The sequence below is a fragment of the Halobacteriovorax sp. JY17 genome, assembly GCF_002753895.1.
Taxonomy (GTDB): domain Bacteria; phylum Bdellovibrionota; class Bacteriovoracia; order Bacteriovoracales; family Bacteriovoracaceae; genus Halobacteriovorax.
The window spans coordinates 692056-807398 of the sequence record NZ_NJER01000001.1 but is presented as its reverse complement, the minus strand read 5'-3'; the positions used below and the strand labels follow the sequence as shown (position 1 = coordinate 807398).

The window sequence follows — 115343 nt, the reverse complement described above, 5'->3', positions numbered from 1 at the left end:
AAAATGAGCTTGTTACAGGTATTGCTAGAAGATATGAGAGAGGAAATATTGTTGTTGACCTTGGTAAGGCCGATGCAGTTCTTTCTAGAAGAGAAGTTATTCCTGGTGAAAACTTCAAGCCTGGAGATAGAATTCAAGCTTTCTTAACAGAAGTTGTTATGACTAACAGAGGACCAGAGATTCGTTTATCAAGAACATCTCCAATGTTCCTTGTTAAATTATTTGAACTTGAAGTTCCTGAAATTCAAGACGGTACTATTGAAATTAAATCTGCTGCAAGAGAGCCAGGGCAAAGAGCTAAAATTGCCGTTATCTCTGTAGATAAAGATATTGATCCAGTTGGTGCTTGTGTTGGTATGAAAGGTTCAAGAGTTCAAAACGTTGTGAATGAACTTCAAGGTGAGAAGATTGATATTGTAAAATGGTCTGACGACGTTGAGACATTTGCAAGAGCAGCTCTAGCTCCATCTGAAATTACAAATATTCAAATTGATCATTCTGATCACACTATGGACGTAGTTGTAGAAGAAGATCAATTATCACTTGCTATTGGTAGAAGAGGACAGAATGTTCGTCTTGCTGCAATGTTGAGTGGATATAAAATTAATATCATTTCTAAAACTAAGCTTCAGGAAAGAATTCAAAAATCTGTGGCAAACCTTCTTCAAATATCTTCTATTACAGATAGTTTGGCCCAGGTTATGGTTCAAAATGGTATTCAAGCGATTGGTGATATCGCAGCTGCTGAAGCGGCTGAGCTTGCTGAACTTCTAGAGGTTGATGAAGAGCAAGCTGCAGGTATTATCAGTGATACTATTGCAGCGATTGACGCTGGTGAAATTCAATTCCAAGCTGATGAAGAAGAGGAGCTAGTTTCTGCTTCTGCTGTTCCTGCTTACCATGGAATTATAAATAAAGAACAATCTGATGAAGAATCACAAGATAAGTTCTCTGATGCTGAAAGAAGACTCCGTGAAGAGTTAGCAGCATTCAAACTTAAGTAAAAGAAACTGGATAGGGAGTCCATATAATGCCTATGAAAATATTTGAATTGGCGAAAGAATTGAATAAAGGACCTTTAGACTTAGTTGAAGAACTAAAGAATAAAGGCTTTTCTGTTCGAAACCATATGACTGCGCTTACTGATGATGAAGTAAAGCAGATTATGGCCGGATATGATTCTGCTAAAGAAGAAAAGAAAGCCTCTGGTTCTAAGACTAAGAAGAAAGTCGTTAAGAAGAAAGCTGCTAAAAAGAAAGTTGCCAAGAAAACGGTAACAGCAAAAGCGGCTGACTCTAGCGAAGATTCTACAGAAGATTCTGAGACAAAGAAAAAGACTGTTGTTCGAAAGAAGAGCGTTATTCGTAAAAAAGGCAGTGACCCTGTTGAGGCTGAGCCGACTCCAGTAGTTGTTGCACCAGTAGAAACTGTGGAAGACTCTCAAGAAGATAAGGGCGAGACCCTGGAAACTGCTCCTGTTGAAGTTGTGGCTACCACGGAAGTCTCAGAGACAGTTGAAGCTAAGGGAAAAGACAAGTCTGATTCCTCTTTTGGTCTTAGAGTTGTTTCTACAGAGCATGTAAAAACAAAAGAAGAAATAGAGAAAGAAGAAGCGGAGAAGAAAGCTAAGGCCGAAGCGGAAGCAAAGGCAAAGAAAGAAGCTGGAGACGCGCCTCATAGATTTACTCCTGTCTACATACCACCTGAAAAGAAAGAGGGTGAGGCGGGAGCTACTGAAGACGAGAAGAAGGTTTCTAAAGGACGAATGGGAGCTCTTGCTTCAATGATGTCTGGAAAGAAAAATGTAAATAAAGCTCAAACTCTTACTCAGGAAAGAGCTGATACTGAACTTAAGAGTTATGCTCTAGGTGGTGGTGTTGGTCGTCCTCTGTATTCAACAGTTAAGAGAAAGAAAACTTACTCTGGACCAACTAAGGATACTGAGATTACAGAAGTTAAAGAATCAAAGAGAGTTGTGAAGTTACACGACGGGGCTCCTTCAGATCAGCTTGCTAAAAAACTTAAAGTTAAACTAAAAGATATGATCGATCAGTGTTTAGATATGAACCTCCTAGTTAAAACTGGAGATTATATTGGAATGCAACTGGCCGAAGAAATTGCAGCTCTTTATGACTATAGAGTTGAAAATGTTGCCTTTGATGAAGATAAGGTTATGGGTAAAGAGCAGTTAAGTGAAGACGACCGCTCTAAGTTACCTCTTCGTAATCCGATTATTGCAATTATGGGGCACGTTGATCATGGTAAGACTACTCTATTAGATCATATTCGTAATGCTAAGGTTGCAAACGATGAAGCTGGTGGAATCACTCAGCACATTGGAGCTTACTCAGTTAAGGCAGGTAAGAGTACTCTTACTTTCCTAGATACTCCTGGCCATGCGGCATTTGCATCAATGAGACAGCGTGGAGCTGATGTAACTGACCTTGTTGTTCTTGTTGTGGCGGCTGATGATGGTGTAATGCCTCAAACAAGAGAATCGGTTAAATACTGTAAGAATGCTGACGTTCCAATAATTGTAGCTGTAAACAAAATGGATAAAGAAGGGATTAACACTGACAGAATTAAGTCAGAGCTTGCTGATCTTGGGATTACTCCTGAGGAATGGGGTGGGGAAACTCAATTTGTTCCAATCTCAGCACTTAAAGGTGATGGGGTAGACAATCTCCTCGAATCAATTGCACTTCAAACTGAAATGCTAGAGTTAAGAGCAAGTGAAGAAGGAAATGTAGAAGGTGTTGTTATTGAATCTAAGATCGAGCATGGACGTGGTCCAGTTGCAACAATTTTAATTCAATCAGGTACTCTTAAGAAAGGTGATTCACTTGTTGTAGGTGAGACTTTTGGTAGAGCGAGAAGCCTTACTGATCACTTGGGAAAACAGCTCGAGTCTGCTGGACCTTCTACTCCTGTTCAGATTCTTGGACTAGACGAAGCGCCAAGTCCTGGGTCTTCTGTGGACGTTGTAAAGAACGAAAGAGAAGCAAAGAAAATTGTTGCCAATAGAGTTGCAGAGAGAAAGCAACTTGAGGAAGCACCAAAAGCGAAAGTTTCTCTAGAAGACTTCTTTGCTATGGCCGCTAATGATGGAAAGGAAACGAAAGAACTTAATCTTATTATTAGATCTGATGTTCAAGGTTCGTTTGAAGCAATTAAGCAAGCTGTACTTGCACTTTCAAATTCTGAAGTTGAGGTGAAAGTTATTGCAGGTGGTGTTGGTGCAATTAACGATAATGATGTTAATTTAGCTGATTCTTCGGGGGCGTTTATTTTAGGATTCAACATGAGGCCTAATACAACTGCTAGAAGATTAGCTGAAGAGAAGTCACTTGATATTAAAACATACTCAATTATCTATGAGCTAATTGGTGATGTAACTCTGGCCATTGAAGGGATGCTTGATCCTGATACTATCGAAGAATTTATCGGTAGAGCAGAAGTTAAAGATACTTTCACTGTTCCAAAAATTGGAACGATTGCTGGTTCTTCTGTTATTGATGGTAAGATTAAAGTTGGTTGTAATATTCGTCTTCTTAGAAATGGGAAGATCATGTTTGACGGAAAAATGTCATCTCTTAAGAGATTTAAAGATGATGTTAAAGAAGTTAAGAATGGTTTTGAGTGTGGTATCGGTCTTGAAGGCTATACTGACATTAAAGTTAATGACCAATTTGAAGCCTATATGCTTGTTGAAAAGAAGAGAACTCTTGATGACGTAGCTAAGGAAGAAAAAATCGCAGCTGAAGCTGCAGAGCTTGCGGCATTAGAGGCCGAAGAAGCTGCAGCAATGGAAGCAAGGGATTAATCTTGGGCGCAAGTTCTGGAAAGAAAAATATTCTCTCTGAGAAAATATTAAATGCTTCTAATGCATTTATAAGAACATCTGTTTCTGACTCTAGTTTAACTTTTGTAAGTATAACTAGAGTCGAGCTTTCAGATGACCTATCAAATTCTAAGCTTTACTGGGATACTTTTGATGCTACTAAGAGAGGTGACTCTAAGAAGGCGATTGAAGGAATTACCGGAAAGCTTAGAACTTACCTTTCTAAATTATTAAAAATGAGACACGTTCCTACTATTACCTTTATCTATGACTCTCAATATGACGAAGAAAAGAAGATTGAGGACTTATTAGGTGAAGAAGCAAAGAAGGGTAAAGGCGTCTCATGAGTTCACGCTCAAATAGAAAATCAAAGAATGCGGGGCCAGGATTTGGCCCTTTAGTTTTTAATGTCTATAAGCCTGAAGGGATGACTTCTTCTGATGTTGTAAGACATTTTAAATATCACCTTCCAAAAGGCTTTGGGAAAATTGGTCATTTTGGGACTCTAGACCCTTTTGCGGAAGGGGTTCTCTTAATTGCCATAGGACAAGCACCGCGCTTCAATGATTATATTCATGAGAAATTCCCTAAAACATACTTGGCAACGGGAGTTCTTGGAGTGGAAAGTCCTACGGGAGATTTTACCGTCGCTGAAGAAGAGCTTGATTTCGTTGAATGCTCAGAGTTTAGTGAAGACAAACTAGTCTCTATTATAGAAAGTTTTAAAGGAGAATATTCGCAGTCTCCTCCTGCATTTTCAGCAACAAAGCATCAGGGAAAACCTCTCTATGAGTGGGCGAGACAGGGTGTGATTATTGAAAAGCCAGAAGTTCAAAGACATATTTCTGAAATTGAATTAGTAGAATTAAATGGAAGAGTTGTGACCTTTAGAGTTACAGCAAGTTCCGGGACTTATATTAGAGTTCTCTTTGAAGATATAGCAAAGAAGCTTGGCACTCATGGGGCCCTAAAGAATTTAGTTCGAGAATCTATTGGTCCTGCTCATATTGAAAAATCACTTTTAGAAGAAGCATGGCCCAAGAGGGATGCCGATTATCTTGTCGAAGAATTTGGTACTAGGATTGATAATTTTTTAGATTTTCCAAAGTTAGAATTGTCTGAGAATGAGGCCGTAAAATTCTTTAATGGTCTCGCAATGCATAAAGACTTTGAAAATGGCTTTTTCTGGGCCCTCCATAATGGGAAATTACTTGGGCTTGGAGAGTTTGAAGATAATTTATTGAGAGTGAGGGTAGGCTTTGGTCACAACCCTTTAGAAAAAAACTAATATAAGCCACTTAAAACAGGTTGGCTAAATCCTTCAAAATGTTTATATTAGAAGTATAATAATTTGAATTTAAAGTGAAATTTTGGAGTATTTTCTATTCCAAATTCTTAATACAGGGAGTGTTAAGTGAATACAACCTTCATTGCCATGGGAGTTGCCCTTTTAGCAGGGATTGGCCTAGTCGTTACAGTTGGAGTCTTCAGTCTACTATCTGGAGCATTCCACTTCTTATTTGCGAAGCCAAGATTTACAATTCTAAAGTCTAAAACAGATTCAAACGGATTTGCTTTCTCACTAAAGTGGAATAGCTCACGTGAGCCTGCAAAGTTTGATTCAATTAGACTAAGACTTTACAATCCTTTTAGTACGCCAACTCAAGTAGATGTGACGAGAACCTTTGATGCTGCTAGCTCATCTTTTGCAAGAGACCTAGACTTCGGAAAAAACCTTGAGCAACTTCTTGCAGCTTGTAACCATGAAAGCGCTTCAGTTGAAGTTGAAATGGGAGCTAGTAAAGACGCTCTTGTTCACCACTTCATGTTTAAGGCCGAAAAGTTTAAGGCAATGGTTGAGAGTGCTACTGGTGATGCTGATAAATTTAATGAAGATCATACGTTAAACTATGCCAAGCCTCTCTATCACACGCCAAAGAGAAGCTTTATTGCAGAGCCATTACCGGCTTCAAATAAAGCTTTAAAAATTTCTTCAAACCCTGAGTTCGCAGGGGCCTTCGCAGGATCAGGTGGAGATGCGGCAGCAGTTGAAAACTTTGCTGTAAGTAAGGTTTGGATTGAGCCAGGTTGTATTGTTTGTGATGCCTGTGAAGCTATTTTTCCAGAAGTTTTCGAAGTGACAGATGATAGCTGTATCATTCGTCCAGGAGCTCCACTAGATAATGGAATTCTTGTGGAAGAAGCGGCAGAAGCTTGTCCGGTAGAAGTTATCAAGTTCACAAAAGCATAAAGAATTAAAATATATACTCAATAAACAAAGGCCCCAATTTTGGGGCCTTTGTGTATGCTAAAATTATAAGTGTTAAAAGCAGCTAGGCTGCCCTAGAGTTTCTCTCAACTTCTTCTTGTGCGTCTATTGATAACTTTACCCAAGGAATTTTCTCAAGCCTCTTCTTACCAATAGGCTCACCAGTATCTTCACAGAGTCCATAGCTACCATCATCAAATTTTGCGAGAGCGTCTTCGATCTGATGCAGTCTTACCAGCTCACGGTCTCTAAGGCCCATGCTAAGGCTTTGTGCCATGAGAACCTGACTTTGGTCCACATCTTCGACGATTTGATCTCTATCGGGGGCTATTTCATCAATAGAGTGCGTTTTCATATGGTTTAGAATATTGCTCTTCATTTGTAGAAGGGTATTCTTCTGGTTGGCTAGAAATGTCTCATCATAGTATTCATTCTTCATGTCTACTCCACTTAACTTGGGTACTAACATTAGACCTCTACGGTCAAAGATGAGACATATTAACACTACTAGTTAAATGAATTGTGAATATTTAAGGCCTTTTAAAGAATTCAGTTACTTAAGAGAGGTAAGGGGGATTTATGGGGAATGTTTTGCGGGGTGAAAATTGCACATGATATTTGGCAGAAGTTGTAAAAAGAGGCACTTAGTTAAAACTAAGTGCCTCGGTTATTCTTTGTTTAATCGATAATTGGTAATGCCCAGATTGAGTCAACTTCTTTGTCTAGAATTTCTTTTCTAGCTTCCTCATTAGACATCGTAAACTTAAGATCATAAAGGTCTGCATTAGCAAGTGGTAGAAGCCTCATATCATCTTGAATTAGTGAATTCATGTTGACGAATAACTCTTCAGCAGCGTCGAAGTTTCTAGCTCCTTCACTTACTCTTAATTCTGCAAGAGCTTTCATTAATCTTTCTTGCCCTTCTGGAGTTCCATCAGAGTTTGTCACAACTGCTTGTAGTAGTTTATCAAAAGTTGATTGATAAATTGCAATCGTTTGCTTGATTGAAATCAATTGCATTACCTTTGCTTGTACTTCAGCAGTTATTTCGATGATCTCTGCTTTTGCTTCCGATTCTACTACTGCAACTTCTTCCTCTGTAGATCCTTCCGTTGCTACTTCTTCTGCTGTAGCAACTTCTTCGGCAGGAGTCTCAACTTTAGACATCTCTTTCATTACGCTTTCAATTTGCTCACTTCTTAAAGTTGTAAGCCCATTAATTCTCGCAATACTTTCTGCTGCAAGCGTGTTTCTCTCTGTTGCTCCGTAAGTGAAGTCATGTACGTTTGCAATTAGTTTTACTGAAGCACCAAATCCAATATTAGTAGAAGCACTGCTCTTTCTTCTTACAACTAATGAGTCAAAGAATTCAGATCTTGCAACATATTGGCTTAGGCTTTCAGAATCATTCTCACTCTCGTGAGAGTTGATAGCTGCTGTCTTAAGTAGTACTGGTGCAATATCAAACTCTTTCGAATCTGGGAAAGGAATGAATTGCTTTAAAAATCTCTTAATCGTTGGCACTTTAGTCTTCGCGTGAAGGTCAGTTGCAAACGGCATTTGGTATTTAACACCACTTCTAGTTTCAGCTGCTATTGGAGACGCTAAAGTCTTATTAAGCGCTAAATGCTCTAGTAGGTTAGTGATCTCTGCTTTATACTTTGGCATATCAGTAAATGATGCGTGAATACTTTCACCTGCCGAAGTTAATCTATCTCTATTTGTTAAGATTTCCATTGCTAGTACTTTATCTAGCCATGTTCCTCTTACTTCAATGTCATCAGTCTCTAGTCTTTCTCCGTCTCTATCAGCGGCATCGATATCGTTGTGTAATTTACCTACTTGTCCAACTACTTGAGCAGAAAGTCCAATATCATCTGAAGAACATTTTTCCTGTCCAAGAGCTGCTTCACATGATTGAAATGCAGTTGTGAGCGCTTCTCTTTCTCTAAGGATATCAAGCCTTGCATTTTGATCGAAGCAACTTGTTGCTCTGTATTCACCTTTACCATTTTCAAGAGGGTAAGACTTATAAAGTGTTCCGGCTGCAAAGTTGGCCGCAACTCTTGCTGTGTGAGCTGGCTTTCCAGTTGTGTTATCAATAAATGAGTACTGAACATCACAAGTAAGATCAGGAGTCTTAACGATATCTAAAAGAGTTCTCGTTGCAACATCATTGGCGTCTACTACCTTATCAATAGTTTCGCAGAATTTTGGGTCATTAATTCTATCTTGGGCATTACACTTATTGTTTATCATGCGCTCAAGGTTAAACTTTGCCAAGTAAGTCTTATAGAATTGCCAAGTTTCATGGGCCTGTCTAAGGTCTAGCAGTGTGTAGTAAGTCCCTAGGTAGTATCTCCATGTTCCCATTCTATCGTTAAAGTTCTTAGATCTATTCTTCATGTTACGCCACTGGTAGTACTCTTTGTACTTAGCTGCGTAATGCTTAGTCATTTCTAAATCATTTGAACCTTCGTCAAATCTATTACAGTCAGCGTACATATTTACGTCTTCATCTGTACAGAACTTGTATTCAACTCTATTTTCAATTTCGTTAACACTTTTTTCAATTATTGAAGAACCATCAAGTGAAGGCTGCTCAAGTGAAACAGTTCTAACTTTACCACCAACTTTTTCTTTTACTTCTACAGCTCTATTATAACCAAATTTAAGAGCAGCAATATCGTACTTACCAAAAGTCGATAGCTCGTTTAAGCTTGAGTAAGAGTAATCCATAATCGAAGAGAATACTGATCCACTTGTAAGTCCAAGCTTTGCTCTCTCTTCTTTGTTATAGTAGTTTGCAGCATCAAGTGATCCTCTAAAGTTATGTCTAAGTCCAAGGTTGTGTCCAATTTCGTGCACAAGAGTTGGAATATAAGCGTGACGAGCAAGAATCTTGATTAAAGTTCTTTGTTGAGATTCGTTTAACTGAATCCAGTCTTTAAGTTCTCCAAGTTCATTTCTGATCCCACCAACAGTATTGATCTCGTCAACTGAGATTTTACCTAGGGCCTGGAAGTTGAACATATCTGTTGTATAAACACTATTCTTATGAAGAAGCTCTTTAATTTCTAAGCTATCTTTCATTTCTCTTGTGAACTCGTTTAATTGACCATCAACTTTTCCAAGAACTAGCGATTGATAATCAGTACGTAGTCTCTTATCAACTTTCTTTTTAAAGTCTTTAAAGTTTGCAGCAGCTGCACTTAATTCACCTGTGTGAAGATCGGCGTGTCCGTGGCTGTGCCCGTGATCAAGGTGTGCAGTTGAAATCGTCTTAGATTCAAGTGATTTCTTTACCGCAGCAGCAAGATCTTTTGAATTGACCTTTGCACTCTTTTTCTTTGAAACTTCAAGAGAGGCTTGAATCGCAGCAGTGTTACTTGCTTCTTTCTTTAATTGTTTTTCTAAGAATACAATTGAATCGTATGCACTTGGAGCAATTGACTCTAGTGACCCTTTGTACATATTTACGTGACCTTTTACAATTTCCCCTGTTCTTGGGTTTGCAACAGTTGGCCCGTATCCAAGTAAGCTTGAAGCAATGTCTTCAATAAGAACAACCATTGTATTTCTTAGATTTCCTGGTCTCTTACCTTCTGGCATATGTAGTTTAAGTCTAAGATTTACTTTGTTATTTTCTAGCATTGTATTCATTCTATCGAAGGCAAAAATAGTGGCATCTTTTAGATACTTATTTTCTTTCTTCGAGAACTCATCACTTAGGTAGTAGTCAACAACTCTCTTCGCTGGGTTCCATCTATTTAGCTTATAACTTCTCTCTGTTTGACCAAAGGCGTTCTTTGTTCTTTCTTTAGTTTTGAAGAATCCAAAAGTTCCATGCTCTTCTACAGGATAAGCAATATCTTTATAGTTAGGAGAAGCTATAGTATCAAGTTTTGCAAATGAGAAGAATACTCTTGTGTTAAATGCACCATTGTCATCTAAATTTTCAAGAAATTTATCGTACTCACTTCCTGAGCTATACCATAATTCATTGGTACAAGCAGGAGTGTTTGAAAATTTATAAGTTTTCTCAATTTCAAAATGAAGATCAGTTTTAGTTACTTCGTAATTTACGAGTTTCGTTGCTTGGAGAGAGTAGCAAGGATCTTCGTTCTCTGGAAGCCCAACGCTGTCGGCTTCAAGAACTTTTACACTTTCAAAGTCAGGAACAAAGTTGTCCTTTTGAAACCATTCTAGTTCTGTATTTTCTTCTTCTTTATTGGTACATTCTTTATCAGCATTTTCAGCACATCTAAAAGACTTATACGTTACAGGGATAGTAAGGATTGGCTTATTGTTAAGCGTACTATCTTGAAATGTTTCATTCTTTTCCATTTCGTAAGCAACGATACCTTCTTCTTCAAATTTAAATTTGACGATTTTCTCGTTACCTTGAACAAATGGCTTCATCGCCTTAGTGAATCTAGGAACACCTTGGGATGTTGGAACATAGAGAAACTCTGCCTCAGTATTGATGGCCGATTTGCTCGTGATCTCTGGCGCTTTGTAAACTGTATCAAGTTCTCTTTCTTTCGCACAACTTGTAACAAGTCCTGCAACGATGAGAGAAGTTAATAGATAGTTCTTGTTTTTCATTCTTTCTCCTAGATTGCTTAGTAGCTAAAACTTATATTTAAAAAATATGATGATAAATCTTTGTCAAATAATTTTACGTTTGACTCTCTACCGTTAACAGCTAGTGCTGAACCACCTGTAGAGTGTCCGATACTTAATGAGAAATTCTGCGGAAGTACAAAAGAGAGAGTTTGCTCAACTCCAAAGAAGTCTTTTGTGTGTCCAGTGTAGTCAAAATTTCTATAGTAAGAACCTCTTACAGAAGCACTCATGAAGTCAGTGATGTCATAACCTGCTGTAAGTGAGTTTGATAATGTATATTGTGTATTAGAGCTTCCAGATGTTGTAACTCTATACTTGTGAAAATTTGTAATTACTGCTGGAGAGTATACAAAAGATAGACCATTCGTAAGGTGTTCTGAAGCGTCGTATACAATATTTCCAGAAAGACTGATTCCTGTTTGTAGACTTGTAGTGACTCTTGATGCCTTACTTACTGGAATTTTTGCAGAAGTAGCAACAGAAGTAGATATAAATCTATTTAATTTTCCAAAGCTTTTAGAAAAACCAATTTTTGGATCTCTTACGAGTCCTTCTCTATCGTTTTCTAGGTCTTTATCAAAGATTGTTGTAAGACTTAGCTTCATATTATCAGGTAGCTTGTAACTTAGTACAAGCGCCGTAGTATTGCTCATATTCTTTTCAGCTGCGTCTGGTGCCTTTACGTCAGTTGAAAAAGTATTAGACAGTGTTACCCCAACGTTTTCTAGGGACAATCCGGCACTATTGTCTAATCTTTTTACAGATGTCGCAGTTGCTGACACTGAATTTGCCAGTACCGTTGGAGACATCATAAGTAATATCAATAATGTAGAGGTTGATCTCTTCATTAACACTTCCTTTGCTAAGTAATACTTGAGTATTTAACTGCAATTAAAGTGCCATGAATTTTGGAGTCAGATTGACCACGCCGAAATGGGCGTGGTTAGAATTTATTTAGAGCAGGTCGCTTTGAAAGAGTGCTTTAAGACCAGCTTCATTTTCATCCCAAATTTTCTTGAGATTAAGTTCATCACTGAGAACAGGACATTCAAAGGTGAGAACTGGGCTCTCGTACTTCTTAGGGCCAAGATCTCCGAGAGATCCTGGAGTTGGATGTCCTTCAATATCATCACATGTAATATAGCCATTATACTGGCTTAGAAATTCTGCAACTTCTTTACAGTCTCCATTGTAATTAATCATTGGCTTCCATGAGTGGAAACTTAGAATAATTTTTGGAGGGAATTTTTCAAATAGATTAATTAGAAATTTATTTTCAGGCTCACTGAGAGGTTCAGTGCCTGGATAGTATTTTTCTTCGCGGGCTTCACTTGACCAAGTTCCACTATCGTAATTTCTATTTAAGTCAACTCCATTGGCATTGACTCGTGTAGCATTTCTATATCCATCAGGATTAAGGACGGGGATCACTACCATTGGGAGGTCAACATCAACTTCTGTCTTTAGCCATTCAAATAATTGCTTTACAACATAGACGCCTTCTACTTCGTCACCGTGGGTTCCGGCCATGAGATAAACATACTTCTTCGATTTACCTTCAGTTTTATAAGCTTCAATATTTTCGCCTTCTACAGAAGTACCAAATTTTAAATCAATGAAATTCATTCGTTGTTCCTCAAATGTTGTCAATTATGTGTAGAGATATTTCTAACATGTCTGGAGAACTTTTAAAAATAAAGATTGATCTCTTTTGCTCTGTGCCATGCTTCTCTCCTCATATTCATTTCCTTGGAGCAGGATTCCATGTAAAATATTAGGCTCTAAAGTAATATAATCTATTTATAGGAAGACCTTTGAAGAAAAAAACGCTCGCATTCTTTGACAAATTAAAAAGTAAATTTCCAGATGATAAGAAGGCCTTATCATCTATAGATTATCTCAAGTCACAAATTGAAGACTGGGAGGAAGAAGTTGAAGAACAAAATTCAACAAATGGTGAACTTCCTCTTCCTAAAGAGATAAAGTCAAAAAACGCTTATGCACTTTTTAGTGATGGTGCGTGTAGGGGAAATCCAGGCCCTGGGGCCTGGGGAATGGTTGGGCAAAATGCAAAGGGCGAAGTTCTTTTTAAAGGCTCAGGGGTTGAGACAACGACAACTAATAATAGAATGGAAATGATGGGTGCAATTGAGGCGATGAAGTATCTTCTCTCGGAAGGCGTGAATACAGATTCTGCAGAAGTTTACCTCTATAGTGATTCTAAATATGTTGTAGACGGTCTTAAGTCGTGGATGCAGGGATGGAAGAATAGAGGCTGGAAGAAGGCCGATAAGAAGACACCTGAAAATGTTGATTTATGGCAAGAGTTAGATAGAATATCTAGTTCATTTAGTAATATTCAATATCTTTGGGTTAAAGGGCACGCCGGACATCCACAGAATGAATTGTGTGATCAGCTGGCCAATGAGGCCCTAGATGATAGTGGATTTTAAGGAGTAGGAAATGAAGAAGATAATTCTTTTAATAGTTTTAATGGCCACGGCTTCGTGTGGACACATGGGAAGTAAGAATAAAGCGGAGTACACAGAGGGGGCAACTCTTTGGGTACAAAATGCTGCAGAATTTAGGGCCTTGAGCTATCAAGCTTTTAATTCAGCAAGACTCTATCTTGATCGCGCTTTACTCACTAAGAGAAACCGTAAGAAGCCAGCTGTTGTTGTTGATATTGACGAGACGGTTTTAGATAATAGCCCTTATCAAGCGATGAATATTTTAAAGAATAGAAGTTTTGATAGAAAGTACTGGGATGAGTGGATTCAAAAATCACAGGCAAAGGCCATCCCTGGTGCAATTGATTTCTTAAATTATGCCCATAAGAAAGGTGTGGAAGTCATCTATATTTCTAATCGAAGAATAAAGGGGCTTGGAGCAACTTATAAGAATCTTCTTAATTTAGGATTTCCAGTAAAGAGACAAAATATCTTTCTAAAAACAACGACAAATAATAAAGAAGAGAGAAGACAGAATGTGATGAGAAATTTTGATATTGTCCTTCTTGCTGGTGATACACTGGCGGATTTCTCTGAAGTTTTTAATGAGAAAGGAACAAATGATAGAAATATCCTAGTTGATAAGATGAGAGATGACTTTGGAAAGAAGTTTATTATTCTTCCAAATCCAATGTATGGAGACTGGGAAGGGGCAATGTATAATTATGAATTTTCTGGAAGCCCAGAAGGGAAGGCCAAGCTTAGAAAAGGGCATCTTTACCCGTATAACTAGACTTGATAAACTTAGAACACACTAGTAAACTTAATTAAATTAATATTTTAATGGATTAATTATCAATATTACAAAGGAAGTAGTTATGAAGAAAAGCCTAATCGTAGGTGTCTTTGCTGCCGCAGCATTGATGACAGGTTGTAACAAACAAAAAGATATCAAAGTCAGCTCTGACCAAGACAAAATCTTCTACTCGGTAGGGTTTATGTTTGGTCAAAGAATGAAAGACTTAAGACTTAACGACGCTGAATTAGCAGCTATGACTCAAGGTCTTAGAGATGCCGCTAATGGAAAAGAGTCTCAAGCAGATCTTCAAGTTTTTCAACCAAAGATTCGTGAAGAATTTCAAAAGAGAATTCAATCTCACTCTCAAACAGTTAAAGTTGAAGGTGAAAAATTCTTAGCAGACTTTATTAAAGAGGGAGCTACTAAGACTGCTTCAGGTCTTGCTTATAAAATCATTAAGGCCGGTGAAGGTGCTAAGCCAAAAGCTACAGATACTGTTAAAGTTCACTATCACGGTACTTTAATTGATGGAACTGTATTTGACTCTTCTGTTGATAGAGGAAAAGAAGTAAGCTTTCCTCTTAATAGAGTTATCAAGGGATGGACTGAAGGTCTTCAGTTAATCGGAAAAGGTGGAAAAATTAAATTAGTTATTCCTTCGGCCCTTGCTTATGGTGATCACGGTGCACCTCCAAAGATTCCTGGTGGAGCAACTCTTATATTTGAAGTAGAGCTTTTTGAAATTCAAAGTGGCGATGCTCATAGTGCTGATGATGGTCATAACCATGGTAAGCCTGCTAAAGCGGCTAAGAAAGCTAAGAAGTAATTTCTTTTTACATTTTCATATTTGAAGAGGGCCCATTGGGGCCCTCTTTTATTTTCTTGAGCAGATAATATAGTAATTTTTACACTCTGCATTGTATTTGTTGACGGTGTGCGTTGGCTAGTGTTTATTGCCCCCAGAACACAAATAGGGGGAAAAATGAAACTTACTGCAAGACTTGCAGGAGCAGCACTTGTGCTAGCAACTGTAATGGGAACACCGCTTCAATCACAATTAATTCCAAGTGCAAATGCATCATTCTTTGGTTCTTCAAGTTGGAAGAAAATTCAACTACCAATAGAGGCTAAGAATAGAGTAGAAGGCGTTAGAGTTGCTGATGTTGTAAGCTACCTACCATCTTTTGTTCCAGGTTTATCTTACGTTAACGAAGTTTTACTTAAAGAAAAAGACCAATTCTTTGGTGATAAAGGGAAGGTTGATGAAGTATTAAACCTATTCTTTAGTGAGCTACCTGAGTGGAGTGGAAAGAATGTACGTTTAAATTTAACTGCCCTTGTTAAATATAATGAAGATACAATCGCTTTTAAAGAAATTAAGGTTGAGTACAACTCTTCAGATGTAAAAAACTTTGCGGTATCACCTGTTAAGTTTACAAGTCTTTCGCAGACAAAGCTCGTTTTTGATGTCGGATTAAAGTCCAGAAAAGTTATAGTTAAAGATAAGAATAGTAATATCAAAATGGTTTTTCCTCTTGGTGTAGGTTCTTTTGATGAGGGTGTTTTAAACGACGAAATCTCACTCTTAACTCCAAGATTTAAAAATGGATACTTAGATAAGTCTAAGGCCATTAGAAATAGAAAAATGCCAAGATACTTTGCAAATCTTCCTTTTGTTAGAATTTTAAAAGGTTCAAATCCAACTGAAGATTACACTGGAATTGGTTTTCACGCTCAACCTTTTCCAGATAAGAATAAATTCATTAGAGCATTTGATAGTCATGGTTGTATGAGAATGCAAACACCAGATCTTTGGTCACTATACTTTATGGTTGCTGCAGGACCTACGAAGCAATTACCAATAACTGTTAACTATACAGCTTTAAGTTCTGAGGAGCACCCATTTCCAAAGAGAGATAAGCCTTACAAGAGAGTTGCCAATACTGGTTCTAGAGCAAATCCAAGTTTCTCACTTGATAGAGACAACCTAGTTCTTGTTCAGAATAACTGGGATTCTTCTGCTCCTATTGAGAACCTTGTTGATCTTGATAATGATAACTATCACCAAGTGTATAACTATAGTACAACTGAGTTAGTTGAAGATAAGTGGGAAGGGATTAGAGCGAAGTGTAAGGCGAGAACATACGAAAACCCTGCTTACACAGTAAATTGGGATGAGTATGCTCCTGATTATGACTCAAATGATTCTGAGAGACAGAGAGAGAGAAAACTAAAGAAAGCTAAGAAGAAATATAATAAGGCCATAGAGAAAATGAATAAGAAGAAAGATAAGGCCTATGAAGACTGTATTGACGATCATAAGAGAGACTCATCAATTGGTGATAGACTTTATAGATGGTGGATCCACGGTTAAGCATTTAAGTTAAAAAAACATAGAAAAAATAAGCCTCGATTAATCGAGGCTTTTTTGTTTCAAATATAAATATTCCTTCATACTTTCCAAGAATTACTATGGCCTTTTCCATTAGAATCAATCTATGGAGGATATATGTCGCTTGCTACTCTTGCGCCCGTGCATGAAAACTTTCATATAAGGGCCACCTTTGAAGGAACTTCTGGGGATTTGATTGCCGAAGCTAATAGAATTTCATTCTATAGTGGGGACAGGCTTATTCATAGAACTCCTTATACTCAATTGACTGATGTGAAATTTCGAGAAATAGGAGATAGGCCTTATTTAGATCTTTGTATTGAGGGAGGACATCTTGCCTTTATTTTAATGGATAGTGATGATGATAGTGAGCTCTTTTATCTACATACAAAAGAGAGAATTATTGATCAAAGAAAGATTAATCAATTTTTAAGAGATAAGGTTCGAATTAATAGTAATAGGGCGCTCCTCATGTTTGATAGGGAGTGTATCACTTGGATTATGGATAAGCCTCCTATGCTTTTTTCGGATGAATATATTAAAGGGGCGCTTATAGGGAGAGTCGGGCAGGACTTTGCTCATCATGACTTTGGAATTCTCTATGTGACAAATAGGAGACTTTTCTTTAATGGGAGAAAAGGTTATTTCACTGAGCTTTCTCTACCCGAAGTTCGCCACTGTCTTGTCATCGATATCGACACTAAGTTTAGAGATGCACTTATGAGAAAGAGCTATAGCTTACAATTTAACCAAGGAGATTTCATCATTGGAGTTCAAAGTGAATTTGAAGGAAAAATAGAAGCTTTTATGGATAGTTTTGATTCTAGTATTATACAAATTGAGAGATTTTGAATAGAACCCTCAATGCTGCCTTTTAATAAAATAAAAAAGGGCCTTCTGTTGAAGGCCCTCTTATATATTCACGCGTTTTTATTTTGGAATTAATTTCCTGGCTTAAACCAGCATAGTGGTCTAACACCTGATTCGTAACCGTCTGCTCTAGCACAAGTTCCTACTTTGTAGTCTCTATCACTTACATCTGTATAAGCGTCAACATCACAAAGAGAACCATTCCAGTAAGTATCTAAACGACACTGTGGTTGTGGGTGGTTGTGGTCAGTTGTACTAACAACTCTTGTGTCTGGAGTATCAAACTTAAGAGGAGTAGTTAGGTTTCTTAGGTCCTTGAAAAGATCTGCAAGTGAAAGACCTGCCATCGCACCTCTTTTACACATTTCAAGATCTTTTTCAGTAGTAAATTTTTCTTCACATTTCTCTACTACGAAAGCTGGAATTTCCATATCTGCATTGATTGTTGCATTATCGTCATTTTCCATGAACTTTCTAAGACATTTTGAAGTTGCGAAGTAATCCGCTTGACCTTCGTTTGATGCCCATGAAGAACCAAACCATGATTTCTTCTTAGGTTGTCCACCAATGTGGTGACCAATTTCATGACAAACAACTGTTGCAAACCCGTCAGCAGTGATTGCTGCGTGTCTTGCTAGACCACCGAACATAGATACTTTCCAAGTATTACCTGTTTGTTGAGCGTAAGCATTAACAGTTCCGTCAGTCCACTTTCTTTCAATTAGAAGATTCTTTCCTCTTGCTGAAAAAATTGGTGCGTAGATAGCTTCAACCTTATCGATTGTTGCGTTAAAAAGAGCTTCGTCCATAGTGTTGATAGACTTTGCTCCAACTGGAATAAGAAGAGAGTTTTCTTCAACGATTCCACCTTGTCCATGTTGGTCACAAGCTAGGGCCTGTCCACCGAAAACTAACATTGCAACTATTGTTGCTAGAATTCCTTTTCTCATTTTATGTTCCTCCGTGAAACATGTTTATAAATTCATAACTTCTTTTTAGTTTGTCATATTATTGTTAAGTTTCGGTTATGCTTTGTAAAATTTTTTTAAAGCATTTATCTTAAATGTAAGAAACTGTTAGTTCTAAATTTGTAAGTATGGAGAATATGTGAAAAAAATTGTGTTTTTTGTACCTATTGACCACTCGGAAGCAGTGAAAGAAGCTGTTTTTAAGGCCGGTGCGGGGAAGATTGGCCACTATGATCAATGCTGTTTTGAGACTCTTGGTACTGGCCAGTTTAGGCCTTTAGAGGGCTCTTCGGCCTTTTTAGGTCTAGTTGGAGAGGTGGAGAAAGTTGAGGAAATGAGGGTTGAAATGGTTTGTGAAAACAATTTGATTGGTAGCGTTATTGATGCTTTAAAAATAGCTCATCCCTATGAAACTCCGGCCTATGAGGTCTATTCATTAGAGGAGTATTAGCTCAATAAATCTAGTGAAATTAATACCCTCTAAATTGTCATTTCCCTATGAAAATGATTGTATGGGCCTTTAATCACTGGAGCTTATGTTGAAACAAATTTTTCTACTTCTTCTTCTATTTAGTTGCGCTAATTCGAGCGCAACGATTGTTCAAATTCTTCATACTAATGATCTTCACTCTTACTATGATCATACGATTATTGATCCAACGAGAGGTAGCTACGCTGCTTTAAAAGCGAAGATGGATGAATTAGAAGATCTTGCAACCGAAGAGGGAATCGCTACATTTAGGTTTGATGCGGGTGATTTCTTAGATGGAAATATTTACTATATGGCCGATAGAGGAAAACGTGGCTTTAGAATGATGGAGCGAATGGGTTACGACGCCATCGCTGTAGGAAATCACGATTGGCTCATGGGAGGAAAAGAGCTTAATGAAATGCTTAAAGAGCAGCCTCCTACATTTGAATATCTTGGTGCAAACTTCAAAGCGGTTAATCCTCTTTATACTTCTATAAAGAAACATGTGCGTCCTTACACCACTTTTAGAGTTGATGACGTTTCGATTGGTGTCATGGGCCTTACCACTAATGAGTTATTCTATAAATGGCGTTTCACAGGTGGAGATATTGAAAATCCATCCAAGGTTGGTGCAAAACTTTCAACTAAAATGAAAGAGAAAGAGGGACATGACTTTGTGATCGCACTTTCTCATGTAGGTATTAGCGGAGATAAGAAAATTCTCAAAAAATCTAAAGATATTGATCTTATTATTGGAGGACACTCACATACAGCGATAATGAAGCCTCTTATGGTTAGAAATGAGAATGGTCTTTATAGACCTATTGTTCAAACTGGTGCTCATGCTCGCTTTCTTGGTAAAATGAAAGTGGAGTTAATTAAAGGTAAGGCGCTAAAAATTTTAGACTATGAGCTTGTCCCAATCTATTCGGGAGAGAGAAGAGATGAAGTTGTCGATCAATACGCACAGGACTCAAGAGCTATTTTAAATCAAGACTACGGTGAAGATTTCTTACAGGAAGTTCTAGGTTACGCAGAAATTAAACTTAGAAATAGTGAAAGTATTCTCACTCCTTGGACTAAATTAATTACTGACGCGATTAAAGATTCTGTAGATGCCGATATCTCTTTTCATTCTCCTGGTTTTGGTGGCGCGAGTCTACCAGTAGGAAAAGTTACGAGAGAGATGGTTTTTAATTCTTACCCAAGAGTTTTTGATCTCGATGATAAGTATGGGTGGCATATCTATAAAGTTGATGTTCATGGTGTGATTTTAAAATCATTAATTCGACTAATTTTAAAAGGACAATTTCCTGTTACATTCTCAGGAGTCACTTTTGATTTAATTGATGATAAGAACGAAATTATAGATGTGAATACTTCAATTATACCTAGAGATATTTCTGACGATGAGAATAATCCTCTAGGACTTATTGGTCAGTTTCTTGGAATTGATAAAGACTTTGATGTAGTCAATATTAGAGTTCACGGAAGGCCCATTAGACCTTACCAACAATATCGTGTGGCGATGCCTGAGGGAATTGTTGTAGGAGGGCTTGGAGTGAGTGGTTCCGTACGTTACTTACTTAGAGCAATATCAAAGACGGATACTACGGTATGGGAAGCGGTTTCTAATAAAGTGAAGGAAGTCGGTGTTATTAATTATCACTATGGGATGGGAGATAATTTCTTTAGAACTTCGGTCCTAAAAAGACCGATGAAGAAAGAAAAGGTCGAAATTCCTTTTAGAAGAGAATCGTTTGAAAGAGTTCTCTGAAATCTACATCCATGCACCTCACTGGGAAGATATTGTTGAATTAAAGAGAAGAGAGTTTTTAAGAAATGAAAACTCTCTGAGTCTAGAAGATATTTCTATTGAAGTTCATAATGCGACTTGGTGTCCGGACTGCGAAAGAGAGATTACGGGATTAATGGCGCTAATCCTCTTGTCTGCAGAGAAACCTATACTTAAGATTTACTCCTACGAAAATAGGGAAGAGTATAGATCTAAGAAGTTATCGGGACTTCTCTCTACTGAATGCTTACCTACGATTATTTTTAAAAAGAATGAAGTTGAAATAACTAGAGTTTTAGAAGATTCAAAGGGAAGGCTTTTAGAATTGCTGAACTCACTCGCTGATTAATTCAGCGTAGGATTCAAATATTTTTTTAGAAAAATCAGAATATTTAGAGTTTTTCTCAAAATGTTTCATACTCTTTTTAAAGTAGTCGGTGCTCTTAGGGCAATTCTTATCATAAAGTTCTTCACTAAGAGGAGAGATAGTCTTTCCCCTCTCTCTACTTATGTACATTACTTCATAGTGTTGTTTTTGATGAACGATAAGCTGGCTTCTAATAAGCTTGAAATGAAGTTTAATGAGTGACTTTCTTAGTTCAATTTGATGATAGTGAGTACAAATTAATAATTCAAAATGATGAGAGTTAGACTTTACTAATTCTTCTATAATCTCTACTGCCATTTTTCCGCCAATACCACAAATACAAATCAACGTCGTAGAGTTTTCTACTTTGATTAATCTTGCGTCCATGGCGTTCAATGTGTAGAGCTCTTTTGGAGCTTTTCTAAGCCTATGTTCTAGCTTTGTAATAATTCCTGGAACTATATCGTTGAAGTGAATTTTAGCATTTGGAAATTGTCTAAACAACTTTGAGCCAAGTTTTCCATGATCGCAGCACGTATCCCAGATATCAGTGTATTCTCTATCTGGGATGGTGGAAATTATATCTAGTCTATTTTCTTGATATTTCATTTTACGTATTAAGCGTAGATAGTATCACTATCTACGCTATTAAAAATTACTATACAGATTCGTGTGCCGAAAGAATTTTCTTCGTCACTTCGTTAGGTTTCATTGCGGTTAGAATTCCTGGCTCAATAATATTCTTGGCGAGATTTGGAAAACTCGTAATATTATCAAAGAGGTCAAGATTCTTATTTGCGCTGACTTCATCTACTTTCTTTATTGGAGTAAAGTGTGGAGTTGTTATAAGCACTTGTGGATGCTCGTTAATGATTAATTTAATCTCTTTAACAACAGCTATGAAGTCATCAAGTTCTTTCTTAGTGAATGATTCAGTTGGTTCAACCATAAGTCCATAAATCTCAGGAAATGCTACTGTTGGTGCATGTAGACCAAAGTCTAGGAAGAGCTTCCCAATCTTTGCAATTGCTGCAGACTTAACTGTTCCTGCATTTGCAATTTTAGCGAACTCATCATCTGTAAGAGTTAGAATAAATTCGTGCATTCTTGGAGAACTCTCAGACCTAGATGGAAGAGTAGGGAATGTATCTTTTAATTCATGGTAGAGGTACTTCGCTGAAAGAACCGCCATGGCAGACATCTTCTTTACCCCTTCTGTTCCAAGGGCCTTGATATAAGTGTAGCATCTTACTTTATGGGCGAAATTTCCATGGTGTCTGTGAAAGCTACCAATGGTCTTAGGCGCCCTAAAGGAGATGAACTTCCCATCAACTTTCTTCACCTGAATTCCTGGAATATAGTCTAAAAGTTTTGCACTAACTCCAACTATCGCATCTCCTGGACCTCCTCCACCATGTGGAATGGTCCAAGTCTTATGAAGGTTATTGTGAACGGCGTCCACTCCCATCTTATCTAGGTCTACCCAACCTGCAATAGCATTCATATTGGCGCCGTCCATGTAGACAAGTCCATCAACTGAATGAATGAGATCGGCCATTTCTTTAAATTGTGTTTCAAAAATTCCCGCTGTATTTGGATTGGTTACCATGATCCCTGCGATTCTCTCTCCGTATTCAGCAACAACAGATTTAAGTTGATCAAAATCCATTTCTGCATTTTGGTTTGCTTCAATTGTAATAATTCCATATTGAACACCACCAACTTTCTTCGTTTCAAATCCTGCCATTGTGGCAGTTGCTGGGTTTGTTCCGTGAGCACTTCTTGGAATAAGAACGATGTCTTTCTTGTCCGCATTACCATTATCTCTATGGTAGGCCTGGAATAATTTAAGTCCAACTAATTCACCCTGTGCACCTGCCACAGGTTGAGTTACAACACCTGGAAGTCCAGTTATTGATTTAAACATTTCCTGAGTTTCAAAGAGAATCTCAAGATTCGCTTGAGTGTCAGATTCTGGAGCTTGTGGGTGAGTGTCAGTAAAGCCTTTAAGCCCTGCTGCGTAGTCATTGATGTACGGATTGTACTTCATCGTACAAGATCCTAGAGGATAAATATTATCATCAGGAGAGACGTTCATACTTCCAAGCTCAGTGTAGAATTTCTTAATTTCATCTTCTGTGAAATTAGGAAGTCCTACTTCGCTTGTTCTTAGAAGATCTCCTGGGATCTCCGGCATATCTTCTTCGTCTTCAGCTTCTACTATCATTAAATTCTTATCAAGGAAGGCAGTGAGCTTTTCAAGATCGGCATCGTTTTGTAAATCAGAGAAGCTCATTTTTAATTGCCCATCTCTTCCTAGCCTTGAGCTGATATCAACACCTAGGTGAATTCCCGCTGAGCTTGCACTATCCATTAGCTCATTTAGATTTCCACTATAAGTGAAAATAATTTCGTTGAAAAAAGGAGAGTGTGGAAATGATGGCGTGAATTCTTTGTACTTTGAAAGTTCAACAAATACTTGTGTGGCAAGTTCGCGCCCGGCCATCATCGCTTCAGTCATTCCATTTTCGCCACGACCAAGAATCCCAGCTCCCGCTGCAGATGCTAGAAAAGATTGGTTAGAACAAATATTACTTGTGGCCTTCTCTCTTCTAATATGTTGTTCACGAGTTGAGAGAACGATTGAGAGACAAGTTTTTCCCTCGCCGTCTTTTCCTTTTCCAATATATCTTCCGGCAGTTGATCTAATGGCCGTTTTATTTCTTTCATTATATCTTATTCCAAAAATTCCAAGACCTGGACCACCCCAGTTAGGGCCGATGGCAAGATGTTGTCCTTCTCCTACGATCATATCAGCACCTTGGTCCTGACTTCCGTACTTAACAGGAGGAAGAAGACCTTCTGTTGCTAAAAGCATCGGATCAATAATCGCAATAGATTGAATTCCTGCATCGGTACAAAGATCAGTGAGTGCATTGACATCTTCAACTAGACCTAGGTTATTTACTTGGCAAAAAGCAAAACCTGCTAGAGAGGAGCTTTCCTTTTCAATAAGAGCTTTGGCCTCGTCAATATCTGTTAGACCTGTTTCTTTATCAATTGGAAGAGTGATAAGTTCTAAGTTTGTTTCAATGGCCTGAGTTCTTAGAACTTCCATATCTCCAGGGTAGATACCCTCTGAAATAATAACTTTCGTTGTGTTTCTCTTAATTCTCGTTGCTGTATTGCAGGCCTCAAATAGACAAGTTGATCTATCATAGAAAGAAGCGTTGATGGCCTCAAATCCTGTCAGCATTGAAAGAGTGCTTGAATACATCCAAAGAGTCCAAAGAGTTCCCTGTGATCTCTCTGGCTGGTATGGAGTGTAGGCCGTCGTAAGTCCTCTTATGTCACAAACAAATGGAACAACAGATGGAACTTGATATTGTTGAAGCCCATCTCCAATGAATGAAGTCTTAATATTATTTTTCGCAGCTAAGTCTTCAACGTGGGCGACGAGTTGTTCATACTCTAAATGAGGACCAAGTTCAGTAGGTCCTTTTTCCATAAGTATATTTGCTGGAATATGAGAGTAGAGTTCTTTAAAATCTTTCACACCTATTGTCTGCATCATCTCACTGATTTCATCTTCTGAGGCACTGATGTAGAATGGTTTCAATTCTCTTTCTAATTCATTTGGATTATATGGTAGGTTTTCAATTCGACTCATGGATTCTCTTCCTCTTTGGGTCTAATATTAAAGTTTTTTAGGGTTACTTAATATCATGTAATAAATGACTTTATCTACCTAAATTAGCTGTTATAATTAAAGAATGCACTCTCTTAAAATCTTCTCAGAAACTGATTTAAATCACCAAAAAATAGACTTCTTGTCGAAGTACTTTGACGTGGAGCACGAGAAAGAGTCTGAGAGGGCAGGGCTCCATTTTAAGAAGGGAGAACTTTTCTATAAGTCTGAAGATAGGGGAGAGATTCAATTTAATTTCAATGATCTATGGCAGCAGCAAGTCAATAAGAAATACACTATTGCCAAGGAGCCATTGGCGCGGGCGCTAGGAATAAAGGCCCATGGGGATTCTCATATTTGGGATATCACTTGTGGAAGTGGCAAAGACTCTATTCTTCTTTTAAAGTTTGGGGCCAAGGTCACTGCGTTTGAGAGAAATCCCTCTGTGGCCGCACTTCTGCTCTTGGCCAAGGAAGAGTTTAATAGTGACTCTCTTCAGATTCGCTTTGGTGAAGCGTCCTCACACTCCGAGCTTCTTTCGCAGGAGCTTCCAAGTGCTATTTACTACGATCCAATGTATCCAGAGGAAGGTAAGAAGAAGTCGGCCCTTCCCCGTAAGGAAATGCAGGTCTTTAGAGAGCTTGTTGGAAAAGACATGGATGAAGAAGAAGTTTACTCATGGGCAAAGAGTTGTGGGGTGAAGAGGTTTGTTGTGAAAAGAGGTGTGAAGTCTCCTACTTTAAAAGCAAAACCTAGCGCTCAGTACACGGGAAAGAGCGCTCGCTACGACCTCTATATATTTACTTAGGCCGCGAGTTGTTGAGCGTGATGCTTTTTGGCGGCCCTTGAAATAAGCTTCATGATCTTTGTCATATAGAGCTTCTCCCAAATATTGTCGTACTCAAAAGCAATACCAAAACCAACTTCATCATCAAATTCATGGGCCGAAATAATCTTAGCGTTTAAACATATATTGTCGTTGATGAAAGTAATGTTGACGATCATTTTTTCTCCGCAGATAGCTTCGCTCTCTGGCAGAGTGATAAAAGCTCCTGAGTGGGAAATGTTGAGAACTTCAGCGTCTTTTAAGGCATTACTCGAAGAGAGGCTATAGGAGCAAGGAATTCTAATTGTGTATCTTTCTCGGTGTTCCCACCATCTATCTTCTTTATTGAAAAACGGTTTTCTAATTTCAGGAAGAAGAAAGTAAATAATCATTGCGATATTACAACCTAGGATAAAGAGGCTTGGCCACTGAGGAGTTGAACTTGCATAGGGCCATGTGAAAGGTTCATAATTTAAATGACTATAGATAGAGTACATCTGCACACTGACAAAAACTGGGTAACTCCACTTTTTAACTCCAAGAAGTGCGAGTCCTCCAATAGGAAAGAGAAGCCAAAATTCAAAGACGGCTCTGGAACTATTTAAGTGAGAGATATTTTCAACGATATCAATGACAGGGAAGTGAGTGGTGGCCTTAAAATAAGCAATTTTAAGAAGTGGTTCAATTAAATGGAGAATTGCGAGAATCACAAATGGAAGTGGCCTATGTTTCATTGTTCTACCCTTTTAAAAATGTCCCTTTAGTAGATTATATAGAAACTAGAAAAAAAGAAAAATTCAAAGACTGTGCCAAAATTGAAGGTTAGAAATCAGCTATTTACTTCTCGAGTGCCATGGCCAATTGGCATTGATTTAAGTAGGCTATAAGTTAAGATATTAAAATGGAGTAGTAATGTTAGTGATTGTATCCCCTGCGAAGAAGTTGGACTTTGAAACAAGTTCGCCAATTTCCGATTTTGTTGAACCAAAGTTTATCGAAAAATCCAAGGAATTAATCAGAGATTTAAGAAAGTGTAGTCCCGCTGAAGTTTCAAAAATGATGAAATTATCAGAGGCCTTAACTGATTTAAATGTGCAGAGATATAAATCTTTTAAGACTCCTTTCACTCCTAAGAATGCCAAGCAGGCCATCTTTTCCTTTAAGGGAGATACTTATGTTGGCTTTGATGCAGAGACATTGAGTGCGCCACAAATTAAATATGCTCAAAAACATATGCGAATTCTCTCTGGGCTCTACGGTGTTCTATCTCCCCTTGAACTTATTCAACCATATCGCTTAGAGATGGGAACGAAGTTTTCTTGCAACGGAAGTAAGAATCTCTACGAATTTTGGAAGAGTGATCTAACAAGTGAGCTTAATTCGATTCTTAAGAAAGAGAAAGTTTTAGTGAATTGTGCTTCGACGGAGTATTCAGGAGCAGTTAACTTTAGTGCTATTGATGGGCGAGTGGTAACTCCAGTATTTAAAGATAAGAAGAACGATCAGTATAAAATTATTAGCTTCTTCGCTAAGAAAGCGAGGGGGATGATGGCCAGATATATTGTGGAGAATAAGGTCACAGAGGTTGAAGACTTAAAGAACTTCGGTAGTGACGGTTATGCTTTTAGTGAGAGCATGTCGAGTGAGAATGAGTTTGTCTTTACCCGTGGATAATTAATTTCCCCACGGGTGAGGCCCGTAGCCCATGAATGGAGCTAGGTAACTTGCTATGAACATAATAAGTCCCATCACAATTATATTTGGAATAATGAAAGTCCACTTAGGATCCAACCCTTTCTTCTCAAAGAATTTTGTAAGGATTATCTGAAGCTTTATTCCGCCCCCAATTAGAATAATAAAGGCCAAGAAGCCAAAAACCATATTGAGCGCAATATCTTTACCGCTCGGCAGATCTGGCCTTGAAACAACCTTTGGTGCTTTGGGGGAGAGAGGATCGCTTTGCTTCTTTTTAGCATCGACAGTCGTTACATTACTTTTGATCTCATTTACTACAGACTTCTTTATATTCGCTGTTGGGAGAAAGAATCTTGAAAACGCAGGTCTAACCCCTTGTTCAAAAGCTTCAATGGTAATATCGATGGAAACTTCCTCACCCAGGAGAAGTCCACCTTTATCCAATTTCTTATTCCATGAAAGTCCAAAGTCCTTTCTATTAATTTTTGTAGAGGCTTCAAAGAATTGAGCGATCTTATTATCATCCCATGGATCTTTAACGCTTCCTTTATACTTTAATTTAAAGCGCACTTCTTTTGTCGTTTCTAAGAGAGTTAGGTCCCCGATGATTGCGACCGGTGAGCCTTCTTCGTAAATCGTTTCTTTAGAATTGAAAATTATTTTAGAGTACTTCGAAACATTGAAGAAATCTTTGTTCTTTATATGATTGTCTCTTTTGAGATTATTAGTATCAACACTCTCTGTGCTGATGATAAACTCTACTTCGCTTAATTTCTTAGTGCTTTCATCGAAGCTAAAAGCTCCATCAAACTTTGTGAAAGCCCCATCAACGTTCGTTACTCCCATATAAGGAATTTGAAAGGTCACTTTGGAATGTTGCCAATTGACACGCCAGTTCTCGGCACTTGAAGGAAAAGTTAAAATGAGAGTGATAAGAATAAAGATTATATTTTTCATGGGAAGAATATAGCCCAATATTCACCACTGGGCCATATGATTAAAGTCTTATTTCTTAGACGTTTTCTTCGTAACTTTCTTCTTGGCAACAGTGGCCTTTTTCGCGACCTTCTTCTTTGCCACAGTAGCTTTCTTTGCGACTTTCTTCTTGGCAACAGTGGCCTTTTTTGCAACTTTCTTCTTGGCAACAGTGGCCTTTTTCGCGACCTTCTTCTTTGCCGCAGTAGCTTTCTTTGTGACTTTCTTCTTCGCCGTCTTTTCTTTATCTGCAACATCTTCTACTGCTTTTTCAACTTTCTTTACTGCTTCAGTTACTTTTCTCTTTGTTGATTTTACAACTTTATCAACTTTCTTTTCCAAGCTAGCTTTTTGTTTTTTCACATCTTTAATTGTCGACTTAGCCTTCTTAACTACTGGAGTTGTTAGAATACTTTCACCAGCTTGTTCTCTTAGAGACTTTAACTCGTTTACTAGCTGTCCGTAGAAACCAAGAATCTTCTTCTTTTGAATATTCACTTTATCGTAGCGCACTTTAAAAGTGTTTAATAACTCGCTATGTTTTTCTTCATTGTAGCTTTTAATTTGTTCTAAGATTTCTTCGCATTTGGCCCTAAAATCTTTCTTCTTTGACTTTGTTTTCTCTGCCAATTTCTCTTGTTTCTTTTTTAGAAAATCTTGAATAGTCATATCCATTTCCTTTGATATTAATTAAAAATCTTTAGTTATATTCTAGCGATTAATAGCTAGAAGAGATCTAAATTGTAACTATTTGTAAATGTGTTGGCCATATTTATTAAGTTATTGATTCTAAAACAAAAAATCATGACAAATTATCTGTTAATAGGTAATATTTTTCAAATTTTAAAAAAGGATAATTAGAAATGAAGAAATATCACGTCTATGGAATTGGAAATGCTCTTGTTGATATGGAGTTTGAAGTTGGACCGGCCTTCCTTGAGAAAATGAAAGTAGAAAAAGGACTAATGACGCTGGTAGACCAAGATAGACAAGCTGAACTCTTAAGTAATCTTGAGGGTACCTCTCACGCGAGAAGTTGTGGGGGTTCTGCTGCTAACACAATTATTGCAGTAAGTCAGTTTGGTGGAAAAGCTTTTTATTCTTGTAAAGTGGCCAGTGATGAAACAGGTGAATTCTACTATAAAGATCTTGTTGGTAACGGTGTTACTACAAATATGGGTGAAAATAGAGAGGAAGGTCTTACTGGAAAGTGCATGGTCTTCATTACTCCAGATGCTGATAGAACAATGAACTCATTTCTTGGAATAACAGAAACTTTTTCAACTAATGAATTGGTTGAATCGGAACTTCTTGACTCAGAATATCTCTATATAGAAGGGTATCTTGTCACTTCTCCTACTGGGAAAGCTGCAGCTATAAAGGCCAGAGAGCTTGCTCATGAGAACGATGTAAAGGTTGCTCTTACTTTTTCTGATCCAGGAATTGTTGGATTCTTTAAAGAAGGATTTAAAGAAATAATTGGTGATAAGAAAGTTGACCTACTCTTTTGTAATGAATCAGAGGCCATGAGTTTCACAGACTCTGACAATATTGATACAGCAGTTAATCTTCTAAAATCTGTAGCGAAAACTTTTGCAGTAACTCTTGGTGAGAAAGGTGCAATCGTTTATGACGGAGAGAGAGAGATTGCAATTGAAACAAAGCAGGTCGTCGCAAAAGATACTAACGGTGCAGGAGACTTGTTTGCTGGTGCGTTTCTTTATGGAATCACTAGCGGAATGGAGTATTCACAGGCAGCGAAGCTTGCTTGTCATAGCTCAAGTGAGCTGGTTACTCAATTTGGTGCAAGACTAGAAAAAGATCAAGTATTAACAATTAAAGAAAGTCTTCTTTAATTTGTTGGAGAAATAAAGTGGAAAGAATCTTACTTAAGAAAATATTTAAAGATGAAATTGTTGACTGTGACGCCGTAGTAAAAGGTTGGATCAGAAGTATTAGAAAGGGAAAGAAATTCTCTTTTATGATGATAAATGATGGAAGTTGCCAAGGTGATCTTCAAATTATTGTAGATGCTGTGGTTTCAAATTACGAAGAGGTATCTTCTCTTTTAATCGGATCTTCTGTTGCTGTCTCGGGAGCTCTTGTGCCTTCTGGTGGGAGAGGGCAGAAAGTTGAAATGCAAGCGAAGACAGTAGAGATTATTGGTAAGTGCGATGAGACATATCCTCTTCAAAAGAAGGCAACTTCTTTAGAGTTCCTTAGGGAGCAAGCTCACCTTAGAGTGAGAACTAATACTTTCGGTGCTGTGTTTAGAATTCGTCATGAACTTGCGCAGGCCACTCATCGATTCTTCTCCGATAACGGATTCTTCTATTTGAATTCTCCGATAATTACTTCGGTAGACGGTGAAGGTGCGGGAGAGATGTTTAGAGTTTCTGGACTTGATGCTAAGAACCCTCCTTTAACTGACAAGGGTGAAGTTGACTTTTCTAAGGACTACTTTGGAAAGGAGACCTCTCTGTGTGTAACGGGGCAATTAGAAGGTGAGTGTTACGCTTCTGGGCTTGGGGCCATCTATACTTTTGGACCTACTTTTAGAGCGGAAAATTCAAATACGCCAAGACATCTTTCAGAGTTTTGGATGATTGAGCCTGAGCTTGCTTTTGCTGATCTTGATGATGTCGCAAAACTGGCCGGAGATTATATTCAATATATGATTGCTGAAGTGATGAAGAACTGTCCTGATGAATTAGATTTCTTAATCAATAGACATGGTGGAAATCTTGATGAAACTCACCTTGAGATGCTTAAGAATGTTAGAGATACACCTTTTACAAAAATCACTTATACAGAAGCGATTGATATTTTAAATGCATCGGGTGAGAAATTCGAGTACCCAACAGATTGGGGGAAAGAGTTACAAACTGAGCACGAGAGATTTCTAGCAGAGAAGCACTTTAAAGGACCTGTCATTGTGACAGATTATCCTGCTGACTGTAAGGCCTTCTATATGAAGCAAAACCCTGACGGTAAAACAGTTAGAGCAATGGACGTTCTGGTTCCAGGTGTTGGTGAAATTATTGGTGGATCTCAAAGAGAAGAAGACCTTGATAAAATTATCGCAAAGATGGATAAGGACGAAATGGATAAGAGTGGTTACTGGTGGTATCTTGATCTTAGAAAGTACGGGACAGTTCCTCATGCAGGTTTTGGTCTTGGTTTTGAGCGTGCCATTATGTACATCACTGGTATGTCCAATATCAGAGACGTTATACCATTTCCAAGAAACCCAGGTAATTGCGACTTTTAATTTTCATTATTTCTAAATAATTAGACCCATATCAAAGAGTGTGGGTCTAGTTATATAAGTATTCAATATTGGACTGCCCTTCGGGCGATTTATTCAAATTAATATTCGCTGGAATCCTAGAGGTAAGTTCTCTGATATGAGAGATGATTCCAATTTGCTTACCTCTTGACCTTACTGACATAAGTGCGCTGAATGCATCTTCAATACTGTCGCTATCTAAACTTCCAAATCCTTCATCAATAAAGAAGCAGTCAATATCAACTTGTCCTCTAGTCATTTCCGCTAGAGTTAAGGCCATGGCAAGAGAGACAAGAAAAGTTTCCCCACCAGAGAGAGTAGTAACCTTTCTCTCCATAGCACCATTCCATCTATCTATAATAAAGAAATCGTGTCCATGTGTGCTCTCTTTTTGGCTAAGGCCAAAGCGACCATCGCAAATCTTTGAGAGCTCTAGGTTTGTATTTTGTATGAGTTGCTGTTCTATGAAACCTAAGACAAAGTTTCTAAACTCATCTTTATTCTTTCCTAGGACATCGGCTAAATTATTTAATCGAGAAAATGATTCCGTAAGCTTGATTAGTAATTCTTTATCTCTTGTTTGTTCGGCCTGCTTACTTCTAAAGAGCGAGATCTTCTCTTCTGATTTAGAAATAGTTGAGAGAAGCTCTTCGAGTTTTTCTTTGAATATACTGATCTCTTGTAAGAGAAGTTTATCGTATCCTTCTCTTAGACCTTGTATTGTTTCTTCTGTTTCAGGATAGGTCTTGAGGGACTTGAGTTTCTCAATAAAGATTTCAGTTTCCTTGTTGCTAGAGGCGAGAGATGAGGATTTGAAACCAATATTTGCAATATTTCCAAGAGCTGAAATAATAGAATTCTCTAAAACTGTAATTTGGTCTTTTAGGGAGTCTAGAGAGGTAAGAAGTCTCGCGTATTCAGTTTCAAGGTGAGTCTTACTCTTAGTGGTCTCCTTTATATCGGCTTCTAAGAGTTCTCTCTCTTTTTCTAGCTCTGCGAGCGCTACATCAATATTTATTCCACCAGTTAAGTCTTCTAGCTCTTTTGCACTTTCTTTTAACTCAAAACTAGACTTTGTCGTGCTTAAGTCGAGTTCATCTTTTTCACTAAGAAGTAGTTTTATTTGTTTTTCGAGAGAGATCTTAAGAGACTTTGCATGTTCTATTTGATCTATGATTTTTAAAAGTTCAAATGTTTGCTTTATATCTCTCTTTAGAGGCTCTAATTCTGAAATTTTAAAATCTCTTCCTATGGTCTTTGCGATTTCATTTGAAATGACATCAGCAGATTTCTTATTATGATTTATTGAATCAGAGAGTTCTGATATTTGAGCTTTACTCTTTTTAAAGTCTTCTCTTAGAGACTGAATTTTTTGAGTCGTTATTCCAATACTTTGGTTTATCTCTTGAGCACGTTTATAGTTCTTGGTTAAAGTTTGTTTCTCTTTTTGTGCAACCTCAAGCTCGCTTAAGTACTCCTTTGAATTCTTGGTTTTCTCTTTGAGTTGCTCAGTTTCACTTTGAAGATTTTTAATAGTATTTAGAAGACTTTGTTCTTCATGTTTTAAGACTGCGAGTTTTTCACTCTCTTCATTAATGAGCTCTTGAATTGAAGTCGTGTCAATGGCCCCGCTATTAGTTTCAAGGGAATTCTCTATGTCGATTTTAATTTCTTTTAATAGTTCTATATCTACTGTCTGTGTACAGACACTACATGTAGACTTTTCGATTGAGTCGTCTAGTAGACCTGATAGTATTTGATTTTTCTTAAATAGTTTTTCTTTCTCTTGTGCTCTTTTTAATTCATTTTCAAATTTTTGAACTTTCTTTGAAGAAGCTTCTAATTGAGTTTTTTGATCTTTTAAGTTTATTTTAGCTAATTCTTTTTCGAGGAGAGTTATTCTCTCACTGGCCTGCTCGCTTAGAAGGATTTCTTTATTTAACTTATGAATTCTCTCTTCTAGTTTTTCAGAGCTGCTTTGAACGAATATCTCTACGTCATTTGTTTCAAATATAGAGAATGATTCTTTCTTTTGTTTTTCTAGTTCTATATTTAGCTCTTTGCCAATATTTTCGATCTCTTGTAGGTCTCGCTCTTTTGCTTCTTTACTTTCAAGGTAGATCCTTTGATCTCCTTGAAGAGACTGGAGCTTTGAGATCATCTCTTCGAGGAGCTCTATGCTATTAGGTTTTAAATGGGAAAGAGTACTATTTTCCTTTAATAATTCTTCTGATTTTCTCAAGTCGAGTAGTTGATTGTCTTTCTCTTCAATTTCAAAGTTTAAGTCTTTGAGTCTCTCGCTAGTTCTTCTTGTTTTTTCTTTGTTACTTTCTATTTTCTCTTTTAAATTTTCTAGTTTATTTCTTACTGTAATGGCCGATTTAAGTTTTTCACTCTCTCTAGAATAGCGAAGCTTAAACTTATCAAAAGCTGTAGTCTTCTCTCTCAAAAGATCATTGTATTTATTAACTTCTTCGTTAGATTTAATTAATTGCTTATCTAGCTCTCTGGTTTTTTCCTGAAATTGTAATCTCTTTGAGCTAAATTCAAGAATATCTTTTAATTGTGATTGTATCTCTAAGAGATCTTGATAACTCTTCTGTTTTAGGATTTTCTCTTCCTTAAGGGTTGGAAGATTTTGCTCGGCCTCAATTATTTCAGTTTCTGTATAGGGGAGAGAGGAATCTAACTTTATAGTTAGAATTTCTATTTCTTGTTTCTGTATACTGAGCTTTTCTCTTAACTTCTTATTAATCTCAGAGAGTTCATTTTCAGAATAGAGACGCTCAAGAATTTTTCTTCTCTCTGAAAAATTTGAAACAAGAAATTTTGAAAATTGCCCCTGATTTAAAATGACACTTCGGATAAATTGATCAAAGGTAAGCCCAATAATTTCTTCAGGAGTTGACTCAATGGCGATACCATCTTTTGTGACAATTCTTTGAAGAGAGGGCTTCTTAATGGGTTCGCCATTTTTCTTTAGAACTTTTAGAGACCAGGCAGCACAGTACTTATTTCCCTTTGTTTCAAAGTTTAATTTTATACTTGCCGTCGCTGCTCCTAGGGAGACAAAGTCCTTACTGTCTAAGTTCTTCTTATGATTCTTTCCGTAGAGAGCAAGGCTAATGGCCGTGAGAATGGAACTCTTTCCTGAACCAGTAGGTCCAGTTATCGCAAATAATTCACCTTCTTTTAGAATTTCTTCAAAATCGATGAAGTGTTTCCCCATAAGACTTGTAATATTTTCTATTTCTATAGAATTAAGTCTCATCTGCTTCTCTCACACTTTCTAGAAGGTTATTAAAGTCTTCCTTTAATTCTCTTGGGATCGCTTCACTTTCTGGAAACTTCTTCTTGTAGAAGAGATCGAAGAGTTCCTCCGTTCGAAGACTCTTTTCTAGGATATGTTCTTCTTGTTGTTCATTTACTCCAACGACTATTGCTTGGAAGGAGAGGAGATGAATTCCATGGTCTTTAAATTCCCCGCGAAGCTTGTCTGCAATTGATGTTAGGGGAGAGGATGTTTTTACTTTCATTTCGAGATATATCTCTAGATCATCTCTATTTCCCCAAGTTGAAATTACTTGATCTCTATATTCTTCAATTTCTTCGCTGGTGCAATTTACTCGTAGTAATTTATCGAATTCTTTTATTGCAACTCTTTCATAGCTTAAAGATGAGTCTTTGATAGAGATAACTGAAACTTCTTTTGTTGTTGTCTCGCTAAATCTAAAGGCCATGGGTGATCCACTATAGTGAACAATTGGGTTCTCTCTTCTGACTGTTTGTGCTTTGTGAATGTGCCCAAGGGCCACATAGTCAAAGTCCTTTAAGATTGCCGTAGGGATGGAGTCTATTCCTGATAGGTTTAATCCCTGCTCCGAACCAGACTCTTCGTAGCTTCCAAAGAGATGATGGGACATGAGAATTTTCTTTCCTATAGAGCGATCAGTAAGTCTCTTGAGCACTTCTTCTATTACAGGGAGAAGGCCATCTTCAATGTCGATATTCCAGTTCTTTGCAAGATTAAATAATTCATGTGTTCTAAAGTATGGAAATAAACTTATAGAGACTTCTTCATCACCAACCTTTAGGTTGTGGACATAGGAGTTGTAATTATCTCTTGCTAGCTCACTTAGATTTCCAACAACGTGAATATTATTTAGCTCTAGAAACGGAGCTGGAGCCTCTAGGAAGTGGGAACTATCATGATTCCCTCCTATGATAAATATAGGAATTTCTCTTGAACTAGATAATTTCTTTAAGAAATTAAAGTAGAGTTTTAAGGCCTCATTTGGGGGAGTTGGAACGTCGAAGATGTCGCCACTTATAAGAAGAATATCTATTTCTTCTTGTATGATGTAATCGGATAGCCAATTTAGAAAGAATTCTTGCTCTCTAAGACGACTGATTCGGTAGAGCTTCTTACCAAGGTGCCAGTCGCTTGTGTGGAGTATCTTCATAACTACTTACTTATTTATTCAGGTTTCTTAAATGGTTTCTTTCTCTTTGGCCTATACTTCTTCTTATTTGCAGGCTTCTTATTTTCTTCGCCTTCTCCAGCACTGGCCTGTGCTGATTTCTCTGGTCGAGGTCTTGAGTTATTTCTATTGTGAGGCTTCTTATTATGATGAGGCTTCTTACTTTGCTGATCACTCTTAACTTGAATCTCGCCCTCTAAAGAATTTAGCTCGTTTAAATCGTCATCATCACTTTCATCAGATTCTTCAAGATATACTTCTCGGACTTGATCGCTGTGCTCTTCGCTATATTTTTTTAGAAACTCTTCTGACTTTCTCTGTTCTTCATCAGTAAGTCCAATTACGGTACTCGTCTCATTAACAATATGTCTGAGATCATTTGGAAACTTCCAGTCTTTTGGTGGTTTGCAATCATCTTTAACAAATTGGTTAACAGCGTAGCGTCTGATTTGACCCTTTTCTGTGATCATGTCGAATTGTTCTACAAGAAGGTGTAGTTTTTGTACTCGTCCTATATCGCCATTTCTCGCTTTAAGAAAAATCCCTTCTTTTGGAAGTAGAGTTCTCTTTTGAGAATAGACATCGTCTTCGTATTTAATACAACACTTTATTTGACCACAAATACCGTTGATCTTACTTGGAATTAAGGCGAGGTTTTGATTCTTCGCCATTTTAATACTTACATTTCCGTAATTCTTTAGAAAGCTTGAGCAGCAGGTCTGAAGTCCGCAGACTCCAATCGCGCCAATGGCCGCGGCCCTATCTCTTACAGAGATTTGTCTAAGCTCTATTCTCATTTTTAAATCGGCCACGAGTTCTTTAACTAGATTTCTGAAATCGACTCTTGCTGGCGCATTGAAATAGAAAACGGCTTTCTTACCAAATTGAATAAATTCAACGTGAGTAAGATTCATATCTAATTTATGTTTTTCAATAAGGTTCTTGCAGAAGTTTTCTGCTTCTTTTTCTTTTAAGTAATAGCTTCTCTGCTCCAGAACATCTTCGTCTGTCGCAACTTTACTAATACTTTTTAGAGGGAGCATGTTCTTTTCAAAAGGAACTTCATAAGGAAGAGAATTAATATAACCAAGTGTCATTCCACGATCACTCATGGCCATAACTTTCTGTCCGTACATGAACTTTCTCTTACCGATTAGAAAAGGAAATGATTTTGCGTTCCCTGGAAATCTTACGCGAACCAATTTGATGACTTCACCGTCATTAAATTTAGTGTCCTCTGTATGATTATCAGAATTCGAGTTCTTATCGACATTCTGATTTTCTTCAGTGTTTACGACTTTTGTTTGAGAGTTATCTTCTTCAATATTTGAGTTTGCATCTTCTTGCATTATGTAAAATCCATTTTTTCTTATTTTAAACAACTATATTCATGAATTTTCAGTGATTTGTCTAGGTACAAAGCAGCTTAATTGATGGATAGCAATAGGCCTGCGAGTTTTTCAGGAGAGTAGTTATTAAATACCGAGGCCTTCTCGTACCACTTGAGGGCAGAGGTGTATTTTTCCAGCTCTTTATAGCTTAAATTTCTTTGATTAACATATCGAGTTATGTTCTCAACAAACTCTAGTTCTAGTGATTTCTTACCTTTTAGGTAGTCATAGAGGGGCATTATATTAGATCTATTATTCTCTACGTCTTTAACTACTTTGACGAGCTCCTCTTTGAAGCCCTGATTCTGTAAGAAGTCAGAGAGAAGAGGCGACATCCCTCTAGAGTCTTTTTGATCAACACTTGGAATTCTAATATAAATCGCCCTCGAAGAGATAGTAGGGAGAACTTTCTTTCTATAAGGGTCAAGAAGAAATATTGTTGTACTTTGGGCCGGCTCCTCTAGAGTCTTTAAAAGCTTATTACTTAATATCTTCGTTATGGAGTGAGCATCATCGATGATTATAAAGCGCTGCTTAAGCTCAAGTGGTCTGTAGTTTTGAAATTTAAAAAACTCACTAAACTGCTCATTGTCTACAGTATAGTTTTCGTTCTCATCATCTTTACTTATATAGAGAATATCACTCGCACCAAGTTCTAGTTTTTGTAGGGCCGCTTCTCTTGAGACATTCTTCTCTGTCATGATAACTTGAGTGAGAAAGTTAGTGATCCACTCTCTTGTAAACTCCCTTGGATTTAGTTCAACGGGAGAAGGCTGAACAATATAGAAATGGGCCAGCTTATCATTGGCCCAAAGTGAAATTAATTTTTCTAAAATAGAATTATTGCTCATCTTTTTTAAATATCAGCGTATTTAATTCTTCTTTAATAGATTCAAAAACTTGCTCTAGATTCTTACTACCATCAATAACACTAATTCTCTCTGGAAATAGCTCACAGCTCATATCGTAGCCCGCAACTAAGTTCTCGTAGAAATCCTTACCACGGCTTTCAAAGTAGTCTTTGGGGGCATTTCTGATACGTTGGCGCCCGTAAGATGTCTCTGGTGAAATCTTTAAGTAGAATGTCTTATGAGGAATTAAATTTAATGGAAAGACATTGTGAATATTTAAAATAGTCTCAACTCCCAGACCTCTAGCAATTCCTTGGTAGGCAATTGATGAGTCTAAGTAGCGATCATAAATAATAATAGTTCCAGGTGTATTTAATTCTTTTAAAGTCACTTCAGTTAGAAGTTGAGCTCTAGATGAGGCGAAGAGATAAGCTTCTGAAATTGGCTCAAGCTCAGACTTAGAATTTAAAATGGCCTGTCTTAACTTTTCCCCAAAAGGAGTTCCACCCGGCTCTCTTAAAATAAGAACTCTAAAACCTTGCGATTCTAGGTATTCCTTAGTTGAAACAATTTGAGTTGATTTTCCAGCACCTTCTATTCCTTCAAAGCTTAAGAAGAAAGAACCTGGAAATGCTGGTGGCCTAAAGTTATTTAGTATTTCTGTATTTTTAAGTATCATAGAGTATTTTTATCATAGAAATACTCACGAAGTCACAGGAATTATTGAATTTCTAACTTAGTATTCAACTTCTTCGTTGAAGATTTCCTCTTGATCTCCAGCTTCTTTTGCCGAAATATCTCCCTCTTGCTCATCAACATATTCCTCTTCATTAAACTCAGGATCAATTGTTTCTTTACTCAATGTGTTTCTAATAGGGTCGAGTTCAACTGGATCAGTATTATCGTCATAGTAGAAGTCATCACTCTCGGCCGGATATCTCGCGTCATCTGTTAGCTTCTTATTTGGTTTCGCTGCTTGTCTAAAGGCCTTGCTTCTTCTAAATGAAGTAGGCCTAGAGTTAACTTTCGCCTCAGTATCAACTGACGTAGTATCTCTAGTATTGCTCTCTGAAGTAAATTCTCTCTCAGGTTTTAATTTAATTGGCTCAAGCTTCTTAGCTTTTGTTGTACTGGCAGGGGCCCTATCCACGGTCGGTTTTTGACTACTCCAAGTTATAAAAATTGCAACAAGCCCTAGCGCGGAGAGTAGAAATAATCCCTTCCAGAGATAGTCTTGCATATCTCTACTAGATGACGCGTCAATTTCTATTTCACTACTTTCAATTTCTTCTTGGTTTGTTTTACGTTGCGCTTCCTTGGCCTTTCCCGCTCTTAAATTTCCAATATAGGCGAGACCAGCAATAAGATTTGTCTTTTCATCTGAAAAGTTTTTTAGCTTATTTTTCACTTCATCAGTAGATTTGTTAAAAATATCACTCTTAGGAAGATTAGGTAATTCTTCGTTAGACTTTAGAACACGTCTATCAAAATCTTCTATCTCATAGAGTTGTCCCCAACTTGTTCCGTCATCAATTGAAACTTCATCGGTAACTAAGATTTCTTTTGCTTCAATCATAGAGTTCACTTCAAAAGAAGTGTAAGGGCCATGCTTTTGACCATCTATTAATAGGTGATAACTTATTTCTTCATTGTCTAGAACTTGTGTCGAAACTAATTGTGGTTTTCTTCTTTGAAAGAGTGGATGTTCAAAGATATGAATCCAATTTTCTTGATCGTAGGCCTTTATTTCTGTGCCATCTTCAAAGTGACCTGAACTCTGCAAGTACTCTCGAATATCTTGCTGCCAAATTGGGCCAACTACTTCGCTGCCAAACTTTATATCGTAAACTTCATTCTCAGGGAATTGACCAGATGTAATCTGCTCTTCGCTTAGAATTAAGTCTTCAATACCTTTTCTCATTTCTTTAAATTGCGTGTTTGACATGAAAAATCCTCTTAAAAGTACACATCTCTTTTTCGGAATTTGTAAGGATTTTTTTAATTTGATTAGAGGGCTTTGAAGATTTGGAAAAATTTGCCAAAAAAAGGCGACTAAAAAAGTCGCCTTATATATTCTTAGAATTTATTTATGGTTAGAACCAGCTATAGTAAAGTGTTGCACCAACAGAAGCGTTCTTCACCCATTCTTCAGTGAATCCATCTCTACCGTCTTTAGCGTTAGTCATTATTGCTTCAAAGTATGGACCTACAGATAGGCCATTTTTGAAAGAGTAATCAGTATATATACCTAGAAGAGAAAATTCTCTAAAGTTGTCAGTATTATCGTAGTTATACTTGTACCAGTTAAGTGAAGTACTTGTAGAGAAGCTGTCAGTGAAAGAATATCTTGTTCCAAAACCGATCATATTGAAGTGACTGTATCCTTTTCCACTTGAGTTCTTATTGTAAACAACGTTGTCAGAAGTTAGTGAAAGGCTTAGTTTTCCAAGTGGCTTACCAAGGCTGATGATTGCTCTACCATACCCGTCATCTCCACCTTTTTGGTTGCTTTTAGCATACTGATAGTATCTAACTTGAGCAGACATGTTAACACCATGGTCTTTCTCGTTTAGGATAGAACTTCTAGTATATCTAAGTTGAGTAGAGTGAATTCTTGTGTTGTTTGCTCTATCTTTTGATACAGGGTTCTTATTTATAAGGTCTGTAGTAAAAGTAGGAACGATAGAAAGTCTGTCTTTATCAGTAAGTTTATAATGAGCGTAGATATAGTGGTAAGACTTTACACCATCAATATTGAATGAAGAGAATGAATCATTTAGATACGCCATAGAAAATGGTGAAGCTTTAATTTTATCGTAATACTTCTTTAACGTGCTCGTTGAAGATGTAGTCGTTGTGGCTGCTGGAGTCGTTGCCGCTGTTGTCTCTGCAGCATTTGCAGTCATAACAGAAAAGATTGCTGTTAGAGCAAGCATTTTCGTAAGTTTCATTGAATTCTCTCCTTCCTAAATATTCAATACATTTTTTCAATGGTCATTTGTCCCAATTTTTTGTTGGATTTTCAATAGATTTTTGTCAGCAGGGTGTTTCTTACTCACAAATGTAAGAAAAAGTTATTTTCTGACAAGTTTAGACAAGCATTAGATAGGCGGAAACTTAAATAATGACAGTTTGACACCATTTTGAGAATATTTTTTTATGAAGTTAAACACTTATCTAACTTATCAAAGAGCTTTGCTCTTGATTCACTATATACTTTGGCCAATTCTTACACTATTGGCCCTCATTATACCTGCGGCGAGGAAGAGACTTGAGTTTGAAAGTCAAAATAGCTCAACCTCGTTTAAAAATAGAGGAATTGTTGCAACTCATTGTTTTCACGTTTCAAGTGAAGGGGAGCTTGAGCAGTGTATGAGTATATTGCTGAACCTTCTAGAGAAAGATCATTATATAGAGTTAGTCTATACTTCTGATTCCGTGGCCCGAAGATGTGATCAGCTAGCAGCAGACTACCCTAAATTAAACGTTCTTAGAATGCCTCTTTTAAGTTTCCCTAGAAGGAGCTTTAGAAGATGGGTTAGTGCTAAGAAGTTCTTCATGTGCCGCTATGACTTCTTTAGTGAACTTATTCTCTACGGTGCAAGGGCCGATGTTGACTTCACTCTTCTCTCTGCTTCTTTAAAAGGAAAGAAAGTAAGCGGTCTAAAAAAAATCTTCCTAAGAGGGCTTTACCGCAGTTTTAATTTAATAGTTGCAGCATCTGAAAGGGAGAGAGAGAGCTTTTTAAGACTAGATAAGAATTTAAATGTGATTTCATTTGAATTTAGAGTCTTACAAATTTCTTCGCGACTTGAAAAGGCAAGGAAGAAATTTGAGGAGAATAAAGAACTCGCAAAATTTTTAAAAATTGTTAGTGATAGAGATCCTTTGAGCAATCTCATTATTGGGTCGGCGTGGCCTGTTGAACTTGATATTTTAAAAGATCAATCTATAGTTTCTCGTATTATAAGTGGCGAGTTGCTACTGACTATTGCTCCTCATTCTCTAGGAGAAAAGTCTGTTTCTCAAATTGAAAATTTAATTAAAGAAATATCTCCAGAGTTAAGAGTTGCGATCGCAAGCGAAGTGGTTGAGTATAAAGCAGGAGAAGTTTACTTAAATACAACTCCGGGTGTCCTCTTAGAAACTTACTCCCTCTTTGGTCATGTGCTTGTTGGTGGTGGACACGGGCGCAGTATTCATTCGGTTCTTGAGCCTTATTTAGCTGGAGCGAGAGTTTATTGCGGTCCAAGGGTTTTTAGATCAACTGAATTTGACTTTATTAAAAAAGAATCACCTAATGATATTGTAATTATTGACGATCTCGAACGTATTGGAAGTTCCTTAGTGAACTACGAACGAGAACTAGAAATCGCAAAGCGCAGAGACTTAATCCTCTCCTATAGAAGTCGCTTTGCAGAAATGATGGAAAGAATTTAATGTTAGAGAAAAATGTAGATATGGCCCTGATTGGGCACAATTATCTTTCTTACTTACTAAGCTTTGATTTATTGGCAAAGAATAAGAAAGTGCTCATGCTCGATGATGAGAGAATGAAGTATGGCCCACTTTTTGGAAGACAAGTCTGCGAGCTTGAAAGAGCTTTTTTAAAAACATGGGGAGAAGACAGTAAGGTTGAGCCTTTTATTAATCTTGACCGCTACTTAATAGCGTCTCCTTTATACTTTCATGTGGATAATTCAGTCGTTCACCTAGGTGGCTCACCTTTTGAAAATTTAATGGAACTTTGTCGAAAGTTTCCTCTATTCTTTTTGAAAGAAGACGGGAAGATTGTATTTAACTCATCTGCTGAATTTAAAGATCAAATTAATAATGAGTTCACTAGTTTTTGTCAGAGGGTCGGGCAGAATACGTGCCGATTCAGTAGTCTTCAAAGTATCTCAGTGGAGACTTTCCTAAATCATTGCCCTGTTATGATTAAAGAACTCTTTCACTTATTTAAGATAAATATTGAGAAAATATTTTCTTCGGAGAGTGAACACTGGGAATATAAGACTTTTATTTACTCAGCGAAGAGTTTCTTTCAAAGCCGAATGTCTCTTAGGTCAAGCGAGATCGAGCTCTTTCATCTCTTTCATTCTATTATTTCTCCTTTCTATAAATTGAAAGAAGATAAATTAAATGAAGAGCTGAAGAATATTTTTGAAGAGCGTGGAGGCCAGCTAAAGCGAACTCACGTTCGTGAGTGGAAGTTTTATAAAGAAAGTCCCTGGAGTATAGAACTCGCTAGTTTTGAAGGAATTATTCATCCGACGAGAGTTTCTCTTCTTGGAGGAATTCCTGAAAAACTTCCTCTGAAAGTCTTTCCTGATAATAAGTGTTACAAGAATGTTTCTAGTCAAATAGCTATAGATGAAAAATCTATACTTGAAGATGGTATCTATATTCTCGCAAAGAATAATCGTATTGGAACTAATTGTGCCCTAATGATTTTTGAAAAATACGGTCATTATTGTCATGTCGAACAATACGTCCTAAAGAAGAAGGGACAAAAAATCTCTTTCTTTACAAAAGAGTTACTTGATTGGCTTCATCAAGACTTTGAGGAGCTTATTCCAGCAGTGAAGTCTTTTTCTATTTCTTCTGATTTTAAGTTTGGTGATGAGGTCTTTGTAGCAGAAGGGGGCGTAAGACGAAGCCGAATAGGTCTTCAGCAACTTAAAAAAGTTCGAATTTACGATACTTCTAGCCCGCTTTTAAAGAAGAAGCTCAATAATGTTCATTATTTTGGCCCATATAAGGATGCTCATTTAGGACTATTTACTACTCTTGTTGATATTAAAGAGGCCCAGCAATTTCTTTAGGTTAAATTTACCCGATGAGATCTCTCGCAATTGCTATATAATGATAGAATGATTTCTTTAAAATCAAATAAGGGACAGACTTCTGTTGAGTACATCATGCTAATCGCTGTCATGGTCACTATTATGGGCTCTGTTCTAGGTACCGTAAGATCGGCCATTTTAGGAGATGCAAGGAATTGTGCTCCGGACTCTAAGGCCATTGTTTGCTCTTTCGAGCGTAGTTTTAATGTAGAGGACCTTCGCTACTTTACAATTAAGCGCTAATTCACTTTCTTTTGACTCAAAATCAGTTACTTACATTGCTCTAGATAGGTCGCCCGTGTAAAATATACATGCGGCGCGTTATTAACTTCCTATTTTCTCTCCATTTGGTATAAACAAGGTAATTATGACTTATAGCGTTAAGAAAGATAAAAATGTTTGGTACAGATACGTACTGGAACTTAAGGAGAAAATTATGAAAACACGCCACACAAACAAAGCATTATTGATGCTGATGTTATTCGGACTATCATCACAAGCTATTATGGCCCAAGGTGATCCGCTTTTAAGCGATGCTGAATCTGCTCTTAGTTCTGAGCAAATTGATATCGATGGAAGCTTCAATGCTCCAAAGCAGGAAACTGCTGCAGATAGAATGGCGAAGCTTAGAAAGAAGCTCGAAGAGAGAAATGAGCAAATGGTTTCAAAGAAAATTGAAGATATGCGTCTTCAAGAAGAGCAAAAACTTGCTAAGAAACTTCAAAATGCTTTCAATGGACAAGCTATGGCCATCGATAGTGTTGGAACTCAGCAGGCAGCTCCAGTTAAGGCAGTAGTTGCTCCGGTTCCTGTAGTAAAGAAGGAAGAAAAGAAGAATAAAGTTATTCCAACTGCAGGTCTTATGACTATCAGTGGAGAAAATGGTCTTGAGCTAGAATCAAGTGCTAATATTAATCTAACAATTGAAAATCAAATTACTCAAAGGCTGAGTGTAGGTATTTCTGTTGGATACACAAAGATGGGAATAACTGATGTTGCTAACCAGTACTCAGGAACTTCTTATTATAATAATTCAAATGTTTATAACCCTTATTATAATACTGGTTATTACAATACTTACGGTCAAGGTAGAGAAATGAATTATTCAAGACTTGGTCTTGAAGTAAATTCAAAGTTCTTTATGAGCGTAGAGAGTACAATTAGACCATACCTAGGACTTGGACTTGGATATAATAGACATAGTCTAGGTTACGAGCAGAACCAACAGTATAATTATAATAATGTACAACTTGGTAACGAAGACTTTTCTTCTTCGTATGTTGCAGGGTCTGTTCTTGCAGGTTCAGAAATTCACTTCACTGATTCAATCGGTGCAGTTTTAGAGTTTAAGTACCAAAAAGGATTAGGAGATTCATTCAATACTGCGAGTGCATCGTCTAATAGAAACCCTGATCAAGTTAGACTTGAAAATGTTGGAACAGCTATCGAAAAAGCTAACAACATGAGTCTTAATGCAGGTGTATTAATTAAGTTTTAATAGAATAATACCGGCCTGAAAAGGTTGGGAATGATTTAAAGTTTTCTTCTCAAAGGGAGAGTGGTGTGGCGCCTCTCTCCTTTTTTTTTATGCTAAACATCCTCGATTACTTCTTCCCCTTTATCCTTTTATACTCTACAATTTTCCCTGTAATTCTTAATATTTAAAATAATTAGAGGAGTAAAAATGGCCATGAAACCAGTTTACATTATTGATGGCAAACGCTCACCTCATGCGAAGGCAGGCACAGATTTAAAAGATGTGGATGCGCCTTTTTTGGGAGCGTACTTAGTTAGACACATGATGGATAAGACATCTATCCCTTACAATGAAGTAGATGAAGTTATTTTTGGAAACACAGGAACACCTGCTAAGTATCCAAATATTTCTAGAGTGATTGCTCTTGAGGCGGGACTCGATAAGAAGACTTCGGCCTATTCTGTTCACAGAAATTGCGCCTCAGGAATGGAAGCCGTTTCACAGGCCTATATGAAAATTGCCAGTGGAAGAAGTGATGTAATCATTGCTGGTGGTGTTGAATCAATGTCTCAAATGCCTCTTATTTATAATAAAGAAATGACGGAGCTCTTTGTAAATGTGATGAAGTCAAGAACAGTCTCTGACAAGCTAAAAGCTGTTAGTAGTTTTAGACCTCCATTTCTCTCTCCAATTATAGCCATTGAGCAAGGACTTACTGATCCTTTTTGTGGATTAAATATGGGACAAACAGCTGAAGTTTTAGCTAGGGAGTTTGATCTCACTAGAGAGCAACAAGATGAGTACGCAAATAAATCTCATCACAAAGCTATTGCTGCAACGGAAGCGGGGAAATTTGATGATGAAATTCTTCCAATTCTCTACGGTGAAAAATTAGCAAAACTTCTAAGTAGAGATGTAGGCCCTAGAGGGAATTCTACTATTGAAGGTCTTGCTAAAATGAAGCCATACTTTGAAAAGAGATCTGGTACGGTGACGGTTGGAAATTCTTGTCCAATTACTGATGGTGGTTCAGCTCTTATGTTTGCAAGTGAAGAAGCTGTCGCAAAGTATAATTTAAAACCAATTGCTAAGATGATTGATTTTCACTTTCATGGTCTAGAACCAGAGAGAATGGGAATGGGTCCACTACTTGCTATGGATGGAGTTTTTAAGAGAACTGGTCTTGGTGTAAAAGATATGGACCTCTTTGAAATTAACGAAGCCTTTGCTGCTCAACTTATGGCCGTAACGGAAGCGTCTAAAGACGCAGAAATCGCAAAGAGATTTGGATTAGAAGAAGCTCTAGGTGAAATTTCTGAAGATAAGCTAAATGTAAATGGTGGAGCAATTGCTCTTGGGCATCCTGTAGGTTCAACAGGTTCAAGACTTCTTGTGACGTTAATGCACGAGCTTAAGAGAAGAAAGGCTAAGTACGGAGTTGCCTCACTATGTATTGGTGGTGGGCAAGGTGGTGCTTGTATCATTGAAAATTTAATCAAGTAAGGTTGAGTAATGGAATCAAAGAAAATAAGTTTTGAAATAGAAGAAAATGTAGCTTACCTCGGTTTTGGATATAACTGTGATAAGTCTATGACGACATTAGATGAGGAAACTCTACAAGAGCTTTCTGATCGTTTAGATGAACTTCATAAAGACAAGTCTGTAAAAGGTGTCGTCTTCTGGTCTCATAAAGAGAGATGTTTCCTTGCGGGAGCAGATATTAAATTAATCTCTTCTATGAAAACAGAAAGTGACGGGGCCCATGGTGCTGAAGCTGGGCAAATAATCTTTAATAAAATCGAAGATCTAAAAGTTCCAACAGTGGCAGCTATCCACGGTGTTTGTCTTGGTGGTGGTTTAGAATTATCTCTTGCTTGTAAGGCGATTGTAGCTTCTGATGACAAGGGAACAATGCTCGGACTTCCAGAAGTTAAGTTAGGGCTCATTCCTGGTTTTGGAGGGACGTATAGGCTTCCAAGAAGAATAGGTCTTCCAAAGGCTTTAGACGTAATTCTTACGGGGAAAATGCTTAAGGCAAAGAAGGCCAAGAGATTAGGGCTCGTTGCAGGAGTTTACCCAAAAGAGAGAATTAAGAAAATGGCCGCTTTTCATTTCGGAGAAGACGAAAAGAAAGGAAGCTTCAAAGAATCACTTGAGCACATTGCAAGTGATAACTTCTTTGCTAAGAAAATTATTTTTCAAAAGGCTAGAGAAAGTGTTTTAAAGAAAACGAAAGGATTCTATCAAGCACCACTTAAGATTTTAGATGTAATGGAAGCTGGAATTATGAAAGGAAGATCTAGCTATCTTTCTGCTGAATCTCAAGCTTTTGGAGAGCTGTGTGTAAGTGAGCAATCGAAGAACTTACAGCATATTTTCTTCATGACTGAAACAGCGAAGAAGTATGATGGACCTAAGAGTTCTGGGAAACTTCCTAAGCTTAGAAAAGGCGCTGCTCTTGGTGCTGGGACTATGGGTGGTGGAATTGCTTGGCTTATGGCCAGTAACGGTATGGCCCCTATTATGAAAGATCTTTCAACTGAAGCTCTTGAACTTGGTTTCAAGCAATCTTCTTCAAACTTTATGGGAGCCGTTAAGAGAAAGAGAATGACTTACGATGAGTTTGAAAGAAAGCAGAGATCAATCCAAGGTCAACTTGGATACGACGGTTTTGAAAGAGTTGATCTTGTTATTGAAGCTATCGTTGAAAATATGAATATCAAAAAGAGTGTCTTCACAGAGCTTGAAGGACAAGTAAGAGACGATTGTATCATTACTTCTAATACATCTTCTCTGTCAGTTCAAGAAATGAGTACCGCTCTTTCTAAGCCAGAGAGATTTGCTGGACTTCACTTCTTTAACCCTGTTCATATGATGCCTCTTGTGGAAATTATCACTCACGATAGTGTTGCTCCTGAAACATTGGAAGCACTCTACTACTGGTGTATGAAAGCGAAGAAAACACCTGTCGTTGTTAAAGACGGGCCAGGTTTCTTAGTAAATAGAATTCTTATGCCATTTATGAATGAAGCAGGATTTCTTTTAGAGGAAGGTGTTCCGATGAAAGACATTGATGATGCCTGTTTAAATTTTGGGATGCCAATGGGTCCATGTCGTCTCTTAGACGAGGTTGGAATTGATGTTGGAGAGAAAGTTGCAAAAATTATTCATGAAGGTCTTGGAGATAGAGTAGAGTCTTCACCATTTTCATCTAAGCTTGTGGAGAAGAATTTTCTTGGAAAGAAGAATGGAAAAGGTTTCTATATTTACGATAAGCGCGGAAAAGTAGAAGGGCCAAATGAAGAAGTTCAAGCGATGCTTCCAAAGACTAAGAAGAAAATGGATGAGACAGAAATTCAAATGAGAATTTTTCTTCCAATGATTAATGAAGCGGCAACTGTTCTTGCGGATGGTATTGTTTCAAGTGCAGCAGAAGTTGATCTTGGATTAATTTTCGGTATTGGTTTTCCTCCATTTAGAGGTGGATTACTTCGTTACGCAGATACTGAAGGACTTGATCGTCTAGTAGGAGCGATGGAAGAGAGAGCAGCGTCTGTTAATGCAAATAGATACACTCCGTGTGATTATTTAAAAGAGCTTGTAGCGAATAAGAAAAAGTTCTACGACGTTTAATAGATGATATTAAATTTTTGTCGCTACTTTATAACGTATATCTTTAAAGCAAAAACTCGCCAGCGGTTGCTATTTCTAGCAATCGTTGGACTCTTTATTTCTAGTTTTGCCCTTCTTGTTCTTCAAAGCACTATGGGTGGTCTACAAAATAAATTAACAACTAGATCCAAGAGCGTCGATGGCAGTGCTGTTATTGAAGTGTATGGACTTGAGAAATCTCAAATTGAGAGCCTCTATAGTAATCTGGTAAATAAGCAATACGACCCTAGTTTAGAGTACGAGATAGAGCTTCTTCTTAGGCAGTTGAATTATATTACACCTGTGATCTTAAGAGGTATTGATACTAAGAAGCGTATGCCGTCTTTTCTCAGCGAGGAAGATCTTAAAAATGGAGCCGTTGTTGGTAGTGATCTTGCTTATAAAGTTTCTCTTATTGAAGGAGATGAGTTTTCACTAATTTCACCTTCTCACGTTGATACACTAATGGATGATATTCCAAGGTTGATTAACGTAGAGGCCTCTAAATTTGTTAGGACTGATGTTCCTGAGAGCGATATGTTCAATGTATGGGTGAGGCTACCTGTTGTTCAAAATCTAATTAGAAAACGTGCTGTTAATAGAATTAGGCTCTACAAAGATGGAGACTTTGATTCTTTAAAAGAAGAGTTGCAGGAAAAGTATGCAGATAAGGTGAGGGTTGTTACTTGGGCAGATAAGAATAAGAATCTTGTCTGGGCACTACAGCTTGAAAATAGAGTGATGCTCTTCTTATTTTCAGGAATGACTCTTTTAGTATCCCTTTGTATTACGTCAGGACTTATGATTTTTCTTGGTAAAGTAAAAGGTGATCTTGTTTCTTTTTGGATTCTTGGAAGTTCTAAGAATAAGCTAGAAGTTGCTATGAAAATATTTTTAAATCTTACTACACTTTCAAGTATTATTTGTGGGCTTATCTTTGCTTTTATTTTCTTAGGCCTTATGAAAGTTTATGCTCCAAATATAATGCCTGATGTTTTTGTCGATAGACAAATTCCTGTTTACATTACTCTTAAGGGAGTTCTCACTTCTTTCTTTATTCCTTATTTTATTTCAATTGCCTTTAGTGCATTGGCCTTCTTCCAATTTAAAAAAGATGAGAGTACCTACCTAGACTACGTTAGATCGATTGGTTAATTCTCGTAAAATTAGTTAGATAGGTCTGTTCTATATCTTCCAATATATAATTATTAGATAATGTGTATGTTTCTCATGCTATTTACGAATAGTTTCAAAGTGTTTATAAGTGGGCAATTCATTTTAACTTAAGGACTACTGATGAAACAACTTATCTTACTTGCAACTCTCTTAACATTTTCTAATTCTTACGCCGAGAATTTTCTTACGGAGAGTCAAGCCGACACAGTACTAGAGTCAATTGACAATATTTGCGGTGATACATGGTGTGAAGGTGATTTTAATTTTTCTTTTAATGAAATTACTTGTTCATCTGAAACAAATTCTTGTGATCTTTCTTTTGAGTTTATCAATGAGGTTTATGACTACGAAACAGACCAAGTTATTGTAGAAGAGAGAGCTTCTGTAACTTGTACACTTACAGGTGTTACTGGATATGAGTATATGATTGACACATCTTCTAGATGGAATCATTTAGGTCATAGCTTCTACGAGAAAGTAACGGATTGTATTAGTGATAAAGAAGAAATTGCTTATGATACTTTTACTATGGATTATTAATCAGTGACCAAGAAACTACTTATTACTTTCCTTTTCTCAATTTCTTCATACGCAAACTTTAATGTTTCGTATGAAGTTCTTAGTTGTAATCTAGTAAAAGATTTATGCACTGTTGAGGTTGAATTTAGCGAGGTAAAGAGTGGCTTCTTATATGTAAATACTTGTGAAAATATTGACCCTAACTCAGAATCTCTTCAATATTGCATTGAGGATTTAGAAGTTAGGGCCAGTAGAGCTTATAATAATAGATAATTTATTCTAAGTGACATTCTGATAAAGGGAGAGTCCCAATACTCTTCACTCGCATATGAGTAAAAGGAATTCCACGTACCACTGTCTCAACATGTTCTTCTATCTTTCTAAGACAATTTTCTCCAGCATCTTCAAAGACTTCCTTTAAGAATACTCTTACATTTATCTTCTCTGTAGGCTTCTCAGGATTTAAAAGAAGGTCTGGTACCTTTGTATTAAGTCTAAAATCATCAGTGTCTGTACAAAAATTCATTCCTGCTGTCACACATGGGCCTTTATCATCTCTATTGGAATGATCAAATATTGCAAACCATTCAAGGGATGGAACACTAATCTTTAATTCTGAAGAGCCGTAACCTAAGGCTGAACAACGAACTGTAGATTTATCAAGAGTGATTGTTGTCTCATGTACTTCATCTTTGATGATTTTCTTTGTTATTCCCTGGATAGGGCGCTCAAAATCATTGGCGTGTACTGAGGTCATTAATAAAGTGATTGTAATTGCTAGTAGTTTTTTCATAATCTCTCCTTTGGATTGGTGAGATTAAATTACGGCGAATGATGTGATAAATAAAATTAGAAGTGTGTATCGCTATTATAATTTAAATTAATACCTTGAGTTCGAATGAACTCAAGGTATTGTATAAGCTACTTAAATTTAAAACCTTTTAGTCCTGCAAAAGCGTTATTCTTTAAAGGAGCATCAACTTTTGGTGTACTCTTTGGAGAGTTACTTCTTCTTGGAGTAGATTCATAATTTGATTTAAATTCAGCATTCCCATCATCTTGCTTACAAGAGAGAGAAATTCTACCTCTCTCAAGATCTACGTCCTTAACTCTAACTTTGACTTCTTGACCAACCTTTAATTCTTCGAGAGCATTTTCAACAAATTTGTCTGCAATTTGTGAAACGTGTAAGAGGCCATTCTCTTTAATACCAATATCAACGAAGGCACCAAATTGAGTGATATTAGTTACTATCCCAGGGTACCATTCATCAACTTTTAGATCTGAAATCTTTGAGATATCTTTTCTAAATTCTGTTGTCTTAAATTCTGTTCTTGGATCTTGTGACGGCGCTCTTAGAGATTTAATGATATCGTTATGAGTAAATTCTCCTACAAGTGTTTTGAAACTTGTATCTCTTTCCATCTTTAGAATATTTTCATTGTTTTGTAGAAGGTCATTAACTGCTAAACCATTGCCCTTACACCACTCTTTGATTTTATCGTAGCTTTCAGGGTGGATAAAAGTTGAGTCAAGAGGGTTTTCTCCTTCGTATACGCGAAGAAATCCTGCAGCCTGTTCAAATACTTTACTTGAGAATCTTGAAACTTTAAGAAGCTCTTCACGGTTTTTGAAGCCTTGATTTTCTTCTCTATACTTTACAACATTACCTGCAACACTTGGCCCGATTCCTGATATAAATGAAAGCAGGGGAGCCGAAGCCGTATTGATATCAACTCCAACAAAGTTTACACAACTTTCAACAACGCCATCAAGAGACTTCTTTAGTCTTGTTTGATTTACGTCGTGCTGGTATTGACCAACTCCAATTGACTTTGGATCAATTTTTACAAGTTCTGCTAGAGGATCTTGAAATCTTCTCGCAATTGAAATAGCTCCTCTTACAGTAGGATCTTTGTCTGGAAATTCTTTTCTTGCAATTTCAGAGGCCGAGTAGATAGAAGCTCCAGCTTCAGAGATCATTGTCGCTTTTACTTTTCCAGACTTTACTTGAGGAACATACTTTTCAACTATGGCAAGAGTCTCTCTACCATATGTACCATTTCCAATTGCAATATACTCAATACCAAATTGATCAATCATGGCCTCGACGATTTTGGCCGATTCAACCACATGATTCTTTGGTGGGTGAGGGTAGACAACTGTGTCTACAAGAAACTTTCCAGTATTATCAACAACAGCAAGTTTTACACCAGTTCTAACTCCTGGGTCCATTCCTAGCACTGTCTTTGCTCCAAGGTATGGCTGAAGTAATAAGTTCTTTAAATTCACTCCGAAGACATCAATTGCAGATTCATCTGATAATTTCTTTAAATCTGTTTTCATCTCAAGATCAAGAGATCCGTGGATATAGTTATTAAAGGCCTTCTTAGAACAATCAGCTAAGACGCTTACAAGAGTTAGGGCCTCGTCATCAAAGAATTTCTTCTTAATTAAACCTGTAGCAACTTCCTCAGGAAAGGATACTTCTACTTTTAAAACTTTCTGAGTCATTCCTCTTCTCATGGCGAGGAATCTATGTGAGGCTTTTGGATCTTTTAGTTCTGAGACTTTTTGTTCAAACTCAAAGTAATCTTTATACTTTTCAAAGTCTTTAACTGTTTCGGCCTTGTCTCTTTTTGAAGACTTTAAGATCGCCTCTTTCCAGTAGTCTGCTCTAAGTTGTTCTTTTACTTCTGTATCGTGAGCAAACTTTTCTATAATAATGTCACATGCACCTTTTACGGCATCATCAAAACTATTAACTTTCTTTTCAGCGTTGATAAATTTAACAGCTTCTTTAGCAAGTTCTTGCATTGAGCCCTTAGTCGAAAGAATGAGATCTGCGAAAGGTGCCAGGCCAGCTTCTGTGGCAAGCATACCCTTCGTTTTCTTTTTTACTTTGTATGGAGCATAGATATCTTCTAATTGGTTAATTGTTTCTGCCGCAAGAATTTTCTTTTCTAATTCTGGAGTGAGCTGCTCTTGTTTCTTGATTGTCTCTAGAATGAATTGTCTTCTCTTTTCTCTTTCTAGATATTCTTCATAAGAAGTTTGTATATCTCTAATTTGAACTTCATCAAGTCCACCTGTGGCCTCTTTTCTATATCTGGTGATAAATGGAATTGTACAATCCTCATCAATTAACATTGTTAGAACTGCAATGACTTGTTTTGCAGAAATTTCAGTATTTGTAGAAGCGTATACAACTGCTGTCGAATCAATCGCCATGGTATGAATCCCCTTGGAGTCTTTATTGGTCTCTTCTTGAAACCGTGTGTTATTTACTGTATTTTATTAGCAGTATACGATAATTAGACCACCTCCATTTGACAATGGGAAAGCTGTAAAATGACAGAAGATAATCAAAAATTTGATATAATAATTTTAGGTAATGGAATATGTGCTCAATCTATCTTATTTGAAATAGGTAAAAGTGAGGAATTTGATCTTGACACTTTAAAAATCGCTCATGTTTTCAATGATGAATTCTGTTCTCCTTGCAGCGTAAATTCAACGAGTGTGGTCAGTCTTTCTGGGACAAGTAAGGGGATTAGTCCATTGGGTGACTTGATTGTAGATTCATTTAATTACACTCTACAATTAGCCAAGGGCGAATTGCAAAGCGAATTCCACCTTTCAAAGCAGTATTATATTTATGAAGAAGGGAAGGATAAAGACCAATTTATTAAAAGGTATAAAACTTTAGAAGAAGTGAGTTTATTTGATAAATCTTTCTTGGGGTCAGTTGATGAGTGTTTTGTTGTTGATAATGAAGCTCTACTTCAAAAACTTGAGCAAAGTAATTTAAAACTTAAAATAACAAAGTTTAATAAAACGATAATTGACATTAGTGTAGATGGAACTATTTCTCTGCTTGATGGAAGTAAAGTTCGAGGAAAGAAGGTAGTGAGTGCTCTAGGGGCTTATTCAAATCACTTTCTAAAGAATTTTAAGCATACGCATCTTGATCACTCTAAACTTGTTCCAGGGGATTATCTTCTCTTTAAAGATGTTGATCTAGGAAGTGAGTCTTTTGTAATAACTAAAGGACATTATAATTTAGTTTACCGAGCATTCTCAAAGACTACTCTCATTGGAGGAACGACTTTAAAGGATGAGTGGTGCGCCATTGATTATGTTGAACTTAGACCTCTCTATAATTACTTTAAAGAGCTTATATCTGTTTTACCTGATTTTCATGAAGGTGAGATTCGTACAGGGCTAAGGCATAAAGGAAAGAAGAGGTTGCCATTCCTAGGAGAAGTGGCGCCTTCTATTTATTCATTTCATGGTGTCTATAAGAATGGATTTACGTTTTCTTTTTATATGGCAAATAACTTTGTAAGAAACTTTAACGTTTAGAAAATCTCTATCTACATTCTCCGGGAGTGAATCTTACTTTTTGGCACCTAGCTTCACAGGCGTTCCCATAGGTTTTCCCATCTCTTCCGCATACTGGGCTGTAGATCTCCATGCAGACACAGGTGTTGATTTCTTCTTTTTTAACTTTTCTTGCACTGACTTCAGTCTGCGATTGAGCACAGGAAGTTATAAGAATTAAAGTGGAGATGAGTGTGATGATTTTCATAGGGACCTCTAAACTATTATACTTAATTTAGAGGTCATTACAATATTTTATTCCATAGTTCCTGGCAGTGATCCTTCGACGTTATCAATAACCATGTCTACGAGTTCACCTTTAGACTGATTTTCAGAATCATCCATTAAGTGTTTCCAGTTATTGAATACTTTATTGTCTGGAGTCTCTATTCCTGCAGCATCAACATAGAGATATTGCTTTGTCTCGTCTCTAAGAGCATCTCTAAACTTTAAGTAATTCTTGTAGCCTCTGATAACTTTGATTAACTTAATCTCTGTTGGACCAAATGAATCTCTAAAGTAGCTTGTTCCAGAAGTAAATGACTGTAGGTAATACCAGTTTTCATCAATTGTATCTTCAAAAGGTCTTGAACATACATAGAATGTCTTACCTTCAAAAGTCGTGGCCTTCTTCCCTGCATAACTACCTCCATACATATATGAATTAGTTGTGTGAGCAGTAACTTTATATTCTCTTGGAGAAATAAGTAAGCAGTGATTGTAATTAGCAGTTACTCCAACTGTAAATTTCTCTACACCAATTGATTTACTTTCAGAAACATCGTCTCCAAAAGATTGGTTTTCGTAATCACTATAGTTAACACCTTTTGAAATATCAAAGAGTCTAACCCCAAGGCCAAAGAATTCACCAAAAGGAATTTTTATAGCAGCATCTATACCTGACCTTATACTTGTATATTCTGACTCACTTTGTCCTTCATAGATTGAAAATCTTGACCCAACTGAGAAGTTAAATCCATTTGAGTATCTAGGATTTACTTTTTCAACGCTATCTACGTGCCTTTTTACATCAAGACCCATATAGGCAAGTGGATTCTTTATACAGCCATTAAGCTCTGCAGAAGGTCTCTTTCTTCCGATAAAATTCGTTTCGTAGGAATTGCCCTCTCCAAGAGCGAGTAGGCAAAGAGATTTCTTAAACGAATCTCTCTCTTCTTGCGTCTTACCACTGCTAAGAAGATTTAGTTTTCCTGTTTTACTTTTCTCTTTCGCTATATAAATTAGTCTATTCTCTAACTTATTTGTCTTTAAGAGTGACTCAGCTTCTTTTACCGATAGGTAGTTAAATTTCTCTATTGAAGCTTGCTTTTGCGAAATAAAAATATCTTTTGAGCTTTGCTTAAACTTAGTTGTAAAGGCCCTCTTCTCCGTGAAGAGATTTAAATTATCAAATAAGTAATCAATATAATTCTTAAATTGAAGAGCTTTAATATCTGTTTCAGACTTTTCCACATCAGTTAAATTTTCTACATCAAAGAAATCTGAAGAGTTCACTTCTCCGTCAAGAATACTATTATTCACTTTTCCTGTCGTTGTTTTGTGGGCCTCTGGAGTATATCTTGACGCCGGAGAGTCCATTGTATTTTCATTTAATGCTTCATTACTCATTACGTTGGTTTTAATCCAAGGGATCTTCGCCTTAAAGAAACCTGTTACAACTCTTTGTCTTAAACCAATTTCTTTATCAATTGGCTCAAGTTTAAAAACTGAAACAGTTCTAAGTGCCATTCTAGGCATATCTGATACTTTAATTGGAAGATCAATAAGTGTGTTTATTGTTCCATTTATCACTTCAACTTCTTTTTCTGCACCTGTAATGTAAGTGAAGTTGTCAAAGTTGTTCTTATCAATTTCCATTTCTGCTTTATTAGGAGCAAGAATCATAAATTTAAGCTTGAACTTACCTTCTTCAACATCTGAGAACCTTGGCGTGTTAAATCTATGTCCTCTATCAATTCTTGGGTTTAGAACTACTTGGTATGTTTTAGATACAGTTAAGTTTAAGTGCTCATTAACACTAAAGTTGTCTACATTGTTACCAATTAAGATATACATCACACCATTAATTTGAAATCTATTAGACTCTTTGATTGGATTTTCTTCAGACTTTCCAAATCTCTCGTCAACAAGGTCATTATCCCATGGATTCATAAGGAGGCCCGTAACGACAGACTCTTCGGCCAGTGGTCCTTCTAGGACTTTGGCCGTAAACTTTCCGTTCATCCAGTGCGAGTAATTGTGCTGCTCATACTTTGTATTAGTTCTATATTTGAAACAACCTTTGTGATTTGTTTCTACTGTTAGTGTTGTTGTTTCTTCAATCTCAGGAATTTCGAAAGTTACTTCAATATTTCTATTTTTGATTGGAGCTTCTGTACTTCTTGCATAAACACACGAAGAGAATTCCATTTGATATTCTTGGAATTTAGTATCACTTCTTCTTTGAATTGTTGAATTTGCTTTGATCATGAGTTTTACTTCATCAAGAATAAGCTTTGATTCTATATCGTTCTTTGTAAGGGCCGAGTTTCCTTCATTTTGACATCCCTTTGAACCAGGCTTAGTTAAATCAGTAAAAGCTGACTTTGTTGGGTCCATAGAGTACTTTAAAATAAGGCTAGTTCCCTCTGTTGGTATTGAAAGTGTTCTTGTTTGTTCTGAACAGTTAATAACTTTAGAATAATTAACTTTTTGAATTTCTGACCATGTAACACATCCGCTAGCGTCAGTGGCTAGGTTTCCTGCAATTCCTGAGATAGTAACGGCCTTAGAGTTAAGGTTTCTAACTCCTGTAGGATCTTTAAGGCACGCTCTAAGAGTAAAACGTACATCTTCTACAGCTTGGTTTGCACCACTCGTTGCAGAAATAAGGTTCTCAGTACTCACTTTTGAAAATGAATTCAATTGGAGAGCATTGGTGTTTGAATTTTCTTTCTTATCTTTTACCCCGAACGAACAACTTGCCGCTAGAGTCGCAATAAGAATTAGAGAAGCGATTCTCTTAGAAAAGATCATAGAGTTTCCTTAAGCTTAGAATGAATATTGTTTCGTCTGACTGATATATATTTTCTTTAATAACTTTATTTTTAATGGCCTCGGCACTAACTCCTAAGTTGGACTGAGAGTTATCATAGGCCACAAGAATCTTCGATCCCTTCTTGTTAGCAAGTCCATACTTTGAAGAGTTATAGTAGGCGACAGCTGCGTCTGACTCTATCTTAAAATTTGCGAGCTCTACAGAGTAGCTGTGTGCATCTCTTGTGTAATCAAGTCCAAGAGCTGCGATATAACCAGTATTATCTTTACTTGCTCCAGAGTTTGTTAAGTGATTAAACTTTGTACTTACTTTAATATTATTATTAATGTTAGCAGAGTACTTTGCAGCTAAATGCCACCCTTGATAATCATTACTTAAAACCCCGTTACCTTTATTGATTGGAGAACCGGAATTTCCAAGAAGAATAGATTCATAAGCAACGGCATTTGAGATGTCACTAAAAGCAAAGTGACTTGCACTCAATGTGATGTCTCCAACAAATAATTCTTGTTCTATTCTTAGAGTCTCAGTGAAAAATCTAGGGTCTCCATCTTCTTCAACATCAATTCTCTGTGAGAGATTTCTATTGTTTGGAATCGCCTGCATCGCAAACGCACTTATCTTTGTATCTAGAACTTTGTATTTAAAACCTTCTTTAGCAGCAATAAAACCTTTATTACCTACAAGAAGGGGAGCATCTAGTTCGCTTTGATTAATGACACCTGCTTCTAAATCTAAAATATTAAATGGTGTATATGTAATCTTTGCTTCTTTTAAGTAGTTACTATTTCCTGGCTTATAAATATTATTTTCTCTTGCAGTTGTACTTGAACCTGTTTGAACATTCATTCCACCTGCTATATTTACACTTAGATTTTTAGCTAGTTTATGAGAAGAAAGAGCTCCAATATTAACGCCCATAACAGAGGCCTTATTAAGAGTACTGTCTGCCTTTACTCCTCCGAGTCCAAAACTAATCTTCACTGAAGTATCTTTATTTTTCTTAGACTGATTAGAAGTACTCGTAGATTCACTAGCAATAATAGGCATGGAAACTAGTGCTAGTCCCTGGGCCATCATTAATAATGTCTTCGAATACTTTGCCATATTAACCTTCCCTAATGCTTTGGATAAGATTTTCTAACACATTGCGTAAAGTTGAGCAAGATGCTGTATTTATTTTATATAGCTATTAATAAGCAAGAATGATTCCAAGTTTTACCTCTAGGTAGGAGCTCTAAGTAGTTGGATATAGTACTGATTTTCAGGGGATGAGTGTCTAGTCTTTGCCTATTGTCTACTTTTTAGACACCCTCGTGCATGTATATGTAAATTGTTTACAGTTTATACAGATTGTTAATGAGCTAGAGTCAGATTGAGAAGAAGAGAGGTGGAAAGCTTATTGTCTTTCTAATAAAAAAGCTCCCATTTAAAGGGAGCAGTCTTCATTTAGAGGTAGTTAATTAATACTTAGCAGTTAAAGTTTTTCTCGCCGTCATCACTTATTTGATGTTTGGCTTCCTTTTGGATTTCTTTTGTCTTTATGCCTGACTTTCTAGGATCATTTGAAAAAACTTGTGTTGGTCCAAATTCGCGTCTGTAGCATTTCTTCTTGGCGGCATCACTCTGATTAGTCATTCTGAATTGATCATGTATTTCCGCTCTATCTGCACATCTATTACAAATCCATTCAGCATCAATAGTAGGGTTCTTATGAACAAATCTCTCAACATCGGGTTGTATAAGCTCACAGACCTCGCAGAAGTTTCTTGTTGCTTGGTGTTCTTCACTTTTCTTTATATCTTTCTTTGGCCTATACTCTCTCTCATTCTGAGATTTAGTTGGCTTAAGTCCAGCTTTTAGCAATGCATCTTTTAAACTCATAAATACTCCTAATTTTTAATGATTATATAAATATGTAGGAATTAATTCAAGATGTAACTCATTACCTAGACCTTCTGAAACCTGTAAGAGAAAATGATTAAGAAGCCTTGTTCTAGTGTTTAAACTTTACCCATTATCTACTTGTTCTATGCAAATTGTTTATAATTTAAACAGAATCAATAATTCTACAACTCTTGGGACTCTAAAGTACTAAATATAGATTCAACTATTGGCACGATTCCTGCTCTTTATTCTCTTAAATAAAAATTAATTGAAGACTACTTTAAAGTAAGAGGGAATATGTCGGTTCTAGCAAAGACGAGAATATTTAATAATACCGAGGCCATTATTGAAGGCTGGTATTGGGCCTTACAATCAAGCGAGTTAAAGAAAGGTAAAATCAAGCATCTTAATTTGATGGGAAAAGATTTAGCTGTTTATAGAGGAAGTGATGGAGTTGTAAGAGCTCTATCTGCTCACTGCCCGCATATGGGGGCTCACCTTGCGGAAGGAAAAGTGGAAGGCAATGAAGTTCGCTGCTTCTTTCATCATTGGAAATTTGATAGCGAAGGAAATCTAAATGATATTCCTTGCAGAGATAAAGTAGGATTAAAAGTAAAGCAACCAAACTTTCCTGTTGAAGAGAAGTATGGACTGATATGGATTTGGACGGGAAGTGAGGCCAAGAGAAAACTTCCTTTTGTACCAGAACTAGAAGATCAAGAAGTTGATTCAACTCTTGGAACTCCCTTTGTAAAAGAATGCCACCCAAATGTGATGATGATTAACGCGATTGATGCTCACCACTTTTATAGCGTCCATAATCTACCCGTAAAATTATTTTTAAAACCTAGAATTATTGATTCAAATACAATTCAATTTAATAATGAAACAAAAATGCCTGATACGAATGTCTTAACTCGTTTTCTTGGAAAGTTCTACGCAGGAGCTCTGACGTATTCGATGTGCTACTTCAATGCCTCAAGTGGAACAGTGACTATTGGTCCAGACTTTCTACACTTTCATATTATGTTCGCGATAAGAAGTACAAAGGAAGGAAAGGCCGAAGGGCAGACAGTTCTTATAACTAAAAAGAGAAAAGGTGTACTTGGAAAAATCGTAAATTCAGTCCTTCTATTTGCCACAAAGATCGTAGGTAATTACTTCGCCGCAGGAGATACTGAAGTCTTTAAGACTATTAAATTCAATTTTAAACACCCATTGGCCGAAGACCACGCCATTATAAAGTTTATTCAGCATGCAGAAAAGCAAGCTACTTGCGACTGGGGCTATGGCAAAGTTATTGATGAAAATATTGAAGAGATGATTGAAATTCAAAATGGACCAATCATTCCAAAGAGAAGTGAGATAAAAGTTAAAGAGGAGAAGAGAAATGTCTAAGAATAAATTATACTCAATTACAGTGAGTGTCTCAGATATTACTCCATCTCAAAGAAGAGAGATGTTCTCTGTATTTGAGAAGTATTATGCAAATTCTTCATATGATGTTTTTTGTAAGGATCTCATCTCAAAAGATACAGCTTTCTTACTACTTGATAGAAGAGAAAATAAAATTAGAGGATTTTCAACGATTGTAAATTTAGATTATATCTCTAAAGGTGGAAAATCTCACCGTGGTGTTTTTAGTGGAGATACAATTATAGAAAAAGAATTCTGGGGACAGGGAACTCTAGGAGTGGCCTTTCTTAAATATCTCTTCATTCAAAAACTGAAGAGACCATTTTCGCCACTATATTGGTATCTCATTTCTAAAGGATTTAAAACATATCTTCTTATGGCAAATAATTTTGATGAACATTGGCCAAGGCATGAAGAGAAAACACCAGAACTTAAAAGAGAATTAATAGAAGGATTTTCAAAGATTATGTATCCTGAAAACTTTGATTCAAAGCTAGGGCTGATTAAGTTTCCAGAAGAGGAGAGTAAGGACTCTTTGAAATTTGGAGTGGCGCCCATTACTCGTAAACTAAAAGACGAAAATAAGAGAGTAGCCTTCTTTGATACGACAAACCCAAATTGGCAAAGAGGCGATGAATTATGTTGCTTGGCAAGTATGACTTTGACTATGCCATTTAAGTATCAGATGAAAATAATGAAGAAGTCTTATACTAAACTAGTAGATATTCAAAAGCAGAGAATCTTCTCTCTCTTTGGTATTTCTTCAGTTGGTAGAAACGGGAAGTAAAATGACTAAGACGCTAGATGTAAATGTTCACATGAATTCATTGCACACTCATAGAGACTCCTCTCTTGGAAGAGTTGTAGCGTCAAGATATAAGAAGATTCTCGCTAACACTAGCGAAGAAAAATTCTGGGATGAAACTTCCTTTGAGCTAAACCATGTAGATATTTTTAGAAATTGCAGTGCAGATTTAAGAGAGAAGATAATTTTTGAAAATTGTCAGGATAGAATTGAAGAAGCTTTTCATATTGAAAAGTCGGGAATGGCCTATGGTGCGAAGATGACGCTTCTAAGTGAAACTCTTGATGAGAGAATTCTCTATGGTACTTTCACAGGAGACGAATCGAGACATTTTCAGCTCATTTCAAAGTATATACAAAGAAGAGAAATAAGTGCTGAAGGCAATCCTTTTTTACAACTTCTAAGTTCAATGATTGAAACGGCACCTAAGAAGTCTCTTGTCTTTATGATTCAAGTTCTACTTGAAGGGTGGGGAATGGATCACTATAATTCAATGGCGAAGAGTTGTCTTAATAGCTCTTTAAAAGAAGATCTCTCTTCTATACTTGCAGATGAGGCTTCCCATCACGGAAGCGGACTGATCTTATTTAATGAAAAAAATCTCTCTCTTGAAGATAGAGATTATATAAAGCTTTCTCTTGAATCATTCTTTTCTATGGTTCAATGTGGGCCACTTTCTGTATTTAACCGTGTCACAGAGTCAGTTAATGGGCTAAGCACTAATAATAAGCGAGAAATTCTCATTCAAATGAATGCTATGAAATCTACCCAGACCAAGCTAGACCAGCTTGTGAGCTTAATGAAAAAGTCTGGAGCTCATGATTTATTGAGCGAGATGGACAGTAGAGGAAAATTAAAATCCTTTGATATTGATCAGATGCTTTCAATTGCCTAAGTCTTTTTTTACCTACCTTTTTAGTTTCTTATTAGATGTTAAAATTAACTATGCCAAAGAAATTAACATCAGAATTTAATCAGCAAACACAACCTGTAAGAAAACATAAGGTTTTCAATAATTGGGACATTGTCACCAAGGGCTGGTATGTGGCCTGTGAGTCAAGTGAATTAAAGTCCGGAAAAGTCTTAAGTACTTACTTGAATGGACAGAAGCTCGTTCTTTGGAGAACTAAAGATGGAGTTGCCTGCACAGATGGATTCTGCCCGCATATGGGAGTGGACTTAGCTATAGGGAAAGTTGTTGATGAGAAACTACAATGCTTCTTTCATCACTGGCAATTCGATAAAGGCGCAAACTGTGTTCACATTCCATGTGGTGAAGAGGTTCCAAAGAATTTAAAATTTAATTCCTACGCCACTGAAGAAAAATATGGACATATCTGGGTGTGGCCAGAAGCTCAGACCGAAGAGGCCGTCCTTGATATTCCAGGTCTTGAAGGGCATGAGCTTATTTATAAGGCCGATAAGGCCTATGAGAGAACATGTCACTATCATATTACAATGATTAATGGGATCGACCCTCAACACCTAAGAACAGTTCACAATATAAGTATTGATATGGATATTGATATTGATGAAACAAAGAGTAATCATATTGAGTTTACTCTTAATGGCAAGTTCCCAAAGGCAACCCTGCAGGAGAGGATGGGAAAATTTCTCTTAGGGGAGAGTTATTCTTACTCTATGAAGTATGCAGATGGATGTCTTGCTGCTCTAACGATGCTTAGAGGAGCAAAGCTATTTAATAAGTACGCTCTACCTGAGCTCAAGATGCTCTTTGCCTATTCCTTAGTTGAAGAAGGCAAGATTTTGGTGCGTCCTATTTTTGTGAATAAGAAATCGAAGGGAATCTTTGCTCCTTTTTTTAATTTCTTTAAGTTATTTATGACAAAGAGATTCTTTAAGATGCTTCAAGGTGAAGATGGAATGGTCTATGAGAATATTAGATTCAATACTACGGCCTTTTTAAAACTCGATGCTCCTGTGGTTAAGTATATTAGTTACTTGAACCGATTAGAAGATTCATCTTGGTCAAGACCTAGTAAGTAATTAATGAGTTCATCATCTGATTCTCTATAAAGAAGTTGTGATAGCTTTTGATCTCCTTTATTTATTTTTCTAACTTCTTGGTAGAATATTGAGATTTTCTCTTGGCAGTCTTTAATGGTTAGAAATTGTAAGCTCTTAAGTTGTCCAAGTTTTATGGAGTTTTGATAGTGATAATTCTCTTCTAAGCGTATTTGTATTTTCTCTTTTTCTTTTATTTCTAGATCTTTCGAACTCAAAATATAATAACACTTTCCTTTTAACGAAGGAATTGCCACCTTTGCTGATGTGTCTTTAAAAGAGTCCTGAATATCTCTTTCATGAAGTTTCTCTCCAACAAGATCGCTAAGAGCGTCTCGCCTTCCGTAGAAATCAAAGCATGGAGTTGACTTATAGAAGTGGGTGACAATAATTTGATCTTTTATTCTATATCTATAGAGTCCTCCTTTTTGCGAGATGATAATTTCATAGACCCCGCCAACTTCAAGTTGATGTAGCCTTAGAATATTTCCCTCCTCATTCAAGAACTCAAAGAAGACCTCACTTAGTATAGGGAGAAATCCCTTGGCAGAAAAGAGAGGAAGAGTTATGGGAGCTTCAGTAGCAAGAAGGCCCTTTCTTTGAATTGTGACATTTGGAAATAATTCTTCTAACTCTTTAAATTGCTCTCTTGCATTGACACTTCCCCAAGAGGAAATAAACTTCAGAGAAGGAAATGAGGTCTGTAGTGTAAGTCTTTCTAATGAGAGCGTTTTAAACTTCCATTTTTCTTTATACTCACCCTTATTCAATAATTTGATAAGCGTCGATTCATTCTCTTTAATGAAGTGACATAATTCAGTTAGAAAGCTTGGTGACCAGATAGAGATGATCTCTAAATCTCTTCTACTAATTAAGTAGAGGCTTAGAAGTAATTTAAATTCATAAGGATCTTTTAATTCTCTAATAAAAGGAACTTCTACAAAGAAAGGAGAGCCTATATTAGAGAGTAAAGGGCCCAGATAATCTTTGTCTGATTCTAAGGTTTCATATTCATTTTCAGCTTTGGAATTTAATTCCTTAAATTGGGGTGATATTGAAAAGTAGAAGGTGAGTTTTTCAAATTTTATATGGGAGAGAATATCCATTGTCCAAATAATGAAGAGCTTTTGAAAACTCTTTAGAAGTTCTTTGGAGTAAGGAATCAGCTTGTTCTTGCCAGAGCTACCAGAGGTTTTTTCAAAAGTTTTTACTTCTCTTGGAAACAGTCTATGGTCCTTTAAATCTTCTTCAATATCGGCGTAGTCGGAGATGGGGAGAGTTCTAAAGTCTTCATAGTTTCTTAGTTTTAAATTTTCAGCAATAGGAGAAGCGTTATAGAGCTCTAAGATATCTTCTAAAGTTTGATCTTGCACTTTTTCGGGAGATTCTAGATCGGACAAGAATTTAGTGTAAGTACTTTTAAAGAAGAATTGGTAGAGAGTAATGAATATTTTAGTAAAGAGTAATTTAATCATCAATTTTGACTTCACCGTTCTTTGTCACTCTTCTCATTGGGTAGACATCTGTTCCCGCTTTTATCATGACTCCAGATTCGACAATTACTCCGGGACTTAGAACGCAACCTGCGCCAATAAAAGCATAGTCTTCTATTTCAATAAATTTAATTCGAAGAAGTCCCTTTCCATCTTTTGGAGTAATCACATGGCAGACAGTTGTCGAACGTTCTCCGAAGATGACTCCATTTCCTATTCTTAGGAGGTTTCTATCGTAGTGAACACTACCAGGAGTCCAGTAAACTCTTTTGCCAACTTTAGAACCCCAGCACCTGAGCCACAGGGAAAATAAACCTGGAATAATTCTTAGTATGGCCTCTAGGGAGGGAATTGAAATAAAGAGCATTTGAATTTGATGTCCCGCCCACCAGGGAGAGAATCTATCATTTAGAATATCAGAAACACCTTCTTTGATCGGGGCGAAGAAGTTTAGAATTCTAAAGGCCAAAAGTGGAAATATATAAATTGAAAGGAAAATAAAACTAAAACTTAGAGCACTAGGAGAACTTATAGATAGATAAATACTATAGAGAATTATTCCTATATGCAATGCTGGAAATAGGGAGAATACTTTACTCCAAATAGTCATGAGTTTTCTCGCTTTAATTTATTTGGGAAGAATAATTTTGTTCTAAGGTTTGATTTAATAGGATAGCCCATCTCTTTTGGAAATCTTGAATTCTGATGATAAGTTCCGTGTAGTTTATCCCAAAGACAGAGGTTGGCCCCAAAGTTCTTCTTGGAGATTCCTTTAGAGTGATGCCAGCCGTGCTCATGGGGAGTGATGAGAAAAGTCGCAAGGAATTTAAAGATGGGACCTTTCTCTTTGGGAGCAAGTCTTGAATGTCTCCAAAGATCAAGCATTCCTGTGGCAGAGACACAAATTAAATAAGTTGTCTTATCATTAATGAGAAATAAGAAAATAGAATTAAGCCATACATATGGGAGAAGAAAAGTTGTCCAAATTGTATTTCTAGCGCTGGCAAATATATCAAAATCACTTACTGAGTGATGTAGTAAGTGAAATCCCCAAAGTGAATCCTTGTGGAAGCTACGATGAAAGAAGTAGTAAGTGTAATCGACAATAATGAGATTTAAAAAAATAGCACCTGCCCATCCAAGTGCCCATGAACTTTCCAGATTCGGAACTGTAAATCTAAGGGCCTTAAGAAGAATATAAATTTGAAGTACTGGAACAAGAGTTCCTTGAATAAAGAGATTTATGAGGTCGCTGGCCCAATCATCAAAGCTCTTTTTGATTATTCTCTCACGCCTTTCTCTACCTAGCACCGTGAAGAGAATGAGCAAGGAGAATATGGAGAGTTCAATCCACCACTTTAAATCCAAAAGACGACCTCATTATTCTTCTCGGCAAGCTCCCGTGGATCTTTGCCTTCTTTGATCGCATTATAGATTGATTCAATGAAGATATGTATGACATCTGCTGTAGCGTTTGAGAAGTTTTCTCCGTATTTCTTAATAACTTCCATTTGATTATCAAGGGCCACGATATCTTGATCAATAACTCTCTGCCCTTGGAAAGCGACAATTGGTTTTGCGAGGACGCCAATAGGGCCAAATTTATAAGTGAGATCTGTCCACACCCAAGTGAGTTCATCATTTATGGGAATACACTGGCTCGTTATCCAAAATTCTTTCTTTCCAAAGACGTATTGAACAGAGGTAATATTGGGCATGTAGTAGTGATCTATATGAATAATAGGAACTTTCTTTGGATTTAAAAACCAAGAAAACCACCCCAGATTATCAGTTTCTCCGATATACTCTATATGAACGGCTCCATCTTTTCTTTGAACTTTAGTTGTGACTTTCTCATCTAGAGCGTCTCTGAAAATTTTGTCATGAACAAATACTGTGTGTGGAACATCAATATAATTTTCAGCGCAGTTGATAACACTATTTTTAAAGACATTGAAGAGTCTTACTGTTTGCCAGCCATTTTCTCCGTAGTGAGGCATTCTATGTGGAGGAATATCTAGGTCTTCATTCTTTTCTAGGCGAACATAGATAAGTCCGTCTTGTTCCATGCACTCGAATTTCTTTGCACATCTTGAGCCGACCTTATTTTGATTTGGGCCTTCTGAGGGAATGGAAGTAAGTTTTCCTTCTTTATCAAAAGTCCAGCCGTGATAACTACACTGGAGTTGTCCATTCTTTACCCAGCCCTTAGAGAGTTGGCTATTTCTGTGAATACAACGGTCAAGAAGAGCGACAGGTCTTCCATCACTTCCCCTGAAGAGAGCTATCCACTCGTTAAGAATAGTTCTCGCAAGGACTTCTTCGCCTTTAAGTTCTTTTGATTCACAGGCGATGTACCAGAAGTTTTTAAAATTTATTTTTGAAGTATTTTCCAAAATAGTTCCTATTTTCCAATATATTCAATATTTATATTTCCATTAATAATTACTTTGCAGGCAAGTCTCATTTTTGAATCACCTTCTGCAACAATTTCTAGAAATTCTGCTTCGTCAGCACATGGGGGATTAATATTTTCTTTGCCATCATGAACTCTGATGAGACAAGTTCCACAGATACCTGTTCTACAACCAAAGAGAATAGGAGAGTTGGAAGCAGTCAATAATTCACTTAGGTGTTTTCCAGACTCCACCTCAAGTTCTTCCTCAATACCTTTAATTTTAATTTTACTAAGCGACATTTTTCTTCCTTTCAAATTCAAAGAATTGTCTTCTGTTTTCGGCCAAGTAATTTTCGATAGAAGTATTTACCATCGCTCCGCCAAGTTTATTTGATTTAGAAACATATTCAATATTAGAGAGATAATTTCGATAGCTCTCAAGGGCCGTTTGCTGTGTTTCAAAGGCCTCTGTTATGCCTTGATTTTCTTGAGTGAAACATCTCTTTAGCATTTGGAGAGCATCCGCTTGTTTAAAGTTAAAGGCACTACTTTGTAGCAGTTTGAAAAGTGTTTCATAGATAGCTGGCTCATACCAAAATATTCCGTTCACACTAATATTAAAATTGGAGTGATCCTTTAGTGTTCCTCTTATTCCTAAGTTTGCAATAAAGCTTTCAAAGGCCGTTGGCGGAGCTAAATTCTTAATAATGTCACTTCCTATAATATTTGAACTATTGAAATGATAGGATTCATCCATAAAGTGGTAGTAACTGACTTTTGAAGGAATAGGAGCATTTTCCTTATCTTCATGGTCAGTGAAGTACTTACTAAGTTGATGTTGAACAATTTTTCCATTAAGAGTTCTAAGTCCTCTCACTGTTAAATATTGGCATCCAATGAACGCATTATTTGATGAAAGAAGAGCGTAGGACTGTAGTTGAATAGATTTCCAAAAGCGCTTTAGCATATTCGTCTTTTGAAAAATCATCGTTTCCCAGTAATAGGGACGCATGGGATATGTAAATATTCTCTCTCCAAAGACCTCTTCTTCAAATTGCTCAGAAATATTTTTAAAGGCGTCAATATGAGCTCTCTCCTGCATAGATTCAAAATCAAGAGTCTCACAGACGAGTCTAAAGTCTTCTAATCCATAGAGGCCAGCTGAAGCGGTTTGGTTATAGAAAATGGTAGCGATCTCCGCTGAAATAATTTGAGAGTAGTAGGCCACCCAGTAGATTTGATTCAAGAGAACTCTTTCAGTCTTTGAAGCTTCATCCCAAAGGGGTGTTCCATAGAGAAGAGAGAACTTTTCTGGATTCCAGTACTCATCTTTACAATCAGAATAATTGAAGGCCTTCGCAGAGCTGTCTAAGAGTTCTGTATGGTCTTGTTCTTTATTCTTCCTGTGATTGAACTCCAGCTTCTTTACTGTGAGCTTATCTTCGGCCAGAGTATTACTCTCTCTTTGGTAGAGATTCTTTCGCATAATTTTTCCTTTTGTGTCTTTTCGGTTAATTAAGGAAATAACTTTACTGTATTACTCGGATATTCCCCTAAAGTAGAGGGTTCAAGTAGCCGAAAATATAGATGTGAATAAAGTTCTTTTCTTGATATTTTTGGTGTTAATTAGCTATGGGTGTGCAAACTCTGGGCGCGCTCCAGCGTCTAGAAGTGCCGAAAAAATTGATATTATTTTTGATTTAGATTGGACCCTTGTAAAACAAGTAGATACTCCTGGAATTTCTCGTACTAATTTTTTAGAAGTAAATGGAGAGTTCTACCGCTTAGGTGATGGAGCAATTGATCTCTTAGAATATCTCTTTGCAAGAAGTGAAGTTCGCGTGAGCTTCTTTAGTGGTGGAAAATTTGAGCGAAATAGTAAGCTCTTAAAGAAAATAAAAACAAAGTACGGAAGTGCTTTTGATAACGCCCATAAAGTTTTAAGTTACGATGATTTACTGGAAGTCTCAACAGATGTCACACTTGCCTTCTCTGAAAGATTAAAAAAGGATGTATCTTTAGTTAATAAGGATTTATCAAGAGTTCTCTTAATTGATGACGATAAGAGATTTATAGTGGGAGATTCACAGAGAAAAAATCTTCTATGGATGGGTGAGACTTATAAACACTTTGAAGAATTCTCTGATATTACTAATTCAAGTGATGTCTATTCCCCTAAGACTGAGACGAAATGGCTCTTTGACCGAAAGAAGCTCTACATGATTAAAGATATTCTTTCAGAGTCATTAGATGATAGTGATAATTTTCTTGAGCGAGTAGGCAAAGAGTCGATGAAGTGGAATTTTCTTCGCAATACTCCTACACTAGAGCAGAGACAGAAATTCTTAAAAGAACTAGGTAGCAATAGTTGTAGCGGAATAATGGAAATTTTTCTTATTCCTAGGAGATTATAGTGGATTCAAACGAAGCGATTAAAACACTGATGAAATTCATTATTGGTCTAACAATAGTCATCGGTTGTGTAGGGGCTTATTACAAATTAAGACCTACCGAGGCTCCATATGAAAGCCTCGATAATTAAAATCGAATTACTACTTTGAATTTCTCACGCATGCAGTGAAGTAATTATCAATTGCAGACATTGCTGTCATTCTTACTTTTACTGATCTATCTCTTGTTTGCTTTGTTAAATATAAATGATCTCCTTCACTAATTAAGGCACAATCATTCTGCTTATATTCCTTTAGTATCCACTCCCTCTCTTCTTGAGTGTCACTTATATGCATTCTTCCTACGACCTCTATCTCCAACTCTTCTTCATGAGGATATTCTCTTGCAATAAAAGTTTTATCGGCAAGTGATACACTTGTATCAAAGAATCCCTTAGTGGTATTAGATATATCCGAATAGAGCATAATAGATTGTTGGTCAAAGTCTGATAGTCCCATCCCATATTCTCTCGCTTCTTCATGAGTTATTCCTGTGAGATTGATCTTGCAGATTTTAAGATTTTCTGGCTTTTCCACATCTAATAAAAATTGATACCTGCAGATTTGGATCATTTCATCTTCGTCTTTGTAGAAGATTAAGTCTGGATGCTGATGCTCATGCATCAGACCTAGGGCATGCCCTATTTCATGGGCCGATTTTGATATAAATTTTATCTTTTGATCTGGAGACTCTTTAATATTTAAGTAAGAAATACTATCGGTAGAATTTATATTAAAGCGATTTCCAAGCGGAGAGAAATTTCCTTCATCCTTATTAAATTTCACTCTAATTGTATTGGTTTTAAATTTAGAATTTAATTTTCCACCTTGCTCCAAAGTTGAGTGAAACTCAAACTTCAAGTTTACATACTTCGCCCAGATCTCGATTGCTCTTTTAAAAAGAAACTTCTCCTCTAGGCTTCCATTCATAAAGAGTACATTTAGACTTTGCCCTGGGGCCCACTTATTCTTTTTGAGTATAATCTGTCCCTGCACACTCGCAAGTGCCATGAAACTTATTAGAATGATTCTAAGAATTAAGAATTTGGCCCTTTTCATACTTTCCTCAGTGACTACTTTTAACGTCATAAATGATACATATGAGCAAACTTTAAACATAGAGTTTGCTCATAGGATCTCCTAAGAGATTAATATCACTTAGCAATAATCGTTACTAGTACTCTATAAGCACAGAGCGTGCCAATGAAGTTACCCTAATTCTTAATTAGTGCAAAACGATCTAGAAGGTTTAGCAAAGATATACTGACCACTGCTATTTTGATCGACTAGAAATATTAGGGCCGAGCACTCATCTCTATTCATGGAATCAATATACTCCATTTTTAATTTTCTATTTCCAATAACTTCAATTTTTAGAAGTTCAATATCCCATTTCTGAGTATGTTCAATAAGGGCCTTGAACTTTTCTTGTGAACTTTGATTTGAAAAACTTCCAAAAGATGACATTGAAATAAGCACAAGTGCACTAAGTAATATTTTCTTCATAACTTCTCCTATGAGTAACAGTCTACGAGGTAAGTCTCATTGAGAGAAAGTTACACTTTGAAGCTACAAATATGAGAATAATCTAAAAATAGTGTAAAGATTGTGACTCATTTTTGAACCACAGGCATGTCGATAATTTTCGATTCAAAAATGAGCCAGAGTTTTTTCGTGGTTTTACTAATAGTGTTTCAGACCTATTAAATTTTACTGTAGTAATTTGTTTGAGGATAACCTCAATAAAATTTTATCTAGGAGAATTTATATGAAATCACTAATCATTACTGGGCTGCTTATTCTCTGCTTTAATTCATTTGCTGTTGATAGAGAAACTCCTTTTGAAGTCAGCGGAAAAATTACAAATTACTATGGCTATGAACTATCTGCAGAGGCCATTATGTGGTCAAATGCCCTTAAGTCCTGCGAAGATATTGGTCTTGTTAATAAACTGAGCAAAGTGAAATTTGAAACTTCAAATCACTTTTCAACTGCAACCGCTCGTTTTGTATGTCTAAGAGTAGGATCTGGGGAATAAGAATATAACTTACAGACATGGACTTTGTTAAAATAGTAAAAAAAAAGCTCCACAAAAGGAGCTTTATATTTATTGTGAATTTCTTGGTGAAGGACTCAAAATGGTAGCCAGAGGCAGATTTGAACTGCCGACCCCCGGGTTATGAATCCGGTGCTCTCACCAACTGAGCTACCCGGCTACGAATTCATTTTGACTGAGGCTGATATTAATAGACCTACTTAGCACCGTCAACAGATAATTGTAGAAAATCTCTCCTTTTTTCTATAAGTTATAAATATGAAAGCTCTAGATTCAGTGCAAAGTAAGTACGCAAGAGATGTATTTGAGCACGTCTATAAATTTATGAATTCAGTTGGGCACTTGTCGACTGATTCAATTACGGTGGCCCTCTCTGGAGGAGTGGATTCCGTCTCACTACTTTACTTACTTAAGTGGATAGAAATAAATAAGAATGGTCCAAGAATTTTCGCCCATCATATCAATCATGGAACGAGAGAGAAGAATACTCAGGAGCAGAAGTTTTGTGAGTCGCTTTGTAAATCTCTTTCAATTAATTTAAAAGTTTCAAAATTAAATTTAGATTTAAGAACTTCTGATTTTGAAAATTCAGCGCGAAAATTGCGCTATCAAGAATTTAAAAATGGACTCAGTGAAAAATCTCTCATGGCCCTAGGACATCATGTCGATGATTCATTTGAATGGAGCCTGATGCAACAGCTTCGAAGCTCAAACCTACGATCAACTCTTGGTATTCCAGTCTCTAATGGAAGTTATATAAGACCTCTCATGTGCCTAACGAAATTTCAAATAACGAAACTTGCAAAGGCCCTTTCACTTACTTGGCTTGAAGATCCTTCTAATAATGATGCCCGCTTTGATCGAAACTTCATTCGTGAAGTGACAAAGAGAAAACTTAGTAAGCGCTACCCACAACTTTTAAAGCACTATGTGAATAGATCAAATGAATTGGCAAAATTTCTAACTGTAAGCGCTTTTAAAGAGAGTAGAAGTAGTGAGAAAATCCTTAAGAAATCTTGGAAGGGACTGGCGATTTGCTTTATTAGCACGGATTATAAGTCCAATTTTCATTCATTAAACTCTGCCATTCATGAGGGCATTTGCTCACTCTCTGAAAGGGGGAGGGGAACTCTTCATAAGCAGATATCAAAGTTTATTCTAATGGGTGAGAATGGAAAGAGTGGGCCCTTGGAGTTCTCTGGCGGAGTCTATGGTTATCATTCAAAGGGATGTTTGTTTTTAGTGAATAGAGAAGGTCTAAGAGAGTTTGAATTGCTTGATGAGCTTACTTTGAACTTTCTTCGTTCAAGGCAAGCAGCTTCTCAGATTCCTGTGTCTGATTTAAAAAATAAGCTCTTTTACGAAGCAAAATCTTTCTGGCCATTTCTCATGTTTGGACCGCTAGAGAATGAGGCATCTTTAAAATCACTGCGTTCACAAAATCCACTTATGCCTAGAACAACTAAATATTGTCTAGAAAATGGGATTTGGTTTCAAAACCTGAGCAAAATCCTTGATATTTCGCACAAAAAGCTAGAATTTTACGTTTAATTTCCTAAAGTGCTATGTGCCATGGACTTTAATTTGTTACACTTAAAGGAATTATTCAGAGTTTGTTCGACTTGAATGATTGTAAATAGATAACTAAGATATTTAACTTATTATATTGGCTCACTATGAAGAGCTATTTAAAAGCTTTTAAGGAAGATAATGAAACAACAACAAAAAACTTGGACACTTTGGATATTTCTATTCTTGGCGATGGTCTTAATCTGGCAAGCGACAAATCAATCTCTCAATAAAGAAAAGACTGTCGACTACTCAACATTTCTGACTCAGGTTCAGGCGAAATTTGTTGATAATGTTACTTTCTTAGGTGATCTAACAATTAAAGGTCAATATAAAGAGACTTATGAAAATGGTGGGCACTTCACGGTTACTGCTAAAACTGATGAGTACACAAAGAAGTACCTATTAGATAATGGTGTAAATTTAAAATATAAGAAAGAACAATCGGGAAGTCTCTTTACGACTCTTCTTATTCAATGGGCTCCAATGCTTATTTTATTTGTTCTCTTTTGGTTCTTCTTAAAGCAGCTTCAGTCTGGTGGCGGAAAGGCCATGAGTTTTGGAAAGTCCAAAGCAAAACTTCTAAGCTCGCAAGACAAGAAAGTTACATTTGACGATGTCAGTGGTGTTCAAGAGGCGAAGGAAGAACTCTTTGAAGTAGTGGACTTCTTAAAAGATCCTAAGAAATATACTGGTCTTGGTGGGAAAATTCCTAAAGGGTGTCTCCTTGTAGGTCCTCCGGGAACAGGTAAGACATTACTTGCTAGAGCTGTTGCTGGTGAGGCCGACGTTCCATTCTTTTCAATTTCAGGTTCAGACTTTGTGGAAATGTTTGTTGGTGTTGGTGCTTCAAGAGTAAGAGATCTCTTTGAGCAAGGTAAGAAGCAAGCTCCTTGTATTATCTTTATTGATGAGATCGATGCAGTTGGACGTCACCGTGGACACGGTATGGGCGGTGGACACGATGAGAGAGAGCAGACTCTTAACCAACTCCTTGTTGAGATGGATGGATTTGAATCTAATGAAGGCGTGATTATCATGGCCGCAACAAATAGACTTGATGTTCTTGATCCAGCTCTTCTTCGTCCAGGTCGTTTTGATAGACGTGTTATGGTTGGTGCTCCTGATGTAAGAGGCCGTCTTGGAATTTTAAAAGTTCACGCAAGAAAAACTCCTCTTCATGAAGATGTAGACCTAGAAGTTGTTGCTAAAGGAACTCCTGGATTCACAGGTGCTGACCTTGCTAACCTTGTTAATGAAGCGGCACTTACAGCTGCTCGTCTTGGTAAGAAGAAGCTTGAAATGGGTGACTTTGAATCAGCGAAAGATAAAGTGCTAATGGGGCCAGAGAGAAAATCAATGGTTATTTCAGATAAAGAGAAGCGTGTGACAGCTTATCACGAAGCGGGACACACTCTTGTTGGAATGAATCTTCCTCATACAGACCCAATTCACAAAGTTTCTATTATGCCTAGAGGAGGAGCACTTGGTGTGACTCAAACTCTTCCAAGTGAAGATATGCATAACCTTACTAAATCAAAATCAGAAAACCTTATTGCCTTTTTAATGGGTGGACGTTGTGCTGAAGAGATTGCTTTTAATGAAATAACTAACGGTGCTTCTAATGATATTGAAAGAGCAACTCAACTTGCTCATAGCATGGTGTGTTCATGGGGGATGTCTAGCGCTCTAGGGCCTAGAAACTTCTCTAAGCCAGGTGGATCTCCATTTGGTGGACCAGGTTCAGATGCGATTGGATACTCTGATGAAACGTCAAAAGATATCGATGCTGAAATTCATAAATTCATTGATGATAACTATAAGCTTGCGCTAAAGATTCTAAACGAAAATAGAGATGCTCTAGATAGACTTTCAGAGGGGTTAATCCTCTGGGAAACTCTAGATCTTAAGCAAGTGGAAGCTCTAATCGCTGGGGAAGATATTGGAGTTCCAATTATTTCTGAGCCAAAGAAAGAGGAGCCAAAAGAAGATAAGTCCAATGAAGCTCCTGTTCAGGCAGAAGTTCCAAAGAAGGACGACGACTCTTCTAAAGAAGGCGGGCCTGTTCCAGTTTAATTTAAACGAAGATTTTAATTTTAAGATGATGGGGGTGATTAATATCACCCCTAATTCGTTTTCAGACGGAGGAAAGTTCACTGACCTCTCTTCAATACAAGCGCAGATAAATCTCTTTAGAAAATACAATTGTAAGTACTTCGACTTTGGAGCGGAGTCTAGCGCGCCCTTCAATAAAGCAATTTCAAGAGAAGAAGAGCTAGAACGTCTAGGGCCTCTATTTGAACTCATAAGAGAGGGAGAGTTTAAAGAGGATGAAATTCTTTCGTTTGATACATATAAGATTGAAACTTTTAGAGAGGCCATCTCTCTTATAAGAGATCTTGGACTTAGAAATAAGGTGATCTTTAATGACGTTTCTGGAAGTTTAGATAGCGAAGTATTTAGCCTTATGCATGAATTTGAGTTTGACTACGTTTATTCTCATTGTCTTGTCCCAGACCGCGCAGAGACTTTGAAGCATATGTCTTTTCTTAGTGAGAAAGTCGATCTTTGTAATTACTTTGAAAGAGCTCGCAAAGAGTTTTCTAGGCGCGGACTTTTAGAGCGAGTGATTTTTGATCCTTGTTTTGGTTTTTCTAAGACGGCAGAGCAGAATTTAGAATTAATTGAGAATATTGAATCATGGATTGGTAGTGGAGATAGATGGCTTCTTGGTATCTCTAGAAAATCCTTTCTTCGGGGGCTTTCAATTTCTGACAAGAGGGACGAGCAATTCCTTTTTAGTGAGCTCTTACACAGTCAAATACTTGTAAATTGGATGAATAAATTACAGGAATCCGAGGTTCTCATTCGTCTTCATGACCCCAAAGTCTTCCAAAGTGCTCTTTTAGTGAAATAATTCCCCGATTTCTTCTATACATATTATTGTATTTTAATTAGTTGTTGCGCGACGCGCTGATTTACCGTAAAAGTTCTTATCAAAAAAATAGGAGAATATATGACTATGTCACCAAAGGTAGTAGTATCTGCACTACTATTAGCTTCAGCAATGAATGTAAGTGCTTATAGAGCAAAAGTCGTCTACGGCGATGATAATAGAGTGCTTGCGCAGGACTCATCAAATAGTGAGTTTAGGGAATGGTCAAAGGCCACGGCCGCTATGATTCCTAACTCTAGTATTAGATTTCCTCGTGCTGAAGATAGATTTCCTGACACAGTTACAATATATGATAAATCTAACCTTGGTGAAGAATACGGACTTTGTAAGGGAGAGACTTTTTCTGAAATGATCAATCCTGCAAATTGTAGTGGTTTCTTAGTTGAAGAGGCTGGAGAGCAGTATTTAATTACAGCTGGTCATTGTGTGGAAACGTCTATGGACTGTGAAAACAGCTCATGGGTATTTGGTTTTACTTCTGACAAAGTGACAGAGAAGTATGACGACAGGGCCTTCATTCCGGCAAAGGATGTTTATAAGTGTTCTGAAGTTGTTGATCAAGTTTTAGAGCGTGGATCAGAAAATGATTACGCTGTTATTAAGCTAGATCGAAAAGTTGAAGGAATCACTCCTCTTAAATTTAGAAAAGAAGGAAAGGTTGATGCCTCTTCTGAAATGGTTGTTATTGGACACCCGTCGGGACTTCCAACAATTATCGATGACAAAGGTTCAATTAGAGAAAATGAAAATGATTTCTACTTCGTTGCAAACTTAGATACTTTTGGTGGAAATTCTGGTTCAGCAGTATTAAACGTTAGTACAGGTGAAGTTGAAGGTATTCTTGTTCGTGGTGAAACTGATTATGAGTACGTGGCCCAGGATAGTGAGAATGGTGGTTGTAAAATAGTTCTTAAGTGTGATGAAGGTGATTGTCGTGGTGAAGACGTTACTAGAATTACAAATATTGAACTTTTGACAGGAAAGCCAGGTCCTGTTTATGTAGCGCCAGTAGATACGAATCCATACTCAGGATACAACCCTTGGACTGATCCTGATCATTGGTATGATAATATCTACAATGAGTATGATGACTATAATTTTCTAATTGATTAAATAGTGAAAGGCCCTTCAAGGGCCTTTTTTTATAGGCGCAATCAACTTCTTCCCTTAAAATAAACCTATGACTTTACGAATAGGGCAAATAGCACTTCATTCAAAAGATAATAAAACTCTCGCTTCTTTTTTAAGTGAATTACTTGATATGGAAATTTCATTTAGTGGTGAAGCGGTACGACTATCCAATGAATCATTTAACATAATTATTATTGAAGATCAGGAAATGAGTGGTAAGAATTCAATGGTAATTGATTTTTTCACTGACTCATTCGAAGAATTGCAAGGACTCATACAAAAAGTTGAGTTCATTAAATATCGTTATCGCATTACTTTTGTTACTGATGAGGGAAAAATCCTTGATGAGGTAAAGATTCATAATGTCGGTCACTTGCACTACTTTTTCCTCTCAGATACGGACGGAAGAAGATGGAAATTTTCCTACCGAGAAATAAAGACGCCAGTTGTCAATCCCTTTGTAAAATAAATGTAAGAAATTGTAAGTGTACATTGAGTTATTCACTCGGTTTAATGCTTCTACCCTTTAACAGGCAATTTATAAAAGGAAGGTTCCAATGAAATTAAGGATGATCGCAGCAGCAGCACTTGCATTTACAGCACTAACTGTAAACGCATCTATGGATAAAGTAGTTTACGGTGAAGACAATAGACTAGATATCTTTGAAACAACTAACCCAACTCATTTAAAACTAGCAAAAGCAACAGCTGCTCTTGTTAAGTCTTATAATGTACAAGATATGAGAAACGGAGAAGCTAAACTTAGCGGTGGAAGCTTAAGCGTTTGTTCTGATGAGAAATTCAACGGACAATTAACAGCTGCATTCTGTTCAGGTTTTCTAGTAAACCACGAAGGTAAGCAATTTATGGTAACTGCAGGTCACTGTGTTACTAGCCAGTCTGATTGTACTGGAACTAAGTTTGTATTTGATTACGCAGTTACTGCTGCAGGTCAAACTGAGCATAAAGTAAATACTTCAAGTGTTTACAGCTGTAAGAAGCTAATTGATAGACAATTAAATAGATCTAATCAGAATGATTATGCTGTTATCGAGCTTTCTAAAGAAGTTACTGATAGAGAAGCACTATCTTTTAGAACTACTGGGAAAATCAACAACGGTGAAGAGATTCTTGTTATTGGTCACCCATCAGGTCTTCCAACTAAAGTTGCTGGAGATGCTTTTGTAAGAAATAACAATAACTCAACTTACTTTGCAACTAACCTTGATACTTTTGGTGGTAACTCAGGTTCAGCGGTATTTAACGCAAGAACTGGAGAAGTTGAAGGTATCCTAGTTAGAGGACACAACGACTATACTTACAGAACTGGTCCAGATGGTAAGAGATGTAAAGCTCCTGAGTACTGTTCAATGGACGGTTGTAGAGGTGAAGACGTTACAAGAACAACTTCAATCGAATTCTTCCAATAAGAAATAAATAAATTAACACTTATAAATCAGGCCTATCTTCGGATAGGCCTTTTTTTGGATTAAAGATTACTATTAAAGGAGAAAGAGAGCTCTAAGAGTGGAACTCCTTGGCTACTTCTCTGCTCTGTCGGAATCATATCTTGGTTAGGCCAAAGTCCAGATAAGAGAGAGTTCGCGTATTCTTTTGGTAATCTATTTTCTAACATTGATTCGGAAGCCGCTTGGGAGTCATAGGTAAAAGACTTGAGGTTCGCAGTCATTTCTTCCTCAATAATTAATTCGAGGTACCACGCTCTCTTTGTCCCATCATTTGCTGGCATTCCGATAACTCCAGTATTGAGCCACACTTTCTCTCCTATATTTTTGGCAAAGGGGATTCCGCTATGGCCAGCAACAATGATGGAAGCATCACTTCTTACTAGACTCAATTCTTCTTGAAAGCTTTTAATGGAAGTTTTTTCAAAGAAGAATTTTGAAATATTCTCTACGCCTCCGTGAATAATTCTAATGCCACCAAGCTTAGTTTCTATTTCAAGTTGTTCTGGAAAAGTCTTCAGATAGGAGAGTGATTTCTCACTTATATTTTCTCTAATGAAATTATACCAATTATTAGAGAGTAGGTCGCACTCGGAACCTTCTTTGAAGTTACAGCCACAAGAATCTTCATCATTTATGATTTGTTGTTCTACATTTCCTTGAATTGAAGTAATTCCCCATTCTTCTAGAAGAGACAGTGTTTCATTCGGGTTAGCGCAATAAGCGGTGGTATCTCCCGTACAGAAAATATTCTTTGGAGAAATATTTCTCTCATTTAAAATTTTCTGTAATTCTCTTGTCGCTTGAAGATTGCTATAGGGACCTCCGAAGAAGTAGAGGGCCTTCGCTTCTCTTCTTTCTAGAGTTTTCAATTATCTTTCTCTTCTTGGCACTAGGTACGCCAAGAGAATAAAGAGACCAAATGAGATAATTGTTCCTAGGATATTAGTATAGAGTAGAACTCCGTACTTTCCTGCTCCTACTGATCCACTAATTGATTTCGTCGCTAGCATGAAACCAAAGATTATTCCAACGAGCACACTCCCGTAGTAGGAGGCCTTGCCTGCTCTCTTCCAAGAAGAGAAGATAAATACTGGAGCAAGTCCGATGACCATCGTTCCACTAACTGTTGTTGCACTCAAAATAGAGGGACCGGCGTGAATCATAATATTTCCAAGAATTGCTAGTGTGATCATTGAAATTCTTGCAAGAAGAATTTTGTCCATTTTAATTTTTGAAAATAAATCGATAGAGACAAGTTTTCCAATTGAAGTAAAGGTTGAATCAATTGTAGAGCTGGCACTACTGAGCATAATGACGTTCATGATGATAACAAGCGGCAGTCCAAAACTCTTGGCCGTTTCAATGATGACATTTCCTTCAAGGCCCGCAGTCTTAAAGTAAATACCAATGAAGCTAAAAATAAAAATAAAAATAAAACCTAGAATCCCTGAGAGGATAAATCCTTTAAGCATCTTTTTCTTATCAGTAATAAAACCTCTATCAGTCATTACTGGATCGTGAAACGGGTAACTCCAAATTTGAATGAAGGCCACGAGGATTAAATCCACTCCACCGCTTAAAGACCAGTGAGTATTACTTAAGGCCATCGGAAGATCTGTCTTCGGGAGAATAAATCCTAGAAGAAGAAGGACGAGAAAAGTTGTAAGAGTCATCTGAATAACATCAGTGAGAATACTGCTTCTAAGGCCAGACTTTAAAGAATAGAGAAGAACTAGTGCGGTTGTTACCCAAGTCGCCGCGATAAAAGACCCCGAACCATTTGGACCAAAGAATTGACCAACTACCATTGTGTTAGACCAGATCTCATTCCAGAGTCTAAAGACAAGAATAAAAGAGAAGAGCCAAGTCGCGCCTTTTCCAAACTTGGTATTTAAAAATTCATGAATACTATTAAAGCCCGCTGTCTTTAGTCTATAAATTGTAAAACCGGCCACTATAAAAGAGAGCCAATAGGTTGCATAGGCAATACCTCCTACCATAGAGAAAGAGGCCCCAAGGCTTGCTGAATTGTAAATGGACTTAGCAAAAATCCATGAGATAAGTAGAGATGACGTAAGGGTTTTTAAACCAATTTCAGAACCATTCTCTTCTTTTCCACTAAAGAATTGTGCGAGACGATTTCCAGGCTTAAGTCTTGGTGAAATGAAATACATAATGCCTGAGAAGGTAAGAAGAATTGCCCAATTCATATTTTTTCCTAAATAAAGTTATTTATATAAGTGTATTAACTTTTGAATTTGTTACAAGAATAAACTGGTTTTCTTGTTTATTGTACGGACAACTCTTGTCGGGTATATGCGTCAAAAAACCACCATCTATTTTGACACTAGGGGTGTTTTGCGAGGTTTATCTAGTTGAAAGTATGTTCCAAAATCTGGCACAGATAATGCTTATATAGGAGTAGCTTCTAGGATGGGAGCTGTGAGAACGAGATTAATATTCATCAAGGAAGATGATTGTGAGAGACTCTACCCCTAAGTTAATTCTTGGCGTCTTGGCCTGTATTTTTACAATTGAAGCGAGCGCCAAGAATAGACTTATCATTAAGTACAAACCGTTCATTCAAACAGAGAACTTTAAATCGAGTTCTAGATTCGTTAAGAAAAATTTCAAAGATAGAAAGAAGATGAAAGAGGAGTATGAGGCGTTAAAGAACTCATCTCTAGTTGAGTATGTAGAGGTTGATACTCTTATGAATACTCAAGAAATAGATATTACATCAACATCTAATGATACAAGACTTTCTGAACAGTGGGCACTTGGAAATAGCGACGGAGGTATTGAGGCCTTTGAAGCTTGGGATAGTTATAAAGGCAGTAGCTCAACAGTTGTAGCAGTTGTTGATACTGGAATCGTTAGTCATAGTGATATTAATTCTAAAATACTTCCTGGTTACGATATGATTAGTGATAACTCTTTTGCTAATGACGGAGACGGAAGAGATAGTGACCCAAGCGATCCGGGAGATTGGATTGCTTACGGAGACTCTTGCTATCAAGGCTCTACAAGAAATTCTTCATGGCATGGAACTCATGTGGCGGGAATAATCGCAGCTCAGAGTAATAACTCTAAAGGAGTTGCGGGCGTAAATTGGAACGCAAAGATTCTTCCTGTGCGCGCTCTTGGAAAGTGCGGTGGTTACACTTCAGATATTGCCGACGCCGTTAAATGGGCGGCAGGTGTTGCAGTAAGTGGAGCGCCTACCAATGCAAACCCTGCCTCAGTTATTAATCTCTCTCTTGGTGGAACAGGTCCTTGCAGTGCTTATATGCAAGATGCAATTAATCAGGCCAAGGCAAGAGGGGCAGTTGTTGTGGTGGCCGCTGGAAATAGTAGTGCGAACCTAGATACCACTGACTTTACTCCTGCAAATTGTCAGGGGGTCTTAGTTGTAGGGTCAAGCACACAGAATGGTTATAGAAGTTCATTTTCAAACTACGGGAAAATTGTCGACGTCTCCGCCCCAGGAGGGGGAAATGGGTCGAGCGTTATAAGTCTTGGAAACGCGGGAAGTACAACTCCTTCAAGTGAGAGTTACGTCTATCAGAGTGGAACAAGTATGGCCGCTCCCCATGTGGCAGGCATTGTCTCTCTTATGAAGGGAGTGAATCCTGGACTTTATCCTGATCAGCTTATGGCCCTTGTGAAAGAGGCCGCAAAATCTTTTCCGTGGTCTAGTGGATGTGATGAAGATAAGTGTGGAACTGGAATTGCTCTTGCTTGGAGATCTATTCAATTGGCCGCGGCGGAAAGCCCTGATTCAACTTTTGAAGATGATGAAGATGCAAGTGCGGGAACGGCTCCTGTAAGTTCAGGTCCAACTCTTACTACATCAACTGATTCTGGAGGGATTTGTGGAAGCGTGATCTATAAAGATAGAAAGGATACGACGAGTTCAGGTGGCGGATCATTATTTCTTATGCTTGGTTTTATTTTGGTAGCTCTTAGAACTTTAAAGAAGAAAAATTCTGAAGCTAGCAACTGCTAACTTCAGAAGAAAAATATTATCTACATTGTGTTTCGAAAGTAACAACTCTACTAGTGCTTACATCATTACCTTGAAATTGACCTACAGTTTCAGAAGTTGATGGCTCTAATACTTTAAGTCTCATCTGAGTATTTCTAGTTGATAGATAGTACTCAACTCTTCTATTTCCCCAGTACGTTACAGGAACTTGTGAACACTCTGATCTACAAACTTCATGTCCTCTTCCATTGATGTGACAAACTGTTCTACATCTTGGTTCGTATCTTGTGTAAGAACAAGTTTCTCTTTCTCTACGAGTTTCTCCGCGAGTGTAATCAGTTTTAATTCTTCCATCAAAGTCATAGATTTGCTTTACATCAGAACCTTGAATATAGAACTCATCGTCTCTTTCATTGATATTTAAATTATCTGGAAGTTTAATCTTAATTGTCTTATCAATTCCTGATAGATCAATCTTTAAGTTCTCAAAGCCCGTGAAGTTAAACTCTGCTTTATACTCTCTAGCAGGAACTTTTACGCTTACATATTTACTAGAAAATAAACTCTTCTTTGTTTTAAAAACTAGGTCTTTCTGTGCTTTAAACGTTCCATCTAAGTCATTACAAGCTGTAAGTCCTAGTAGTGTTACTAATAATAGTAATTGTTTCATTTGATCTCCCATGTGAATAAATACTTTTGATAATACTATGAAATTTTTCACACATAGGAAAGGGGAGTTTGGGAGAATGTTAAAATTACAATACAAGATTTCAGTAACTTATGCTGCTTGGTCTAAGTATTGGCAAGTGATTAGAACTCTTTCGTCTAAGATTTCACAATTGTCGACAATGCAGTTGATGGGCATATTGGTTTGTTTATACTTCTTTAACTTCTCTGAATTGATTTGAATGGTGGAGTGGATCGGCAGCTCTTCTCTGGAGTAGAGGATGACGTTATTTTCATCGAACTCCACGACTTGAAAGTCATGAATGATATTTGTAATTTCTAAAAGAGAGATAAATTCTTTATCTTGATCGGGGACAGGGTGTTTTGTAATTTCCATAAATTCATAAATTCTCTCGACAAGAATTTCTATATTCTCCGATTTTAAAAAATATTCGTTGGCCCCTAGTTTAAATGATGTTTCAATTTCTAAGAGATCGTGCTTATCACTCAGGACGCAGATCTTAAATTTAAAGAGGGATTTATTCTTACTTTCTTTTAGTGCTGAAAGAAATTCGAGGCCACTCAGCTCGGGCATCATAAGGTCTAGGAGAATGAGATCTACTTCTGCGTAATTTTCTTTTACGTAGTCAAGGCCAGCGACAGGGTGCTTGAAAGACTTAATTTTAAACCCTTCTCTTTCTAAATTCTTTTTAAGAACCGCAGTGTAGTCTAAACAATCATCAATGAGAACAACATTTTTGCCAAGCATAACAACTCCCTTTAGAAGCATTAATACTATTAAAGCGTAATACCCATGCAGAAATGTGAACCAAAAATGAATTTCTATTCATCATTTATGCAGCTGCGATGATCTTATATCCTTCGCCGTAGACAGACTTAATCTGAAAGTTGGACTTCTTAATCTTTCTTCGTAGCGCTGAAATATAAGTGTCAATCATGCGATCGTTGGCCGAGAAATTCCCTGGAGCAATATGATTTAATATTTTCTCTCGGCTTAGAACTCGATTAGTATTCTTTAAAAGCAAATGAATGATTTTAAATTCACTGCTTGTAAAATGAACTCTCTCCCCAATGACTACAACTTCCTGTGATGGAATATTGAGAGTGATGTCTTCGTAATTTTGAATTTCATTTTGATCTGTTCTAGAAATATTTTTAAGAACAGAATTTACAACTTCTTTAAGCTCTTCCGCTTCAAAAGGTTTTTCTATATATTGAATGGCCCCAAGCTTATAGCCAGTTACGCGACTATTGCTTCCAGTCTTAGAAGAGAGAAAAATAATAGGTGTATTCTTTAGTTCGTCCCTAGATTTTAATTGGCTACATATTTCGTAACCACTGGTATCTGGCATCATAATATCTAAGAGTATTAGCTCAGGCGCAAATTCTACCGCCTTCGTTAAGGCCTCTTCACTATTTTCTGCCATAGCGAGAATATACTTATCACCAAGAATTTTTTGAACTAAAACTCTGATGTCCTCACTGTCATCAACGATTAGAATTTTAGATTTCATCATACTTGCCTCACTTTCTATTGATAATAAATATATTTTATTCCTTTGTGAGACATTTCAACCTATATATTTTCTAAAGATTTGGTTTTTCCTTAAGTTATTGTAATTTGGACTAATAACTGTCTAAAAGTTAGTTAATTCCTGCGGTAAGTTTGTCCCCATTTAGTCCATTGAGTATATTTGTTGCCACTAGCTTGCTCATTTGAGATCTGGCAATTTGGGTGGCCGAACCAATATGTGGGGTTATAACCACATTCTCTAGGCCAAGAAGTGGAGAATCCTTACTCATGGGTTCGGGATTTGTGACATCTAGGCCTGCACCCCAAATGACTCTCTCCCTAATGGCCTTCTCTAGATCTTCTTCATTATGAACTTGTCCTCTGGCGGTATTAATAAAAATAGCGCTCTCTTTCATTTTCTTAAAAGCTTCAAAGTTAAAAAGATCCTCTGTTTCACTATTTAAGTCACAGTGGATACTTATGACATCACTCTTAGAGAGAAGTTCTTCAAGGCTCACTCTCTGCCCTTGAAAGTCTGGCTTCTCACTTCTAGAGCAGTAGAGAATCTCCATTCCAAAGGCCTTATTGCAAGTCTCTGCGAAACATTGCCCGATCCTTCCTGCGCCAAAGATACCAAGAGTTTTTCCACGCATACTCTGTCCAATAAAACCTAGTGGCTCCCAGCCTTTCCAATTTCCACTTTCAATTGAGCGCATGGACTCAGTGATTTTTCTCGAAACATCTAAAAGGAGTGAGAGGGCGAGATCAGCGGTGGCCTCAGTAAGAACATCTGGTGTGTTGCCAATTTTAATTCCAAACTCAGTGGCCGCACTCACATCAATATTATTATATCCAACAGCGTAATTGGAAATGACTTTCAAATGCTGATTGGCGCTTAGAAAGTCGCGATCGATTTTGTCACTAAGCATTGTTATAAGTGCGTCAGAAGCTTTGGCCTCTAGATAGAGTTCTTCAGTTGTAAGAGGAGAGTCGCCGTGATGGACGATTACATGGTGACCTTCGCTTTGCAGCATGAGAGTTGCGTCCTCTAAAATTGGTTTTGTAATGAAAATACGCATGAATTCTCCCTATATGACAGCAAATGAAAGGTTTTTTAACAAGACTCTAACTTGTTTATTTTCAATAATATTAACGTTAAATTTATTTATTTCAAGTTATCTATAGACGGATAATTATATGTTCCCATAGGAGGTTCCCATGAAGAAAATGGCCCTAGGACTCGGTCTTTTATTTTCATTTAGTACATTAGCTTCGACTGTTGCCATTATCGATTCTGGTACAGATCTAAAGCACAAAGAGCTTGCTCCAAAAGCATGGATCAATTCTGTTGAAATCCCAAATAATAATAGAGATGAAGATAGAAATGGTTATCAAGATGATATCAATGGTTGGAACTTCGCTGAAAGTAATAACCAAATTATTGATTACAAATATCTTGGAACTCTAAACGAAGACATCAGAAAATTCTTTGTTGTTCAAGAGAAAAGTATGAGAGGAACTGCGACTGAAGAAGAAAAGCAGTGGGCAAGAGAAATTGTTAAAGATGAAGCTTTTATCAAGAGAATTTCTATTTACGGTAACTTCATGCATGGAACTCACGTTGCTGGTATCGCTGCAAAGAAAGCTGATCAAGCAAAAATTCTTGCAGTAAAACTTATCCCAACTGAAGTGAAGCTTCCGGGACAAGATAAGATTTCTAAGAAAGATAGTTTTGCTCTTAAAATGTTTAAGAAAGGTCTAGAGCTTCTTGCGAATCAACAAGCGGCAATGATGGAAGAGATTGGTTACTATGTAGACGGACATAAGGCCGACGTAGCTAACGGATCGTTTGGAACTGGTTATCCACAGGCCATGCAAATCACAGCAATGCTTTATAAGACTCTCTTTAGAAAAGACCCAACTCCTGAGCTTAATCATGAGTTAAGTATTGTTTTTCTAGAGGCTGCTGTTAGAGAGAACGCTAGATTAGTTGAAGCTGCTCCAAATACTCTATTCGTCTTTGCTGCTGGTAACGACGGACTTGATAATGACAAGTTCCCAACTTCTCCAACAAATATTCAATCTGATAATGTTATTTCTGTTGCCGCAACAATGGGAAGACTTGCTATCGCTCCTTTTTCTAACTACGGAAAGGGAATGGTTGATGTTGCAGCTCCTGGTGTAGGAATTCTTTCTACGGCTCCAGGTGATGAGTATGTTAAAGTTTCTGGAACTTCACAAGCGGCACCATATGTTGCAAATATCGCTGCGAGAGTAAAAGATGCTAACCCATCACTTGCTCCTGTTGATATTAAGAAGATCATCATGGGAACTGTTGATTACAAGAACTACCTAACTGATAAAGTTGTAACTGGTGGTCTTGTAAATACAGGGCGTGCTGTTCAGGCCGGAATTCTTTCAAATACAAGAAGTGTTGAAGACTCAATCTCTACTTCAAGAGAGCAAGTTGCAGACGTTATTGTAGACGGAAATCTTAAGTCACTTCCTTCAATGGGAGAGGCATTTGTTCTTCCGCTACCTTCAATGTTTAAATTCTAATAAGTTACATACAAAAGGGAGGATTTCTTCCTCCCTTTGTCACAAAAACCTCTTTGCTCTCGTATTATCCAGTATATGTACTTAAGTAACCCTCTTGAGAAATTTACTATGTTGAAAATTTGTTTTTTATTGATGCTATCTCTGAATTCCTTTGCGCTCACTTTTAATGAAGCGGTAGAGATCCTAAGCTCGCACTCAAGTGTGGAATCTATAATAGGGATGTCAAACTCTACGAAAGAGGTAGGCGCTTCAAAGGGATCATGGGGTGATCCCATGTTTAAGGTCGCCGCGAAGAATTTTCCAAAAGACTCTTTAAAGAGAGATGAAACTCCTATGACAGGAGTTGAGTTTGGTATATCTCAAAAAATATCTCTTACAAATAAGTATGGAGTAATTGAAGACTCTTTTAGAGAGCTTTCTAAATCCTATGAGTTCGAAGCGGGGGACTTAAAAAGAAGGCTTACAAGGTCTCTTTGGGAGATTCTTATTTTAAAGAGAAAGACAAATGAAGAAAGAGAAATCTTAAAAGAAAATCTTCTCTGGTTAGAAAAGATTCTTAAAGTAAGTAAGAAGCTCTATGTGAATGGTAAAACTTCTCAACAAGCTATTCTAGAAATTCAAATAAGAAAGTCTGAAGTTGAGATTCAATTAAATAGTAGAGAGTTTGAACTCTTAAAAATTAAAAATGGTCTTAAGTATCTCTTAGGAGAAAAGTTCTCACGAATTAAAGAAGGAACAATCCCTTGGCATATTTTGAATAAAGAGAACAAAGAGAGTAAAGACTTTAAGGAACTCTCTCTACAATCTAAGGTTCAAGCAAAGGATCTCGCTCTCTCCGCTGCTAATAAAGACTATATTCCCGATATTACCTTCTCTCTAGGTTATACTAAGAGATCTGATATCGATGGGCGGGGAGATTTTGTTGGGGCCTCGGTGAGCTTTCCACTTCCATTTTCTGGAGATAAGTATTCCAAGAAAGGAAGTGCTGTTTTTGAAAAGTATACAGCGAAGAAAGAATTTGAAAATTATGAGAAAAAGAAAAATAGAGATTCCGAAATCTTAAAGTATGAAATAAGTAAGGCTGAAAAAGATCTCTTTATTTTAAACTCTAAGATGATTAAATTTGCAAAGAATTCTAGAGCGATTACTTCTAAGTCCTACGGTCTTGGAAACTCTAGCTATCTTGAGCTTCTTCAGTCGGAATTAAAATTACAAAATATACTCATATTAAAGAGTGACCTTCTCTCAAAGAGGGATTCATTTAAAGTCGCTTTAAAATATACGTTAGGGGAAAAGCTCAGTGAATAAATTAATCTATTGCCTATTTCTCATATTATTTCTTGGGTGCTCTAAGAGTGAAACTCCTATGGAGAGTAAGGCTTCGTCCAGTAAGGTCTCTAGCTATTACACGTGTTCTATGCACCCTAGTGTTAAAGAAAGTAAACCTGGTAAGTGCCCTATCTGTCATATGAATTTAACTAAGGTTGAAGTAGAAGAATCTTCTCATGAAAATCACTTACATAGTGAGGAAGCTCCAAAGGCCGTGGTATGGCAGTGTAAAGACCACCCAGAAGTTAAGAGTGAAGTAGAGGAAGAGTGCCCAATTGATGGGACAATGATGGTGAGAGTCCATAATTCTAACGCTTCGGCAGTAGTTGCTAGTGTAAAACTTAGAAAGGCCCAGCTAGGTCACTTCAAACCGTCGTACTTTCCTGTGACAAGTATGTTGATGACAAAGAAGGTGAGGTTACTTGGCTCTGTTCTTCAATCAGAAGAGAAAGAGAGTAGTATTCCTGCACGAATTGGTGGAAGGGTTGAAAAAGTCTATGTGAAGTCCACAGGAAGTTTTGTGAAGGAAGGTGATCCTGTTGTAGATATTTACAGTCCTAAACTCATCACTGCTGGCGAGGAGTATCTACTGGCAAGGGATAGTTCTAAGAATTCTAAAAGTCGTGAGTTCAAAGAAATGGTCTCTCAAACTGAGGAGAGATTGAAGCTCTGGGGAATTCGATCGGAACAATATGAATCTTGGTATAAACAGAAGAAGGTTCCAAAGAAGATTACAATTTTTTCAAATACAACAGGAATAGTAAGAAAGAGAAATGCTTCTGTTGGAAGCTATTTTAAGGAAGGGCAAAACTTCTTTGATCTCTCTGATCTCTCTGATGTGTGGGTAGAGATGGATGTCTATGAGAGAGAGGCAACACTTGTAGAAATAGGACAGAAAGTAGAGCTTGAGTTTACTTCTCTTCCTGGTGAGTTTGTTACCGGAGTCATCGACTTTATAAATCCTGTTCTCGACTCTAAGTCTAGAACATTAAAGGTTAGAGCAACTATTAAAAACTCAAGTGGAAAATTAAAACCTGGAATGATTGCGAATGCTGTTTTAAAAATAGATTTAAGAGGTTCACCTCTAGTGGTTCCAAGAAGTGCCATTATCGATACGGGAAAGAGAAAAGTTGTCTGGGTTAAAGTAAGCGATAAGGAATTTAGAGCAAAGACTATCTCTTCGGGGTTTGAATCTGATGGCTATGTAGAAATAAAAGACGGATTAAAGGAAGGAGAAGAAGTTGTAATTGAAGGTAACTTCCTTCTCGATGCACAAGCGCAACTCTTTGGGGGTTATGAAGAGATGAGTGATCTATGATTCAAAATCTTATTGAATTCTCCATTAGAAAGAGAGCTTATGTCGTTATCATTTTTTGTTTTATAGCGCTTCTCTCTATTTTCTCTCTAAAGACAGCAAGAGTTGATGCGATTCCTGATATTGGTGAAAACCAACAAATCGTTTTTACAGAATGGGCGGGAAGATCTCCTAAAGATATTGAAGAACAGGTGACTTATCCTTTAAGTGTAATGATGCAGGGACTTCCTGGCGTAAAAAATATTAGAGGAACTTCAGCATTTGGATTCTCTATTATCTATATTATTTTCAATGATGATGTTGACTTCTATTGGAGTAGAAGCCGAGTCCTAGAGAAGCTTTCAACAACTTCTAAAGAACTTCCTCCAGGTGTAACCCCTAAGATGGGGCCTGATGCCACAGGGCTTGGACAAGTTTTTTGGTACACAGTTGAGAATGATCCAACAGCTAGTAATCCAAAATCTTTAGCGGAGCTTAGATCTATTCAAGACTTCTATATTCGCTACCTCTTACAAAGTGTAGAAGGAGTAAGCGAAGTCGCAAGTATTGGCGGCTTTGTAAAAGAATATCAAATTGATGTGGACCCTAATAAACTCATCGCTTTTGATATCCATTTCTCAGCGCTTGTTAAGGCCATTGGTGAGAGCAATATTGACGTTGGCGCAGAAGTTATAGAAGACGGAGATAGAGAATTTATCGTGAGAGGTAAGGGTTTCTTTAAATCTCTGGCAGATATTGAAAACGTCGTCGTAGCGGTAAAAAATAAGTCTCCTATTAGGGTGAGTGATCTCGCCTCTGTTCATCTTGGCCCGGCCTTTAGAAGGGGCGCGCTAGATAAGAATGGGGTTGAATCCGTTGGCGGTGTGGTGACCATGCGCTTTGGGGAAAATCCAAAGGAAGTAATAGATAAAGTTAAAAAGAAAATTAAAACCGTAGAACAAGGTCTTCCTAAAGGTGTGAAGTTAGTTCCCTTCTATGATCGAACAGAAGTTATAGAGAGAACTATGGGAACTGTTTATAGCTCTCTTTCTCAAGAGATTATTATCACTGTCATTGTTATTCTTCTCTTTCTCTTGCACTTTAAGTCTTCTGTCTTAGTGACATTAACTCTTCCTTTTGGTGTGGGTATTAGTTTCATTCTCATGAAAGTTTTAAATATCGATTCAAATGTCATGAGTTTATCTGGTCTCGTTATCGCTATTGGTTCAATGGTGGATATGGGAATTATCATGACGGAGAATATTTACTCTAGTCTTGCTCAGAAGCCTCTTGCAAGTGCAAGGGAGCGTATCGAAATCACCATTTCTTCTGCTAGGGAAGTTGGCCCTGCCATTTTGACGGCAGTTGCGACAACTATTGTAACCTTCTTACCAGTCTTTGCTCTTGAAGGAAGTGAGGGAAAGTTATTTGGTCCTCTCGCTTGGGCAAAAACTCTCGCCATGTTTGGCTCTGTGGTCGTTGCCATTATTTTGGTGCCAGCACTGTCAGTATTCTTTCTAAAAGGTGAATTAAGGCCTGTAGAAAAGAATAAGGTCAGTAAATTTCTAGTTAACACTTATAAGCCAATTTTAAATTGGACTCTTGAGCATAGAAGAATTTTTTTGATTCTTCCTCTCATTATTTTTATTCTGGGATGTTATTCATATACAAGACTTGGAAAGGAATTTATGCCTTCTCTTAATGAAGGGGAAATCCTCTATATGCCAGTAACGACTCCCGATGTGAGTATGACAAAGGCAAGAGAGCTCTTGGCCTATACGGATAAGGTTTTAAAGGCACATCCCCTAGTCGAGAATGCTATTGGTAAGCTGGGGAGAGCTGATACAGCAATTGATCCAGCTCCTGTGGCGATGTTTGAAACTATTGTCAAACTTGTACCTGAAGATCAATGGCCAAGTGGAACTTCTATTTACGATATTATGAATGAGCTAGATTTAAAGTTACAGGTTCCTGGACTTGTAAACGCTTGGCTCTTTCCTATTGAAAATAGAATAGCAATGATTTCAACAGGGATTAAAACTCAAATTGGAATTAAAATCTTTGGTGATAATTTGAAGACGTTAGAGTCTCTCGCCTCAAAAATTGGCGCATTGATTGAAAAAGTTGATGGAGGCTATGGAATTTATGCAGAGAAAATAACAGGAAAGCCTTATATTGAATTTGATATTGATCGCGTTGCCGCAAGTCGCTACGGAATAAATACGGGAACGATTAATAGAATTTTGCAGACTGCTGTTGGTGGGATGAGTATAGGGCAGTTTATTGAAGGCAGAGAGCGCTATCCTATTCGTGTTCGCTACAAGAAAGAGCTTAGAGATAGAATAGATGAGTTAAAGAAAGTTCTTGTTCCAAGTCCTCTGGGCCAACATATTCCTCTTGAGCAATTAGCTGAAATAAAAGTTGTGACTGGCCCTGCGGCCATACAATCTGAAAATGGAATGCTTCGCTCACTTGTTCTCTTAAACGTACAAGGAAGAGATCTTATTGGGTTTGTGGAGGAAGCAAAGCTTCTTGTAGAAAAAGAGATAGAGCTCCCTAAGGGTTATTCTATTTCCTGGGCAGGACAATATGAAAATCAAGTGAGATCAAATAATAGACTCTTACTTCTTATTCCCTTCGCTCTTTTAATAAATTTATTTCTCATTTTTTTGGGTATAAAGAATCTTCGAAATTCGGCGATTATCTTTAGTGCTGTTCCCGTTGCATTTTCAGGAGGGCTCATTCTTTTATGGATTGGAGGATTTAATACTTCCGTTGCTGTATGGGTTGGATTTATTGCTCTCTTTGGTATCGCCGTTGATGATGGTGTCGTGATGATGACTTACTTACAAGAGTCTATTAAGAACACTGTTCCTAAGAATTGGACAGAGCTAAAACAATGTATCATAGAAGCTGGCTCTAGGAGAATTAGGCCTTTGGTAATGACTACAACTACAACTGTTGTCGCTCTCATTCCAATCATGTGGTCAACGAGTACTGGTAGTGAAGTCATGAAACCGATGGCAATCCCAACTCTTGGGGGAATGCTTGTCGCCTCTATTACTTTATTTATTGTACCAGTTGTCTTTTCTTATTTTGAACAGAAGAAAATTAGAGCTTATATAAGTACTGATTAAGTGTGTCCGTGTTTTTTCTATGTTTGATTGTTTTTTTATAATCAGATTAGACGTTAGAGTCTATTGAGATGAGAAATTTTTTAAAAAAAGCAATCATAAGTCCATATAAGGTTTTTATTAACTTTTAATAAAGTTTTAGGGTCATCTGGAGTTCTTTCTAGCATGTAATATATTTTGAAATTTGTTAGCTTGTTTTCATTATGGTTGTTCCATTCTCTGCAAATATAGTTAGCGAACTTACGTAAATATTTCTTCTCAGACTTCTTTGATAAGTTAAGATAAAATTTTCTCCACTGTGAATTTTTCATAGTGTTTTGTGGGTGGAGAGGTTTTTGAAAACTAATCGATTCTTTTGTTAAAGGATTCAATCTTGTGCCATCTTGTAGATTTCCATCTATAATATACCAGGCATCATTTCTCATAGGCTTGGGAGCGAACATATTCCATTGTTGGTTTAATCCAAGAGCAAATGCAATACTAGTAAAGGGTTCTTTAATATCAAATTTACTAGAACCTAAATAACCCTCAAAATTCCATGAAATAGATAATGAAATTAAAAGTGTCGCAAATATTATTCCAGATATATTTGTGTGCACTTTTAATTCTATGTTGAATAGATTTGTGAGCGTGGATCCAATCAAAAATCTAAACTTAGATATCCTTTGGTATGCATAGTTCCCTAGAGATAAAGAGAGTTTGTTTGCATAGATGAAGTGTAGTTTAGTTAAGAAACTCTGATCCAAAAGCTTTGAAAATACATAGTATTCAATGTATTGATTGTTTTTAGGATCGACTAATAACCAACTTTTATTTTTTTCGATTAAATTATTAATTTCTGCATCTTTGTTGCTTGAGCTTACCTCTAGCTTTGATAAGAAGAATATGTTCTTTAGAAGGATGCAGAATCTCTTGCAAAAGCCACAGTTGCTATCGAAATATAGTGTATAACCTAAGGCTCTTGTGTTTTTCTTCGATAAAAAAGTCCAGAAGCTATTTGGTACAATAGGAAGCCAAAGCGCAAGGCATATCCACGGAAAATTACCAAGATTCATTGTTAATAATATTCCAAGATGTAGAAACCAGAATAATATGATTACAATCATTCTAAAGTAATCTCTTTTCCATGGTATTAGTAGAAATAGTGGTCCTAGACCTTCTAGCCACAGAGTGAAAAATGAACCAATGCTCATTAATTTTGGGAAATTTAGAAGTTGCGTACCTATTGGTGTTGTAAATATATCTAAGCTCATTGCAAAGTATAAAGAATCAAACTTTGTGAGCCAGGATGGATTCCACTTGTAAAAGAATGTGAAAAAATACATTAAGAAAATTTGAATAAAAAATAGAAATGTAAATGGAGTAGAGACTTCTTCGGGAGGCTCTAGCTCATGACTTTGTCCAAAGAACTTATCCAGAGAGAGGTATAAATTTGTAGGTGCGAAAATAGAGAAGAGAAGGAGCAGCCGTAGCAAATTATCTCCTCCATGGTTAATTATTGGAAATCTATTTTGGAATGAGATTAATAAGACCCATGCTATAATTGATGCTATTTTTGTTCTTGCGCCTAATGTGATGAGCAAAGATGAGATTAGTCCTATTGTTGCTAAAAGATTGGCGAAGGCTGGAGTACCATTCAAATTTAGAAGCGACATTTTCCAAGGTATTTCTTCATTATTCATTATGAATGATCGAGAAGCTATCCCTATGTCACTATAAAATGGGTGGATAATATCGAATCTGTTTAAAAAATCAAAAAAGAGTATTACTCCTAGAGAAATTCTGAATAATACCAATGATTTTAAACTTACTGAGAAAATATTCTTCAAAAGAAGCTCCACTAGTGAAAAAAAGGGGGAGTGTTACCTCCCCCCTCATGATTTTTAAATTTAAAAATCTAAAAACATGAATCTTGATTGAGTGTTGTTACACTTTGAACTTGGTAATTTGAAATTTTCTCTCCTGCCACTTGAAGGTCAATTTGACTACCACAGTTCTTCATCTTCTTAACTACAGCACCGAAGATAAATTTGTTCTTCCAGATAAGCTTTCCAAGCTTTGCAGTATTATTTACAAAGTCCTTATCGTTAATATTATTGAAAGATTTTGCCTTTTTTGCAATTAATTTAATCGCATCTGCAGTTTCTGACTTTAATTTCTTGGAACAACTTTTTGTCCCTAGCTTTCCACAAAGATTGTCTTGATCACCATTGCTTAGATATCTATCGATATTCTTATTTGTGTCTACAATCGAATCTTGCAGTGTTTTAGATGAACTAAACTTTGCCATTGCCTTGGCAAAGTTTTGGTCTGCTTTTATCGTAAGTTTCACTGAAACATATGCAAGGTCTTTATTGGCCGGAACAGAAATTTCTGCAGCAACACCAGTGTCCTCGTTTAGTTTTCTAAGAGCTTTCTCAAGATCATGTGATTTTGCATGATCTTTCTCGTAAAACCATTCAAGATTTGAAGCATTGTCAACGAATGTAGATTCTGTGTTCTTGTCTGTTGTGATTGCGACACCTGATTTGAATACCTTAGACATATTTGTATGTCTTGTAATTAATCTACCATTCATGCTTTCAAAGTATACTCCGTACTCAGACTTCGTCTTGTAACCATACTTGGAACTATCAATATTTGAATAGTTGTATAACTTACCTTCACTGTTCGCTACATTTATAAATGGAATACCAAGTACAAAAGACTTAACTTTTCCTTTTGTCATGTAGTTAAATGAATCAACTTCTTCGACAAATGGGTTTAAGAAATCTTCAGCCATTTCTTGAGTCGGTGTAACATTACCTTGTAGTAAGTCCTCGTAAGCTTTTGCTGCCTTAAAGTCACTTATGTCTAGCTCGTATGTAAAACCCTCTCCTTTGTCAGATAGGCTGCTTAGGGAAGTCGACATAGCCATAACTCCGACATATGCTGACGTAGATTTAAGTTTAGATCTACTGTAGGAAACGAGTACTTTTTCATCATCAATTTTTTCTACATAAACTCGCCATGTACCTTGGTCGACTTTGGTTATACCAGATCCAACTACGGATAATCCAAGGCCTGCAGTATAGAGCATTCCACCTGTTTGTTCGAAGTATACATTATCTCCAATTCTCCACTCTTTTAGAGATTGAGTTGTTTTTGGGATACTTCTTTTTATAACATTCAGCTCTTTCTGATCTCTTACTGAGTAGTTAAATAAAGCAGAAGAAGATTTTAGTGGTGCTAATCCCAGTACTCCTCCTAAGATTTGTCTTATGTCTGTAGCATTATCGAAGAAGAATTGTACTTGTGCTCCAAGCCCTCCTAGGATTGTCTTATACTTTTGTACTTGGAATCCACTTCTGTAATCTTCAAAAGCAAGAGCATTTTTGCTTTTCATTCCAGCTTGAGCAGTAAGATTTATAGTTCTGGTTATTCCATCAATATCAAAGATGACTAGTGGCTTAAGTTTTACCTTGAGCTTATTTTCTTCCTGCTTAGGTTCCTCTTGTACAGCGTTATCTCCGTTGTCGCCATCGTCTCCGTTGTCTCCATTATCTCCGTTGTCGCCATCGTCTCCGTTGTCTCCGTTGTCTCCATTGTCTCCGTTGTCGCCATTGTCTCCGTTGTCGCCATTGTCTCCGTTGTCGCCATTATCTCCGTTAGAACCATTGTCTCCGTTAGATCCATTATCTCCGTTAGAACCATTGTCTCCGTTAGATCCATTATCTCCGTTAGAACCATTGTATCCGTTAGATCCATTGTCTCCGTTAGATCCATTATCTCCGTTAGATCCATTATCTCCGTTAGATCCATTATCTCCGTTAGAACCATTGTTTCCGTTAGAACCATTATTTCCGTTGGAACCGTTGTTTCCGTTAGAACCATTATTTCCGTTGGAACCGTTGTTTCCGTTAGAACCGTTGTTTCCGTTGGAACCATTATTTCCGTTGGAACCGTTATTTCCGTTAGAACCATTATTTCCGTTGGAACCGTTGGTTCCGCCTGCGGCACATCCTACTTGGGAAACATTACCTTGGTTACCTGTACAGTTGTTCCCAACTCCATTTCCGTTGTTTCCAGTGTTGTGGTTTCCGTTTGTGTTTGGATTGTTATGCTGACCTTGAGTTCCTGAAGCAGGGTTCTCTGTTTGAGTTCCACTTCCTTGACCTCCACCATTTGGATTGCCAGATTGGCCATTGTTTTTCGCCATGGCTTCATAGCTAAATAGCGAACAAGCGACGATTAAGACTTTTAAAAAATGCATTTAATTCTCCTTAATGATTAATAATATTTCTTACAGTTTGTTCTATTTGAGTCTAAACCCCATCTTGCCTCTAGAGAGTCGTTAGGATGGGATGAGATTTGATTCTGTTCATATCTATATAAGAAGTTTTGAACTGATAGTGGTGCTATTTGGTTCTCACATAGAAGGGAATTACTTTCAGATCCTTGGAGTAGATCTTCAAGAGCGTTATATTTACTAGAATCAATTTTTAATTGATAGTTAACTTGTTTGATTTTTGAATAAAAGTTTTTAAGAGTAATTATTTGTTTAATTATTCTCTTATCTAAGCCTGGAGTAGAGTAGTTATCATATTCTGATTTATTCACACATCTATTATTGATTTGGCTGTTTACATATACTTGGGCCTTTTTAATAGCATCAATTCTATCATCTATAGATCTACATATGTTATTTATGACTCTGTCTAGGCGTCCTTCTATTGATTCATCTTCTGTTCTGAGACGATTTGATATGTAATTGAGAATACTTTCTTCGCCTACTTCTTTTAATAATTGGTATTGCTCTGTCGAATAGCTATCTAGTTCGTTTAAGTCTAAATTTACTTCAGAAGGTTGCTTGAATCTTCTAAACCCCCATGGAGAGGAGGAAAAGCTAAAGAGAGGAACTCCTCTATGAAATTTTATTTCTCTTACTACTCTTGGAACTGTTGAGTAATAGAGATCAAATATTCCTGAGTTACTAATCTTTTTTATTAAATAAGCATGTCTTATTCCATTATTTTTAGTTACGTATATATCACCACTTCTTATTTCAGAGATTGCAATTGGGTATGTATCATTCTGAGCTAGTATAGTTGTTCCAGAGTGAACTGCTAGCTTACTGATAAATGCTTTTACACGATCAATTTCATTTTTAAGGGAATTGAAATAATTTCCGCTATTGGAAATGTATCTAGCAGAAAACAAGCCTTTTCTTACAGGGTTCTTTACTTTGAAGGGGAGTTTATTTTCATAGGAGAAAATAATTCTTGCAGCATAGATGATATCTGCACAATCAGTAGGAACGCCGTAGTAAGGACTTTGTGGATCGGAAAAAATCCTTCTGTGAAAGTTATCATTAGCTATCCAGTTTTGATAGCTCTGTTCATATTCTGAAGACCACTCATTCTCAGTTTTCCACACGTCAGCGAAGCCTGAACTTATCAAAAGAAAAGATAGAATTAATATAATTTTTTTCATAGACATTTTTCTAGCACATCTTAGAATTTTGCATTCGATGAAAATGATAACCGTGAAAATAATACAAGTTTTGAGAGAGGATTGTTGGTTATAAGTGCTCGAAACTATTTCTGAGAAGATCTTTTAATTGATATATGTACTTGCTAGGGTAGCAGTTAAGTATACTCTAAAGCTTAATAATGATTAAGTGTATCGATTTATTATAGGATGGTTAAAGTCAGGCCTGTTGCACCTTGGGCGCATATATAGCTTCCTTTCCATTGACCACTAATTTCTGTGCTACCTTCATTAGATATACGCTGAAGAGTAAATTCTTTACAGGTTTGAAATTCAATTCTTCCTCTAAAACTCTTCTTGCTAGTTCCTATGACTCCAGAGAGAGGGATCATTTCATAGTTCTTAGGACGATCTAACCATCCAACTCCTCCAAGTCTTAGCTTGCCAGTCTTTTGATCGTAGCTTCCTTGCATGAGATATTTTCCCTGAGGAATATTTGGAGATGAATTTGTTCCATAGAAGTAGAACTGAGCTTCAAGTGGGATAGTTTTAAGAATTGGTGTCTTTGTCTTTGCAATTTCTTGTTTGGCGGGAGCTTTGGCCTTTGGAGCTTCAGCTATAGGCTTTTGCTGTAATAAGGAAACAAAGATCATAACAAAGAGTAGATCGAGCAGTGATGTTAACTGAACCGTTGATTTCTTAGGTCTTCTATATGTTCTTTGTTGTTGCACTTTAAGTAACCTTATTCTGTCATATTAATTTTAGTGACGATCTGCTTGAAGTTTAAGCTCTCTGTAATGATTCTTTCAATCTTTGGCCCAAACGTACTTTCAATGACCATGAAGATGATAGAGAAAGTGATTCCAAGAATTGTTGTGTCCATTGCTAGAACGAAAGCACTTGAGAGTGAGCTCACATCAATGGCGCCTTTTCCCATGGCAGTTTGGGCGATGGCCAAAATAGTTCCTAGAATACCTAGTAGCGGAAATACTTGTACTAGCGTTGATATTACACTCGCAAAAATTTCTATTTTATAGTGACGACTATAGAAAGGACGTTGGCTAATTGTATTAGCATTCTTTGAGAATTCCGTCTTTAAGTTCTGATCGGTAGTTATTTTTTGATTTATAAAGTCTAGTGTCGTTTGAATTTTCTCATGAATATTTTGAGTAGAGTCATAGTCAGGAGCATCTTTAAAACCTTTTATAAGATTAGTGCTCACGTCGGCCAAGACCATTTCATGTTTTTTCATCATATAGTAAATGGCGATGATTAAATAGATCTCGACTGCTGCAAATACATAGATAATAGCAAAGATATTATTAGACATGAAATTGAAGAAATTTTGAACGAGTGATAAATCCACTTCGCCTCCTATAGTAATGATAAGTACTTATATTTTAAAATGACGTAGTATTTCTGTCTAGATGTTGAAGATTATGCTTCATACTCGTTTATCCTATGGTTTTTGTCAGGATTTGAGTGTGTTCTTATGTGCAGTCATTGGTAGTTTCATAGGAAAAATTAAGACGGAAGTATAAATTGGGCCAGTAAAATTAACAGCTCAGATAAAATGCGTGAGATCGCTTCATTGCTTAACGTGGAGGATTTGTCATGAGTTGCAAATACAGACGTTAATAATTTCGAGAACATTATAATTTATCTTGAATGGCGGAGTATGGAGTTTATCCTCAAAATCTTCAATCTGTATTTGCGTTTGATTGTATCTGTTAACTAGTCGAAATTACATTATATTTTTAGCTTAATATTATATTAAGTTATGACAAGTTATTAAATGTTATGTTATTATACCGATAAGGAAAGTAGTTTGGAAGTTATTATTACAGAATGGGGATTACAGTCATATATCAAACTTAAGGGCAAAGCGGTCTTTAGTGATAATGATTATCAAATAATACTTAGGCCAGATGCTGAGCTTTTGAAAGTTTATCCCAACGATCCAAAATTTAGTAATAGCAAATTTTGGGGGCCAGCAAAGTTTGCAGGAAAAATGACTAAGTACGGTCATAAAATGAAATGGCATAACTTTGGGAATGGAAATGTTCAACTAAGACTATGTGTTGTTATCGTTGAGACTGAGATTGAAGACGTAAAAGAAGAAAGAGCATTTCTATGCACTAGTTATGTTAAAGATGACAAATCAGAGAAGCTTGAAATGGCAGGATTAAAAACGAAGATTAAAAAAATATTAGATGGGGCCTATATTTATAGGGGGAGATTATGAGTTTATTTCAAACATCAGATGCACAAAAAGTGACGCTTTATAAAATTGCTTCAGAGATGAAAACAAGTGGCTTACCAGATAAGTTTATTGCTGACGCTGTTGAAATTGGTGCCTACTATGAAGGTGTCTTTGACTTATTTGAGCTGTGGACAACTGAAGAAGATCCAGACTTCAAAGAACAAATCGTAGCTAATATTCAAGCTGAGATTGATGAGTATAGTGAACAACCAAAGAAGCCAACTAAAAAGCCTTATATTGATTATAGTCACCTTGAAGCAATTGCTAAAGATGTATTAGCTTTTAAAGCTCACTTGAAAAGCCTTGTTGATCAATGGGGTGGAGTGACAAAGCTTTCGAAACAAACTGGAATTCCTCAACCATCTTTAAGTCGGTTTTTTAGTTCTGCATCCATGCCTAGGAGAACAACCCTTTATAAAATTGCGGACGCATTGAAGCTATCTGAGAAAGAGATTATTACAGATTGGGCGGCATGATCATTCATAATTTGTTGTTTAAAAAAGAGGAAATAAATGAGCTTGTTTAAATTACCTGATTCAAAAGACCGTATTTATAATCATGTTAAAGTTTCAAAATACAAAGAAGATATACGAGAATATTTAAATTCACTTTGGAAAAGTTACCAGCCTTTTTGTCCTGATCAGCATTTTAAAGAAGAGTTCTCACATGATTTAATTGCACGCTGGTGGGAAATGTATCTTGGCAATGTTTTTCTTACTAATAAGCATAAGATTGTAATTCGGAAGGGAGCTGGCCCAGACTTTAAAATTAGCTTTAATGAGAAAACTTTTAATATTGAGGCAATAACACCAAATTCAGGAGAAGGAGATGATGCTTGTCCAGTTTACCCTCGAAAGTCTGCTTTTAGTTATTCTGATATAAAATTAATCCTGAGGCTTACTCATGCTATTTGGGAGAAGAACAAAAAATTTGAACAGTATTTAGAGAATGGTCTAGTTAAAGAAGGTGATACTAATATTATTGCAGTTAACTTAAGTAAAATTGACTTGGCAGATGAAATCTATAGTGAGACTGATATTCCCATAATAGCTAAGGCGTTTTTAGGATTTGATGATTTAAAGATCCAGGTTCCTATTAACTTAGGATCAGGAGAAAGTGGTGAAAGTAAGCCTGTTTATGATGCGCGTGAAAAACTCATTAAAGTTAATGGTGCTGATGTTTCACTAACTTCATTTGTTGATGGTAGTTATCCACTGATTTCAGGAATTTTTTGTTCAGCAGAGAGTTTTGTAGGTATGCCTGAATCTGGAAAGGGAATTTGGACACTTTCCAATCCGACTTCATCTAATCCTGTAATGAAAAACCATTTTAAATTTGGTACAGAGTGGCTGGCTTCCTTGCAAGCTAATAAAGTTAGTCTGGACAAAGTTGATCATTCTTTAGAAAACTAAGGTGGAATATTTTTAAAACTATGAATGAATTAGATGTATTAAAGAAAAATAATGGCAGAACTATTAACTCTGTGGGCCTCGTTATACTAAAGAAGTAAATATCAAGACGGAGTATTTGCGATACTTTGAGCCACTTAAAGCATAACTACTCATGTCATTACTACATCGCCGGCTCCAGTTCTAATATTGATAGCATGTTAAAACCGGCAAATATTAAATTCTAGAACTTCAAGTAATGGGCGACCATCACTCTATGTTTAATACCGTATTCTTTTAAGCGCTTACTTGTGACTTTCTTCTTCTCTTCTTGAAGTATTTTAAATTCCTGAGTGTATTCTTTATAAGCAGCATCTATCTCTTCTTTTGGAATACTAAAAGGAGGACCGAAGATATCTTTCTCCTGTGAATGAGCAGTGAGTAGAAGCATTTCTGTTCCTTTTGAACTTAGTTCTTTGACTTTAGCGTAGTAGTCAGGGCGCATCTCTGGAGGAAGGGCAACATTAGATGCTCTATCATAAATGAAGTCAATTTTTGGAAGTAGATCCTTTGAAAGAGCGAAGAGGTCTCCGCAGAAAATAGTGATACCTCTTGTTTCAAATATTTTAAAACTCTCTGATTGTTTGACTTCATACTCTAGATTATTTTCGCTAAAGAATTCAAGGACGGCAGCTTCAGCAATCTCAATACCGTAAACATGGAATCCTAAATCTCTTAGAAATATCAAGTCTAGTGACTTTCCACAAAGAGTGACTAGGGCCGTTTTTCTCTTTTGAATAACTTGATTATCTAAGGCCCACTTCAAGAAGACATTGGTCTCTGTCATGTGAAAGCCTATATTTCTCTCTTCCCATGCTCTTTCCCAAAATTCTTTCTCCATGAAATCTCCAGTATTTCTAAGTGTTTAGCAGTGTATAAAGAACTAACATACTATGAAATTTCTTCACTGTAAGGCCTCTACAATACTGAAAAAGCCTATACTAGATGGAACTAGAGTAATTAAAGGATGCAGTATGCAAAATATTAGTGTTTATCTAAACCAGAGGGCGAGTCACACGCAATTTGGCTATTGGAAAGAGCAAATTGATAAGTCGCTCTTTAGGAGCACTATTACCTATAGAACTCCTAGAGATCTTGATGAATTAAAGTCTAATCTTCAAAGTGATATTGATGATGAGTGCGATGCTATCGTTTCTGTTGGTGGAGACGGGACTGTGAACACTTTAATTCAAAGTTTGGCCGGAAAAGAAGTTGGTCTTCTTGTTATGCCTGGTGGGACGGCGAATGATTTGGCCTGTGAGCTTGGGCATAAGCAATCAGTAAAGAAAGTTACTCATTTCATAAGAAATAATGAATATAAGTATATTGACCTCATTAAAATAAATAATAATTTCATGGCCACAAATGGTGGTCTTGGAATGGGTTCTAAAGTTGCAGAGAGAATTAATGAAATAAGAAGAGCTCATCCTTCATTTAAGAAATTAATGAAGCTTGGTGGAAAGTCTATTTACTCATTCTTTATTTTAAGTGAATTAACATCGATGAGACTGCCTACGTATAAGTTCAAGGTGACATCTGAGCAGTTTTCTGGAATTGTTGAAACTCCTATTCTCATGATTAACAATCAACCACATCTTGCAGGAACATTTAATATTGCTCCAAATACTAGACACGATGATGGAAAATTTAACGTAACAATTCTAAAACACAAGACTCATAAATCCTTTGTTCAGTGTTGTTATAAAATGGCGATAGGAGAGTATCCATTCGCCGATCCTGATATTATTTCATTTGAAACAGATGCTATCACAATTGAAAATATGGACCCGACTAGAATAGTCCCTTTCTTTGGGGACGGAGAAATTTTTCAAAATTCTAACGGAAACTCCCAAAAATGGGATATTCAGCTTTGCCCTCGTTCACTAAAGGTTTATACAGAAGATGACGAAAAGTCTCTCGTAAGTCTTTGTAACGAGGTCAATTTATCGTGAAGCTCTTCATAACTGGAGCTACTGGTTTTCTAGGTAGTGAGCTAATCCCTATTATTGCTGGAGAGTGCGAATCTCTTTATCTTTTAGTTAGAAAGAAATCTCTACTTAGGGCCAAACAGAAGTACGCAGATTTCTCTAATGTAAAATTTGTCGTTGGTGACTTAACTAATCCTGATTTAATTGAAGGAGAATACAACGAGCTTCTAGGGGAAGTCGATTCTATTCTTCATATGGGTGCTTATTACGATTTAGAAGGGAGTTATAAAGATTGTTTCATTCAAAATATTGAAGGAACAATGAACCTGCTCTTCTTTGCGAGCCTCTGTCCAAATTTGAAATCACTTCACTACATTAGTACAGTTGCAATTAGTGGAGAAAGTTCGGGCGAATTCTTAGAAGATGATTTCGATCATAGGGAAGAGATCACTAACGAGTATTCTAAAACAAAATGGGAAGCTGAGCGGCTGATTAGAAGCTGGAAAAGTGAGGCGAAAGTTCGCATTTATAGACCTGGAATAATTATTGGAAATTCGAAGACTGGAGATTTTGAAAAAGTTGATGGTCCATACTATTTTTGGAAAACACTCTCTAATGTAAAAATGCTTTCACCTCTTATCTCTAAATTACCTTTTCTTCCAATGCCTATTAATCCTCATGCAACCTTACCTATAATAAGTGTGGATAATGCCGCAAGACTTATTAAGAATGGACTATTGTTGGATAGAAAAGAAAAACTTATGACCTTTCACTTAGTAGAGCATATGTGCCCCAATGTTCTAGATCTTGTAAATGATAGTTTAAAAGAGTTTTCCATTGATGCGAATATAAAATTAATGGATAACCACCCTCTCATTGAGAAGACATTTAAAATACTAGGTCTTCCAAAAGAAATTATTCACTATATGATCACTCCTGTAGAATACTCTGTGACAAATTCATTAAAGCACTTAGGGCTTAATGAACAGAGAGGATTTGATAACTACAAAGATATTATTTTAAAGAAAGCAAAGAAGAGATTTGGAGTGAGTAAGTGAAACAAGTCATCTCCATTGCCTTTGCACAAGAAAATAAGAACTACGATGAAGTCGTAGAGTTTAATGGTGAGAAGGTTAGACTGACTCAATACGCAGTAGGCTTTGACTACGATCTTGCGAGAACTTTGATTAAGAAATACGACGGAATCTGTGATGTCATTTGTATTAGTGGGGTTCCTCCAAGAATAAAGACTAAGAATGGAATAATAGAGCACCCTGGTTCTCAAAAAATAAAATCTCTTACTAAAGTTACTCCTCTTGTTGATGGGCAACTTCTTAAAGATACTTATATTCCATGGGGGTTTAGGCAGTATTATTTAACTCATAAGAATCCTTTAAGAAATAGAAAGATAAGTATGTATACGGGGTTGCTGCAAAAAGTATTAGTTGACGTTATTGAAGAGCTAGAGGGCAAGCTATGTTTAGCGGACCCTTACTTCTTTTTAAGGCTTCCTTATAATTTACATTCAAATGCAGGGCTTGAAAAATTTCTTAGAACACTCTTTCCTGTAATGAGTAGAATTAAATTTAAGCCCTCGGCGATTGCTTCTTTTAAATTAAAAGACCAATCAACTTATAAATGCTTAAAAGAATTTTTTAGTGGAGATGTCTTTGTTGGTAATGAGGGGACAGTCCAGCTTATTGATACTGAACATTTAAAAGATAAGACTCTTGTCTTAGACTTTATGGGCTCTCAGATGAAAGAGAAGCTTATCAAGGCCGGTGTTAGAGACTGTATTAGTTGTATGCCAAAGGTCGTTAAGGGGAGATATGTAAACTTCTCTGTTCTTGAAGCTCTTATGCAAGCGTTCCAAGAAAATAGTTTAACTTCTGATGATATTCTTTGGTGGGTTGATAAGTTAAAATTAAAAGTAGAGCACCATCAATTAACTCAAGCGAAAGAAGATAAAAATGATATTCAAAAATTTGCTTTTATTATTCACCCACTAAGTAAAGACTATCTCTTTAAGCATCCGCTTCTAAAGAAATTCTCACCTGCTAAGAAGCAGTTGGGACCTATATTTGAAAAGGCGCTTTCTTATACGCCAGGCTTCTTCTATGGAAGTATTAAGGGAATAAAGTCTGAGTCTAATGGCAAAGAGGTGGAGGGACTTATTTATACTGTTTCAGACACCCCTAAAATGCTATTAGAACAGGAACCCGAAAAGGTTTATAAGAAGCTTGTTGATATATCAAAGGACGCTAGTAAGCATCAGGCGGGAATTATTGGGCTTGGGGCTTTTACAAAAATTGTTGGAGATGCGGGAGTTAGTGTAGAGCAAAGATCTCCTATTCCTGTAACTACGGGGAATTCTCTCTCTGCTTGTTCTACTCTTTGGGCCGCAAAGTTTGCGGTAGAGAAGATTGGTCTGGTAGAAAAGAAAGATAAGATATGGCAAGGTAGGGTCATGGTCATTGGCGCCACTGGGGCCATCGGTGCAGTCAGTGCAAAAGTTCTTGCTATGAAGTGGAAAGAGCTCGTTCTTGTTGCTCCTAGAGCGTATAAGTTATTAGAGCTTAAAGAGGAGATCGCTGCGATTGCTCCTGATTGTAATATTTCAGTAACTACCAACCCTGATAAAGAAATTGAAGATTGTGATCTTATTATCACTACAACATCTGCAAGAGGAAAGAAGATCTTAGATATCTCTCTGGTTAAACCAGGGTGTGTTATTTGTGATGTCTCAAGACCTTTTGATATAAGTGAAGACGATGCTAGCTCAAGACCAGATGTGATGGTTATAGCCAGTGGAGAAGTTCAACTTCCAGGAGTCGTTAAGTCTAATGTAGACTTAGGGCTTGAAGGGAATATTGTCTATGCCTGCTTGGCGGAGACGGCCCTCTTGGCGATGGATGGAAAACTTGAGAGTTTTACTCTTGGGAGAAATATAAGTTTTGAAAAAGTTTTAGAAATTGACCGAATGGCAAAAGCTCATGGAGTTAGACTTTCGGCAATTATGGGCCATAATGGATTTATAAGTGATGATGAATTTGCTCTTTGTAAATCTCATGCAATTAATAAGAGGAATAAGGTTTAGAAATGGTTAAGAAGTATTTTTCAGATTTAAATTATACTTTAGGTAATGAAGACACTACTCTTGAGTATGAACTCATTAAGAGAAATAAACCAAAGAATATCCTCTCTATTGCTGGCTCAGGTTCTAGAGTAGTTCCTCTTATTCATAAAGATGCCGAAAATATTTACTGTGTCGATGTTTCTAGACCTCAGCTCTTTATTACTGAACTTAGAAAGGTCACAATTGAGAGCTTAAGTTTTCACGACTACTTAGCTTTTTGGGGTTTTCCTCCGTACGCAGCTTATGACTACGCAATTAAGAGAAGAGAGATCTTCAAGAAATTAGATTTATCTTTTGAGTGTAAGGATTACTTCTTAAAAGTCTTTGGGGAAATGCAATGGGAATCAATTCTCTACATGGGAAAATGGGAGAGAACTTTTGCGGTATTTGCGAAAGTTGTTCAAAAATTCTTTGGAAAGGAATTTGACCAGCTCTTTAAATTTCATAACCTCTCCGATCAAATACATTACTACAATAATCAATTTCCTATGAAAAAGTGGAAGACCCTTCTCTTTATTCTTGGAAATAAGAGTGTCTTCAATGCTCTTCTATATAAGGGAGACTTTATTAAGAAGAATCAGCCAGGAACTCATTTCAACTACTACTTCAATGCCTATGAAAGTCTTTTGACTCACTCTCTGGCGAGAGAGAGCTTCTTTATGAATCTCTGCTTCTTTGGAAAATTAGACCATGAAGATTCAAATACTATTGAGGCAAAGGAAGAATGTTTTAATAGAATGAAAGAGGGAATTAGTGCTGGAGCTAACATTAATTATGTTAACTCTGATCTTATTTCAGCTGCAAAGTCAGTGCCTGAAGGTAGTCTGGACTTCATCAGCTTAAGCGATGTTCCAAGTTACTTTGGCGGGGATTTAGAGAGAGATTATATGCAAGATCTAAGATCTTCTCTCAAAGTTGGAGCTCTAGTTGTTCTTAGAAGTTACTTAAGAGTTCCTGAAAGTAATCTTGAGGGTTATGTTGACGTGACTCCTAAGTACGGCGAACTATTGGCCACAGAGAAAGTTCAAATGTATATCGTTCAAGTTTTTGAATACACCGGCGAATAATTAAAGAAAATTCATAGTTCTAAGTTCTTTTCTAAACTCTCTTCCATTAACCTAGTTATAAGGTAGATGGGGGGAGTTTTATGAAAGTATTGATAATCAGTTTTCTTATTTGTCTTCCAATTCTAGGGCAAGGAATTTACACAGACTTTGGAATCGAGCGTATTTACTGTTTTGCAGAGAATGGTGATATCGAAATAGAGCTAACTCAGGAAGATAATGTTTATCATTCTTTCAAAACTGTGGGGCGTGATATTTTCAATCTCAATGAATCTAGAAAAATTGAACCCATTCCCAATGGAGTTACATTCTATTTAAGTAATTTAGAGAGATCTCCTATTAGTTTTATTCTAGATAATGAGGATAATGTTCTCATTGAAGGGCTTTATGCAATCACAGATTCAGGGAAGGAATTTTCTTTTCACTGTGATATTGAATAGTCATGTATGAAATCAAAATCTGTAATTAGGAATAGAAATTTTCCATTACTTGTATTAGTTCGGCTCCACTTGGGACTGAGCTACTTGGATATCGATTAATGACTACTCCGTCGGCGAGGGCCAATACGTCAAATTTGACGGGTTCTTCTCTGTATAGATTTTCAAAGTTAAGGCCTAGCGCTAGAACATCACCTTTCTTAAATACTTCACCAGGGGCGAGCTGGTAATCATAGAGAGCGCCTCTAGGAGCGTAGTAGGTTTTATAATCTTTTAGTTTGCACTTTAATTGATTACTTTTTGGAGCTTCCTTTGGAGGATTCTCTACAATACCTCTGTGATGGAGATAATTTAAGATATATAAGAGATCCGTCTGCGCTTCTTCTAGAGAAATCATTTCTTCTGAGCCTAGCTCGACAGTGTAGGATTCAAATGGGATTTCAAATTCTCTTCCTAGCTTTTTAAATTCACTTTGAAGGTTCACCCATGGCATAAAGGTTGCTTCGTCCATGGCGCCTCCAAATTCATTCGGAATAATTAAGCGGTGAGGGAAGTGTAAATCCTTAGATCTATCTTCAAGGTACTCTGGGACATAGAGGTATCTTGTGGCCACTCCACCAGTATGTAAATCTAGAACGTAGTCGGAGTCTGTTGCTAGCTCTTGGAGAGTTAAATTTAAAAGACCATTATGCTTAGGCCCGTATTCAATGTGATCGGCCTTCTTATTTAGAATAAGTTCTTTTAATAGCTTCTTATATTCCTTGCGGATATCAATATTCTCGCTAGAAAGATGCTTGGCTGCAAATTCAGAAATTTCCTTAGAGCTTTTAGTGAAATCAAAATACAATCTGTTCCAATTATCTCCTGTGTTGGCATTGAATCTACCGAAAGTATAAGTTCCAATTTTTGTATTTAGGGCCAATGGGTTGGCCATTGGAAGAAGTGTGATTTTTCCAATAATTGGATTGTGCTCAAGATATTCTAGGAGTTTGTAAATAACTGCATTGCCTTGGTGTTCAGCTCCGTGAACAGAGGCTTGAATATAACAGTGAGGACCTTCGAATGGGCCATCGACTTCGATTACTTTTAGAGAGAGTTCTTCTCCACTTGGAAGTTCACTGAGTGTGATTTTTCTCTTATTAATTTTATTTGTCATTAGATTAACCAGTCCGATGAGGATTTTATAGTTCTTGGAGTCATCAAATCGCCATTATATAAAATGACTTCAGCAGGTAAATTGTGGCATAGAAAGAAAGGCATTGCCTCAGTGAATCCGTAGGCTCCTGCCTGAGAGAAAACTAGCCAATCTCCTTCATTAATATCACTTGGGAGATCAAAAGTTCCAAGCTTATCAAGGGCCGTACAAAGAGGACCATGTACAGTGAATTCAGATTTCTTAGCGTCACTATCTCTAAACATTTCACATGGGAAAGTTTGATTTGTGAGAGCAGGTCTTGCGATATGATTAATACCACCATCTAAAACAAGGAGCTCTTTTCCGCGAACTGTTTTTCTATCAATAACTTGACTTAGGTAGTGTCCATAGGGGCCAGTGCAGAAACGCCCAAGTTCCATCCAAATTGTTTGTAGATTATATTCAACTTTTAATTTTTCTAAGAGTATATTTACATCTTTAAAATCAATTTCAACTTCACCGTCGGCATAAGGAATTCCAAGCCCACCACCAAGGTCGATAACCTTCATTTCGATTTCTAAATTCTTAGAAAGCTCTTGTAACGAAATAATTGTCTTCGTCCAAATACTTTCAAGCTTAGAGAGATCTAAAATATTACCCCACTGAAAAACGTGAAAGCCCTGAAAGTCTAAGTGGGTACATCTCGTCTTATCAAGCTTCAGCCACTCTTTGGAATCTAGTCCGAAGGGAGTAATTTCGTCGCCACCTAGAACAGATTTCCCTTCGTCCCAGTCGAGCTGGGCGCGCAGGAGAACCTTAGGTCTCGCTCCGAGCTCTTTTGCTATTTCGTCGAGCCAATAGGCCTGATTTAAACTTTCAAGTACGACGACATCTACTTCATTTCTAATCATAGAGCGCAAATACTTTCTAGACTTACTCGGTCCTGTCGAAAGAATATCATCGGGAAGAATCCCTGCGCTTAAAACTTGCTCAAGCTCTCCTTGAGAAGCTACATCTAGACCGAAGTCTAGGTTTCTAAAGATTTTTAAAATCGCGGACATAGGGTTTGCTTTGCAAGCGTACCAAAGTTTTAGAGAGTCACCACGATTTTCTCGCATATAAGTGAGATGATTTTTTAATCCGTCTAAATCATAGAAGTAGAAAGAAGAATCAAGCCTCTTAATCACTCTCTTTAATTGTTCTTTGTGTTCACTCTTTAACTTCACCGAAGTCCCTTCGTTATTATCTTAAAAATTGCTCTAATTCTAAAGAAGCGTCACTCTTCTCATCTCTAAATTTTACGATAAGGGCGCAGTTCATATTGAGTCCCATCTCTTTTGCCCAAGAAAGTTTTGAGTTCACCGGTCTTGTTCCAGGAACAACAATCGCATTCTCAGGAATTGGTTCACCTTTTTCAAGCATTCTCTCATTTACGCAATCGTAAACCGGAACACCTTTAGAGAGAATTACTCCCGGAGCAATTACAGCTCCCTTTAAAACTTGTATTCCTTCAACGATAACAGCACCTGCACCAATAAAGGCATTGTCTTCTATAATCACAGGAGCAAGTCCTACAGGTTCAAGAACTCCACCGATTTGAACCCCTGCTGAGAGGTGAACATTCTTTCCAATCTGAGCACACGAACCAACTAGGGCGTGTGAATCGATCATAGTCCCTTCATCTACATAAGCTCCCACATTGACATAGGCAGGTGGCATTAGGATTACCCCTTTAGCAATATAAGAACCACGTCTAACAGATGTTCCTCCTGGAACCATTCTCACACCTTGTTCTGGTGTAAATTTCTGAGGTGGAAGGTTGTGCTTATCTACAAAACCGTGAAAGTGTTCGTGAGAAAACTCAACCAGATTTCCCGCTTTAAATGATGCGAGAATAGCTTGTTTAACAGCAACGTTTGCAACCCATTTACCATCTACTTTTTCAGCCGATCTAATTTCACCTTTCTCTAAAAGGTCTAGTGCATCTTTCCAATTTAATTCTGTCATATCTCTTCCTTTATTAATTCCATTCATTAATTTTTGAGTGAGATGATCTAAGGATTGAGTCATCTTCAATTTCTTTATGTGTTAACGGTGCTCTTAGAACATTTGTTGAAATTTGCCCATCAATCTGCATAAGTCTTTTTACAGGTATTGGGTTTGAGGCCATAAAGAGTGAGTTTGAACATTCATTCCAAAGTTTCTTCTCATCTGCATTTAGCTCGTTAGCGAGGGCCTTAGTTACATAGAGATGAGTTTTCTTTGCCCAAACATTTGAAGCTACTGAAACAAGACCTTTCGCTCCAAGAGGAGTGTAGTCAGGTAGCATAGCATCGTCGCCACTATAAACAAGGGCCTTTGGAGCTGCTGCTACATATTTTGCAAAATCTTCAGTAGATCCACTTGCTTCTTTTATTGCCCAGAAGTTTGGATGATCTTTTAGCATTTCAATTGCCTCAAAAGACATTTTCACTCCCGTTCTCCCCGGAACATTATAGAGCATACAAGGTCTTGAGCTAGATTCAAGTAGACTCTTAAACCATTCGTACTGTCCAATCTTTCCAGGCTTAGCGTAGAGTGGAGTTACCAGTAGGTAAGCGTGAACATCTAAAGTTTCAAGGTAGTCAACCCAGCTTCTCGTTTGGTTTAAGTTGATGCCACCAACTCCAACCATGATAGGAGCCGTAAGGCCAAGAGAGAGTGTGTGTTCTAGGATTTTTACTTTCTCATCTTCGTCTAAATTTAATGATTCACCAGTACTTCCAAGAATAAGAATTCCGTTTCCAGCACTTTCTTGATCTCTAAGAACTTTTGTTAAGTCTTCATAGTGGACGGAGCCGTCTGCTTTCATTGGGGTGATAACAGCTGTCCATAGTTTGTATTCATTTAAATTCATATAGCTTCCTTAGTTCAGTAATTTATTTAAAGTGAGATCTTCAAAGTCATAGAGACCGTAATCAAGGTCTTCAAAATAGTCGCAGGCCTTGATTGCCCCCGTCGCAAAAATGCTTCTGTCCGTTGCCTGATGCCTAAGAGTAATAATTTCATTTGAAGTTTTAAGTTCAATAATATGATCGCCAACAACATCACCAATTCTCTCATGTGTAATGTCGATATCCTCTTTGGCCCACTCTTTCCATTTTATTGCTGTTCCACTAGGAGCGTCTAGTTTCTTAGTGTGATGGACTTCATGAATCTTATATTCGTATTCGTCAAAGAGATATTGGGCCTTTGCCATACAGTCTGTAATCATCTTATGAATGATATTCATTCCAATGGAGAAATTTGAAGCTTTTATCCATTTACACTTTCCATCTTTAACTTTTTTAGAGAGAGCCTCACTCCACTCAAGGCCAGTGGCCCCTGTCACAATATTTATTTTCGATGCTATTAATTCTTCTGCAAGGGATTCAAAAACTGGACCGTTGACAAAGCAGATTCCCACATCGAAATCTTTAAGCTTTTCTTTGGTGACTCTATTTGTAGAATTAAATATTTCAAAAGACTGGTTTCTCTCTTTTAAAATTGTTGCCACATGAGAGCCGGTCTTTCCATTTCCAATTATTGCGTATTTCAAAATTAGGCTCCAATAAAGTGATGATGCAATTCTTTTACCGCATCATTCGCTCTTGCTTCGTCAACTAAGAAACAAAAATTATGCTTCGATGCTCCTAAACAAATCATGCGCACATTGATATCACCAAGTGCATTAAATATTTGCCCAGCGAGTCCTGCTGTGTGATTAATATTGTTACCTATTAGAGACACTAAGCAAAGATTTTCTTCAATATTTACCGTTGCAAGAGTTTCTAATTCTGTAATCAATTTCTTGTTTAGTAGAGTAGAATCCTCAATTGTTAGAGAGACAGAAATTTCTGAGGTTGTAATACTATCAACACTAATTTTATGTTGGTTGAATATTTTAAAAATTTCGTAGAGAAAGCCGTGGGAGTGGAGCATTTTAGGTGTACTCAATGTTAGAAGACTCTGATCTTTCTTTAGCGCCATCGCTCTAATGAGTGGAGCCTCACTACATTCTCTTCTTATCCAAGTTCCTTTCGCAAGAGGTTCGTAGCTTGATCCCACATAGACAGAGATTCCCTCTCTAAGAGCAGGAGTTAGAGTTGTTGGGTGAAGAATCTTTGC

At 37.0% G+C, this 115343-nt stretch carries 102 protein-coding genes and 1 tRNA gene (2 of these 103 only partly in view); 53 read left to right on the top strand and 50 right to left on the bottom strand.

Annotation, left to right across the window (positions count from 1 at the left end; genetic code table 11):
* From nusA to CES88_RS03610, 5 genes are all read left to right on the top strand, one after another.
* Nucleotides 1-1004, top strand: partial view of a transcription termination factor NusA gene (gene nusA / locus CES88_RS03630; protein ID WP_290731073.1) — the 3' portion only. The gene continues 400 nt to the left of window position 1, outside the view; only the last 1004 of its 1404 coding nucleotides appear in the window; its start codon lies off the left edge, out of view; it ends in the stop codon at nt 1002-1004.
* A gap of 32 nt (nt 1005-1036) precedes the next feature.
* The gene (gene infB / locus CES88_RS03625) at nt 1037-3823 is read left to right on the top strand and encodes a translation initiation factor IF-2 (RefSeq protein ID WP_290731070.1); all 2787 of its coding nucleotides are present in this window, start codon (nt 1037-1039) and stop codon (nt 3821-3823) included.
* Nucleotides 3824-3825: 2 nt separating this feature from the next.
* On the top strand, nt 3826-4188 hold the full coding sequence (gene rbfA / locus CES88_RS03620; protein ID WP_290731067.1) for a 30S ribosome-binding factor RbfA: 363 nt from the start codon (nt 3826-3828) through the stop codon (nt 4186-4188).
* Nucleotides 4185-5129 (top strand): tRNA pseudouridine(55) synthase TruB, encoded by a 945-nt coding sequence (truB, locus tag CES88_RS03615; RefSeq protein WP_290731065.1) that lies wholly within the window; start codon nt 4185-4187, stop codon nt 5127-5129. The genes rbfA and truB overlap by 4 nt, the downstream gene beginning before the upstream one ends.
* Before the next feature lie 126 nt (nt 5130-5255).
* The gene (locus tag CES88_RS03610; protein ID WP_290731063.1) at nt 5256-6092 is read left to right on the top strand and encodes a ferredoxin; all 837 of its coding nucleotides are present in this window, start codon (nt 5256-5258) and stop codon (nt 6090-6092) included.
* Between the two features lie 82 nt (nt 6093-6174).
* On the opposite strand, the gene CES88_RS03605 is transcribed toward CES88_RS03610, so the two are convergent.
* The 4 genes from CES88_RS03605 to CES88_RS03590 form a co-directional block, all read right to left on the bottom strand.
* Nucleotides 6175-6549, bottom strand: a complete 375-nt coding sequence (locus CES88_RS03605) for a TraR/DksA family transcriptional regulator (protein WP_290731061.1) — start codon at nt 6547-6549, stop codon at nt 6175-6177.
* A 239-nt stretch (nt 6550-6788) separates the two neighbouring features.
* The gene (locus tag CES88_RS03600; RefSeq protein ID WP_290731058.1) at nt 6789-10718 is read right to left on the bottom strand and encodes a zinc-dependent metalloprotease; all 3930 of its coding nucleotides are present in this window, start codon (nt 10716-10718) and stop codon (nt 6789-6791) included.
* 17 nt (nt 10719-10735) lie between these two features.
* Nucleotides 10736-11587, bottom strand: coding sequence for a hypothetical protein (locus CES88_RS03595; protein WP_290731055.1), 852 nt, complete (start codon nt 11585-11587; stop codon nt 10736-10738).
* Nucleotides 11588-11693: 106 nt separating this feature from the next.
* A complete protein-coding gene (locus CES88_RS03590; RefSeq protein ID WP_290731053.1) occupies nt 11694-12365 on the bottom strand; it encodes a DUF2817 domain-containing protein in 672 nt (223 codons plus the stop codon).
* 188 nt (nt 12366-12553) lie between these two features.
* Here CES88_RS03590 and rnhA point away from each other — a divergent pair, with 188 nt between their 5' ends.
* The 5 genes from rnhA (at nt 12554) to CES88_RS03565 (ending at nt 17232) form a co-directional block, all read left to right on the top strand.
* Nucleotides 12554-13192 (top strand): ribonuclease HI, encoded by a 639-nt coding sequence (rnhA, locus tag CES88_RS03585; protein WP_290731051.1) that lies wholly within the window; start codon nt 12554-12556, stop codon nt 13190-13192.
* A gap of 10 nt (nt 13193-13202) precedes the next feature.
* Nucleotides 13203-13982: a 5'-nucleotidase, lipoprotein e(P4) family gene (locus tag CES88_RS03580; RefSeq protein ID WP_290731048.1), complete on the top strand. Its 780-nt coding sequence runs from the start codon at nt 13203-13205 to the stop codon at nt 13980-13982.
* Nucleotides 13983-14067: 85 nt separating this feature from the next.
* Nucleotides 14068-14814: an FKBP-type peptidyl-prolyl cis-trans isomerase gene (locus tag CES88_RS03575; protein ID WP_290731045.1), complete on the top strand. Its 747-nt coding sequence runs from the start codon at nt 14068-14070 to the stop codon at nt 14812-14814.
* A gap of 156 nt (nt 14815-14970) precedes the next feature.
* Complete coding sequence (locus CES88_RS03570) at nt 14971-16362, top strand: L,D-transpeptidase (protein ID WP_290731043.1); 1392 nt, start codon at nt 14971-14973, stop codon at nt 16360-16362.
* Between the two features lie 135 nt (nt 16363-16497).
* Nucleotides 16498-17232 (top strand): hypothetical protein, encoded by a 735-nt coding sequence (locus CES88_RS03565; RefSeq protein ID WP_290731041.1) that lies wholly within the window; start codon nt 16498-16500, stop codon nt 17230-17232.
* Between the two features lie 89 nt (nt 17233-17321).
* On the opposite strand, the gene CES88_RS03560 is transcribed toward CES88_RS03565, so the two are convergent.
* Nucleotides 17322-18200, bottom strand: coding sequence for a hypothetical protein (locus CES88_RS03560; RefSeq protein ID WP_290731038.1), 879 nt, complete (start codon nt 18198-18200; stop codon nt 17322-17324).
* 157 nt (nt 18201-18357) lie between these two features.
* Between CES88_RS03560 and CES88_RS03555 the strand changes: the two genes are divergently transcribed.
* The 3 genes from CES88_RS03555 (at nt 18358) to CES88_RS03545 (ending at nt 20834) form a co-directional block, all read left to right on the top strand.
* On the top strand, nt 18358-18669 hold the full coding sequence (locus CES88_RS03555; protein ID WP_290731035.1) for an NGG1p interacting factor NIF3: 312 nt from the start codon (nt 18358-18360) through the stop codon (nt 18667-18669).
* An 85-nt stretch (nt 18670-18754) separates the two neighbouring features.
* Nucleotides 18755-20467 carry a metallophosphoesterase gene (locus tag CES88_RS03550; protein WP_290731032.1) on the top strand — a complete coding sequence of 571 codons (1713 nt, stop codon included), beginning with the start codon at nt 18755-18757 and terminating at the stop codon, nt 20465-20467.
* Complete coding sequence (locus tag CES88_RS03545; RefSeq protein WP_290731029.1) at nt 20451-20834, top strand: hypothetical protein; 384 nt, start codon at nt 20451-20453, stop codon at nt 20832-20834. The genes CES88_RS03550 and CES88_RS03545 overlap by 17 nt, the downstream gene beginning before the upstream one ends.
* Here CES88_RS03545 and CES88_RS03540 read toward each other — a convergent pair.
* On the bottom strand, nt 20820-21461 hold the full coding sequence (locus tag CES88_RS03540) for a tRNA (adenine(22)-N(1))-methyltransferase TrmK (protein WP_290731026.1): 642 nt from the start codon (nt 21459-21461) through the stop codon (nt 20820-20822). The two genes, CES88_RS03545 and CES88_RS03540, sit on opposite strands and share 15 nt — an antisense overlap.
* A 49-nt stretch (nt 21462-21510) precedes the next feature.
* The gene (gcvPB, locus tag CES88_RS03535; protein ID WP_290731023.1) at nt 21511-24522 is read right to left on the bottom strand and encodes an aminomethyl-transferring glycine dehydrogenase subunit GcvPB; all 3012 of its coding nucleotides are present in this window, start codon (nt 24520-24522) and stop codon (nt 21511-21513) included.
* Between the two features lie 103 nt (nt 24523-24625).
* On the opposite strand from gcvPB, the gene CES88_RS03530 reads away from it, so the two are divergent.
* Complete coding sequence (locus CES88_RS03530; protein WP_290731020.1) at nt 24626-25348, top strand: class I SAM-dependent methyltransferase; 723 nt, start codon at nt 24626-24628, stop codon at nt 25346-25348.
* On the opposite strand, the gene CES88_RS03525 is transcribed toward CES88_RS03530, so the two are convergent.
* Nucleotides 25345-26100, bottom strand: a complete 756-nt coding sequence (locus CES88_RS03525; protein ID WP_290731017.1) for a PilZ domain-containing protein — start codon at nt 26098-26100, stop codon at nt 25345-25347. The genes CES88_RS03530 and CES88_RS03525 overlap by 4 nt on opposite strands.
* A 178-nt stretch (nt 26101-26278) precedes the next feature.
* Here CES88_RS03525 and yaaA point away from each other — a divergent pair, with 178 nt between their 5' ends.
* Nucleotides 26279-27040, top strand: coding sequence for a peroxide stress protein YaaA (gene yaaA, locus CES88_RS03520; protein ID WP_290731014.1), 762 nt, complete (start codon nt 26279-26281; stop codon nt 27038-27040).
* Here the strand turns inward: yaaA and CES88_RS03515 are convergent, their stop codons facing one another.
* Both CES88_RS03515 and CES88_RS03510 read right to left on the bottom strand, forming a co-directional pair.
* Nucleotides 27041-28018, bottom strand: coding sequence for a YceI family protein (locus tag CES88_RS03515; protein ID WP_290731011.1), 978 nt, complete (start codon nt 28016-28018; stop codon nt 27041-27043).
* Between the two features lie 48 nt (nt 28019-28066).
* A complete protein-coding gene (locus tag CES88_RS03510) occupies nt 28067-28705 on the bottom strand; it encodes a hypothetical protein (protein ID WP_290731008.1) in 639 nt (212 codons plus the stop codon).
* Between the two features lie 194 nt (nt 28706-28899).
* On the opposite strand from CES88_RS03510, the gene CES88_RS03505 reads away from it, so the two are divergent.
* Both CES88_RS03505 and asnS read left to right on the top strand, forming a co-directional pair.
* The gene (locus CES88_RS03505) at nt 28900-29892 is read left to right on the top strand and encodes an adenosine kinase (protein WP_290731005.1); all 993 of its coding nucleotides are present in this window, start codon (nt 28900-28902) and stop codon (nt 29890-29892) included.
* A gap of 17 nt (nt 29893-29909) precedes the next feature.
* Nucleotides 29910-31307 carry an asparagine--tRNA ligase gene (gene asnS, locus CES88_RS03500; protein ID WP_290731002.1) on the top strand — a complete coding sequence of 466 codons (1398 nt, stop codon included), beginning with the start codon at nt 29910-29912 and terminating at the stop codon, nt 31305-31307.
* A gap of 46 nt (nt 31308-31353) precedes the next feature.
* Here the strand turns inward: asnS and CES88_RS03495 are convergent, their stop codons facing one another.
* From CES88_RS03495 to CES88_RS03465, 7 genes are all read right to left on the bottom strand, one after another.
* The gene (locus CES88_RS03495) at nt 31354-34596 is read right to left on the bottom strand and encodes an SMC family ATPase (protein ID WP_290730999.1); all 3243 of its coding nucleotides are present in this window, start codon (nt 34594-34596) and stop codon (nt 31354-31356) included.
* Nucleotides 34586-35788: an exonuclease subunit SbcD gene (sbcD, locus tag CES88_RS03490; protein WP_290730997.1), complete on the bottom strand. Its 1203-nt coding sequence runs from the start codon at nt 35786-35788 to the stop codon at nt 34586-34588. The genes CES88_RS03495 and sbcD overlap by 11 nt, the downstream gene beginning before the upstream one ends.
* 14 nt (nt 35789-35802) lie before the next feature.
* Nucleotides 35803-37155, bottom strand: a complete 1353-nt coding sequence (gene ricT / locus CES88_RS03485; RefSeq protein ID WP_290730994.1) for a regulatory iron-sulfur-containing complex subunit RicT — start codon at nt 37153-37155, stop codon at nt 35803-35805.
* Between the two features lie 77 nt (nt 37156-37232).
* Nucleotides 37233-38048 carry a hypothetical protein gene (locus CES88_RS03480; protein ID WP_290730991.1) on the bottom strand — a complete coding sequence of 272 codons (816 nt, stop codon included), beginning with the start codon at nt 38046-38048 and terminating at the stop codon, nt 37233-37235.
* Nucleotides 38038-38727: a dTMP kinase gene (gene tmk / locus CES88_RS03475; protein WP_290730988.1), complete on the bottom strand. Its 690-nt coding sequence runs from the start codon at nt 38725-38727 to the stop codon at nt 38038-38040. The genes CES88_RS03480 and tmk overlap by 11 nt, the downstream gene beginning before the upstream one ends.
* A gap of 57 nt (nt 38728-38784) precedes the next feature.
* Nucleotides 38785-39993, bottom strand: a complete 1209-nt coding sequence (locus CES88_RS03470; RefSeq protein WP_290730985.1) for a hypothetical protein — start codon at nt 39991-39993, stop codon at nt 38785-38787.
* 148 nt (nt 39994-40141) lie between these two features.
* Complete coding sequence (locus tag CES88_RS03465) at nt 40142-40999, bottom strand: hypothetical protein (protein ID WP_290730982.1); 858 nt, start codon at nt 40997-40999, stop codon at nt 40142-40144.
* A gap of 208 nt (nt 41000-41207) precedes the next feature.
* Here CES88_RS03465 and CES88_RS03460 point away from each other — a divergent pair, with 208 nt between their 5' ends.
* The 9 genes from CES88_RS03460 to CES88_RS03420 all read left to right on the top strand — a co-directional run bounded on the left by CES88_RS03460 (nt 41208) and on the right by CES88_RS03420 (nt 50990).
* The gene (locus CES88_RS03460) at nt 41208-42488 is read left to right on the top strand and encodes a glycosyltransferase N-terminal domain-containing protein (RefSeq protein WP_290730979.1); all 1281 of its coding nucleotides are present in this window, start codon (nt 41208-41210) and stop codon (nt 42486-42488) included.
* The gene (locus tag CES88_RS03455) at nt 42488-43873 is read left to right on the top strand and encodes a hypothetical protein (RefSeq protein ID WP_290730977.1); all 1386 of its coding nucleotides are present in this window, start codon (nt 42488-42490) and stop codon (nt 43871-43873) included. The genes CES88_RS03460 and CES88_RS03455 overlap by 1 nt, the downstream gene beginning before the upstream one ends.
* 48 nt (nt 43874-43921) lie before the next feature.
* Nucleotides 43922-44137 (top strand): class III signal peptide-containing protein, encoded by a 216-nt coding sequence (locus tag CES88_RS03450; RefSeq protein ID WP_290730974.1) that lies wholly within the window; start codon nt 43922-43924, stop codon nt 44135-44137.
* 193 nt (nt 44138-44330) lie between these two features.
* Nucleotides 44331-45392 carry a hypothetical protein gene (locus CES88_RS03445; protein ID WP_290730971.1) on the top strand — a complete coding sequence of 354 codons (1062 nt, stop codon included), beginning with the start codon at nt 44331-44333 and terminating at the stop codon, nt 45390-45392.
* 186 nt (nt 45393-45578) lie between these two features.
* Complete coding sequence (locus CES88_RS03440; RefSeq protein WP_290730968.1) at nt 45579-46874, top strand: acetyl-CoA C-acyltransferase; 1296 nt, start codon at nt 45579-45581, stop codon at nt 46872-46874.
* Between the two features lie 9 nt (nt 46875-46883).
* Nucleotides 46884-49004 (top strand): 3-hydroxyacyl-CoA dehydrogenase NAD-binding domain-containing protein, encoded by a 2121-nt coding sequence (locus tag CES88_RS03435; RefSeq protein WP_290730965.1) that lies wholly within the window; start codon nt 46884-46886, stop codon nt 49002-49004.
* Between the two features lie 3 nt (nt 49005-49007).
* The gene (locus CES88_RS03430; RefSeq protein WP_290730962.1) at nt 49008-50177 is read left to right on the top strand and encodes a hypothetical protein; all 1170 of its coding nucleotides are present in this window, start codon (nt 49008-49010) and stop codon (nt 50175-50177) included.
* Nucleotides 50178-50318: 141 nt separating this feature from the next.
* Nucleotides 50319-50738 (top strand): hypothetical protein, encoded by a 420-nt coding sequence (locus CES88_RS03425; RefSeq protein ID WP_290730958.1) that lies wholly within the window; start codon nt 50319-50321, stop codon nt 50736-50738.
* Between the two features lie 3 nt (nt 50739-50741).
* The gene (locus CES88_RS03420) at nt 50742-50990 is read left to right on the top strand and encodes a hypothetical protein (protein WP_290730955.1); all 249 of its coding nucleotides are present in this window, start codon (nt 50742-50744) and stop codon (nt 50988-50990) included.
* Between the two features lies 1 nt (nt 50991).
* Here the strand turns inward: CES88_RS03420 and CES88_RS03415 are convergent, their stop codons facing one another.
* Both CES88_RS03415 and CES88_RS03410 read right to left on the bottom strand, forming a co-directional pair.
* Entirely contained in the window at nt 50992-51510 is a 519-nt protein-coding gene (locus CES88_RS03415; RefSeq protein ID WP_290730952.1) for a hypothetical protein, read from the bottom strand.
* Between the two features lie 128 nt (nt 51511-51638).
* The gene (locus tag CES88_RS03410; RefSeq protein ID WP_290730949.1) at nt 51639-53948 is read right to left on the bottom strand and encodes a Tex family protein; all 2310 of its coding nucleotides are present in this window, start codon (nt 53946-53948) and stop codon (nt 51639-51641) included.
* Nucleotides 53949-54068: 120 nt separating this feature from the next.
* Here CES88_RS03410 and CES88_RS03405 point away from each other — a divergent pair, with 120 nt between their 5' ends.
* A complete protein-coding gene (locus CES88_RS03405; protein WP_290730946.1) occupies nt 54069-55082 on the top strand; it encodes an FAD-dependent oxidoreductase in 1014 nt (337 codons plus the stop codon).
* Between the two features lie 7 nt (nt 55083-55089).
* On the opposite strand, the gene CES88_RS03400 is transcribed toward CES88_RS03405, so the two are convergent.
* The 4 genes from CES88_RS03400 to CES88_RS03385 form a co-directional block, all read right to left on the bottom strand.
* The gene (locus CES88_RS03400) at nt 55090-55308 is read right to left on the bottom strand and encodes a Kazal-type serine protease inhibitor family protein (RefSeq protein ID WP_290730943.1); all 219 of its coding nucleotides are present in this window, start codon (nt 55306-55308) and stop codon (nt 55090-55092) included.
* Nucleotides 55309-55355: 47 nt separating this feature from the next.
* Nucleotides 55356-58136: a hypothetical protein gene (locus CES88_RS03395; RefSeq protein ID WP_290730940.1), complete on the bottom strand. Its 2781-nt coding sequence runs from the start codon at nt 58134-58136 to the stop codon at nt 55356-55358.
* Nucleotides 58123-59265: a hypothetical protein gene (locus tag CES88_RS03390; protein ID WP_290730938.1), complete on the bottom strand. Its 1143-nt coding sequence runs from the start codon at nt 59263-59265 to the stop codon at nt 58123-58125. Before CES88_RS03390 ends, CES88_RS03395 begins: the two co-directional genes overlap by 14 nt.
* 363 nt (nt 59266-59628) lie before the next feature.
* Nucleotides 59629-60042, bottom strand: coding sequence for a hypothetical protein (locus CES88_RS03385; RefSeq protein WP_290730935.1), 414 nt, complete (start codon nt 60040-60042; stop codon nt 59629-59631).
* Between the two features lie 300 nt (nt 60043-60342).
* Here CES88_RS03385 and CES88_RS03380 point away from each other — a divergent pair, with 300 nt between their 5' ends.
* From CES88_RS03380 to CES88_RS03365, 4 genes are read left to right on the top strand one after another with little or no spacing between them, the layout of a single operon-like run.
* Nucleotides 60343-61443: an aromatic ring-hydroxylating dioxygenase subunit alpha gene (locus CES88_RS03380; protein WP_290730932.1), complete on the top strand. Its 1101-nt coding sequence runs from the start codon at nt 60343-60345 to the stop codon at nt 61441-61443.
* Complete coding sequence (locus tag CES88_RS03375; protein WP_290730929.1) at nt 61436-62248, top strand: hypothetical protein; 813 nt, start codon at nt 61436-61438, stop codon at nt 62246-62248. Before CES88_RS03380 ends, CES88_RS03375 begins: the two co-directional genes overlap by 8 nt.
* A gap of 1 nt (nt 62249) precedes the next feature.
* A complete protein-coding gene (locus CES88_RS03370; protein WP_290730927.1) occupies nt 62250-63161 on the top strand; it encodes a ferritin-like domain-containing protein in 912 nt (303 codons plus the stop codon).
* A 50-nt stretch (nt 63162-63211) separates the two neighbouring features.
* A complete protein-coding gene (locus tag CES88_RS03365; RefSeq protein WP_290730924.1) occupies nt 63212-64273 on the top strand; it encodes an aromatic ring-hydroxylating dioxygenase subunit alpha in 1062 nt (353 codons plus the stop codon).
* Here the strand turns inward: CES88_RS03365 and CES88_RS03360 are convergent.
* Genes CES88_RS03360 through CES88_RS03335 form a run of 6 tightly spaced genes read right to left on the bottom strand, consistent with a single transcriptional unit; the run spans nt 64225 to nt 69668 of the window.
* Nucleotides 64225-65766: a GH3 auxin-responsive promoter family protein gene (locus CES88_RS03360; protein ID WP_290730921.1), complete on the bottom strand. Its 1542-nt coding sequence runs from the start codon at nt 65764-65766 to the stop codon at nt 64225-64227. The two genes, CES88_RS03365 and CES88_RS03360, sit on opposite strands and share 49 nt — an antisense overlap.
* On the bottom strand, nt 65759-66394 hold the full coding sequence (locus tag CES88_RS03355) for an acyl transferase (RefSeq protein WP_290730918.1): 636 nt from the start codon (nt 66392-66394) through the stop codon (nt 65759-65761). The genes CES88_RS03360 and CES88_RS03355 overlap by 8 nt, the downstream gene beginning before the upstream one ends.
* A complete protein-coding gene (locus tag CES88_RS03350) occupies nt 66391-67152 on the bottom strand; it encodes a sterol desaturase family protein (RefSeq protein ID WP_290730915.1) in 762 nt (253 codons plus the stop codon). The genes CES88_RS03355 and CES88_RS03350 overlap by 4 nt, the downstream gene beginning before the upstream one ends.
* Nucleotides 67143-68180: an aromatic ring-hydroxylating dioxygenase subunit alpha gene (locus CES88_RS03345; protein ID WP_290730913.1), complete on the bottom strand. Its 1038-nt coding sequence runs from the start codon at nt 68178-68180 to the stop codon at nt 67143-67145. Before CES88_RS03345 ends, CES88_RS03350 begins: the two co-directional genes overlap by 10 nt.
* Before the next feature lie 8 nt (nt 68181-68188).
* Complete coding sequence (locus CES88_RS03340; RefSeq protein ID WP_290730912.1) at nt 68189-68482, bottom strand: 2Fe-2S iron-sulfur cluster-binding protein; 294 nt, start codon at nt 68480-68482, stop codon at nt 68189-68191.
* A complete protein-coding gene (locus tag CES88_RS03335) occupies nt 68472-69668 on the bottom strand; it encodes a P-aminobenzoate N-oxygenase AurF (RefSeq protein ID WP_290730910.1) in 1197 nt (398 codons plus the stop codon). The genes CES88_RS03340 and CES88_RS03335 overlap by 11 nt, the downstream gene beginning before the upstream one ends.
* Nucleotides 69669-69771: 103 nt before the next feature.
* Here CES88_RS03335 and CES88_RS03330 point away from each other — a divergent pair, with 103 nt between their 5' ends.
* Nucleotides 69772-70596 carry an NIF family HAD-type phosphatase gene (locus tag CES88_RS03330; protein WP_290730908.1) on the top strand — a complete coding sequence of 275 codons (825 nt, stop codon included), beginning with the start codon at nt 69772-69774 and terminating at the stop codon, nt 70594-70596.
* Nucleotides 70596-70724, top strand: a complete 129-nt coding sequence (locus tag CES88_RS03325) for a hypothetical protein (RefSeq protein WP_290730905.1) — start codon at nt 70596-70598, stop codon at nt 70722-70724. Before CES88_RS03330 ends, CES88_RS03325 begins: the two co-directional genes overlap by 1 nt.
* A gap of 10 nt (nt 70725-70734) precedes the next feature.
* On the opposite strand, the gene CES88_RS03320 is transcribed toward CES88_RS03325, so the two are convergent.
* On the bottom strand, nt 70735-71751 hold the full coding sequence (locus CES88_RS03320) for a M12 family metallopeptidase (protein WP_290730903.1): 1017 nt from the start codon (nt 71749-71751) through the stop codon (nt 70735-70737).
* A gap of 102 nt (nt 71752-71853) precedes the next feature.
* Nucleotides 71854-72138 (bottom strand): hypothetical protein, encoded by a 285-nt coding sequence (locus tag CES88_RS03315; RefSeq protein ID WP_290730901.1) that lies wholly within the window; start codon nt 72136-72138, stop codon nt 71854-71856.
* A gap of 262 nt (nt 72139-72400) precedes the next feature.
* On the opposite strand from CES88_RS03315, the gene CES88_RS03310 reads away from it, so the two are divergent.
* Complete coding sequence (locus CES88_RS03310) at nt 72401-72670, top strand: hypothetical protein (protein WP_290730899.1); 270 nt, start codon at nt 72401-72403, stop codon at nt 72668-72670.
* A gap of 101 nt (nt 72671-72771) precedes the next feature.
* Here the strand turns inward: CES88_RS03310 and CES88_RS03305 are convergent.
* A tRNA-Met gene (locus CES88_RS03305) sits at nt 72772-72848 on the bottom strand.
* Between the two features lie 98 nt (nt 72849-72946).
* On the opposite strand from CES88_RS03305, the gene tilS reads away from it, so the two are divergent.
* The 6 genes from tilS (at nt 72947) to CES88_RS03275 (ending at nt 79774) form a co-directional block, all read left to right on the top strand.
* Nucleotides 72947-74239 carry a tRNA lysidine(34) synthetase TilS gene (gene tilS, locus CES88_RS03300; RefSeq protein WP_290730897.1) on the top strand — a complete coding sequence of 431 codons (1293 nt, stop codon included), beginning with the start codon at nt 72947-72949 and terminating at the stop codon, nt 74237-74239.
* 159 nt (nt 74240-74398) lie between these two features.
* Nucleotides 74399-76333 carry an ATP-dependent zinc metalloprotease FtsH gene (gene ftsH, locus CES88_RS03295; protein WP_290730895.1) on the top strand — a complete coding sequence of 645 codons (1935 nt, stop codon included), beginning with the start codon at nt 74399-74401 and terminating at the stop codon, nt 76331-76333.
* A gap of 34 nt (nt 76334-76367) precedes the next feature.
* Entirely contained in the window at nt 76368-77174 is an 807-nt protein-coding gene (locus CES88_RS03290) for a dihydropteroate synthase (protein ID WP_290730892.1), read from the top strand.
* A gap of 99 nt (nt 77175-77273) precedes the next feature.
* Complete coding sequence (locus tag CES88_RS03285) at nt 77274-78326, top strand: serine protease (protein ID WP_290730890.1); 1053 nt, start codon at nt 77274-77276, stop codon at nt 78324-78326.
* 67 nt (nt 78327-78393) lie between these two features.
* A complete protein-coding gene (locus tag CES88_RS03280; protein ID WP_290730888.1) occupies nt 78394-78813 on the top strand; it encodes a hypothetical protein in 420 nt (139 codons plus the stop codon).
* Between the two features lie 88 nt (nt 78814-78901).
* Entirely contained in the window at nt 78902-79774 is an 873-nt protein-coding gene (locus CES88_RS03275; protein ID WP_290730887.1) for a serine protease, read from the top strand.
* 59 nt (nt 79775-79833) lie between these two features.
* Here the strand turns inward: CES88_RS03275 and CES88_RS03270 are convergent, their stop codons facing one another.
* Nucleotides 79834-80682 carry a metallophosphoesterase family protein gene (locus CES88_RS03270; RefSeq protein WP_290730885.1) on the bottom strand — a complete coding sequence of 283 codons (849 nt, stop codon included), beginning with the start codon at nt 80680-80682 and terminating at the stop codon, nt 79834-79836.
* Nucleotides 80683-82023, bottom strand: coding sequence for a hypothetical protein (locus CES88_RS03265; protein WP_290730883.1), 1341 nt, complete (start codon nt 82021-82023; stop codon nt 80683-80685).
* Between the two features lie 269 nt (nt 82024-82292).
* Here CES88_RS03265 and CES88_RS03260 point away from each other — a divergent pair, with 269 nt between their 5' ends.
* Entirely contained in the window at nt 82293-83822 is a 1530-nt protein-coding gene (locus tag CES88_RS03260; protein WP_290730881.1) for a S8 family peptidase, read from the top strand.
* A gap of 16 nt (nt 83823-83838) precedes the next feature.
* On the opposite strand, the gene CES88_RS03255 is transcribed toward CES88_RS03260, so the two are convergent.
* From CES88_RS03255 to CES88_RS03240, 4 genes are all read right to left on the bottom strand, one after another.
* Nucleotides 83839-84471, bottom strand: coding sequence for a hypothetical protein (locus CES88_RS03255; protein WP_290730879.1), 633 nt, complete (start codon nt 84469-84471; stop codon nt 83839-83841).
* 108 nt (nt 84472-84579) lie between these two features.
* On the bottom strand, nt 84580-85236 hold the full coding sequence (locus CES88_RS03250) for a response regulator (RefSeq protein ID WP_290730877.1): 657 nt from the start codon (nt 85234-85236) through the stop codon (nt 84580-84582).
* 85 nt (nt 85237-85321) lie between these two features.
* Entirely contained in the window at nt 85322-86005 is a 684-nt protein-coding gene (locus CES88_RS03245; protein ID WP_290730875.1) for a response regulator transcription factor, read from the bottom strand.
* A gap of 127 nt (nt 86006-86132) precedes the next feature.
* Nucleotides 86133-87080, bottom strand: a complete 948-nt coding sequence (locus CES88_RS03240) for a D-glycerate dehydrogenase (RefSeq protein WP_290730873.1) — start codon at nt 87078-87080, stop codon at nt 86133-86135.
* A gap of 139 nt (nt 87081-87219) precedes the next feature.
* On the opposite strand from CES88_RS03240, the gene CES88_RS03235 reads away from it, so the two are divergent.
* The 4 genes from CES88_RS03235 to CES88_RS03220 all read left to right on the top strand — a co-directional run bounded on the left by CES88_RS03235 (nt 87220) and on the right by CES88_RS03220 (nt 94320).
* Nucleotides 87220-88560, top strand: coding sequence for a S8 family serine peptidase (locus CES88_RS03235; RefSeq protein WP_290730871.1), 1341 nt, complete (start codon nt 87220-87222; stop codon nt 88558-88560).
* Between the two features lie 201 nt (nt 88561-88761).
* On the top strand, nt 88762-89868 hold the full coding sequence (locus CES88_RS03230) for a TolC family protein (RefSeq protein ID WP_290730869.1): 1107 nt from the start codon (nt 88762-88764) through the stop codon (nt 89866-89868).
* A complete protein-coding gene (locus CES88_RS03225; protein WP_290730867.1) occupies nt 89861-91207 on the top strand; it encodes an efflux RND transporter periplasmic adaptor subunit in 1347 nt (448 codons plus the stop codon). The genes CES88_RS03230 and CES88_RS03225 overlap by 8 nt, the downstream gene beginning before the upstream one ends.
* Nucleotides 91204-94320: a CusA/CzcA family heavy metal efflux RND transporter gene (locus CES88_RS03220; protein WP_290730866.1), complete on the top strand. Its 3117-nt coding sequence runs from the start codon at nt 91204-91206 to the stop codon at nt 94318-94320. Before CES88_RS03225 ends, CES88_RS03220 begins: the two co-directional genes overlap by 4 nt.
* 80 nt (nt 94321-94400) lie before the next feature.
* On the opposite strand, the gene CES88_RS03215 is transcribed toward CES88_RS03220, so the two are convergent.
* The 5 genes from CES88_RS03215 to CES88_RS03195 all read right to left on the bottom strand — a co-directional run bounded on the left by CES88_RS03215 (nt 94401) and on the right by CES88_RS03195 (nt 101152).
* On the bottom strand, nt 94401-96146 hold the full coding sequence (locus CES88_RS03215) for a hypothetical protein (RefSeq protein WP_290730863.1): 1746 nt from the start codon (nt 96144-96146) through the stop codon (nt 94401-94403).
* Nucleotides 96147-96214: 68 nt separating this feature from the next.
* Nucleotides 96215-98569 (bottom strand): hypothetical protein, encoded by a 2355-nt coding sequence (locus CES88_RS03210; RefSeq protein WP_290730861.1) that lies wholly within the window; start codon nt 98567-98569, stop codon nt 96215-96217.
* Between the two features lie 17 nt (nt 98570-98586).
* Complete coding sequence (locus CES88_RS03205; RefSeq protein WP_290730859.1) at nt 98587-99789, bottom strand: hypothetical protein; 1203 nt, start codon at nt 99787-99789, stop codon at nt 98587-98589.
* A gap of 200 nt (nt 99790-99989) precedes the next feature.
* Nucleotides 99990-100517, bottom strand: a complete 528-nt coding sequence (locus tag CES88_RS03200) for a hypothetical protein (RefSeq protein ID WP_290730856.1) — start codon at nt 100515-100517, stop codon at nt 99990-99992.
* Between the two features lie 11 nt (nt 100518-100528).
* The gene (locus CES88_RS03195; protein ID WP_290730853.1) at nt 100529-101152 is read right to left on the bottom strand and encodes a MotA/TolQ/ExbB proton channel family protein; all 624 of its coding nucleotides are present in this window, start codon (nt 101150-101152) and stop codon (nt 100529-100531) included.
* Nucleotides 101153-101614: 462 nt separating this feature from the next.
* On the opposite strand from CES88_RS03195, the gene CES88_RS03190 reads away from it, so the two are divergent.
* The 3 genes from CES88_RS03190 to CES88_RS03180 are packed head-to-tail and all read left to right on the top strand — an operon-like array spanning nt 101615 to nt 103461.
* On the top strand, nt 101615-102031 hold the full coding sequence (locus CES88_RS03190; protein WP_290730850.1) for a hypothetical protein: 417 nt from the start codon (nt 101615-101617) through the stop codon (nt 102029-102031).
* Complete coding sequence (locus tag CES88_RS03185) at nt 102028-102525, top strand: helix-turn-helix transcriptional regulator (RefSeq protein WP_290730847.1); 498 nt, start codon at nt 102028-102030, stop codon at nt 102523-102525. Before CES88_RS03190 ends, CES88_RS03185 begins: the two co-directional genes overlap by 4 nt.
* 36 nt (nt 102526-102561) lie before the next feature.
* A complete protein-coding gene (locus tag CES88_RS03180) occupies nt 102562-103461 on the top strand; it encodes a hypothetical protein (RefSeq protein WP_290730844.1) in 900 nt (299 codons plus the stop codon).
* A 220-nt stretch (nt 103462-103681) separates the two neighbouring features.
* Here CES88_RS03180 and CES88_RS03175 read toward each other — a convergent pair whose 3' ends face one another.
* Nucleotides 103682-104338 (bottom strand): hypothetical protein, encoded by a 657-nt coding sequence (locus tag CES88_RS03175; protein WP_290730841.1) that lies wholly within the window; start codon nt 104336-104338, stop codon nt 103682-103684.
* Nucleotides 104339-104471: 133 nt separating this feature from the next.
* Between CES88_RS03175 and CES88_RS03170 the strand changes: the two genes are divergently transcribed.
* The 5 genes from CES88_RS03170 (at nt 104472) to CES88_RS03150 (ending at nt 110065) form a co-directional block, all read left to right on the top strand.
* On the top strand, nt 104472-105449 hold the full coding sequence (locus CES88_RS03170) for a diacylglycerol kinase family protein (protein WP_290730838.1): 978 nt from the start codon (nt 104472-104474) through the stop codon (nt 105447-105449).
* Nucleotides 105446-106483 (top strand): SDR family oxidoreductase, encoded by a 1038-nt coding sequence (locus tag CES88_RS03165; protein ID WP_290730835.1) that lies wholly within the window; start codon nt 105446-105448, stop codon nt 106481-106483. The genes CES88_RS03170 and CES88_RS03165 overlap by 4 nt, the downstream gene beginning before the upstream one ends.
* Nucleotides 106480-108522, top strand: coding sequence for a hypothetical protein (locus CES88_RS03160; RefSeq protein WP_290730832.1), 2043 nt, complete (start codon nt 106480-106482; stop codon nt 108520-108522). Before CES88_RS03165 ends, CES88_RS03160 begins: the two co-directional genes overlap by 4 nt.
* Before the next feature lie 2 nt (nt 108523-108524).
* Nucleotides 108525-109628 (top strand): DUF3419 family protein, encoded by a 1104-nt coding sequence (locus tag CES88_RS03155; protein WP_290730829.1) that lies wholly within the window; start codon nt 108525-108527, stop codon nt 109626-109628.
* Between the two features lie 80 nt (nt 109629-109708).
* Nucleotides 109709-110065, top strand: a complete 357-nt coding sequence (locus CES88_RS03150; RefSeq protein ID WP_290730826.1) for a hypothetical protein — start codon at nt 109709-109711, stop codon at nt 110063-110065.
* Nucleotides 110066-110090: 25 nt separating this feature from the next.
* Here the strand turns inward: CES88_RS03150 and CES88_RS03145 are convergent, their stop codons facing one another.
* The 6 genes in view from CES88_RS03145 to lysC are tightly spaced (at most 16 nt apart) and all read right to left on the bottom strand, a layout consistent with a single transcriptional unit that may run on beyond the window.
* Nucleotides 110091-111218, bottom strand: a complete 1128-nt coding sequence (locus CES88_RS03145; protein WP_290730824.1) for a succinylglutamate desuccinylase/aspartoacylase family protein — start codon at nt 111216-111218, stop codon at nt 110091-110093.
* Nucleotides 111218-112423 carry a PLP-dependent decarboxylase gene (locus tag CES88_RS03140; RefSeq protein WP_290730821.1) on the bottom strand — a complete coding sequence of 402 codons (1206 nt, stop codon included), beginning with the start codon at nt 112421-112423 and terminating at the stop codon, nt 111218-111220. Before CES88_RS03140 ends, CES88_RS03145 begins: the two co-directional genes overlap by 1 nt.
* A gap of 16 nt (nt 112424-112439) precedes the next feature.
* Nucleotides 112440-113204: a 2,3,4,5-tetrahydropyridine-2,6-dicarboxylate N-succinyltransferase gene (locus tag CES88_RS03135; RefSeq protein ID WP_290730818.1), complete on the bottom strand. Its 765-nt coding sequence runs from the start codon at nt 113202-113204 to the stop codon at nt 112440-112442.
* Between the two features lie 13 nt (nt 113205-113217).
* Nucleotides 113218-114093: a 4-hydroxy-tetrahydrodipicolinate synthase gene (dapA, locus tag CES88_RS03130; RefSeq protein ID WP_290730815.1), complete on the bottom strand. Its 876-nt coding sequence runs from the start codon at nt 114091-114093 to the stop codon at nt 113218-113220.
* Nucleotides 114094-114102: 9 nt separating this feature from the next.
* The gene (locus CES88_RS03125) at nt 114103-114774 is read right to left on the bottom strand and encodes a dihydrodipicolinate reductase C-terminal domain-containing protein (protein ID WP_290730812.1); all 672 of its coding nucleotides are present in this window, start codon (nt 114772-114774) and stop codon (nt 114103-114105) included.
* A 2-nt stretch (nt 114775-114776) separates the two neighbouring features.
* Nucleotides 114777-115343, bottom strand: the final stretch of a protein-coding gene (lysC, locus tag CES88_RS03120; protein ID WP_290730809.1) for a lysine-sensitive aspartokinase 3. It continues 783 nt past the right edge of the window; only the last 567 of its 1350 coding nucleotides appear in the window; its start codon lies beyond the right edge, outside the window; the stop codon is at nt 114777-114779.

Excerpts from the sequence above, each read along its gene's own strand:
- CES88_RS03605 (WP_290731061.1), bottom strand. The coding sequence starts at position 6,549 with ATGAAGAATGAATACTATGATGAGACATTTCTAGCCAACCAGAAGAAT.
- CES88_RS03435 (WP_290730965.1), top strand. The coding sequence starts at position 46,884 with ATGGAATCAAAGAAAATAAGTTTTGAAATAGAAGAAAATGTAGCTTAC.
- CES88_RS03580 (WP_290731048.1), top strand. The coding sequence starts at position 13,203 with ATGAAGAAGATAATTCTTTTAATAGTTTTAATGGCCACGGCTTCGTGT.
- CES88_RS03175 (WP_290730841.1), bottom strand. The coding sequence starts at position 104,338 with ATGGAGAAAGAATTTTGGGAAAGAGCATGGGAAGAGAGAAATATAGGC.
- CES88_RS03355 (WP_290730918.1), bottom strand. The coding sequence starts at position 66,394 with ATGACTATTTGGAGTAAAGTATTCTCCCTATTTCCAGCATTGCATATA.
- CES88_RS03400 (WP_290730943.1), bottom strand. The coding sequence starts at position 55,308 with ATGAAAATCATCACACTCATCTCCACTTTAATTCTTATAACTTCCTGT.
- CES88_RS03310 (WP_290730899.1), top strand. The coding sequence starts at position 72,401 with ATGAAATCACTAATCATTACTGGGCTGCTTATTCTCTGCTTTAATTCA.
- CES88_RS03155 (WP_290730829.1), top strand. The coding sequence starts at position 108,525 with ATGGTTAAGAAGTATTTTTCAGATTTAAATTATACTTTAGGTAATGAA.
- CES88_RS03430 (WP_290730962.1), top strand. The coding sequence starts at position 49,008 with ATGATATTAAATTTTTGTCGCTACTTTATAACGTATATCTTTAAAGCA.
- CES88_RS03150 (WP_290730826.1), top strand. The coding sequence starts at position 109,709 with ATGAAAGTATTGATAATCAGTTTTCTTATTTGTCTTCCAATTCTAGGG.
- infB (WP_290731070.1), top strand. The coding sequence starts at position 1,037 with ATGAAAATATTTGAATTGGCGAAAGAATTGAATAAAGGACCTTTAGAC.
- gcvPB (WP_290731023.1), bottom strand. The coding sequence starts at position 24,522 with ATGAGTCGAATTGAAAACCTACCATATAATCCAAATGAATTAGAAAGA.
- CES88_RS03335 (WP_290730910.1), bottom strand. The coding sequence starts at position 69,668 with ATGCGAAAGAATCTCTACCAAAGAGAGAGTAATACTCTGGCCGAAGAT.
- CES88_RS03550 (WP_290731032.1), top strand. The coding sequence starts at position 18,755 with ATGTTGAAACAAATTTTTCTACTTCTTCTTCTATTTAGTTGCGCTAAT.
- CES88_RS03530 (WP_290731020.1), top strand. The coding sequence starts at position 24,626 with ATGCACTCTCTTAAAATCTTCTCAGAAACTGATTTAAATCACCAAAAA.
- CES88_RS03515 (WP_290731011.1), bottom strand. The coding sequence starts at position 28,018 with ATGAAAAATATAATCTTTATTCTTATCACTCTCATTTTAACTTTTCCT.
- CES88_RS03255 (WP_290730879.1), bottom strand. The coding sequence starts at position 84,471 with ATGAAACAATTACTATTATTAGTAACACTACTAGGACTTACAGCTTGT.
- CES88_RS03390 (WP_290730938.1), bottom strand. The coding sequence starts at position 59,265 with ATGGCAAAGTATTCGAAGACATTATTAATGATGGCCCAGGGACTAGCA.
- CES88_RS03510 (WP_290731008.1), bottom strand. The coding sequence starts at position 28,705 with ATGACTATTCAAGATTTTCTAAAAAAGAAACAAGAGAAATTGGCAGAG.
- CES88_RS03470 (WP_290730985.1), bottom strand. The coding sequence starts at position 39,993 with ATGTCAAACACGCAATTTAAAGAAATGAGAAAAGGTATTGAAGACTTA.
- dapA (WP_290730815.1), bottom strand. The coding sequence starts at position 114,093 with ATGAATTTAAATGAATACAAACTATGGACAGCTGTTATCACCCCAATG.
- CES88_RS03480 (WP_290730991.1), bottom strand. The coding sequence starts at position 38,048 with ATGAGCAATAATTCTATTTTAGAAAAATTAATTTCACTTTGGGCCAAT.
- CES88_RS03360 (WP_290730921.1), bottom strand. The coding sequence starts at position 65,766 with ATGATTAAATTACTCTTTACTAAAATATTCATTACTCTCTACCAATTC.
- CES88_RS03180 (WP_290730844.1), top strand. The coding sequence starts at position 102,562 with ATGAGCTTGTTTAAATTACCTGATTCAAAAGACCGTATTTATAATCAT.
- CES88_RS03525 (WP_290731017.1), bottom strand. The coding sequence starts at position 26,100 with ATGAAACATAGGCCACTTCCATTTGTGATTCTCGCAATTCTCCATTTA.
- CES88_RS03440 (WP_290730968.1), top strand. The coding sequence starts at position 45,579 with ATGGCCATGAAACCAGTTTACATTATTGATGGCAAACGCTCACCTCAT.
- CES88_RS03425 (WP_290730958.1), top strand. The coding sequence starts at position 50,319 with ATGAAACAACTTATCTTACTTGCAACTCTCTTAACATTTTCTAATTCT.
- CES88_RS03220 (WP_290730866.1), top strand. The coding sequence starts at position 91,204 with ATGATTCAAAATCTTATTGAATTCTCCATTAGAAAGAGAGCTTATGTC.
- CES88_RS03600 (WP_290731058.1), bottom strand. The coding sequence starts at position 10,718 with ATGAAAAACAAGAACTATCTATTAACTTCTCTCATCGTTGCAGGACTT.
- CES88_RS03315 (WP_290730901.1), bottom strand. The coding sequence starts at position 72,138 with ATGAAGAAAATATTACTTAGTGCACTTGTGCTTATTTCAATGTCATCT.
- CES88_RS03590 (WP_290731053.1), bottom strand. The coding sequence starts at position 12,365 with ATGAATTTCATTGATTTAAAATTTGGTACTTCTGTAGAAGGCGAAAAT.
- CES88_RS03370 (WP_290730927.1), top strand. The coding sequence starts at position 62,250 with ATGACTAAGACGCTAGATGTAAATGTTCACATGAATTCATTGCACACT.
- CES88_RS03575 (WP_290731045.1), top strand. The coding sequence starts at position 14,068 with ATGAAGAAAAGCCTAATCGTAGGTGTCTTTGCTGCCGCAGCATTGATG.
- CES88_RS03565 (WP_290731041.1), top strand. The coding sequence starts at position 16,498 with ATGTCGCTTGCTACTCTTGCGCCCGTGCATGAAAACTTTCATATAAGG.
- CES88_RS03365 (WP_290730924.1), top strand. The coding sequence starts at position 63,212 with ATGCCAAAGAAATTAACATCAGAATTTAATCAGCAAACACAACCTGTA.
- CES88_RS03375 (WP_290730929.1), top strand. The coding sequence starts at position 61,436 with ATGTCTAAGAATAAATTATACTCAATTACAGTGAGTGTCTCAGATATT.
- CES88_RS03405 (WP_290730946.1), top strand. The coding sequence starts at position 54,069 with ATGACAGAAGATAATCAAAAATTTGATATAATAATTTTAGGTAATGGA.
- CES88_RS03280 (WP_290730888.1), top strand. The coding sequence starts at position 78,394 with ATGACTTTACGAATAGGGCAAATAGCACTTCATTCAAAAGATAATAAA.
- CES88_RS03275 (WP_290730887.1), top strand. The coding sequence starts at position 78,902 with ATGAAATTAAGGATGATCGCAGCAGCAGCACTTGCATTTACAGCACTA.
- CES88_RS03185 (WP_290730847.1), top strand. The coding sequence starts at position 102,028 with ATGAGTTTATTTCAAACATCAGATGCACAAAAAGTGACGCTTTATAAA.
- CES88_RS03250 (WP_290730877.1), bottom strand. The coding sequence starts at position 85,236 with ATGCTTGGCAAAAATGTTGTTCTCATTGATGATTGTTTAGACTACACT.
- CES88_RS03380 (WP_290730932.1), top strand. The coding sequence starts at position 60,343 with ATGTCGGTTCTAGCAAAGACGAGAATATTTAATAATACCGAGGCCATT.
- CES88_RS03210 (WP_290730861.1), bottom strand. The coding sequence starts at position 98,569 with ATGCATTTTTTAAAAGTCTTAATCGTCGCTTGTTCGCTATTTAGCTAT.
- CES88_RS03460 (WP_290730979.1), top strand. The coding sequence starts at position 41,208 with ATGAAGTTAAACACTTATCTAACTTATCAAAGAGCTTTGCTCTTGATT.
- CES88_RS03145 (WP_290730824.1), bottom strand. The coding sequence starts at position 111,218 with ATGACAAATAAAATTAATAAGAGAAAAATCACACTCAGTGAACTTCCA.
- tilS (WP_290730897.1), top strand. The coding sequence starts at position 72,947 with ATGAAAGCTCTAGATTCAGTGCAAAGTAAGTACGCAAGAGATGTATTT.
- CES88_RS03445 (WP_290730971.1), top strand. The coding sequence starts at position 44,331 with ATGAAAACACGCCACACAAACAAAGCATTATTGATGCTGATGTTATTC.
- CES88_RS03265 (WP_290730883.1), bottom strand. The coding sequence starts at position 82,023 with ATGAATTGGGCAATTCTTCTTACCTTCTCAGGCATTATGTATTTCATT.
- CES88_RS03340 (WP_290730912.1), bottom strand. The coding sequence starts at position 68,482 with ATGTCGCTTAGTAAAATTAAAATTAAAGGTATTGAGGAAGAACTTGAG.
- CES88_RS03595 (WP_290731055.1), bottom strand. The coding sequence starts at position 11,587 with ATGAAGAGATCAACCTCTACATTATTGATATTACTTATGATGTCTCCA.
- yaaA (WP_290731014.1), top strand. The coding sequence starts at position 26,279 with ATGTTAGTGATTGTATCCCCTGCGAAGAAGTTGGACTTTGAAACAAGT.
- truB (WP_290731065.1), top strand. The coding sequence starts at position 4,185 with ATGAGTTCACGCTCAAATAGAAAATCAAAGAATGCGGGGCCAGGATTT.
- CES88_RS03240 (WP_290730873.1), bottom strand. The coding sequence starts at position 87,080 with ATGCGTATTTTCATTACAAAACCAATTTTAGAGGACGCAACTCTCATG.
- sbcD (WP_290730997.1), bottom strand. The coding sequence starts at position 35,788 with ATGAAGATACTCCACACAAGCGACTGGCACCTTGGTAAGAAGCTCTAC.
- CES88_RS03560 (WP_290731038.1), bottom strand. The coding sequence starts at position 18,200 with ATGAGAAAAGGAATTCTAGCAACAATAGTTGCAATGTTAGTTTTCGGT.
- CES88_RS03320 (WP_290730903.1), bottom strand. The coding sequence starts at position 71,751 with ATGTTTAAAGTTTGCTCATATGTATCATTTATGACGTTAAAAGTAGTC.
- CES88_RS03285 (WP_290730890.1), top strand. The coding sequence starts at position 77,274 with ATGACTATGTCACCAAAGGTAGTAGTATCTGCACTACTATTAGCTTCA.
- CES88_RS03450 (WP_290730974.1), top strand. The coding sequence starts at position 43,922 with ATGATTTCTTTAAAATCAAATAAGGGACAGACTTCTGTTGAGTACATC.
- CES88_RS03135 (WP_290730818.1), bottom strand. The coding sequence starts at position 113,204 with ATGACAGAATTAAATTGGAAAGATGCACTAGACCTTTTAGAGAAAGGT.
- CES88_RS03415 (WP_290730952.1), bottom strand. The coding sequence starts at position 51,510 with ATGAAAAAACTACTAGCAATTACAATCACTTTATTAATGACCTCAGTA.
- CES88_RS03455 (WP_290730977.1), top strand. The coding sequence starts at position 42,488 with ATGTTAGAGAAAAATGTAGATATGGCCCTGATTGGGCACAATTATCTT.
- tmk (WP_290730988.1), bottom strand. The coding sequence starts at position 38,727 with ATGATACTTAAAAATACAGAAATACTAAATAACTTTAGGCCACCAGCA.
- CES88_RS03495 (WP_290730999.1), bottom strand. The coding sequence starts at position 34,596 with ATGAGACTTAATTCTATAGAAATAGAAAATATTACAAGTCTTATGGGG.
- CES88_RS03540 (WP_290731026.1), bottom strand. The coding sequence starts at position 21,461 with ATGAAATATCAAGAAAATAGACTAGATATAATTTCCACCATCCCAGAT.
- CES88_RS03170 (WP_290730838.1), top strand. The coding sequence starts at position 104,472 with ATGCAAAATATTAGTGTTTATCTAAACCAGAGGGCGAGTCACACGCAA.
- CES88_RS03410 (WP_290730949.1), bottom strand. The coding sequence starts at position 53,948 with ATGGCGATTGATTCGACAGCAGTTGTATACGCTTCTACAAATACTGAA.
- CES88_RS03205 (WP_290730859.1), bottom strand. The coding sequence starts at position 99,789 with ATGAAAAAAATTATATTAATTCTATCTTTTCTTTTGATAAGTTCAGGC.
- CES88_RS03505 (WP_290731005.1), top strand. The coding sequence starts at position 28,900 with ATGAAGAAATATCACGTCTATGGAATTGGAAATGCTCTTGTTGATATG.
- CES88_RS03385 (WP_290730935.1), bottom strand. The coding sequence starts at position 60,042 with ATGAGTTTAAAAGATGCATTGCTAAAAGCTGGACTTAAGCCAACTAAA.
- CES88_RS03570 (WP_290731043.1), top strand. The coding sequence starts at position 14,971 with ATGAAACTTACTGCAAGACTTGCAGGAGCAGCACTTGTGCTAGCAACT.
- CES88_RS03465 (WP_290730982.1), bottom strand. The coding sequence starts at position 40,999 with ATGAAACTTACGAAAATGCTTGCTCTAACAGCAATCTTTTCTGTTATG.
- CES88_RS03395 (WP_290730940.1), bottom strand. The coding sequence starts at position 58,136 with ATGATCTTTTCTAAGAGAATCGCTTCTCTAATTCTTATTGCGACTCTA.
- CES88_RS03235 (WP_290730871.1), top strand. The coding sequence starts at position 87,220 with ATGAAGAAAATGGCCCTAGGACTCGGTCTTTTATTTTCATTTAGTACA.
- ricT (WP_290730994.1), bottom strand. The coding sequence starts at position 37,155 with ATGCAAGAAGATGCAAACTCAAATATTGAAGAAGATAACTCTCAAACA.
- CES88_RS03245 (WP_290730875.1), bottom strand. The coding sequence starts at position 86,005 with ATGATGAAATCTAAAATTCTAATCGTTGATGACAGTGAGGACATCAGA.
- ftsH (WP_290730895.1), top strand. The coding sequence starts at position 74,399 with ATGAAACAACAACAAAAAACTTGGACACTTTGGATATTTCTATTCTTG.